Origin of the sequence: Nonomuraea typhae (assembly GCF_009760925.1) — a bacterium.
Taxonomy (GTDB): Bacteria; Actinomycetota; Actinomycetes; order Streptosporangiales; family Streptosporangiaceae; genus Nonomuraea; species Nonomuraea typhae.
In genome coordinates this window covers 391,742-507,084 of sequence record NZ_VRLV01000001.1, presented here as the reverse complement: position 1 = coordinate 507,084, position 115,343 = coordinate 391,742, and the positions used below count along the sequence as shown (strand labels likewise).

The 115,343-nt window shown below is 71.9% G+C and carries 102 protein-coding genes and 1 riboswitch (2 of these 103 running past the window's edge); of the genes, 22 read left to right on the top strand and 80 right to left on the bottom strand.

The features are described 5' to 3' along the window. Positions 1-2,966 carry the 3' portion of an isoleucine--tRNA ligase gene (ileS, locus tag FVE25_RS02385; protein ID WP_246266535.1) on the top strand. It extends 232 nt beyond the left edge of the window, so the window shows 2,966 of its 3,198 coding nt (coding positions 233-3,198); its start codon lies beyond the left edge, outside the window; its stop codon occupies positions 2,964-2,966. Between the two features lie 60 nt (positions 2,967-3,026). On the opposite strand, the gene FVE25_RS02380 is transcribed toward ileS, so the two are convergent. The 18 genes from FVE25_RS02380 to mraZ form a co-directional block, all read right to left on the bottom strand. Continuing rightward, positions 3,027-4,535 carry a hypothetical protein gene (locus tag FVE25_RS02380; protein WP_157244700.1) on the bottom strand — a complete coding sequence of 503 codons (1,509 nt, stop codon included), beginning with the start codon at positions 4,533-4,535 and terminating at the stop codon, positions 3,027-3,029. 41 nt (positions 4,536-4,576) lie between these two features. Then, positions 4,577-5,449: a DivIVA domain-containing protein gene (locus tag FVE25_RS02375; RefSeq protein ID WP_157244699.1), complete on the bottom strand. Its 873-nt coding sequence runs from the start codon at positions 5,447-5,449 to the stop codon at positions 4,577-4,579. A gap of 102 nt (positions 5,450-5,551) precedes the next feature. Beyond that, positions 5,552-5,842 (bottom strand): YggT family protein, encoded by a 291-nt coding sequence (locus FVE25_RS02370; RefSeq protein WP_157244698.1) that lies wholly within the window; start codon positions 5,840-5,842, stop codon positions 5,552-5,554. An 83-nt stretch (positions 5,843-5,925) separates the two neighbouring features. After that, on the bottom strand, positions 5,926-6,429 hold the full coding sequence (locus FVE25_RS02365; protein ID WP_157244697.1) for a cell division protein SepF: 504 nt from the start codon (positions 6,427-6,429) through the stop codon (positions 5,926-5,928). Positions 6,430-6,546: 117 nt separating this feature from the next. Beyond that, positions 6,547-7,242, bottom strand: a complete 696-nt coding sequence (locus FVE25_RS02360) for a YggS family pyridoxal phosphate-dependent enzyme (protein ID WP_157244696.1) — start codon at positions 7,240-7,242, stop codon at positions 6,547-6,549. A 501-nt stretch (positions 7,243-7,743) separates the two neighbouring features. Then, positions 7,744-9,189 (bottom strand): cell division protein FtsZ, encoded by a 1,446-nt coding sequence (gene ftsZ / locus FVE25_RS02355; protein ID WP_157244695.1) that lies wholly within the window; start codon positions 9,187-9,189, stop codon positions 7,744-7,746. Positions 9,190-10,104: 915 nt separating this feature from the next. Further along, positions 10,105-10,770 carry a cell division protein FtsQ/DivIB gene (locus FVE25_RS02350; protein WP_157244694.1) on the bottom strand — a complete coding sequence of 222 codons (666 nt, stop codon included), beginning with the start codon at positions 10,768-10,770 and terminating at the stop codon, positions 10,105-10,107. Next, positions 10,767-12,170 (bottom strand): UDP-N-acetylmuramate--L-alanine ligase, encoded by a 1,404-nt coding sequence (gene murC, locus FVE25_RS02345; RefSeq protein ID WP_157244693.1) that lies wholly within the window; start codon positions 12,168-12,170, stop codon positions 10,767-10,769. Before murC ends, FVE25_RS02350 begins: the two co-directional genes overlap by 4 nt. 52 nt (positions 12,171-12,222) lie before the next feature. Further along, entirely contained in the window at positions 12,223-13,299 is a 1,077-nt protein-coding gene (murG, locus tag FVE25_RS02340) for an undecaprenyldiphospho-muramoylpentapeptide beta-N-acetylglucosaminyltransferase (protein ID WP_157244692.1), read from the bottom strand. 13 nt (positions 13,300-13,312) lie between these two features. Then, on the bottom strand, positions 13,313-14,611 hold the full coding sequence (gene ftsW / locus FVE25_RS02335) for a putative lipid II flippase FtsW (RefSeq protein WP_157244691.1): 1,299 nt from the start codon (positions 14,609-14,611) through the stop codon (positions 13,313-13,315). After that, a complete protein-coding gene (gene murD / locus FVE25_RS02330; protein WP_157245460.1) occupies positions 14,608-15,996 on the bottom strand; it encodes a UDP-N-acetylmuramoyl-L-alanine--D-glutamate ligase in 1,389 nt (462 codons plus the stop codon). The genes ftsW and murD overlap by 4 nt, the downstream gene beginning before the upstream one ends. Continuing rightward, entirely contained in the window at positions 15,996-17,051 is a 1,056-nt protein-coding gene (gene mraY, locus FVE25_RS02325) for a phospho-N-acetylmuramoyl-pentapeptide-transferase (protein WP_157244690.1), read from the bottom strand. The genes murD and mraY overlap by 1 nt, the downstream gene beginning before the upstream one ends. Continuing rightward, positions 17,048-18,457, bottom strand: a complete 1,410-nt coding sequence (locus tag FVE25_RS02320) for a UDP-N-acetylmuramoyl-tripeptide--D-alanyl-D-alanine ligase (protein WP_157244689.1) — start codon at positions 18,455-18,457, stop codon at positions 17,048-17,050. Before FVE25_RS02320 ends, mraY begins: the two co-directional genes overlap by 4 nt. Further along, entirely contained in the window at positions 18,454-19,974 is a 1,521-nt protein-coding gene (locus FVE25_RS02315; RefSeq protein WP_157244688.1) for a UDP-N-acetylmuramoyl-L-alanyl-D-glutamate--2,6-diaminopimelate ligase, read from the bottom strand. The genes FVE25_RS02320 and FVE25_RS02315 overlap by 4 nt, the downstream gene beginning before the upstream one ends. A gap of 148 nt (positions 19,975-20,122) precedes the next feature. After that, entirely contained in the window at positions 20,123-21,853 is a 1,731-nt protein-coding gene (locus FVE25_RS02310) for a peptidoglycan D,D-transpeptidase FtsI family protein (RefSeq protein ID WP_484549355.1), read from the bottom strand. Between the two features lie 806 nt (positions 21,854-22,659). Beyond that, the gene (locus tag FVE25_RS02305) at positions 22,660-23,349 is read right to left on the bottom strand and encodes a hypothetical protein (protein ID WP_157244687.1); all 690 of its coding nucleotides are present in this window, start codon (positions 23,347-23,349) and stop codon (positions 22,660-22,662) included. Beyond that, positions 23,336-24,292 (bottom strand): 16S rRNA (cytosine(1402)-N(4))-methyltransferase RsmH, encoded by a 957-nt coding sequence (gene rsmH, locus FVE25_RS02300; RefSeq protein ID WP_157244686.1) that lies wholly within the window; start codon positions 24,290-24,292, stop codon positions 23,336-23,338. Before rsmH ends, FVE25_RS02305 begins: the two co-directional genes overlap by 14 nt. Before the next feature lie 213 nt (positions 24,293-24,505). Then, complete coding sequence (gene mraZ / locus FVE25_RS02295; protein ID WP_157244685.1) at positions 24,506-24,937, bottom strand: division/cell wall cluster transcriptional repressor MraZ; 432 nt, start codon at positions 24,935-24,937, stop codon at positions 24,506-24,508. 447 nt (positions 24,938-25,384) lie between these two features. On the opposite strand from mraZ, the gene FVE25_RS02290 reads away from it, so the two are divergent. The 3 genes from FVE25_RS02290 to FVE25_RS02280 are packed head-to-tail and all read left to right on the top strand — an operon-like array spanning position 25,385 to position 30,098. Then, entirely contained in the window at positions 25,385-26,419 is a 1,035-nt protein-coding gene (locus tag FVE25_RS02290; protein WP_425489468.1) for an AAA family ATPase, read from the top strand. Then, positions 26,416-27,678 (top strand): DUF58 domain-containing protein, encoded by a 1,263-nt coding sequence (locus tag FVE25_RS02285; protein ID WP_157244683.1) that lies wholly within the window; start codon positions 26,416-26,418, stop codon positions 27,676-27,678. The genes FVE25_RS02290 and FVE25_RS02285 overlap by 4 nt, the downstream gene beginning before the upstream one ends. Beyond that, positions 27,675-30,098 (top strand): transglutaminase TgpA family protein, encoded by a 2,424-nt coding sequence (locus FVE25_RS02280; protein ID WP_157244682.1) that lies wholly within the window; start codon positions 27,675-27,677, stop codon positions 30,096-30,098. Before FVE25_RS02285 ends, FVE25_RS02280 begins: the two co-directional genes overlap by 4 nt. Before the next feature lie 206 nt (positions 30,099-30,304). On the opposite strand, the gene FVE25_RS02275 is transcribed toward FVE25_RS02280, so the two are convergent. The 14 genes from FVE25_RS02275 to FVE25_RS02210 form a co-directional block, all read right to left on the bottom strand. Then, positions 30,305-30,706, bottom strand: coding sequence for a DUF3040 domain-containing protein (locus tag FVE25_RS02275; protein ID WP_157244681.1), 402 nt, complete (start codon positions 30,704-30,706; stop codon positions 30,305-30,307). A gap of 183 nt (positions 30,707-30,889) precedes the next feature. Continuing rightward, positions 30,890-32,131, bottom strand: a complete 1,242-nt coding sequence (dinB, locus tag FVE25_RS02270) for a DNA polymerase IV (RefSeq protein WP_157244680.1) — start codon at positions 32,129-32,131, stop codon at positions 30,890-30,892. 27 nt (positions 32,132-32,158) lie between these two features. Beyond that, positions 32,159-32,893, bottom strand: a complete 735-nt coding sequence (locus tag FVE25_RS02265; protein WP_246266531.1) for a methyltransferase domain-containing protein — start codon at positions 32,891-32,893, stop codon at positions 32,159-32,161. A gap of 36 nt (positions 32,894-32,929) precedes the next feature. Next, entirely contained in the window at positions 32,930-33,541 is a 612-nt protein-coding gene (locus tag FVE25_RS02260) for a cysteine peptidase family C39 domain-containing protein (protein WP_157244679.1), read from the bottom strand. An 11-nt stretch (positions 33,542-33,552) separates the two neighbouring features. Continuing rightward, positions 33,553-33,888, bottom strand: coding sequence for an MmcQ/YjbR family DNA-binding protein (locus FVE25_RS02255; RefSeq protein WP_157244678.1), 336 nt, complete (start codon positions 33,886-33,888; stop codon positions 33,553-33,555). Positions 33,889-33,898: 10 nt separating this feature from the next. Continuing rightward, positions 33,899-34,906 carry a 4-hydroxy-2-oxovalerate aldolase gene (dmpG, locus tag FVE25_RS02250; RefSeq protein ID WP_157244677.1) on the bottom strand — a complete coding sequence of 336 codons (1,008 nt, stop codon included), beginning with the start codon at positions 34,904-34,906 and terminating at the stop codon, positions 33,899-33,901. Further along, a complete protein-coding gene (locus tag FVE25_RS02245) occupies positions 34,903-35,778 on the bottom strand; it encodes an acetaldehyde dehydrogenase (acetylating) (protein WP_157244676.1) in 876 nt (291 codons plus the stop codon). Before FVE25_RS02245 ends, dmpG begins: the two co-directional genes overlap by 4 nt. Further along, complete coding sequence (locus FVE25_RS02240) at positions 35,775-36,920, bottom strand: alpha/beta fold hydrolase (protein ID WP_157244675.1); 1,146 nt, start codon at positions 36,918-36,920, stop codon at positions 35,775-35,777. The genes FVE25_RS02245 and FVE25_RS02240 overlap by 4 nt, the downstream gene beginning before the upstream one ends. Beyond that, the gene (locus tag FVE25_RS02235; RefSeq protein ID WP_219825269.1) at positions 36,917-37,909 is read right to left on the bottom strand and encodes an amidohydrolase family protein; all 993 of its coding nucleotides are present in this window, start codon (positions 37,907-37,909) and stop codon (positions 36,917-36,919) included. Before FVE25_RS02235 ends, FVE25_RS02240 begins: the two co-directional genes overlap by 4 nt. Beyond that, positions 37,906-38,448, bottom strand: coding sequence for a 3-hydroxyanthranilate 3,4-dioxygenase (locus FVE25_RS02230; protein WP_157244674.1), 543 nt, complete (start codon positions 38,446-38,448; stop codon positions 37,906-37,908). The genes FVE25_RS02235 and FVE25_RS02230 overlap by 4 nt, the downstream gene beginning before the upstream one ends. Then, positions 38,445-38,873 carry a RidA family protein gene (locus FVE25_RS02225; RefSeq protein WP_246266530.1) on the bottom strand — a complete coding sequence of 143 codons (429 nt, stop codon included), beginning with the start codon at positions 38,871-38,873 and terminating at the stop codon, positions 38,445-38,447. Before FVE25_RS02225 ends, FVE25_RS02230 begins: the two co-directional genes overlap by 4 nt. Then, positions 38,870-39,604, bottom strand: a complete 735-nt coding sequence (locus FVE25_RS02220) for a 2-keto-4-pentenoate hydratase (RefSeq protein ID WP_219825268.1) — start codon at positions 39,602-39,604, stop codon at positions 38,870-38,872. Before FVE25_RS02220 ends, FVE25_RS02225 begins: the two co-directional genes overlap by 4 nt. Beyond that, on the bottom strand, positions 39,601-40,392 hold the full coding sequence (locus tag FVE25_RS02215) for a 2-keto-4-pentenoate hydratase (protein ID WP_157244673.1): 792 nt from the start codon (positions 40,390-40,392) through the stop codon (positions 39,601-39,603). Before FVE25_RS02215 ends, FVE25_RS02220 begins: the two co-directional genes overlap by 4 nt. Before the next feature lie 10 nt (positions 40,393-40,402). Continuing rightward, positions 40,403-41,830 carry a 2-hydroxymuconic semialdehyde dehydrogenase gene (locus tag FVE25_RS02210; RefSeq protein ID WP_246266529.1) on the bottom strand — a complete coding sequence of 476 codons (1,428 nt, stop codon included), beginning with the start codon at positions 41,828-41,830 and terminating at the stop codon, positions 40,403-40,405. Between the two features lie 174 nt (positions 41,831-42,004). On the opposite strand from FVE25_RS02210, the gene FVE25_RS02205 reads away from it, so the two are divergent. Together FVE25_RS02205 and FVE25_RS02200 are read left to right on the top strand one after the other, a co-directional pair. Then, the gene (locus FVE25_RS02205; RefSeq protein WP_157245454.1) at positions 42,005-43,306 is read left to right on the top strand and encodes an MFS transporter; all 1,302 of its coding nucleotides are present in this window, start codon (positions 42,005-42,007) and stop codon (positions 43,304-43,306) included. Between the two features lie 25 nt (positions 43,307-43,331). Next, positions 43,332-44,255, top strand: a complete 924-nt coding sequence (locus FVE25_RS02200; RefSeq protein WP_219825266.1) for a LysR substrate-binding domain-containing protein — start codon at positions 43,332-43,334, stop codon at positions 44,253-44,255. Between the two features lie 61 nt (positions 44,256-44,316). Here FVE25_RS02200 and nusB read toward each other — a convergent pair whose 3' ends face one another. The 3 genes from nusB to FVE25_RS02185 are packed head-to-tail and all read right to left on the bottom strand — an operon-like array spanning position 44,317 to position 46,363. Beyond that, positions 44,317-44,727 carry a transcription antitermination factor NusB gene (gene nusB, locus FVE25_RS02195; RefSeq protein ID WP_157244670.1) on the bottom strand — a complete coding sequence of 137 codons (411 nt, stop codon included), beginning with the start codon at positions 44,725-44,727 and terminating at the stop codon, positions 44,317-44,319. 1 nt (position 44,728) lies between these two features. Further along, positions 44,729-45,289 carry an elongation factor P gene (gene efp / locus FVE25_RS02190; protein WP_157244669.1) on the bottom strand — a complete coding sequence of 187 codons (561 nt, stop codon included), beginning with the start codon at positions 45,287-45,289 and terminating at the stop codon, positions 44,729-44,731. A gap of 27 nt (positions 45,290-45,316) precedes the next feature. Beyond that, positions 45,317-46,363 (bottom strand): M24 family metallopeptidase, encoded by a 1,047-nt coding sequence (locus tag FVE25_RS02185; protein ID WP_157244668.1) that lies wholly within the window; start codon positions 46,361-46,363, stop codon positions 45,317-45,319. A gap of 185 nt (positions 46,364-46,548) precedes the next feature. Here FVE25_RS02185 and FVE25_RS02180 point away from each other — a divergent pair, with 185 nt between their 5' ends. Further along, positions 46,549-48,276 (top strand): glycoside hydrolase family 9 protein, encoded by a 1,728-nt coding sequence (locus tag FVE25_RS02180; RefSeq protein ID WP_246266527.1) that lies wholly within the window; start codon positions 46,549-46,551, stop codon positions 48,274-48,276. On the opposite strand, the gene FVE25_RS02175 is transcribed toward FVE25_RS02180, so the two are convergent. The 3 genes from FVE25_RS02175 to rhaI all read right to left on the bottom strand — a co-directional run bounded on the left by FVE25_RS02175 (position 48,254) and on the right by rhaI (position 54,312). After that, positions 48,254-50,041: a serine/threonine protein kinase gene (locus FVE25_RS02175; RefSeq protein WP_157244666.1), complete on the bottom strand. Its 1,788-nt coding sequence runs from the start codon at positions 50,039-50,041 to the stop codon at positions 48,254-48,256. The two genes, FVE25_RS02180 and FVE25_RS02175, sit on opposite strands and share 23 nt — an antisense overlap. Before the next feature lie 267 nt (positions 50,042-50,308). Beyond that, positions 50,309-52,750, bottom strand: coding sequence for a bifunctional rhamnulose-1-phosphate aldolase/short-chain dehydrogenase (gene rhaD, locus FVE25_RS54910; protein ID WP_425489467.1), 2,442 nt, complete (start codon positions 52,748-52,750; stop codon positions 50,309-50,311). Positions 52,751-53,157: 407 nt separating this feature from the next. Next, the gene (rhaI, locus tag FVE25_RS02160) at positions 53,158-54,312 is read right to left on the bottom strand and encodes an L-rhamnose isomerase (protein ID WP_157244665.1); all 1,155 of its coding nucleotides are present in this window, start codon (positions 54,310-54,312) and stop codon (positions 53,158-53,160) included. A 98-nt stretch (positions 54,313-54,410) separates the two neighbouring features. On the opposite strand from rhaI, the gene FVE25_RS02155 reads away from it, so the two are divergent. Continuing rightward, the gene (locus FVE25_RS02155) at positions 54,411-55,385 is read left to right on the top strand and encodes a LacI family DNA-binding transcriptional regulator (protein WP_343046127.1); all 975 of its coding nucleotides are present in this window, start codon (positions 54,411-54,413) and stop codon (positions 55,383-55,385) included. A gap of 183 nt (positions 55,386-55,568) precedes the next feature. Next, positions 55,569-56,996, top strand: coding sequence for a rhamnulokinase (locus FVE25_RS02150; protein ID WP_157244663.1), 1,428 nt, complete (start codon positions 55,569-55,571; stop codon positions 56,994-56,996). Positions 56,997-57,203: 207 nt separating this feature from the next. On the opposite strand, the gene FVE25_RS02145 is transcribed toward FVE25_RS02150, so the two are convergent. The 3 genes from FVE25_RS02145 to FVE25_RS02140 form a co-directional block, all read right to left on the bottom strand. After that, positions 57,204-58,499, bottom strand: coding sequence for a dicarboxylate/amino acid:cation symporter (locus tag FVE25_RS02145; protein WP_157244662.1), 1,296 nt, complete (start codon positions 58,497-58,499; stop codon positions 57,204-57,206). 90 nt (positions 58,500-58,589) lie between these two features. Next, positions 58,590-58,652: a putative leader peptide gene (locus FVE25_RS56935; protein ID WP_376773472.1), complete on the bottom strand. Its 63-nt coding sequence runs from the start codon at positions 58,650-58,652 to the stop codon at positions 58,590-58,592. A gap of 128 nt (positions 58,653-58,780) precedes the next feature. Beyond that, a complete protein-coding gene (locus tag FVE25_RS02140; RefSeq protein ID WP_157244661.1) occupies positions 58,781-59,821 on the bottom strand; it encodes an LLM class F420-dependent oxidoreductase in 1,041 nt (346 codons plus the stop codon). 84 nt (positions 59,822-59,905) lie between these two features. Between FVE25_RS02140 and FVE25_RS02135 the strand changes: the two genes are divergently transcribed. Beyond that, the gene (locus tag FVE25_RS02135) at positions 59,906-60,796 is read left to right on the top strand and encodes an endonuclease/exonuclease/phosphatase family protein (RefSeq protein ID WP_246266525.1); all 891 of its coding nucleotides are present in this window, start codon (positions 59,906-59,908) and stop codon (positions 60,794-60,796) included. On the opposite strand, the gene FVE25_RS02130 is transcribed toward FVE25_RS02135, so the two are convergent. From FVE25_RS02130 to FVE25_RS02110, 5 genes are read right to left on the bottom strand one after another with little or no spacing between them, the layout of a single operon-like run. Further along, positions 60,779-61,357: a nucleotidyltransferase family protein gene (locus FVE25_RS02130; protein ID WP_157244660.1), complete on the bottom strand. Its 579-nt coding sequence runs from the start codon at positions 61,355-61,357 to the stop codon at positions 60,779-60,781. The two genes, FVE25_RS02135 and FVE25_RS02130, sit on opposite strands and share 18 nt — an antisense overlap. After that, positions 61,344-62,453: an XdhC family protein gene (locus tag FVE25_RS02125; protein WP_157244659.1), complete on the bottom strand. Its 1,110-nt coding sequence runs from the start codon at positions 62,451-62,453 to the stop codon at positions 61,344-61,346. Before FVE25_RS02125 ends, FVE25_RS02130 begins: the two co-directional genes overlap by 14 nt. Continuing rightward, positions 62,446-63,516 (bottom strand): vWA domain-containing protein, encoded by a 1,071-nt coding sequence (locus FVE25_RS02120; protein ID WP_157244658.1) that lies wholly within the window; start codon positions 63,514-63,516, stop codon positions 62,446-62,448. Before FVE25_RS02120 ends, FVE25_RS02125 begins: the two co-directional genes overlap by 8 nt. Further along, complete coding sequence (locus FVE25_RS02115) at positions 63,509-64,375, bottom strand: AAA family ATPase (RefSeq protein ID WP_157245452.1); 867 nt, start codon at positions 64,373-64,375, stop codon at positions 63,509-63,511. The genes FVE25_RS02120 and FVE25_RS02115 overlap by 8 nt, the downstream gene beginning before the upstream one ends. A gap of 35 nt (positions 64,376-64,410) precedes the next feature. Further along, on the bottom strand, positions 64,411-65,151 hold the full coding sequence (locus tag FVE25_RS02110) for a metallophosphoesterase (protein ID WP_157244657.1): 741 nt from the start codon (positions 65,149-65,151) through the stop codon (positions 64,411-64,413). A gap of 47 nt (positions 65,152-65,198) precedes the next feature. On the opposite strand from FVE25_RS02110, the gene pdxR reads away from it, so the two are divergent. After that, entirely contained in the window at positions 65,199-66,623 is a 1,425-nt protein-coding gene (gene pdxR / locus FVE25_RS02105; RefSeq protein WP_157244656.1) for a MocR-like pyridoxine biosynthesis transcription factor PdxR, read from the top strand. Here the strand turns inward: pdxR and FVE25_RS02100 are convergent. The 23 genes from FVE25_RS02100 to mihF form a co-directional block, all read right to left on the bottom strand. After that, entirely contained in the window at positions 66,556-67,401 is an 846-nt protein-coding gene (locus FVE25_RS02100) for an LLM class flavin-dependent oxidoreductase (RefSeq protein WP_157244655.1), read from the bottom strand. The genes pdxR and FVE25_RS02100 overlap by 68 nt on opposite strands. A 70-nt stretch (positions 67,402-67,471) precedes the next feature. After that, a complete protein-coding gene (locus tag FVE25_RS02095; protein ID WP_157244654.1) occupies positions 67,472-67,924 on the bottom strand; it encodes a PH domain-containing protein in 453 nt (150 codons plus the stop codon). A 41-nt stretch (positions 67,925-67,965) separates the two neighbouring features. Next, a complete protein-coding gene (ribH, locus tag FVE25_RS02090) occupies positions 67,966-68,439 on the bottom strand; it encodes a 6,7-dimethyl-8-ribityllumazine synthase (protein WP_157244653.1) in 474 nt (157 codons plus the stop codon). Then, a complete protein-coding gene (locus tag FVE25_RS02085; RefSeq protein WP_281367791.1) occupies positions 68,436-69,653 on the bottom strand; it encodes a bifunctional 3,4-dihydroxy-2-butanone-4-phosphate synthase/GTP cyclohydrolase II in 1,218 nt (405 codons plus the stop codon). Before FVE25_RS02085 ends, ribH begins: the two co-directional genes overlap by 4 nt. Continuing rightward, entirely contained in the window at positions 69,650-70,327 is a 678-nt protein-coding gene (locus FVE25_RS02080; protein WP_157244652.1) for a nicotinamide mononucleotide transporter family protein, read from the bottom strand. The genes FVE25_RS02085 and FVE25_RS02080 overlap by 4 nt, the downstream gene beginning before the upstream one ends. Further along, positions 70,324-70,914 carry a riboflavin synthase gene (locus tag FVE25_RS02075; RefSeq protein WP_157244651.1) on the bottom strand — a complete coding sequence of 197 codons (591 nt, stop codon included), beginning with the start codon at positions 70,912-70,914 and terminating at the stop codon, positions 70,324-70,326. Before FVE25_RS02075 ends, FVE25_RS02080 begins: the two co-directional genes overlap by 4 nt. Then, a complete protein-coding gene (ribD, locus tag FVE25_RS02070) occupies positions 70,914-71,999 on the bottom strand; it encodes a bifunctional diaminohydroxyphosphoribosylaminopyrimidine deaminase/5-amino-6-(5-phosphoribosylamino)uracil reductase RibD (RefSeq protein ID WP_246266523.1) in 1,086 nt (361 codons plus the stop codon). The genes FVE25_RS02075 and ribD overlap by 1 nt, the downstream gene beginning before the upstream one ends. Before the next feature lie 102 nt (positions 72,000-72,101). Then, a riboswitch (FMN riboswitch) is annotated at positions 72,102-72,232 on the bottom strand. Positions 72,233-72,321: 89 nt separating this feature from the next. Then, entirely contained in the window at positions 72,322-73,131 is an 810-nt protein-coding gene (locus FVE25_RS02065; protein WP_157244650.1) for an oxygenase MpaB family protein, read from the bottom strand. 55 nt (positions 73,132-73,186) lie between these two features. Then, positions 73,187-73,858 carry a ribulose-phosphate 3-epimerase gene (gene rpe, locus FVE25_RS02060; RefSeq protein ID WP_157244649.1) on the bottom strand — a complete coding sequence of 224 codons (672 nt, stop codon included), beginning with the start codon at positions 73,856-73,858 and terminating at the stop codon, positions 73,187-73,189. 41 nt (positions 73,859-73,899) lie between these two features. Next, positions 73,900-75,330: an RsmB/NOP family class I SAM-dependent RNA methyltransferase gene (locus FVE25_RS02055; RefSeq protein WP_157244648.1), complete on the bottom strand. Its 1,431-nt coding sequence runs from the start codon at positions 75,328-75,330 to the stop codon at positions 73,900-73,902. Further along, the gene (gene fmt / locus FVE25_RS02050; RefSeq protein ID WP_157244647.1) at positions 75,327-76,256 is read right to left on the bottom strand and encodes a methionyl-tRNA formyltransferase; all 930 of its coding nucleotides are present in this window, start codon (positions 76,254-76,256) and stop codon (positions 75,327-75,329) included. The genes FVE25_RS02055 and fmt overlap by 4 nt, the downstream gene beginning before the upstream one ends. 2 nt (positions 76,257-76,258) lie before the next feature. After that, positions 76,259-76,807 carry a peptide deformylase gene (def, locus tag FVE25_RS02045; RefSeq protein WP_157244646.1) on the bottom strand — a complete coding sequence of 183 codons (549 nt, stop codon included), beginning with the start codon at positions 76,805-76,807 and terminating at the stop codon, positions 76,259-76,261. Positions 76,808-76,841: 34 nt separating this feature from the next. After that, a complete protein-coding gene (locus FVE25_RS02040; protein WP_157244645.1) occupies positions 76,842-78,173 on the bottom strand; it encodes a hypothetical protein in 1,332 nt (443 codons plus the stop codon). A gap of 38 nt (positions 78,174-78,211) precedes the next feature. Further along, complete coding sequence (locus tag FVE25_RS02035; RefSeq protein WP_157244644.1) at positions 78,212-79,801, bottom strand: hypothetical protein; 1,590 nt, start codon at positions 79,799-79,801, stop codon at positions 78,212-78,214. 49 nt (positions 79,802-79,850) lie between these two features. Beyond that, positions 79,851-82,151 (bottom strand): primosomal protein N', encoded by a 2,301-nt coding sequence (locus FVE25_RS53690; protein ID WP_246266521.1) that lies wholly within the window; start codon positions 82,149-82,151, stop codon positions 79,851-79,853. A 729-nt stretch (positions 82,152-82,880) separates the two neighbouring features. Continuing rightward, entirely contained in the window at positions 82,881-84,068 is a 1,188-nt protein-coding gene (gene metK / locus FVE25_RS02020; RefSeq protein ID WP_157244643.1) for a methionine adenosyltransferase, read from the bottom strand. Positions 84,069-84,190: 122 nt separating this feature from the next. Continuing rightward, entirely contained in the window at positions 84,191-84,553 is a 363-nt protein-coding gene (locus FVE25_RS02015; RefSeq protein ID WP_157244642.1) for a hypothetical protein, read from the bottom strand. 202 nt (positions 84,554-84,755) lie between these two features. Next, complete coding sequence (locus FVE25_RS02010) at positions 84,756-85,505, bottom strand: PspA/IM30 family protein (RefSeq protein ID WP_157244641.1); 750 nt, start codon at positions 85,503-85,505, stop codon at positions 84,756-84,758. A 31-nt stretch (positions 85,506-85,536) separates the two neighbouring features. Further along, entirely contained in the window at positions 85,537-87,456 is a 1,920-nt protein-coding gene (locus FVE25_RS02005; RefSeq protein WP_219825264.1) for a TPM domain-containing protein, read from the bottom strand. Positions 87,457-87,561: 105 nt separating this feature from the next. After that, positions 87,562-88,866, bottom strand: a complete 1,305-nt coding sequence (coaBC, locus tag FVE25_RS02000; protein ID WP_157244640.1) for a bifunctional phosphopantothenoylcysteine decarboxylase/phosphopantothenate--cysteine ligase CoaBC — start codon at positions 88,864-88,866, stop codon at positions 87,562-87,564. A gap of 269 nt (positions 88,867-89,135) precedes the next feature. Then, a complete protein-coding gene (gene rpoZ / locus FVE25_RS01995; protein ID WP_157244639.1) occupies positions 89,136-89,405 on the bottom strand; it encodes a DNA-directed RNA polymerase subunit omega in 270 nt (89 codons plus the stop codon). A gap of 5 nt (positions 89,406-89,410) precedes the next feature. Next, complete coding sequence (gene gmk, locus FVE25_RS01990) at positions 89,411-90,049, bottom strand: guanylate kinase (RefSeq protein WP_157244638.1); 639 nt, start codon at positions 90,047-90,049, stop codon at positions 89,411-89,413. Positions 90,050-90,101: 52 nt separating this feature from the next. Beyond that, complete coding sequence (mihF, locus tag FVE25_RS01985) at positions 90,102-90,425, bottom strand: integration host factor, actinobacterial type (protein WP_157244637.1); 324 nt, start codon at positions 90,423-90,425, stop codon at positions 90,102-90,104. Positions 90,426-90,809: 384 nt separating this feature from the next. Between mihF and FVE25_RS56150 the strand changes: the two genes are divergently transcribed. Next, the gene (locus FVE25_RS56150; protein ID WP_281367790.1) at positions 90,810-90,935 is read left to right on the top strand and encodes a hypothetical protein; all 126 of its coding nucleotides are present in this window, start codon (positions 90,810-90,812) and stop codon (positions 90,933-90,935) included. Positions 90,936-90,966: 31 nt separating this feature from the next. Here FVE25_RS56150 and FVE25_RS01980 read toward each other — a convergent pair whose 3' ends face one another. The 9 genes from FVE25_RS01980 to pyrR all read right to left on the bottom strand — a co-directional run bounded on the left by FVE25_RS01980 (position 90,967) and on the right by pyrR (position 102,040). Beyond that, a complete protein-coding gene (locus tag FVE25_RS01980) occupies positions 90,967-91,506 on the bottom strand; it encodes a hypothetical protein (RefSeq protein WP_157244636.1) in 540 nt (179 codons plus the stop codon). Between the two features lie 625 nt (positions 91,507-92,131). Then, a complete protein-coding gene (gene pyrF, locus FVE25_RS01975; RefSeq protein WP_425489473.1) occupies positions 92,132-92,827 on the bottom strand; it encodes an orotidine-5'-phosphate decarboxylase in 696 nt (231 codons plus the stop codon). Positions 92,828-92,960: 133 nt separating this feature from the next. Beyond that, positions 92,961-93,929 carry a dihydroorotate dehydrogenase gene (locus FVE25_RS01970; protein WP_157244634.1) on the bottom strand — a complete coding sequence of 323 codons (969 nt, stop codon included), beginning with the start codon at positions 93,927-93,929 and terminating at the stop codon, positions 92,961-92,963. A gap of 16 nt (positions 93,930-93,945) precedes the next feature. Beyond that, positions 93,946-94,818 (bottom strand): dihydroorotate dehydrogenase electron transfer subunit, encoded by an 873-nt coding sequence (locus FVE25_RS01965; protein ID WP_246266693.1) that lies wholly within the window; start codon positions 94,816-94,818, stop codon positions 93,946-93,948. 22 nt (positions 94,819-94,840) lie between these two features. Beyond that, a complete protein-coding gene (gene carB / locus FVE25_RS01960) occupies positions 94,841-98,128 on the bottom strand; it encodes a carbamoyl-phosphate synthase large subunit (RefSeq protein WP_157244632.1) in 3,288 nt (1,095 codons plus the stop codon). Continuing rightward, positions 98,121-99,218 (bottom strand): glutamine-hydrolyzing carbamoyl-phosphate synthase small subunit, encoded by a 1,098-nt coding sequence (gene carA / locus FVE25_RS01955; RefSeq protein WP_181019472.1) that lies wholly within the window; start codon positions 99,216-99,218, stop codon positions 98,121-98,123. Before carA ends, carB begins: the two co-directional genes overlap by 8 nt. A gap of 5 nt (positions 99,219-99,223) precedes the next feature. Continuing rightward, the gene (locus FVE25_RS01950) at positions 99,224-100,513 is read right to left on the bottom strand and encodes a dihydroorotase (protein WP_157244630.1); all 1,290 of its coding nucleotides are present in this window, start codon (positions 100,511-100,513) and stop codon (positions 99,224-99,226) included. Between the two features lie 67 nt (positions 100,514-100,580). Further along, positions 100,581-101,501, bottom strand: coding sequence for an aspartate carbamoyltransferase catalytic subunit (locus FVE25_RS01945; RefSeq protein WP_157244629.1), 921 nt, complete (start codon positions 101,499-101,501; stop codon positions 100,581-100,583). After that, positions 101,498-102,040 carry a bifunctional pyr operon transcriptional regulator/uracil phosphoribosyltransferase PyrR gene (gene pyrR / locus FVE25_RS01940; RefSeq protein WP_157244628.1) on the bottom strand — a complete coding sequence of 181 codons (543 nt, stop codon included), beginning with the start codon at positions 102,038-102,040 and terminating at the stop codon, positions 101,498-101,500. The genes FVE25_RS01945 and pyrR overlap by 4 nt, the downstream gene beginning before the upstream one ends. Before the next feature lie 149 nt (positions 102,041-102,189). On the opposite strand from pyrR, the gene FVE25_RS01935 reads away from it, so the two are divergent. The 9 genes from FVE25_RS01935 to bldD all read left to right on the top strand — a co-directional run bounded on the left by FVE25_RS01935 (position 102,190) and on the right by bldD (position 111,197). Continuing rightward, positions 102,190-103,104, top strand: a complete 915-nt coding sequence (locus FVE25_RS01935) for a F0F1 ATP synthase subunit gamma (protein WP_157244627.1) — start codon at positions 102,190-102,192, stop codon at positions 103,102-103,104. Positions 103,105-103,165: 61 nt separating this feature from the next. Beyond that, positions 103,166-103,408 (top strand): DUF3040 domain-containing protein, encoded by a 243-nt coding sequence (locus tag FVE25_RS01930; protein ID WP_157244626.1) that lies wholly within the window; start codon positions 103,166-103,168, stop codon positions 103,406-103,408. A gap of 89 nt (positions 103,409-103,497) precedes the next feature. Further along, positions 103,498-104,883: an amino acid permease gene (locus tag FVE25_RS01925; RefSeq protein WP_157244625.1), complete on the top strand. Its 1,386-nt coding sequence runs from the start codon at positions 103,498-103,500 to the stop codon at positions 104,881-104,883. A gap of 15 nt (positions 104,884-104,898) precedes the next feature. Continuing rightward, positions 104,899-106,143, top strand: a complete 1,245-nt coding sequence (locus FVE25_RS01920; RefSeq protein WP_157244624.1) for an arginine deiminase — start codon at positions 104,899-104,901, stop codon at positions 106,141-106,143. A gap of 9 nt (positions 106,144-106,152) precedes the next feature. After that, positions 106,153-107,157: an ornithine carbamoyltransferase gene (gene argF / locus FVE25_RS01915; RefSeq protein WP_157244623.1), complete on the top strand. Its 1,005-nt coding sequence runs from the start codon at positions 106,153-106,155 to the stop codon at positions 107,155-107,157. A gap of 5 nt (positions 107,158-107,162) precedes the next feature. Next, on the top strand, positions 107,163-108,098 hold the full coding sequence (arcC, locus tag FVE25_RS01910) for a carbamate kinase (protein WP_157244622.1): 936 nt from the start codon (positions 107,163-107,165) through the stop codon (positions 108,096-108,098). A 21-nt stretch (positions 108,099-108,119) separates the two neighbouring features. Continuing rightward, positions 108,120-109,541, top strand: a complete 1,422-nt coding sequence (locus FVE25_RS01905; protein WP_157244621.1) for an amino acid permease — start codon at positions 108,120-108,122, stop codon at positions 109,539-109,541. After that, on the top strand, positions 109,538-110,404 hold the full coding sequence (locus FVE25_RS01900; RefSeq protein ID WP_157244620.1) for a universal stress protein: 867 nt from the start codon (positions 109,538-109,540) through the stop codon (positions 110,402-110,404). Before FVE25_RS01905 ends, FVE25_RS01900 begins: the two co-directional genes overlap by 4 nt. Before the next feature lie 298 nt (positions 110,405-110,702). Then, positions 110,703-111,197: a transcriptional regulator BldD gene (bldD, locus tag FVE25_RS01895; protein ID WP_026214021.1), complete on the top strand. Its 495-nt coding sequence runs from the start codon at positions 110,703-110,705 to the stop codon at positions 111,195-111,197. Positions 111,198-111,741: 544 nt separating this feature from the next. On the opposite strand, the gene FVE25_RS01890 is transcribed toward bldD, so the two are convergent. Beyond that, complete coding sequence (locus FVE25_RS01890; RefSeq protein ID WP_157244619.1) at positions 111,742-112,182, bottom strand: phosphatase domain-containing protein; 441 nt, start codon at positions 112,180-112,182, stop codon at positions 111,742-111,744. A 163-nt stretch (positions 112,183-112,345) separates the two neighbouring features. On the opposite strand from FVE25_RS01890, the gene FVE25_RS01885 reads away from it, so the two are divergent. Further along, positions 112,346-114,619 carry a xanthine dehydrogenase family protein molybdopterin-binding subunit gene (locus FVE25_RS01885; RefSeq protein ID WP_181019420.1) on the top strand — a complete coding sequence of 758 codons (2,274 nt, stop codon included), beginning with the start codon at positions 112,346-112,348 and terminating at the stop codon, positions 114,617-114,619. Between the two features lie 604 nt (positions 114,620-115,223). Here FVE25_RS01885 and FVE25_RS01880 read toward each other — a convergent pair. Then, positions 115,224-115,343, bottom strand: the 3' portion of a protein-coding gene (locus FVE25_RS01880; RefSeq protein ID WP_246266517.1) for an SAV_6107 family HEPN domain-containing protein. Its footprint extends 192 nt past the window's final position; only the last 120 of its 312 coding nucleotides appear in the window; its start codon lies off the right edge, out of view; its stop codon occupies positions 115,224-115,226.

Below are 115,343 nucleotides of genomic sequence, written 5' to 3'. Positions count from 1 at the left end.
AGGACCTCTTCCCCCGCTACAAGACCATGCAGGGCTTCAGCGTGCCGCGCAAGGCGGGCTGGGACTGCCACGGCCTGCCGGTCGAGGTCGGCGTGGAGAAGGAACTCGGCCTGTCCGGCAAGAAGGACATCGAGACCTACGGCATCGCCGAGTTCAACGCCAAGTGCCGCGAATCCGTCCTGCGTCACGTGGACGCCTTCGAGGAACTCACCGAGCGGATGGGCTACTGGATCGACCTGTCCACCGCCTACCGGACCATGGACGCCTCCTACGTCGAGTCGGTCTGGTGGTCGCTGAAGGTCATCTTCGACAAGGGCCTGCTCTTCCGCGACTTCCGCATCACGCCCTACTGCCCGCGCTGCGGCACCGGCCTGTCCGACCACGAGCTCGGCCAGCCCGGCGGCTACGAGACCGTCTCCTCCCCGTCGGTCTACGTTCGCATGCCCGCCACCTCCGGCCGCCTCCAGGAGCTCGGCGCCGCGCTGCTGGTCTGGACGACGACCCCGTGGACCCTGGTCTCCAACACCGCGGTAGCCGTACACCCCGACGTGACCTACGTCGCGGCGCGCACCGCGGACGGCGAGGTCCTGGTCGTCGCCGAGCCGCTGCTGGCCGTGCTGGGCGACGGCGCCACCGAGGTGGCCCGCTTCACCGGCCGCGAGCTCGAGCGCACCTCCTACGCCCGCCCGTTCGACCTGGTCGCCTTCCCCGAGCGCAGCGAGGGGAACAATCAGCAGGGTCCCGGCGCCCACTACGTCGTGCTCGGCGACTACGTCACGGTCGAGGACGGCACCGGCCTGGTCCACCAGGCGCCCGCGTTCGGCGCCGACGACCTCGCCGTCTGCAAGAGGTACGGCATGCCGGTCGTCAACCCGATCGGCCCCGACGGCCGCTTCCTCGACGACGTGCCCATGGTCGGCGGTCAGTTCTTCAAGGACGCCGACGAGGGCCTCACCGCGGACCTGCGCGCCCGCGGCCTGCTGTTCCGCGGCGGCCACTTCGAGCACAGCTACCCCCACTGCTGGCGCTGCCACACCCCGCTCCTCTACTACGCGCTCCCCTCCTGGTACATCCGCACCACCGCGGTCAAGGACCAGATGCTGGCCGAGAACGAGAAGACCAACTGGTTCCCCGACACGATCAAGTGGGGGCGCTTCGGCGAGTGGCTGCGCAACAACGTCGACTGGTCGCTGTCGCGCTCGCGCTACTGGGGCACGCCGCTGCCGCTGTGGGTGTGCGCTGAGGACGAGTCCCACGTCACGTGCGTCGGCTCCCTGGAGGAACTGGGCACGCTGGCCGGCCAGGAGCTCTCCTCCCTCGACCCCCACCGCCCCTACGTCGACGACGTGACCTTCGACTGCCCGGCGTGCGGCGGCCTGGCCCGGCGCGTGCCCGACGTCATCGACGCCTGGTACGACTCCGGCTCCATGCCGTTCGCCCAATGGGGCGCCCGCGGCAGGCCCGAGGGCGTCTACCCGGCCCAGTTCATCTGCGAGGCCACCGACCAGACCCGTGGCTGGTTCTACTCGCTCATGGCCGTCGGCACCCTCGTGTTCGGCCAGTCCTCCTACGAGAACGTGCTCTGCCTCGGCCTCATCCTCGCCGAGGACGGCCGCAAGATGAGCAAGCACCTCGGCAACGTGCTCCAGCCCATCCCGCTGATGGACCAGCACGGCGCCGACGCGCTGCGCTGGTTCATGGCCTGCTCCGGCTCCCCCTGGGCAGCCCGCCGCGTCGGCCACGGCACGCTGGAGGAGATCGTCCGCAAGGTCCTGCTGACCTACTGGAACACCGCCTCCTTCTTCACGCTGTACGCCAACGCCTCGTCCTGGACGCCCGCCGCGGACGCCTCCCCGGCCGCCGAGCGCCCCCTCATCGACCGCTGGGCCCTCGCGGAACTCCACCGCACGGTCGCCGAGGTGACCGCGGCCCTGGACGAGTACGACACGGTGCGCGCGGGACGCCGCCTGGCCGAGTTCCTCGACGACCTGTCCAACTGGTACGTGCGCCGCTCGCGCCGCCGGTTCTGGCAGGGGTCGCCGGACGCCTTCGCCACGCTGTACGAGTGCCTGTCGACGGTCACGCAGCTCATGTCGCCCATCACCCCGTTCGTCACCGACTACCTGTGGGACGTGCTGCGCCGGGAAGGCGACCCGGCCTCGGTCCACCTCACGTCCTGGCCCGCCGTACGCGAGGACCTGCTCAACCCCGTGCTGTCCCAGCAGATGGCGCTGGTCCGCCGCCTCGTGGAACTGGGCCGCTCCGCCCGGGCCTCCTCCGGCGTGAAGACCCGCCAGCCGCTGGGCCGCGCCCTGGTCGGCGCCCACGACTGGCCCACGCTGCCCGTCGAACTGCGCGACCTGATCGCCGACGAGCTCAACGTCCAGACCTTGGAGGACATGTCCGGTTACAGCGCCGACCTCGTCTCCTACACGGTCAAGCCCAACTTCCGGGCGCTGGGCAAGCGGTTCGGCTCCCAGACCAAGGTCGTCGCCGGCGCGGTCGCCGCCGCAGACCCCGCCGCGCTGGCCCGCGTCCTGCGCTCGGGTGGTACGGCGGAGCTCGAGACGGACGATCTCGGCATCGTCTCCGTCGGGCCCGACGACGTGATCGTCACCGAACAGCCCCGCTCCGGCTGGGCCGTCGAGACCGGCGCCATCGACACCGGCACCGGCGAGACCGTCGCCCTCGACCTGGCCATGACGGACGAGCTGCGGCGCGCCGGGCTGATCCGTGAGGTCATCCGGCTCGTGCAGGACGCCCGCAAGTCCAGCGGGCTGGCCATCACGGACCGGATCGAGTTGTGGTGGCAGACGTCGTCTCCCGAGCTGGCCGGTGCCCTGCGCACCGACGGCGGGCTGGTGGCGGACGAGGTGCTGGCCTCGTCGGTGCACGAAGGGGCGGCGGAGCTGCCGGAGTTCAGCGACGCGGACCTGGGCCTGACGTTCCGGCTGCGGCGCGTCTGACCTCGTCACGCGGCAAGCGCGGCCTCCGGGATCCGGGGCCGCGCTTTCGTGTGTCCGGGATCAGCTGACCGACTCGCGGTCGTTCTGGCAGACCGAGCAGCTCGTCAGGCCCGCCGCCTCCGCCTGCGCCAGGGACATGGTCTCCACGCCGGTGTCGCCCGCGCCACGGATCAGGGGGCAGGCGGTGCTGTGGTAGCGGCGCGTGCCGACGATGACCTTCACCGTGCCCGGGCGGTCGTCGCCGTCCCTGTCCTCGGAGGCCGGTTCGTCCTTGGCCTTGGGGGCGTCGGCGGGCTTCGGGGTGCCGTTCCGGGCGGGTGAGCCCGCGTCGCGGGAGGAGGGGGGCTTGCCGCCCTCGTCGTCCCGCTCGGGGCGGCCGGCCGGGGTTCGCGGAGGTTCGGGAGCCTTGGGGGTCTTGGAGTCCTTGGCGGCGTTCTCAGCGCTTCCCGTGGTCTTGCCTGCGGGCTTCGGCGCGTCGCCGCCGGGCCGGGCGGCGGTGACCGGAGGCTTGGCGGTCACGTCGATGGCCGGGAGCCGCATGTGCGGGTTGGTCATCTCGGCGTCGGTCTCGTCGAACACCGGCGCCGGCCGGGACTGTCCCGCGGGCCGCTCGGGCTTGTCCGCCGGGGACTCCGTGGTGCGCTCTGCCTGGCCGGTGGGCTTCGGCTCACCCGTCTTCCCGGCGTCCTCTTCCTTGGCGGGCTTCGCCTCTTCCGATGGCTTCGCCCGCTCCGAGGGCTCTGCCGGGCCACCGGACGACGCCGGGCCGGCAGGTGGCACCGCCGTACCGGAGGACCGCTCGGAGGCGGCGGGGTCGTCGGCGGGCTGGGCCGGGCCGGAGGGGGTGCTCTTGGGGGCGAACCAGCCGCCCGACTGGCCGGCGCCCGGCTCCGGGCTGGGGGTGGAAGCGGCGGGGGCCGGCTTCGGCGCTGCGACGGGGGCCGGTGGCCGGACGTCGCGGGTCGCCTCGGAGAACAGCGCGGAGGGCTCGGCGGAGACCGGTGTCTCCGGCGAGGCCGCCTGGTGGTGCGTGACGGGCTCGGGATCGGCGGCAGGTGGTAGCTGCCGTCCGCCGAGCGCCGCGTCGGGGAGGCAGCTCGTGCAGGGCGAGAAGCCCTCCTCGCGCGCCTCCACGAAGGTGAGCTCCTCGGGATCCCGTCCGATCAGCTGGCGGCATCCCGGCACGTGGTAGCGCTTGCGCCCGGGGATCACCAGGACGATGGCGTCCGGTGCGATCCCGCCTCCCGCGGGCCGGCGGGGTACGGGCTGGGGCGCCGTCTGCTGGGGCGTCGGGGGACGCTGGGGCGACGGCGGCATTCCCACGGGTGCCTGGCCGGCGTGTGGCGGCTGCGGATGTCCCAACCTGGGGTCGGGAGGGGTGGCCGTGGCCCCGGCACGTCCGCCGGGGAACAGCTCATGACGCCGCAGCAGCGCTCCGATCACCAGGAACAACGCGGAAAGCACGCTCACCACGATGGACCACATGATCAGGAACGGCTTTGCCAGCACGAAGCCCGCGATCAGCAACACGACCGCCGCGAGCACCAAACCAGCACTGATAAGGATCACAGGGGGCTCTCTCGAGTGACGGGTCCAGTTGACCCGCTACTTTACCGGCGGTCGTTGTGCGGGCCGTCGGCGCCGGGGAAAGCGCCCTGCGGAGCCTCCGCGCCGAACGGGCTGGGGCCACCGGGGAGCGGAGGCTGACCACCCTGGGGAACGGCGTGCGTCATGGCGGGGGCGCCGGGGCCGCCCGACATGACCGGGAATCCGCCGCTGCCCTCCGCGGAGACGTTCAGCTCGGCGAGCTGGTTCTCCAGGTAGAGCTTGAGGCGGGAACGGTACTCGCGCTCGAAGCTGCGCAGCTCCTCGACCTTGCGCTCGAGTTCGTCGCGGGTCTGGACGAGGGAGCCCATGGCCTGGCGGTGACGCTCCTGCGCGTCGCGCTCCAGCGTCTCGGCCCGGGCGCGGGCGTCGCCGATGACCTGCTCGGCCTGACGGCGGGCCTTGGTGAGGATCTCGTCGGCCTCGCGGCGGGCGCGGGTGACGGTCTCGTCGGCCTCGCGACGGGCGTCGGCGATGGCCTGGTCGGCCGTCTGCTGGGCCAGGGCGAGCACGCGGGCCGCGGTGTCCATGTTGTCCTCGGCGGGAGGCATGTTCATGGCGACCGGCTGGGGCTGCGGCTGCGGGGGCATCGGCTGCGGCTCGGGGGCGCGCAGGGGCTCCGGCTGCGGGGGCAGCTGCATCTCGACCTTCGGCTCCTGCACGGGGGCAGAGGCCATGGGCATGTTCATGCCGCCGGGCACCTTCCCACGCAGGCACTCGGCCAGTTTGGCGCGGAGCTCCTCGTTCTCTTGGATCAGGCGGTCAAGCTCAGCTTCCACCTCGTCGAGGAAGGCGTCGACCTCTTCCTCGTCGTAGCCCGGCCGCAGCCGGGTGGTACTGAACTGCTTGTTCCGCACATCAGCGGGCGTCAGCGGCATCTTTTGGTCTCCTTGGCGCGCTTGGAGTCTGTCCGGAGAAGGCAGACCCGAATCACTTCAGCGCGGACACGAGTCGGTTCTCGACCGGACCCCACGGGTCCGTCATCTGGCGAACGATCCGGCGATCTGGATCAGGATCAGCACCACGATGAAGAGGACTGTGAAGCTTAGGTCAAAGGCCACCGTACCCAACCGGAGGGGAGGAATGAAACGGCGGAGAAACTTGAGAGGTGGGTCGGTTGCGGTGTATGTGGCCTCAGCGAGGACCAGCACGACACCGGAGGGCCGCCACTGACGGGCGAACGACTGCACCGTCTCAAAGATCATTCTTCCGATGAGCAACACCAGATAGAGAGACAGGACAACGACCAAGATCTGACCTACGATCCCCACGGCGTGGCCGCGCCTCCACTTCTGATGAGCCCTCCCGTCGGTCTCGGCGAGACCTGGTTGGGTCCGATAGGCATACAGAGACTCTAACTCTGGTTGAAGAACCCGCGTTCCGCGATTCGAGCCTTGTCCTCGGCGGTCACCTCGACATTGGCAGGGGACAACAGGAACACCTTGTTGGTAACACGTTCAATGCTGCCGTGTAGGCCAAAGACCAGACCTGCCGCGAAATCCACCAGCCGCTTCGCGTCGCTGTCGACCATCTCGGTCAAGTTCATGATCACCGGGGTGCCGTCACGGAAGTGCTCGCCGATCGTGCGCGCCTCGTTGTAGGTGCGCGGATGGAGCGTGGTGATCCGGGCCAGATCGGTGGTGCGCCGCTCCAGGACCGTCGTCGCGGGCCTGGGGGCGGGCACGCCCGGGTCGGTGTCGTCGTCGCGATCCTGGACCGCGACGGCCCGCTCCTCACCGGGCCGCGGCGACTCCTCCTCGTACGGAGGGTCGTAGTCCGCGTATGCCTCGTACCTCTCGTAGCGGTCGTCCTCCACGAGACCGAGGTAGACCGCCATCTTGCGCATCGCGCCGGCCATACTACGTCTTCCTCCTGCTCATGGTCTCACTCGCTCGGGTGGGGACCCGAGGCGGTAGCCGTACCCCCTTGGAGCTCACCGCGGATCGACCTCTACTAAGACCCACTTGAGGGGACATTACCTGACGAAGGGCTTGCGGCGACCGAGCAACGCCGTACCGATCCGCACGTGTGTCGCGCCGTGCGCAATCGCCTCGGACAAATCCCCACTCATCCCCGCGGACACCATCGTGGCCTCCGGATGCCGCGCCCGCACCAGCCCCGCGACCTCCGCCAGCCTGCCGAACGCCCGCCCCGGCTCCCCGCCCAAAGGCGCGACCGCCATCACGCCGCCCAGCCGGAGCCCGTCCGCCCCGGCGATCTCGTCCGCCAGCCCCGGCACGTCCGCGAGCCGCGCGCCGCCCCGCTCCGGATCGTCGTCCAGCGCCACCTGAACCAGGCAGGCGACCTCGCGCCCCGCCCTGACCGCCTCCTTGGAGATCGCGGTGACCAGCCGCCCCCGGTCCACCGAATGGATCACATCGGCGTACCCCACGACCGACCGGACCTTGTTCGTCTGAAGCTGCCCCACGAAGTGCCAGGTCAACGCCAGATCGGCACACGCACGCGCCTTCTCCGCGGCCTCCTGGTCCCGGTTCTCCCCCACGTCGCGGACACCCAGCCCGGCCAGAATCCGCACGTCGTCGGCCGGGTAGGTCTTGGTGATCGCCACCAGCGTCACCTCGTCCCGCCCCCGCTCCGCCGCGCGACACGCCTGCGCGATCTGCGCCTCCACCTCGCCGAGCCGCTCGCCGATCTCCGCCTTCCGCGTCACGTCACACCTTTCACGCGGGGTCTTGCCCCCTGGTCCGTCCACACCGATCCGGTACGGCAGGCCGTCACGTGGCCCGCCTGCCGGACAACGCTACTCCAGGAGCCGGCGACGCCTCGCACGTGAGTTCGATCACTTTTCGGTCAACCGGCGTGTCGCCCACCCAAACCCACCCTGCGCGGCGTCCACCCCTCACGTCCCGGGCGGGCGGCGAGTCACCAAACCCCCGCGACCTCCGCGATCAGGTTGCGCTTGCACGCGGACTTCCAAGAGTTGCCCGGCGATGTCCAGACGTTGCCCGGCGGCACCGAAGGCTGCGCCGCCGCTCCCGGGGTTGGCTGGTGCCGCTGAAGGTCGCACGGCGGCTACCCCCGGTTGACCTGGGCAGGCGAGGGTGCGCGGCGACCACCGAGAGTTGACGGAGGGCGTCCACGTGTTACCCGCCCCCGGACAGCAGTGCGCCCGCGCCAGGTGATGGCGCGGGCGGGCACTTCGGGACGGGGCTTACTTGAGGAAGTCGGGAACGTCCAGTTCCTCTTCCTGCTCCTCGAAGACCACCGGCCGGCGCTTGGCCGGCTCCGACATCCGGGAACTGATCGGCGTCGGGGGGTTCGGAGGCTCGGGAGCGGGGCGGGGGATGGAGACCGGGGCGGACGGCTCCTCCGCCATCGGTTCCACCGCGGCGACCTGCGGGGCGGGGTGCTCCGTGACGGGCAGCGGGGCGGGCGCGGGTTCGGCGGGCGGGGCCGTCCTCTCGACCGGCCGGACCGGCTCCGGCCTCGGCTCCTGACGCACCGGTTCCGGACGCATCGGCTCGGCCCGCAGCTGCGAGTACGGCACGGGCTCCGGGCGTACCGGTTCCGGCCGGGCGGGCTCCGCGCGCGGCGGGGCCACCGGTTCGGCCTTCACGCTCGGCGGCTGGACGCCGCTCGGGCGCACCGGCGCCGAAGCCTGGGCGGTCGTGGCGGCCGACGCGGCCGGGCGGACCGGGGGCGCCTGCTTGGGCACCTCGTCGAAGCCGGCGGCGATGACGGTGACGCGCACCTCGTCGCCCAGGGCGTCGTCGATGACCGTGCCGAAGATGATGTTGGCATCGGGCGCGGCCGCCATCGACACCAGCTGGGCCGCCTCGTTGATCTCGAACAGCCCCAGGTCGGAGCCGCCCGCGATGGACAGCAGCACACCGTGGGCGCCGTCGATGGATGCCTCCAGCAGCGGGCTGGAGACGGCCATCTCGGCGGCGGCCACGGAACGGTCGTCGCCACGGGCGTGACCGATGCCCATCAGCGCCGAACCCGCGCCCGACATGACGGATTTCACATCCGCGAAGTCCAGGTTGATCAGACCGGGCGTGGTGATCAGGTCGGTGATGCCCTGGACACCGGACAGCAGCACCTGGTCGGCCGCCTTGAAGGCGTCCAGGACGCTGACCTGCCTGTCGGAGATCGACAACAGGCGGTCGTTCGGGATCACGATCAGCGTGTCGACCTCGTCGCGCAGCGTCTCTATGCCCGCTTCCGCCTGGGAGGCGCGCCGCCGTCCCTCGAAGCTGAACGGCCGCGTCACCACGCCTATGGTCAGTGCGCCAAGCGACCTGGCGATGTTGGCGACGACGGGCGCGCCGCCGGTGCCGGTGCCACCGCCCTCGCCGGCCGTGACGAAGACCATGTCGGCGCCCTTGAGCACCTCTTCGATCTCCTCACGGTGGTCCTCGGCCGCCTTGCGCCCCACATCGGGGTTGGCGCCCGCGCCAAGTCCGCGCGTGAGCTCGCGGCCCACGTCCAATTTCACGTCGGCGTCACTCATCAGCAGCGCCTGGGCGTCGGTGTTTATCGCGATGAACTCGACGCCCTTGAGTCCCTCCTCGATCATCCGGTTGACGGCGTTGACTCCGCCGCCGCCGATGCCGACGACCTTGATGACCGCGAGGTAGTTCTGCGGTGCTGCCACGACGAGGGGCCTTTCCGCTCGTTGACTTGCCATTTCGGTGCGGATTGTTCTCCGCCATTTCTCACTTCGGGTAACTCTCAACCTCAAGTTGAGATTTAGATTTATGTCAACCTGAGGATTGATACGGACAGTAGGAGTTGCGCTCCGCGCGGGTCAACTAACCGCGCCGCAAGTGCGTCCGGCGTGTCGCGGGCTGTCCGTTTCGCTCCCGCGTCGTGCCTGGCCGGGCTCCTTCCGGGATACAGACTCTCACGCCCTGCCCCCCGGATCGGACAGGCTCCACCCATTCTCATCCCAAACCCTCACCACCCCAACCCACCGACTTCGCCCCACTGCCCTACCCCTCCGCCGCCAACCCTCCTAAACCAGACACCCCACCATCCGCGGCAGGGAACCCTCACGGACCCGCCCGCCCGGCACACCTGGACCGGCGGGAGGGCAACGCCTTGCCAGGCCGGCCACAGGATGGCTCTACGACCGCCCAGGCCCGCGCTGGAAGGACCACGAAGGGGGCGGCGGGGAGATGGCGCTCCAACTGGTCCAGAACCACGCAGAAGCAACGGCAGAGGGCACAGCGCAGCCAACCCGGACCGGGACGGAGGACAGGCACAGCGCCCAGGGCTCAGCCCGGAAGCAGCCGCGCCGGGGGCCGTGAAGCACACGGGACGTAAGGCCATGCGGGGCGTGAAGCACACGGGACGTAAGGGCATGCGGAGCGTAAGGCCACCCGTGGCATGAGGCCGACCAGGTGTGCGGCCAGCCGGGTGCGACACCAACCCGGCGCCGATCGCCGTAACGGCGCTCAGCCCGTCCGACGTGAGAAGCGATCCCCCCGACCTACGTCAGCGCACGTCGGCGGGTGGCGTCAGCCCCGCCTGCCGTAAACCCACAAAGCCCCCGACGAACCGAAAGTGATCACTTGAGGGTCACGACGTCCGGGGAGCTGATGTCGTACACGTCCGCCTTCCGGCTGAGGAGGGAGACCAGCACCCGCGCCTTCTCCTCCCCCCGATCGGACCCGCCCCACACCACGGTCCGCCCGTCGTTGAGCCCGAACGAGATCCCCTCGGCCGACCCCGCCTGCACGGTCTTCACCTTCCCGGCCAGCGCCTCCGGCAGACCGCTCACCACTTTCAGCACCGCCAGCATCACCGGGTCGGCGGGGTTCATCCGCCCGAGCTGCAGGACGGGAAGGCTGGGCGGCGCGACGGCGCGTATCTCGATGACCACGCCGTGCTTGTCCACGAGCGCGGCCTTCCCCCCGTCCACGGGCACCACAGCCACCGGCACCCGCTCCGACACCGAGATCTTGAGGGTGGCCGGCCACTCCCGTGAGGCCCTGGCCGTCGCGAGCTGCCTGATGCCCAGGATGCGGTGCTCCACGGCGGCCAGGTCCACCGTGGCCATGGGGTGGAGGGCGGCGATCGCGGCCTGCTGGCGGATCCGGTCGGCGGGGACTGTGAGATTACCCACGATCTCCACATTCCGGACACCCAGCACGGGCGAGTAGAAAACCAGCCAGGCGGTGGTCCCCACGACGGCCGCGGTCAGCAGCCCGATGAAGGCGGTCCTGGCCCTCATCGGGTGGACAGCTCCGCGACGATCTGCGGCCCGAGGTCGGTGACGTCCCCGGCGCCCATGGTGAGGACGATGTCCCCCGGGCGGGCCTTGGCGGCGACGAGGGCGGGCACGGAGGACTTGTCGGGCGCGTAGTCCACGTGCGTGGTCGGCAGGTTGACCCGGCCGGCGACCAGTGCGCCGGAGACGCCGGGTTCCGGGTCTTCGCGGGCGCCGTAGACGTCCAGGACGATGGCGCGGTCGGCCAGGCCGAGGGCGGCGCCGAACTCGTCGGCGAAGAAGCGGGTGCGCGAGTACAGGTGCGGCTGGAAGACGGCGATGACGTTGCCGTCACCGGAGTAGGAGGCGACCACGTCACGGGCCGCGCGCAGGTCGGCGGCGAGTTCGGTGGGATGGTGGGCGTAGCTGTCGAAGACGGCCACGCCGCCGGCCTCGCCCTTGGCCTCGAAGCGCCGCTTGGCTCCGGTGAAGGCGGCCAGGCCGTCCCGGATCTCCTCGAACGGCAGCCCGAGCGCGTCGGCCACGGCGATCACGGCGGTGGCGTTGAGCGCGTTGTGCGCTCCCGGCACGGCGAGCCTGACCTCACCGCGGCCCTCCACGGTGAAGCGGGTGCCGAATCCGTCGGGACGGATGCCGGAGATGCGGTAGTCGTCGGAGGTCACGCCGTAGGTCCGGACGGCCAGCCCCCGCCGGGTGGCCACCTCGGCCAGCGCCGCCGAGCCCGGGTCGTCCACGCAGACGATGAGCAGCGATCCGACCCGCTCCACGAAGCGGTTGAAGCTGTCGTGTACGGCCCGCGGATCGCCGTAGTTGTCGAGATGGTCGGCCTCGACGTTGGTCACCAGCGCGATGTCCGGCGCCAGCATGAGGAACGAGCCGTCGCTCTCGTCGGCCTCGGCCACGAACACCTCCCCGTTGCCCTCGTCGGCCCCGAGCCCGGTGGTGACCAGTTGCCCGCCGACGCAGTAGGACGGGTCGGAGCCGCATTTCTGCAGCGCCACGGTCAGCATCGAGGTGGTCGTGGTCTTGCCGTGGGTGCCGGCGACGGCGACGCCGGTGCGCCCGGCCATGACGGAGGCCAGGGCGGCGGCGCGGGGGATGACCCGCAGGCCGCGCTTGAGGGCCTCGCCCAGCTCCGGGTTGGAGTCGCGGATGGCGGTGGAGACCACGACCGTGTCGGCGTCCTTGACGTGGGAGGCGGCGTGCCCGATGTGGACGGTGGCGCCGAGTTCACGGAGTTCGGTGACCAGATCGGAGCTGCGGGCGTCGCTGCCGGTGACGCGGACGCCGCGCTTGAGCAGGATGCGGGCGATCCCCGACATCCCGGCCCCGCCGATGCCGATGAAGTGGACTCGTCCCAGTTCTTCCGCGGCGACCGGGTCGACCAGTTTGACGAGACTCATTGCGCTTCCTCCATCATGGCGCGGAACGCCATCCGCCCCCACACACCACGACTCATCGGGTTATCTCCAACACTTTCCTGGCCAGCGTCGTGTCGGCGTCCTTGCGGCCCAGCGCGAGCGCGGCCTCGGACATGGCGGCGACGCGTTCGGGGTCTCGCAGGATCGGCAACATGTTCTGGACGATCCAATCAGATGACAGGCCGGCATCGTCGACGAGCAGCCCCCCGCCGCCCTCGGCGATGCGTACGGCGTTGACCCGCTGCTCGCCGTTGCCATGGGGCAGCGGCACATAGGCGGCGGGCAGTCCGATCGCGGTCAGTTCCGCGCAGGTGAGCGCGCCGCTGCGGCACAGGACCAGGTCGGCGGCGGCGTAGGCGAGGTCCATGCGGTCCACGTAGGGCAGCAGGACGTACTGGGGGTCGCCGGGCGGCGGCTCGTGCTCGACGGTGTTCCTGGGCCCGATCACGTGCAGCACCTGCACCCCGGCGGCGCGCAGGGCCGGGGCGGCGGCCAGGGCGGCCTGGTTGATCGACGCGGCCCCGCGGGAGCCGCCGAAGACGAGCAGCGTGGGGCGGTGGGTCTGCAGCCCGAACCACGAGCGCGCCCTGTCGCCCGTCGACAGCCGGTCCAGGTGGACGATCTCGCGGCGCAGCGGGGTGCCGATGTAGGCGGCCTTGGCCAGCGTGCAGTCGGGGTGGCCGGTGAAGACGTGGTCGGTGAGCTTGGCGCCCAGCCGGTTGGCCAGGCCGGGCCGGGGGTTGGCCTCGTGCACGATGATCGGCACGCCGCGCCGCTTGGCGGCCAGATAGGCGGGAGTGGCCACATAGCCACCGAAACCGACGAGGACATCGGCTTTGGCCCGATCCAGGACGGCGGCGGCGGCGTTGACGGCCCCGGCCAGGCGGCCGGGCATGGCGAGCAGCTGCGGGGTGATCGAGCGCGGCAGGGGTACGGCGGGCACGAGCTCGAGGTCGTAGCCCCGGGCGGGCACCAGCCGGGTCTCCAGGCCCTGGTCGGTGCCCATGCAGGTGATGCCGATGCCCGGGTCGATCCCGCGCAGCGTGTCCGCTAGGGCGAGTGCGGGCTCGATGTGCCCGGCCGTCCCGCCACCGGCGAGGACCACCCTCATGATCGGTCACTCCCTAACGTCTCGCTCGGCCCCTGCTCGTTCTTCCCCCCAGGCCAAGCCAGCTTAGAGCCCGCGCGGCCGGTCCGGGGCCACGAGCGGCCAGAGCCTCCCGCGCCCCGGGCTCCTGTTTGGCAAACGACAGCAGCATGCCGAGGGCCGCCAGCGTCGGCAGCAGGGCCGAGCCACCATAGGAGACCAGCGGCAACGGGATGCCCGTGATGGGCACCACGCCGATCACCGCGCCCATGTTGACGATGCCCTGCCCGGCGATCCAGGCGACGATGGCGGCCGTGGCCAGCCGGCTGAACGGGTCCTTGGCGCGCACGGCCACCCGGAGCCCGGCGTAGCCGAGCAGCCCGAACAGCACGACGACGACGAGCGTGCCCATGAGGCCGAGCTCCTCGCCGAGGATGGCGAAGATGAAGTCGCTCTCGCCGTGGGGCAGCCAGCTCCACTTCTGCCGGCTGGAGCCGAGCCCGAGCCCGAACCAGCCGCCGGAGCCCATGGCGATCTGCCCCTGCACGGCCTGGTACCCGTCGCCCTGGGGGTCGGCCCAGGGGTTGAGGAAGGAGCCGATGCGGGCCATGCGGTAGGGCTCGACCATGATCATGGTGACCGCGGCCAGCACGGCCATGCCGAAGATGCCGCCGAACAGCTTCAGCGGCGCCCCCACCACCCACAACAGCGACAGGAAGATCATCATGAGGACGAGCGTGGTGCCGAGGTCGCGGCCGAGCATGACCAGGACGGCCAGGATCGCCACGCCCGGCATGAGCGGGAGCAGCAGGCGCCGCCACTCGATCCGCCCCGCCCGCGCCCGCCGGGCCAGCAGGTCGGCCCCCCACAGCGCCAGGCCCAGCTTCGCCGGCTCCGACGGCTGCACGGTCAGCGGGCCGATGTAGATCCAGCGCTGGGCGCCCAGCTCGGCCGAGCCGATGAACAACACCATGACCAGCGCGATGATGGACAACGCCATGAGCGGATAGCCCGCCCACCGGAAGAACTTCAGCGGCAGCCGCGAGCACACGTACATCACCGGCACGCCGATCGCCGCCGACAGCGACTGCTTGATGAACCACGAGAACGGGCTGCCGGTCTTGTTCAGCGCCTCGATGCTGGAGGCCGACAGCACCATCATGAGCCCGAGCGTCAGCAACAGCGCGCTGCAGCCGATGATCAGGTAGTAGGTCGTGAGCGGCCGGTCCAGCAGCTCCTTCAGGGCTCCCAGTTGCTCGCGCGCCCAGGTCGCCGGCCCCTCGACGGGGCCCTTGGCGGGGCGCTTGGCGGGCCGGTCCTCGGTGGTCGCGCTCACGTCCGCGGCTCCCGGCGCAGGCCGTGCCGGTGTACGGCTCGCGCGAAGGCCTCCCCCCGCGCCGGATAGTTCGCGAACATGTCGAGGGAGGCGCCCGCGGGCGCCAGCAACACGGTGTCGCCCGGGGAGGCGAGCGCTGCGGCTTCGGTGACGACGCGGTCCATGACCCCAGTGTCTTGGTCGGCGATGTCCACCACGGGGACATTCGCCGCGTGTCGCGACATCGCCTCGGCGATCCTGCCGCGGTCCACGCCGATCAGGACGGCCCCGCGCAGCCTCGGCGCCGCCTGGCGCACCAGCTCGTCGACGTCGGCGCCCTTCAGCTGGCCGCCGGCGATCCACACCACCGACGGGTAGGCGGCCAGGGAGGCGGCGGCGGCGTGGGGGTTGGTGGCCTTGGAGTCGTCCACCCAGTCGACCTCGGCGACCCGCTCGACGAAGGACATGCGATGCGGGTCGGGGACGAACTCCCGCAGGCCCCGCCGTACCGCCTCGGGGGGGACGCCGCAGGAGCGGGCCAGGGCCGCGGCGGCCAGGGCGTTGGCGACGTTGTGCGGCGCGAACGGCCGCACGTCGGTGAGGCCGGCCAGCTCGTCGGCCGCGTGCACGGGGTCGGGGCAGAAGGCGCGGTCGACGATGAGGTCCTCGACGACGCCGATCTCCCCCGCCCTCGGCGTCCGCAGCGTGAAGCCCACCGCGTGCTCGTACGGCTCGGCCAGCCGGGCGGCGATCGGGTCGTCGGCGTTGTAGACCACGGTCCCGGCCCGCTCGAAGATCTTGGCCTTGGCGGCGGCGTACTCCTCCAGCGTCCCGTGCCAGTCGAGGTGGTCGGGGGCCACGTTCAGCAGCGCCGCCGCGTGCGGGGCCAGCGAGCCGGACCAGTGCAGCTGGAAGCTGGACAACTCCACCGCCAGCACGTCGTACGGCCCGGCCGTGTCCCCGGCCACGGCCTCCACCACCGGCACGCCCACGTTGCCCACGGCCACCGCCTTGCGCCCGGCGGCCAGCAGCATGGAGGTGAGCATGCGCACGGCGGTGGTCTTGCCGTTGGTGCCGGTCAGGGCCAGCCAGGGGGCGGCGGGCTCGGCGCGCAGCCGCCAGGCCAGCTCGACCTCGCCGACGACCTCGACGCCTGCGGCCAGCGCGGCGGCGATCAGCGGGTGGTGCGGCGCCCAGCCGGTGGTGACCAGCCGGGTGACCCCCTCGGGCAGGTCCATGGTCCCGAAGCGCACCTCGACGCCCAGGCGGACCAGCGCGGCGGCGGCGATCCGCTGCCGCTCCCCCTCGACCGCCTCCAGGACGACGACCCGCTCCCCCCGCGCGGCCAGCACCCGGGCCACCGCCGTACCGGAGACCCCGAGACCCGCGACACACGTCAGCGCCATTACTTGGGCATCCACTCCACGTAGAACAGGCCGAGGCCGACCGCGGCGCACAACCCGGCGATCAGCCAGAACCGGACCACGATCGTGGTCTCCACCCAGCCTTTCAGCTCGAAGTGGTGCTGCAGCGGCGCCATGCGGAAGACCCGTTTGCCGGTCATCTTGAAGAAGCCCACCTGGATGATCACCGACATCGTGATGATCACGCAGAGCCCGGCCAGGATGATGAGCAGCAGCTGGGTGCGGGTGGCGATGGCCAGACCGGCCAGCACGCCGCCCAGCGCCAGCGAGCCGGTGTCGCCCATGAAGATCTTGGCGGGCGGCGCGTTCCACCACAGGAACCCGATCAGCGCGCCCAGCACGGCCGCGGCCACCACCGCGAGGTCCAGCGGGTCGCGCACCCAGTAGCAGCTGGGGCCGAGCTGGTCGATGCAGTTGTTGCGCAGCTGCCAGTTGCCGATGAGCACGTAGGCGCCCAGCACGACCGCGGTCGCGCCGCTGGCCAGGCCGTCGAGGCCGTCGGTGAGGTTCACCGCGTTGGAGAACCCGACGATCATGACGAGGACCCAGATCGTGAAGCCGACGATGCCGATCGAGGGGCCGAAGTCGCGCAGGAACGACAGGCGGGTCTCGGCGGGGGTGATGCCGTAGACGTTGGCCTGCTGGGTCACCAGCACCGCGAAGATGGCGCCGACGATGAGCTGGCCCAGCGCCTTGGCGCCGGAGCGCAGGCCGAGGCTGCGCTGCTTGTAGATCTTGATGAAGTCGTCGAGGAAGCCGACTGCGCCCAGACCGGTCATCAGGAACAGCACCAGCAGGCCGGAGTACGTCGGCGGCTCCAGCGTGGCCAGGTGCGAGGCGCCGTAGGCCAGCAGCGAGGCCAGCACGAACACCACGCCGCCCATGGTGGGCGTGCCCTTCTTGCTGAGGTGCGCCTGGACGCCGTCCTCGCGGACCTCCTGCCCGTAGCCCCGCCTGGCGAACAGGCGGATGGCCAGGGGCGTGCCGAGCATCGACAGGATCAGTCCCACCGCGCCGGCGATGATGATGTTCGTCACCGCACGCCCCCGAGAACGAGCTCGGCCGTGCGTTCCAGCCCCATCGCCCGCGGTCCCTTGATCAGCACCGCGTCGCCGGGTTGCAGCCACGCGCGCAGCTCGGCGGCGGCCGCCGCGGCGTCGTCCACGTGCAGGATGCGCGTCTGCGGCCGATGCGCCGCCGTCGCGCTCTCGGCGGCGGCGGCGAAGGCCCCTTCGAGCACCGGGCCCGCCTCCGGGCCCGCGACGATGAGCCCGGCCAGCCCGGCGGCGCCCGCCATGCGGCCCAGTTCCTCGTTGAGCGCGGCGCTGTCCTCGCCCAGCTCGCGCAGGGCGGCGATGACGGCGAAGCGGCGGCGGCCGTCGCCGATCACGCCGAGCGCCTGGAAGGCGGCGCGCATGGAGTCGGGGTTGGCGTTGTAGGCGTCGTTGATGACGGTCACGCCGTCGGGCCGGTCGGTGACCTCCATGCGCCAGCGGCTGCGGGGCTCGGCCTCCGACAGCTCCTCGGCGATCGTGGCCACCGGCAGCCCCAGTTCGTACCCGGCCGCCGCCGCGGCCAGCGCGTTCTCGACGGCGTGCCCGCCGTACAGCTTGAGCCGCACGTAGGCGAGCCCGGACGGCGTGCGCAGCCGGAAGGAGGCGCGGCCCCGCTCGTCCACGGTCACCTCCTCGGCGCGGATGGCGGCCTCGCCGGAGCGGCCGAAGAACGTGACGCGGGCGTCGGTACGGCCGGCCATGTCGCGCACGAGCGGGTCGTCGGCGTTGAGGATGGCGACGCCGGTGGCGGGCAGCGCCTCGACCAGTTCGGCCTTGGCCTTGGCGATGGCGTCCTTGCCGCCGAAGACGCCCAGGTGGGCGGTGCCGACGTTGAGGACCACGCCGATCGACGGCGGGGCGATGCGGGCCAGGTGGGCGATGTGCCCGGCGTTGCGGGCGCTCAGCTCCAGCACCAGGAAGCGGGTGTCGTGGTCGGCGCGCAGGACGGTCAGCGGGTGGCCGATCTCGTTGTTGAAGGAGCCGACCGGTGCGATGGAGGGCCCGATGCGGCCGGTGAGGCGGGCCAGCAGGTCCTTGGTGGTGGTCTTGCCGGCCGAGCCGGTCACGCCGAGCACGGTGGCCTGGGGCAGTGAGCCGGCCACGGCGGTGGCGAGGTCGGCCAGGGCCTGGGGCACGTCGGGGACGATCACCGCGGGCGCCTCGACCGGGCGGCTGGCCAGCACGGCGACCGCGCCGGTGCGCACCGCCTGGGCGGCGAAGTCGTGCCCGTCCACGTTGGCGCCGCGGAAGGCCGCGAACAACGATCCCGGCTCGGCCTGCCGCGAGTCGATCACGACGGGGCCGCGCACCACGGCCCGCGGGTCGGCCATGCCCGACAGGGCGCCCGAGGTGAGCTCGGCGATCCTGGCCAGTGGCAACGGGATCATTGGTAAACCTTCCTATGGATCGCTTCGGCGACCACCTCACGGTCGTCGAAGGGGATCACTTCGCCTGATATGTACTGGCCTTGTTCGTGGCCCTTGCCCGCCACGACGATCACGTCGCCGCGGCCCGCCCGGCGCACGGCCAGATCGATCGCCGCGGCGCGGTCGGGCTCAATGATCACATGAGCTCGCTCGTCCCGTGGAACGCCGAGTGCCCCCTCCATCATTGCGGCAAGGATATGAAGAGGATCCTCCGTGCGTGGATTGTCGCTGGTGAAAATGGCCACATCTGCGAGGCGTGCCGCGGCTTCTCCCATCATGGGCCTTTTGCCGCTGTCACGGTCGCCACCGCAGCCCAGCACGATCGTCAGCGTGCCCGAGGTCACCTCGCGCAACGACGTCAGCACCGACTCAACCGCGCCGGGCTTGTGAGAGTAGTCGACGATCGCCTGGAAGTCCTCCTCGGCCGTCGTCACCCGCTCCATGCGGCCGGGGACGCCCTTCAGCGTGCCGACGCCGTGCACCGCCGCCTGCAGCGGCACCCCGGCCTCCGTGAGCGTCACGATCGCGCCCAGCGCGTTGGCGACGTTGAACGGGCCGGGCAGCGAGATCTGCGCGTCCGCCTCCACCCCGCCCGGGCCCACGACCCGGAAGGTGCTGCCGTCGGCGCCCAGCCGGACGTCGGCCGCCCGCCAGTCGGCCTCCGGATCGCCCGACGCCGAGAACGTCGTCATCGGCACCTTCGCCACCGCCAGCAGTTCGCGGCCGTGCGGATCGTCGAGGTTGGTCACGCCGGCCCGGCTCAGCTCCGGCTGGAACAACCGCGCCTTCGTGGCGAAGTAGTCGGCCAGGTCGCGGTGGAAGTCCAGGTGGTCCTGCGACAGGTTCGTGAACAACGCCACGTCGTAGAAGATGCCGTCGATCCGGCCCAGCGCCAGCGCGTGGCTCGACACCTCCATCACCGCCGAGCTCACCCCCTGCTCCCGCATGAACGCGAACAGGCCGTGCAGCTCGGATGCCTCCGGCGTGGTCAGCCGCGGCTCGAACCGCACCTCGCCGGCCCGGATCTCCACCCCGCCGATCAGGCCCGTCGTGTGGCCCGCGGCCCGCAGCCCGGCCTCCAGCAGGAACGTGGTCGTGGACTTGCCGCTCGTGCCGGTCACGCCGAGCACCGACAGGTCGTGGGACGGCTGGCCGTACACCCAGGAGGAGATCTGCCCGAGCAGGCCCCGCGGGTGGGGCACGACCAGCACCGGCAGCCCCGTCGCGACCGCCGCCTCGCGGCCGGCCGGATCCGTGAGGACCGCCACCGCGCCGCGCGCCATCGCCTCGGCGGCGAACTCGGCGCCGTGGGCGCGGCTGCCGGGCAGCGCGACGTACAGGTCTCCGCGCCGCACCTGGCGGGAGTCGATCGTGACGCCGGTGAGCGCGGCATGCGGTGAACGGGCGCTGCCTGAGTCGGCGTCGAGCATGGTCGCCAGCCCGGTCAGGGGGCGCGGCGCGCTGGACGTGGGACGCATGATCGCGGACCCGGCGATATTGGACCGCGCCGCGGACTCGGCGATATTGGACTTTGCCGCGGACTCGGCGGCATTGGACCTCGCCGCGGACTCGGCGGCATGGGGATTCGACGACGGGGGACGCACGGCGAGAGCGTACCCTCCCCCGTCACTGTCCGGCGCTCAACCGCACCGGAGACGCGGTCGAGCTTGTAGGCGGGATCTTCCTGCTCTTGATGGCGAACGTCATCACCTGCTTGAAGACGGGGGCCGCGAGCTGGCCGCCGAAATGGCCCTTCTGCGGGTTCTGCAACACCGACAGCACCACCAGCTGGGGCGCGTCGGCCGGAGCGAAGCCCACGAAGGAGGCGGTGTAGCCCTCGTAGCGGCCGAGCTTGGGGTCGTAGCGGTTGGCCGTGCCGGTCTTGCCCGCGACGCGGTAGCCGGGGATGGCGGCCAGGCCGCCGGTGCCCTCCTCGCTCACCGCGCTCTCCAGCATCGCCGTGATCTCCTTGGCGGTCCGGTCGCTGACGACCCGCGTCTGCTTCCCCGGCGGGGCCGGGACGAACCTGCCGTCCGGACCGGTCGTGCCCGCGACCATCTGCGGGGCGATGCGGACGCCGCCGTTGGCGATCGTCTGGTACACGCTGGCCGTCTGCAGCGCGGTCACCGAGACGCCCTGGCCGTAGGCGATCGTGCAGCTCTGGCTGCCCGACCAGGACTTGTAGTCCGGCAGCAGGCCCGCCTCCTCGCCCGGCACGCCGCCGCCCGGCTTGGCGCCGAAGCCGAACGCCTTGAGCATGTCGTGCAGGCCCTGTGAGCCGACCTTGCGCGCCGCCATGATCGTGGCGACGTTGCTGGACTTGGCGATGGCCTCCTGGAAGGTCATCGTCTCGGTCGGGTGCGGCTCGGCGTCGCGCAGCGTGCGGTCGTAGCAGCGGATGTTGTCCTTGACGCGGAACGTCGTCGTCGGCCGGACCACCCCGGCCTCCAGCGCCGCCGCCGCCGTGATCACCTTGTTGGTGCTGCCCGGCTCGAACACGTCGGCCGCCGCCCGGTTGACGTAGTTGGCGGCCGGGGCGTTGCGCCAGTCGTTCAGGTCGAGCTCCGGGGCGTTGGCCATGGCGACGATCTGCGCGGTCTTCACGTCCATGACGATGACGGTGCCGCTCTCCGCGCCCGCCGCCTTCACCTGCTCGGCGATCGACTTCTGCGCCGCCCACTGCAGGTCGCGGTCGATGGTCAGCCTGATGTCGCTGCCGTCCACCGGCGGCTGGCGCTGGCTGTGCGTCATGGGGATGCGCTGGCCGAATCTGCCCTGCTCCACGCGGAGCTTGCCGTCCTTGCCGGCCAGGACGGAGTTCCTGGACTCCTCCAGGCCGCCCAGGCCGGTTCCGTCGGTGCCCACGAAGCCCACGAGCGTGCCGGCCAGGTCTCCGGCCAGGTAGACGCGGCGGTACTGCTTCTTCGTGGTCAGCGCCGGGATCCCCGCCTTGACCAGCCGGGTGGCCACGGCCGGGTCCACGTCCTTGGCCAGGAGCTGGTACTGGGTGTGGGTCCTGGACAGCTTCGCGGTGATCTCCTGCAGCGGCTTGCCCAGCTCGGCGGCCAGCGCGTTGGCGACCTTGGCCCGGACGTCCGGGTGCACCTTCGACGGGTCGATGGCCACCTCGCGGGCCTCCACCGAGGTCGCCAGGGGGTTGCCGTTGACGTCCGCGATCGAGCCGCGCTTGGCCGGGATGGTCTCGGTGATCATCCGCTGGCCCGCGGCCACGCCCTCGTAGAACTTGGTGTCCAGGCCCTGCATCTGGATCAGGCGGCCGGCGAAGATCGACAGGATGAAGGTCATGACGATCATGCCGAACTTGAGGCGGCGGCGCGGGTTGCCCAGTCTGAGCACCACCGGCGGCCGGGGCGGCCGCGGCGGCGGCCGGCGCGGCCCCCTGGGTGGCAGGTCGCCGTCCCTCCGCAGCCCTCTGGGCGGCAGGTCGCCGTCCCTCCGCAGCCCTCTGGGCGGCAGGTCGCCGTCCCTTCGCGGGCTCTCGCCCGGCCTGCGGCCTCTGGGGTCGCCGTCGGAGGTCCTCCGCTGTGCGCCCTCGGCGGGACGGCGCGGCGCCGCGCCGCGCGGCCTCGGGACCTCGCCCCGGGCGCGGGCGCCGTCAGGGCGGGTCCTGCCGTCGCGCGCCGGGTGTTCTTCGCCGTCGTCCCACTGGTCCGCGCGCCCCCGGCGGCCGTCGCGGGCCTCCCCAGGAGTACGGCCCCGCCCACGGTCCTCCGGCCCCTCGCCCGGCCCGGGGCGGCGATCCGCCGAGCGCCCTTCACCGGAGCCGGGGCGCCGCTCACCGGAGCGCCCTTCACCCGGATTGGACCGGCGCTCGCCCGAGCGCTCCCCACCGGAGTTCGGACGGCGCTCACCCGAGCGGCCCTCACCAGAGCTCGCCCGGCGCTCACCCGAGCGGCCCTCACCGGGGTTCGCCCGGCGCTCGCCCGGGCGGCCGTCGCCGGATGCCGGGCGGCGGCGGTCGTCGGCGAAGGGGAGGTCGAACGGGTCGTCGTCAGGCGACGGCCGCCCCGCGGCGCCTCCCGGCCGTCCCCGGCCGGTGCCTCCCGTGGACTTGGGCGTACGACGAGCGGCGCCGGGCCCTCCCTGAGAGCCGGCGCCGCCTGTTCCGCGGCCGGGTCCCTGCCCGCGGCCGCCTGTGTCTCTCACCGGTCCGTGCTCACCTGGTCGGAGTTCTCGGTGGCCGGGGTGATGACGTTGGTCTTGTCCCAGTCCTGCCTCAGGTTCAGCTGCTCGCCCCGCTCGGCGACCTTGGCCGGCTGCTTGAGCTTGTTGAGCTCCACGCTGGAGTTCTCGTTGCCCTGCTGGATCTGGGCGATCTCCCGCTTGAGCTCAGTGGCGCGCACGAAGTCCTGGGCCAGGACGGTGTTGAGCAGCAGCAGGGTGACCAGGCCGCCGCCGAGCAGCCCGAGCACCAGCACGAGGAACGGGCCGCGCTGCCGCCGGGACGGGCCGCGGCGCCCGCCGCCCGGAGGCCGCCGGACGCCCTCGGGCCGCGCCGTGCGCCCGCCGCGCACGCCGGAGCGCGAGCTCACGGGCCGCTTGCCCCGCGTGCTCTCGGCAGGCGCGTCGAGGACGTCCGCCGCGGCGCCCGCCTGCTCACCACGCCGGACCTGCGCCGTGCGGATCTCGGCCGAACGCGCCTGAGCCCCACGCGCCTCCCGTGCGCCGTCACGGGTGCGCAGGTCGTCGCGGGTGGGCTCGGGGGCGGAGGCTGCGGGACGCGGGCGCGGGACGGGCTTGGCCGCTGCCCCGGACCGGCGCTCACCGCTCTGCGGCGTGCCGGCGCCGCGTGCGGGCGCGCTCCTCCTGGTCTCCTGCTCAGTCCTCGTCAACACGGATCCTCTCTGCCGCCCTGAGCCGGGCTGAGGCCGCCCGCGGGTTGCGGGTGGTCTCTTCTTCCGTCGGGAGCTCGGCTCCCCTCGTCAGCAGGCGGAACCTCGGCTGGTGAGCCGGTAGCGGGACGGGCAGCCCGGGTGGGCTGGTGTCCCTGGTTCGCGCCGTGAGGACCTGCTTGGCCAGCCGGTCCTCCAGGGAGTGGTAGGAGAGCACGACGACTCTCCCACCCAGCGTCAGCGCGTCGAGGGAGGCGGGCAGCGCCGCCTCCAGGGCGGCGAGTTCCGCGTTCACCTCGATGCGCAACGCCTGAAAAGTCCTCTTGGCGGGGTTGCCCCCAGTGCGCCGGGTAGCGGCAGGAATCGCCTCACGGACGATGTCGGCAAGCCGCTTAGTCGACGTTATGGCCTCCTTGGCCCTTTCCTTGATGATTAGGCCCGCGACACGCGGTGCGAACCGTTCCTCTCCGTAATCACGAAGGATGCGCGTTAGCTCCCCGGCCGAGTAGGTATTGATGACCGCCTCGGCGGTGAGCTCCTGGCTCGTGTCCATGCGCATGTCGAGCGGAGCGTCGTAGGAATAGGCGAACCCGCGCTCGGCCTCGTCGAGCTGCGGCGAGGAGACGCCCAGGTCGAACAGGACGCCGTCGACCTTCTCCCGGCCCAGGCGGGCGAGCACGGAGGCGAGCTCGTCCGAGGTGGCGTGGACGAGCGAGATCCGGCCCGCGTACGGCTGCAGCCGCCGCGTGGAGAAGTCGATCGCGAACGGATCGCGGTCGATGCCGATCACGTGGAGTGCCGGGTGGGCGGCGAGCAGGGCTTCCGTATGGCCGCCGAGGCCGAGGTTGGCGTCGACGACGACGGGGTGCGCACCGGTCAAGGCCGGCGCGAGCAACTCCAGCACGCGCTCCAGCATCACCGGAACATGGGCACTCTCTGCCATCTCTCCAACCCCCCTCTCGCGTCCTTGCTCGCGGATGACGCGACGGCCGATCCTCTCAAAGGGTCCCCACCCGGTGCCGTCCGGCCAGGTCCCCATCCGCATCCTCTTCTTGGCGCCTCCCATCTGACACCGGGGAAGGTGCATCAGCTGGCAGGCAGCGGTTGCGGGTGGAGACCTCGCCGAACGACAACTCCGATGGATCGACCGTGACGATTACAGAATCCCTGGCAGCACCTCCTCCGACAGCTCGGAAAAGGCCTGCTCCTGAGCGTTCAGATAGGTCTCCCAGGCCACGGCGTCCCAGATCTCCAGGCGGGTGTTGGCCCCGATGACCACGCAGTCACGTTCCAGGCCCGCGTACGTGCGCAGGGCCTGCGGGATCGTGATGCGCCCCTGCTTGTCGGGAGTCTCGTCGGATGCGCTGGCGAAGAAGACACGGCTGTAGTCACGAACCGCCTTGGCGGTGACCGGGGCGGTGCTGAGAGCCTCGGTAATGCGCTGGAACTCCTCCACGGGAAAGACGTAGAGGCATCGCTCCTGGCCTTTGGTAATCACAAGACCCTCCGCCAGCTCCTCACGGTACTTAGCCGGCAGGAACAGCCGTCCCTTGTCGTCGAGACGCGGCTGGTGGGTGCCGAGGAACATCGGCGCCACCTCCCGTGCCTCATGAAGCGCCTAGCGCTGGTGCACCGGCCCTCCACTGCGCACCACCATACTCCACTTCTCCCCACCGTCAACTGATTACAAGCCTGGTCGTCGCGTATTGGTCTTGCAAAACCCCAGGTCAGCGCAACGCGGGCCGGTGGAGCGGGCTGGGTGGCCGGTCAACCCTCATGGGCGTGTCGAGAGTTGAAATCACCTAGGAAACAGGGCCTGGAGAGCGCTCGCGGGGGCAGTGGTGGAGGAAAGTGGAGCGCCTCCGGGGGCGCGCCGCCCCGCCGTACTGTCACGGGATTCGCACACGAGTGCGACACGAACCCGACGCTCGCACATCACAGTCAGATCACCGCCAGGACCGGAGGAATAGCGACAAATGTCGCTCGGGAACCCCCCGCGTCGTAGGGTCGGTACACACAATGGAAAAGGAATGGCATGGCTCCCGCAAAGGCAACGCTCCAGCGGGACGGCCGTCGCACTTCTCATGGAGGCCTGGTGGCAGTAACCCATGACGTCCCTCAGCGGCTGGAGGATCTCGTCTCCACCGCGCACCGGATCCGGCAGGCGATCGAGTCGGTCATCGAGGGCAAGAGCGACGCAGTCCGCCTCACCCTGACGGTGCTGCTCGCCGAGGGGCACCTCCTCATCGAGGACGTGCCGGGCGTCGGCAAGACCATGCTGGCCAAGGCACTGGCGCGCTCCATCGACTGCCCGGTGCGCCGTGTGCAGTTCACCCCCGACCTGCTGCCCAGTGACATCACGGGCGTCAGCGCCTACAACCAGCAGACCCGCGAGTTCGAGTTCAAGCCCGGCCCCGTGTTCGCCAACATCGTGGTCGGCGACGAGATCAACCGCGCCTCCCCCAAGACGCAGTCCGCGCTGCTGGAGTGCATGGAGGAGCACCAGGTGACCGTCGACGGGGTGACCTACGAGCTCGACACGCCCTTCATGGTGATCGCGACGCAGAACCCCATCGAGATGGAGGGCACCTACCCTCTGCCCGAGGCGCAGCGCGACCGGTTCACCGCGCGCGTGGCCATGGGGTACCCGGAGCCGGCCGCCGAGCTGGAGATGCTCGACGTGCACGGCACCACCACGCCGCTGGACAAGCTGGAGCCTGTGGCCACCACGGCAGAGGTGCGCGCGCTGATCGAGGCGGTGCGCGGCGTCTACGTCTCGCAGCCGGTCAAGAAGTACGCCATCGACCTCGTGGTCGCCACCCGCCACTCCCCCGATCTGCGCCTGGGCGCGTCGCCGCGCTCCACGTTGCAGCTCGTGCGGGCCGCCCGCGCCCAGGCCGCGCTGGCCGGGCGCGACTACGTCATCCCGGACGACCTTCAGGAGCTGGCCGTGCCGGTCCTGGCGCACCGGCTGCTGCCGAGCGTCGAGGCGCAGGGGCAGCGCCGCCTGCCGGAACAGGTGGTCGCCGACCTGGTCCGCCGGGTGCCGGTGCCGGAGTCCCGCGCATGAGAACGGGGCTGCGGGCGCTCACCTCCCGCGGCCGGTCCTTCCTGGCCGCGGGGATCGCGGCGATGGTGATGGCCTTGCTGCTCGGCGAGCACGACCTGCTGCGCATCGGCGTCCTGGTGACGGCGCTGCCGCTGCTGGCCGCGCTGGTCGTGGCGCGCACGCGGTACCGGCTGAGCTGCGCCCGCCGCCTGTCGCCCTCCCGCGCGGAGGTGGGCGGCGAGGCGACGGTGACGCTCCGGCTGGAGAACGTCACCCGCCTGCCCACCGGCCTGCTCCTCATCGAGGACACCGTCCCCTACGCCCTGGGCGTGCGCCCGCGCTTCGTCCTGGACCGGGTGGAGGCCAAGGGCGTCAGGGAGATCGACTACCGGGTCCGCTCGGACCTGCGCGGCCGGTTCACCATCGGCCCGCTGTCGGTGCGCATCGCCGACCCGTTCGGGCTGGTGGAGCTGACCAGGGCGTTCACGATCAGCGACACGCTGGTGGTGACGCCGCAGGTCGTGGCGCTGCCCCATGTCCGCCTGTCGGGCGAGTGGACCGGCGGCGGCGACAGCCGTACCAGGAGCGTGGCGGCGGCCGGTGACGACGACGTGGCCCCGCGCGAGTACCGGCAGGGCGACGACCTGCGGCGGGTGCACTGGCGCTCGACCGCCCGCCACGGCGAGCTGATGGTGCGGCGCGAGGAGCAGCAGTGGCAGAGCCGCGGCGCGCTCCTGCTGGACACCCGCAGGTACGCCCACCGCGGCGAGGGCCCGCGCTCGTCCTTCGAGGTGGCGGTCTCGGCCGCGGCCTCCATCGGCGTGCACCTGGCCCACGAGGGCCTCGGCCTGCGGCTGGTCACCGACCAGGGCGCCGAGCACCTGACCGACAGCGGGCTGAGCTGGTCGCTGCTGGACACGCTGGCCATGGTCCGCCACAGCGCGGCGCGCTCGCTGGAGATCGGCGTCTCGGCGCTGCGGCAGGGCAGCGGCGACGGCCTCATCGTGGCCGTGCTCGGCTCCCTCGACCCCGAGGAGGCCCGCGACCTGGCCAGGCTCCGCCACAGCGGCATCACGGGCGTGGCGGTCCTGCTCGACGTCGACACCTGGGACGCCGCCGAGCCCGGCACCTCGGAGAGCCACCTCGCGGTCCAGACCCTTCTGGCCGGGTACGGCTGGCGTACCGTCAGGCTGCCGGCCGGCACGTCCATCGCCTCGGTGTGGCAGGACGCCGCCAGCCGGGGCCGCTTCGCCGTTCACCCGGCGGGAGGTGCGGCATGAGGCTCTCGGCCGCCGCGGCGGTCGCCACGTTCTGCGCGGCCATCCTGCTTCACCCGTTGTTCGAGGGGGGCGCCTGGTTCTGGGGCTCCTTCGGCGCGGTCCTGACCGTGCTGGCCGCCAGTGCGATCAGCGGCCGGCTCTCGCTGCCGGCCTGGGCGGCGGGGCTGCTCTCCCTGGCCGGGCTCGGGATCTTCCTGACCGCGGCGTTCGCCGGTGACAAGGCGTGGGCCCTTCTCGTGCCCACCAGGGGCTCGGTCGCCGAACTGGCCGACCTGCTCGGCACGGGCTGGGCCGACATCCAGCGCTTCGCCGCGCCGGTGCCGGGCGACAACCCGGGCATCGCGCTGCTGACCACCGGCGGCGTCGGGATCATCGCGATCGCGGTGGACCTGCTGGCCGCGCGCCTGCGGCGGGCGGCGCTGGCCGGGCTGCCGATGCTGGCGCTGGCCACGGTCCCGGCGACGATCCTGGTGGAGCCGATCGCCTGGTGGGCGTTCATCATCGCCGCGCTGGGCTTCACCGGCCTGCTCGTCGCCGACGGCCGCGAGCGGGTGGGGCACTGGGGCCGCGCGGTGCTGGTGCGCAGGACCAGGGCGGCCACCATGCCCGCGCCCCACGAGAGCGCCGACACGCGCGGCCTGCGCCTGTCCGGCAAGCGCATCGGGTTCGCCGCGATCGCGCTGGCGGTGATCCTTCCGGCGTTCCTGCCGCCGCTGGAGCCCGTGTCGTTCTTCACCTTCGGCGTCGGCGGATCGGGCTCGGGCGGCAAGGGCAACTCCATCGAGATCCCGAATCCGATCGCCAACCTCAAGGGCCAGCTCGATCTGCCGGAGCCGCGCACCGTCCTGACCTACGCCAACAACGACGACGTCCCCCGCTATCTGCGCATCTACTCGCTGGACGTCTTCACCGGCGAGGAGTTCACGATGACCAAGCCCACGGGCACGCCGGAGAACCGGGTCGAGAACGGCCCGCTGCCGGCTCCGCCCGGCCTGGGCGGCGGCGTCGAGCTGGTCAACGCGGTGACCACCATCCAGGTCAGCGACGACGTGCGCAAGATGGAGTTCCTGCCGCTGCCCTATCCGCCGCGCGAGGTGCGGGCCGACGGCGACTGGCGGGCCGACGAGAGCACGCTGATGGTGTTCTCGACCCGGGACAACGCCACCGGCCTGCGCTACGAGGTGGCCACGAGCGACCCGCAGCCGACGGCCCAGCAGTTGCGCTCGGCGCCGCGGCCCCAGCGCGGGCCGGAGTCGGTGGAGTCGCGGTACCTGCGCCTGCCGGACGACTTCCCCGCCGACATCCGCGAGCTGGCCTTCACCACGGTCGAGGGCGCGGACACCGACTACGACCGGGCGATGAAGCTGCAGGAGTTCTTCACCGAGACCGGCAACTTCCGCTACGACCTGCGCACGCAGGGGCACAGCACCTCGGCGCTGCGCGACTTCCTGCTCAGCAGCAAGGTCGGCTACTGCGAGCAGTTCGCCAGCTCGATGGCGGTCATGGCGAGGGCGATCGGCATCCCGGCGCGGGTGGCGATCGGCTACACCGGCGGCAAGAAGACAGGCGACCAGTGGGTGGTCGGCACCAACGACTCCCACTCCTGGCCGGAGCTGTACTTCGAGGGCGTGGGCTGGCTGCCGTTCGAGCCCACCCCGGCGGGCTCGGCCGGTCAGGGCAGCGCCCGGGTGCCGCTCTACGCGCGCCCGCAGCCGACGCCGGTCGCCACCTCCACCACGCCGACGCCCGGTTCCACCGCGCGGAGCGAGGAACTGCCGCCGGGCCAGGAGGCCGGTCGCAACCCGCGCGAGCTGGACGACCGCGAGGCCAGGCTCGGCAACACCGGCCTGCCGCCGGAGGAGTCGACGCCGCTGATCGTCAACATCGGGATCGGGCTGGCGGTCCTCGTGCTGATCCTGCTCATCCCGGCGGGGGTCAGGCTGGTCACGCGCAGCCGCCGGGTGCGCACGCTGGGCTGGAAGGTCACGGCGCCGGCCGACGAGCTGACGGCGCGGGTGGCCGCGGGCGGCCACCCGTCGGTGGCCGCCGCCTGGGCGGAGCTGGACGACGTGCTCTACGACTACGGCATGGCCCGCGAGCCCAGCGAGACGCCGCGGCGGCTGGCGCAGCGGCTGGCCCAGCAGTACGAGTTCGACGCCGGGGCCGCGGCGGCGCTCTCCTCGATCGCCGCGACGGCCGAGCGGGCGCTGTTCGCCCGCGACCCGGGCGAGATCGGCCCTCTCGGCAAGAACCTGCGGCTGGTACGGCGGGCCCTGGCGGCCACCGTGACCAGGGGCCGCCGGATCAGGGCGGCGCTGCTGCCCCCGTCCACGCTGCGCAGGATGCGGTCGATGGGCGAGGGACTGCTGGACGGCTTCGACCGCCTGGAGGGCATCAGGCTCCGGCGGCCCGCGCGGTAGGCGCCCCGGATGCCAAGGATGGCCTGTCCCGTTTCCGGGGCAGGCCATCGTCGTCTTCCCGTCAAGCGGGTTCCCGTCGGCCGGTCAGGCGTGACCGTGGCGGCGGGGACCACGTCCGGCGTGAGAAGCGATCCCCCCGATCGAGGCCAGCCCGCAACGGCGGGTGGCGGAGGGGACGGCTCCGCCGTACACGCTTGGGGGAGAACTCAGCGCTCGTCGTCGTGACGACGGCGCCAGCGCTCCTCCATGCGCTCCATGAACGAGCCCCGGCTCTTCCTGGCCCCCTTGCCCGGCACCGGAGCACCCTGGCCTGCGGAGGCGGCGGAGTCGCCGAACCCGTTCATGCGTTTCCAGCTGGACAGACCCCACAGACACGCGGCGAGCATGACCACGAAACCGCCGACGCCGAGCGGGATCATCTGGATGACCACGCCAACCATCATGATCACGACACCCAGAGCAAAGCCGATGGAGGCTTTGATCAGGCGGCGCTTGTAATGGCTGCGCGGGTCACTGATCCTTACGGTGTTGGCCCACTTCGGGTCCTCGGCGTAGAGGGCCTGCTCGATCTGTTCGAGCAAGCGCTGCTCGTGTTCAGAGAGCGGCACGGCGCCTCCCAAGGACGGCCCCAGGACGGGGAAGACGGCAACGGACGACACGGGGTGTCCGAACCTCGCGGTCGGTTATCCCCAGAATACGAGCCTGTAGACGTAGGCGAAAGGAAACGTCCAACGCAGACCAAACCGGAGGTGACGTCATACCTCCATTTTGGGCCATACGCGACATGGGCGTCATGCCTCCATTTCATCAAGTCGTCCGCGAACCAGCGACGCCGGGAGTACCGCATCCGGGCCGAATCTCCGGATCGCCTTGTCCATCGCCTGTTCGGCCTCGCGCCAGCCGGTCTCCTTCTGACCCAGGCTGAGCTGGCGGGCAGCGGACTCGGCGGGGCCGAGGTTCTCCATCCTGACGCCGACCAGGCGCAGCCGCACCCGCTCCAGCCCGGCCGCGGCGAACAGCTCGCAGGCCGTGACGTAAATCTCCTGGGCCACGTCGGTGGGCTCGCGCAGCGTGCGGGAGCGGGTGATGGTGGAGAAGTCGGCCCTGCGGAGCTTCACACTGACCGTCCTGCCCACGTGGCCGCTCTTACGCATGCGGGCGGCGACTTTCTCCGACAGCCGCAGCAGCTCGCGCCGGATCACCTCGGGATCGTCGACGTCGGCCGCGAAGGTCTCCTCGTTGCCGATGCTCTTGTCGGGCGTGTGGGCGATCACCGCGCGCTCGTCGCGCCCCCAGGCCAGCGCCGCCAGGTGACTGCCCGCCGCGGGCCCCAGCTCGCGCTGGAGCGTCGCCGGGGGCACTCTGGCCAGATCGCCCACGGTGCGGATGCCGAGCCGTACGAGGGCCTGCTCGGTGCGCTCGCCGACCCCCCACAGCGCCGAGACCGGGAGCGGGTGGAGGAAGGTGACGATGTCGCCGTCCGGCACCACGAGCAACCCGTCGGGTTTGCACTGTTTGGAGGCAAGTTTGGCGATGAACTTGCTGCCGGCCACGCCCACGGAGCAGGTGATGCCATATCTTTCCCGAACCTGTGCCCGGATCATGGCGGCGATCTCCGCCGGCGACCCCAGGCGCCGCCGGGCCCCGCCGACGTCGAGGAACGCCTCGTCGGAGGCGATCGGCTCGACCAGCGGGGTGATCGCGTGGAAGATCTCCATGACGCCCCGGGAGACCTCCGCGTACTTCCCGTGGCCGGGCGGGATGATCACGGCCTGCGGGCACACGCGGCGCGCCCTGCTCATCGGCATCGCCGAGTGCACGCCGAACGCCCTGGCCTCGTAGGTGGCGCTGAGCACCACGCCCCGGCCGGCGGGCGAGCCCACGATGACCGGGCGGCCGCGCAGCTCGGGCCGCTCCAGCAGCTCGACGCTGGCGTAGAAGGCGTCCATGTCGACGTGGAGGATCGGGCAGCCGCTGTCGTCGGCCCCGGTGACGGGTGCGGGGCCGATGCCGGTGATCTGCTTGCGTGCCACGCCGCGAAGTCTATCCGAACAGGCGTTCTATCGCTTGTGGGCCAGGACGTGGACCTGGAAGGCGATCTCCCGCAGCACGGGGTGGGCGGCGGCCGCGTGTTCCAGCGCCACCAGCGCCTCCATCGCTCCGGGCTCGCCGTCGACCAGCCTGCTGGGCACCAGGTCGGCGAAGACCCGCACGCCGTGCGCGGGCCCGACCGCGAATCCGGTCGCGGCCAGCAGCTCCGACAGCGCCTCGGGGGTGAAGCGCCGGGGCGTGGGGTCGCGATCGCCCCAGCGTCCCTCGGGGTCCTCGAGTACGGCCAGCGCCTCGTCGAAGTGCCCGGCCAGCGCCCGGTGGATCGCGCTGGCGACCGGGTTGGCGGTCAGCGCGCTCACGGCTCCCCCGTGGCGCAGCAGCCCGGAGACGGCGGTCAGGGCGCTGATGGGGTCCTCGACGTACTCCAGGACGCTGTGGCAGAGCACCAGGTCGGCGCTGTCGCGGGGCAGCAGCTCCCCGAGGTCGGCGGCGTCGCCCTGCAGCGCCCGCACGCCGACGCCCTTCTCCTTGGCCCGCCGCTCCAGCGCGGCCAGCGAGTCGGGGCTGGGGTCGACGACCGTGACGGTGTGCCCGAGCTCGGCCAGGGGTACGGCGAAGCCGCCCGTGCCCCCTCCGGCGTCGACGATGTCCAGTACGCCGCGCCCCGCGGACTCGGCGCGTTCGGCCAGCGCCCCCCGCAGAGCGTCCCAGACCACGGCCGTGCGCACCGGGCTTCTCGTCACGTGTTCCCCTCCCCTATCCAGCCAGCCGGTGTCAGCCTACGCTCTCCCGGACCCGGCGCGGACGCTGATGCCCCGCCCGGCGAAGAAGGCCGAGAAGACCTCCAGCGGCAGTGTCGCCCGCCGGGCCTGCTCGGTGTGGCCGGAGGGGTTGTTGAAGGTCACGGCGCCACCGGCGGCCCCGGTGACCAGCACGAGGTGGCCGCCCCTCCCCGGCGCGGGGCGGTCGGGGCGGCGGATCTCCGGGTGCACCGAGGCGATGACCATCCGCCCTCCGGCCGCCAGGCCCGCGAGCTCCTGCGGGGCCAGGATCGGGTGGACCTCCGCCGCCAGGCCGTGCTCGGCCGCCACGTAGTCGGCGAAGGGGGCGTAGTAGAGGCCCTTGATGCCGCCGGGCTCCTCGCGGTAGCCGCCGTAGGCGCGGCAGCCGTGCACGAGGTCGAGCAGCGGCGGCGCGTGGCCGTCGCGGTGGTGCAGGATCATGCGCAGGCAGGCCATCCCGCAGGCGTGGCGGCACCAGCGGGCGTACTCCTCGCGGGTCCGGGCGCCGGACAGCCGCCAGCGGGGGTCGTCGCCGGGGTCGGCGCCGTCGTAGACGATGGCGGCGATCCGGTCGGCGCTCATGAACTGGGTGAACGCGGCAACCTGCATGAGCGCCCAGGTTAGGGCACGAGCGAGCGCAGTTTCCGCGGGGCGCGCAGCCGCCACGCGTCGGCGAGCAGCTCGGCCAGCTCCTCCTCCCCGACCGTCGTCATGCGCACCAGCACGCAGGCGTATCCGTCGTAGTGGGGCACGGTGAAGAAGACGGCCGGGTCGGCGGCGATCAGCTCGTGCTTGTCCTCCTCGGCGGCGACCGGCAGCACCAGGACGTCGCCCTCCTCGCGGATGCGGGCGAACCACTTGGCCTTCACGTACCAGGCGGGCGTGCCGTACATGGTCTTCTCGCTCGTCTCGGGCAGCGCGATCGCCAGCCGGCGGACGTCTTCCTCGGTCACCATGCCCCGATTGTCACCCCCGGCGGCCCGCCAGATCGAGCGCGATGTCCACGATCATGTCCTCCTGGCCGCCGACCATGCCGCGCCGCCCGGCCTCGACGAGGATGGCGCGGGTGTCGAGGCCGTAGCGGGCGGCGGCGTCCTCGGCGTGGCGCAGGAAGCTGGAGTAGACGCCGGCGTAGCCGAGGGTGAGCGTCTCGCGGTCCACCTGCACCGGGCGGGTCTGCAGCGGGCGGACGAGGTCGTCGGCGGCGTCCATGAGCGCGAACAGGTCGCAGCCGTGCTCCCAGCCCATCAGGTCGGCCACCGCCACGAACGCCTCCAGCGGGCAGTTGCCCGCGCCGGCGCCCATGCCGGCCAGGGAGGCGTCCACGCGGGTGACGCCGTTCTCGGCGGCGACGACGGAGTTGGCCACGCCGAGCCCGAGGTTGTGGTGGGCGTGGATGCCGAGCTGGGTGCCGGCGTCGAGGACGTCGCGGTAGGCGCGGACCCGCTCGCGCACGCCGTCCATGGTGAGCCGGCCGCCGGAGTCGGTGACGTAGACGCAGTGGGCGCCGTAGGACTCCATGAGCTTGGCCTGGCGGGCCAGCTCGGCGGGCGGGGCCATGTGGGACATCATGAGGAAGCCGGAGACGTCCATGCCGAGCTCGCGGGCGACGCCGATGTGCTGGGCGGCGATGTCGGCCTCGGTGCAGTGCGTGGCCACGCGCACCGAGCGCACGCCGAGGGCGTGGGCGCGGCGCAGGTCGGCGATGGTGCCGATGCCGGGCAGCAGCAGCGTGGTGAGGACGGCGCGCTCCATGGCCGAGGCGGCGGCCTCGATCCACTTCTCGTCGGGGCAGGCGCCGAAGCCGTAGTTGACGCTGCTGCCGGCCAGGCCGTCGCCGTGGGCGATCTCCACGGCCGCGACCCCGGCCGCGTCCAGGGCGGCGGCGATCGCGGCGACCTGGGCGGCGGTGTACTGGTGGCGGATGGCGTGCATGCCGTCGCGCAGGGTGACGTCCTGGATGTAGAGCTTCATCGCGCGGCCAGCCTCTCCGCGACGCGCAGCGCCGCCGACGTCATGATGTCCAGGTTGCCCGCGTAGGCGGGCAGGTAGTGGGCGGCGCCCTCGACCTCCAGGAAGACCGAGACGAGCGTGCTCCCATCCTCGGCCGGGCGAAACTGCACGTCCTGCTTGAGGCGGTAGCCGGGCACGTAGGCGGCGACGGCGGCGACCATCTCCTTGACCGAGGCGGCGACCTCGGCCTCGTCGCACTCCTCCGTCACGCAGTACACCGTGTCCCGCATGATCACCGGCGGCTCGGCCGGGTTGAGGACGATGATCGCCTTGCCGCGGGCGGCGCCGCCGACGCTCTCCAGGGCGCGGGCGGTGGTCTCGGTGAACTCGTCGATGTTGGCCCGGGTGCCGGGGCCCGCCGACCGGGAGGCGATGGAGGCGACGATCTCGGCGTACCGCACGGGGGCGACGCGGGAGACGGCGGCCACGACGGGCACGGTGGCCTGGCCGCCGCAGGTGACCATGTTGACGTTGTCCCGGCCGAGGTGGTCGCCGAGGTTGACGGCGGGCACCACGTAGGGGCCGATCGCGGCGGGGGTCAGGTCCACGACCTTCTTGCCGTACGGCTCCAGCACGGCGGCGTTGTGCCGGTGGGCCCCGGCGGAGGTGGCGTCCAGCACGACCTCGACCTCGTCGAAGCCGGGCAGCGCCACCAGGCCCTCGACGCCCTCGTGGGTGGTGGCCACGCCCATGCGGCGGGCCCTGGCCAGGCCATCGGAGTCCGGGTCGATCCCGGCCATCGCGGCGACCTCCAGGACCGCGGACGTGCGTTTCACCTTGATCATCAGGTCGGTGCCGATGTTGCCCGAGCCGATGATGGCGATCTTGCTCATGAATCCTCCTCGCCGCGGCAGAACCGGGCGAACTCCTGGGTCATCTCCGGCACCGGCGCGGCGAAGGGGGCGCCGGCGTTGCCGAAGTACAGCGGCACGTCCACGAGGTGGCAGGCGCCGAGCTCCATGCCGTCGCGGGTCATGGGCGAGCGGACCTCGCAGACGAGATGACGGGCGGGGCCGGGGTGCCGTCGCACCAGTTCCCCGGCGGGTGCGGTGAAGATCTCCCGGGTGGACGGCGTGCCCATGCCGATCGCGGTGAACAGGCGGGTCTCCTCCGCGGTGGTGGTGACCAGCAGCGGCACCTTTGCATCGATATTTCCGGACATCGGGTGGTCTTTCAGCAGCTCCCCGTCGACCACCGGAGCCACGGGCAGCAGCCCCCCGGTCAGCGGCCGGGCCCGGGCCGCCCGCTCCTCCCCGGCCAGCAGCGCGCCGATCGAGGCCGCGTGCGGATCGGGCACGCCGGTCGCCCGGGTCCAGGCCAGCGCCTGTTCCGGGGTGGCGAAGCCGTACGGGACGGGGCTCATCGCCACCGCCCGGGCGAACATCCCGGGGGCGCAGGCCAGCAGCGCCAGCACGCTGGTGCCGCCCGCCGAGTGCCCGGCCAGCGTGACCTCGCCCGGGTCGCCGCCGAAGGCCCCGATGTTCGCCGCGACCCACTCCAGCGCCGCGATCTGGTCGCGGAGGGCGAGATTGGCCGGTACGGCGCCGCCGTACCACAGGCCCGTCACCCCGAGGCGGTAGTTGACGGTCACCACCACGAGCCCGTGCTCGCGCGCCAGCACGGCGCCGTCGTACATCGCCTGCGCGCCCGAGCCGAACACGAACGCGCCCCCGTGCAGGAAGACCAGCACCGGGCGGCGCCCCTCGGTCCCGGCCGTCCAGACGTTGAGGAACAGGCAGTCCTCGCGGCCGGTGGCCGGATCGATCTCCAGCCCGGGCACCCATGCCATCCGCCCGGGCCGCTGGGGCGCGGGCGGGCCGGGCGCGCGCGCCTCCCGCACCCCGTCCCACGGCTCGGGCGGCCCGGGTACGGCGAAGCGGCGCGCGGGAGCCGCGTACCGGATGCCCTTGAAGGCCAGCACGCCCCCGAGATCGAGGCCGCGCAGCCTGCCCAGCGGCGTATGGGCGAGCGTCATGCCAGGATCGCGCTCTCGGTCAGCCCCAGGAAGCGCGCGGCGTTGCCGCCGAGGATGGCGGTGCGCTCCGCCTCGGACAGTCCGGGGCAGGCGCGCACCACCGCCCCCGGCTCCTCTTCCCCCAGGGGGAAGGGGAAGTCGGTGCCGAGCATGACCCGGTCGGCGCCCATGACGTCCACGAGCAGCCGCAGCGCCCGCGGGTCGAAGACGGCCGAGTCGACGTGGAAGCGGCCGGTGTAGGCGGAGGGGGGCAGGGGCGAGTCGCGGCGGACGATGTCGCGCCGCCGCCAGGCGTTGTCGGCCCGCCCGAGCAGGAAGGCGAAGCTGCCGCCGCCGTGGCAGAAGCACAGCCGCAGGTTGCCGGGCAGGCGTTCGAAGGCGCCCGACAGGATCAGCGTGAGGATGCCGAGCTGGGTCTCGGCGGCCATGCCGACCAGCCAGGGCAGCATGTGGCCGCGCATGCGCTCGGGGGCCATCATGTCCCACGGGTGGACGAGGACCGGCATGTCCTCGCGGGCGCAGTGCTCCAGGAAGGCGAGCAGGTCGGCGTCGTCGAGGTTGCGCGCGCCGACGTGGTTGCCGATGTGCACGCCGCGGTGCCCGGCCGCCCTGGCCCTGGTCAGCGTCTCGGCGGCGCGGCCGAGGTCCTGCAGCGGCACCTGGCACAGCGGGACGAGCCGGGCCGGGTCCTCGGCGCAGTAGGCCAGGATGCGGTCGTTGACCATGTCGCACCAGTCGGCGGCCCGCTCGGGCGCCGCGTCGTAGCCGAACATGAGCGGCGTCGAGGAGACGGCCTGGACGGCCACGCCGGTGCGGTCCATGGCGGCCAGGCGGGCTCCGGCGTCCCACAGCTCCGGGGTGACCGGGCGGTAGTCGTCGTCGCCGCTCATCATCATGCCCTCGCGCAGCCAGGGCTCCCCCGCCCCGGCCAGGACCCGGGCCTCCTCGCGGGAGATCCGCGGGAAGACGTGGGCGTGAATGTCGATCACTGGACCACCGGGCGGAGGTCGGCCGGCCAGTCCTTGCCCGGGTGGACGGCGCCGCAGTGCGGGCAGACACGGTCGGAGGCGTAGAAGGCGTTGAAGACCGGCGGCAGGTCGTCCACGATCGACTCGAGCTGGACCTCGGCGCGGTGGACGAGCCGGTGGCAGTTGACGCAGTACCACTCGAAGGCGTCCAGGGCGCCCTTCGGCCGCGCGTACTCCACGACCAGGCCGATCGAGCCGGGGACCGGCCGCTGCGGCGAGTGGCGCACGTGCGGCGGCAGCAGGAAGACGTCGCCCTCCCGGATCTGGATGTCGAGCGGCGGCTTGCCCTCCTCCTCCATGACGCGCAGCACCATGCCGCCCTTGAGCTGGTAGAAGAACTCCTCGATCGGGTCGTCGTGGAAGTCGGTGCGCTGGTTGGGGCCGCCGACGACGGTGACCATCAGGTCGGCCTCCTTCCAGATCTGCACGTTGCCGACCGGCGGCTTGAGCTTGTCGGCGTGGTCGTCGATCCACTTGGCCAGGTTGAAGGGCGGGATCATGGGGTGCTCCTCCTCGGGAGGTGGGCGGTGCAGGAGATCTCGATGAGCAGGTGCGGGTGGGGCAGCTGGTGGACGGCCACGGTGGTGCGCGCGGGCCCGGTCTCGTCGAAGTACTCGGCGTAGACCTCGTTGTAGCCGCCGAAGTCGTTCATGCTGACCAGGTAGGTCGTGACGCTGACGACGTCCTCGAGCCCGCCTCCGGCGGCCTTGAGGATGTCGGCGACGTTCTCGATCACGGCGCGGGTCTGCTCGCGGATGTCGAGGCTGGTGGTGCCCATCTCGTCCGCGGCGGCCCCGGCGAAGCTGCCGTCGGGGCGGCGGGAGCTGGTGCCGGAGACGAAGACCAGGTCCCCGGCCCGCCGGAAGTGGGGGAAGCGGCCGCGCGGGCGGGCCTTGCCCGGCACCAGCATCGCGTCCTCGCTCACGTGGTCACCTCCGCGTGCCCGAGGCCCTGACCGGTGACGCGCACGTGGGCGCCCGGCGGGAGCGGGACGGCGGCGGTGGCCGCCCCGGCCAGCACGATCGAGCCGGCTTCCAGCTCGATCCCCGCCGCCTGAGCCAGGCGGGCCGCGGCGGCGACCGAGCGCAGCGGGTCGCCCAGGATGGCGGCCGAGGACCCGGCGGCGGCGACCCGGCCGTCGATCTCCAGGCTGAGGCCGACGTTGGCCACGTCACGCGGCCGCTGCCAGGGGCCGAGGCCGAAGCCGCTGGCCGAGGCGTTGTCGGCGATGACGTCGGCCAGTGTGAAGGAGAAGTTCTCGTAGCGGGAGTCCAGCACCTCGTAGCCGACCGCGACCGCGCCGACGGCGGCCGAGACGTCCGCGGGCGAGCGCACCGGGCGCTCCAGCAGGAAGGCGATCTCGGGCTCGACGCGCGGGTGGATGAGCGTGCCGGCGTCCAGGCGGGACTCGATGAGCATGGCGTCGGTCAGCAGGCCCCAGATGACGTCGTCCACGCCCATCTGGATCATCTTGGCGCGGCTGGTGAAGCCCATCTTGACCCCGATGACCTTCTCGCCGCGCGCCTCGCGCCGGGCGATGACCCCGCGCTGCACGCGGTAGGCGGCGGCCAGGTCGAGCGGGCCCTCCTCGGTGAGCCTCGGGATCGCGGTACGGCTCAGCGTCGCCTTGTCCAGGCGCTCGGCCAGATGGTTCACGCGTCCTCCGTCCCGAAGGCCGCCCGGACGTCGCCGAGCCCCTCGATCCTGGCCTCCAGCACGTCACCCGGCTTCACCGGCACCACCGGCCCGAGCGCCCCGGTCAGCACGGTGTCGCCTGCCCGCAGCGGGCGGCCCAGCCGGGCGAGGGTGTCGGCCAGCCAGACGGCCGCGTGCAGCGGATGCCCCAGGCAGGCGGCGCCGATCCCCGTGGAGACCTGCTCGCCCCGGCGCTCGATGACCATCCCGGCCAGCCGCAGGTCCACGTCCTTGAGCGGGACCGGGCGGTTGCCCAGCACGTACATCCCCGAGGAGGCGTTGTCGGCGACGGTGTCGGCCAGCGTGATGTCCCAGTCCCGGATGCGGCTGCCGACCACCTCGATCGCGGGCAGCGCGAACGCCGTCGCCCGGATGACGTCGGCGACCGTGTGCCGCTCGTGCGGCAGGTCGTGCTCCAGCACCAGCGCCACCTCGGCCTCGGCCCGCGGCTGCAGCACCGCCCCGGCCGGGATCTCGGCCCCGTCGGGCGCCGCCATGTCGGCGAACAGGACGCCGAAGTCGGGCTGGTCCACGCCGAGCTGCTTCTGCACCGCCGTACTGGTCAGGCCGATCTTGCGGCCGGTCAGCCGCCGGCCCTGCGCCAGCCACCGCTCGGTCAGCAGATCCTGTACGGCGTAGGCCGCCTCGACCCCGGCGACCAGGTCGCGGACGGGCGCGCACGGGGTCCCGGAGGCGTGCGCCCCGATCAGCCGCTCGGCCGCCTGTTGGATGTTCGACACCGTTTTCATGAGTTGGTCCTCAGATCAGCACGCAGATGTTGACCGGCTCGGAGAAGAAGTCCAGCGAGTACTCGCCGCCCTCCCTGCCGATGCCCGACGCCTTGACCCCGCCGAACGGGGTGCGCAGGTCGCGCAGGTTCCAGCAGTTGACCCAGACGATCCCGGCCTCGATCTTCGGCGCGACCCGGTGGGCGCGCGACAGGTCGCCGGTCCACACGGTGGCGGCCAGGCCGTACGGGCTGTCGTTGGCCAGCCGGATCGCCTCGGCCTCATCGTCGAAGGGCGCCACGTGGCAGATCGGGCCGAAGACCTCCTCGCGGACGGTCCTGGCGTCCTCCGGCAGGCCGGTGATGACGGTGGGCTCGACGTAGAAGCCGCCGTCGCGGGCGTCGCCGAAGGCGGGGACGCCGCCTCCGGCCAGCACGTCCGCGCCCTCCTCGACGGCCAGGCGGTAGTAGGACAGCACCTTGTCCCGGTGCCCGGCGGAGATCATCGGGCCGTAGTCCTTGAGCTCGCGCGCCCGTTCGGCGAGCTTCGCGGTGAACGCGGCGAAGACCGGCCGCTCGACGTAGACGCGCTCGGTGCACAGGCAGATCTGGCCGGAGTGGGTGAAGCTCGACCGGACGGTGCCCTCGACCGCCTCGTCCAGGTCGGCGTCGGCGAAGACGACGGCCGGGTTCTTGCCGCCGAGCTCGAAGGAGAGCGGGGTGACGTGGTCGGCCGCGGCGCGCATGATGGCCGAGCCGGTGGCCGACTCACCGGTGAAGGCGATGGCGTCCACGCCGGGGTGGCCGGTCAGGAACTCGCCCGCCGCGTTCGCGCCGTGGCCGTGGACCAGGTTGAACGCGCCCGGCGGCAGCCGTACCGCGTCGATGACCTCGGCGAGCAGGGTGGCGGTGGAGGGCGTCTCCTCCGAGGGCTTGGCCACGACCGCGTTCCCCGCGGCCAGCGCGGGCGCGACCTTCCAGGTGAGCAGCAGCAGCGGCAGGTTCCAGGGGGAGATGACGGCGACGACGCCGAGCGGGCGGCGCACCGTGTAGTTGAGCGCCTCGCCGCTGCCGCTCCAGCCGGGGACGCGGGTGTGGTAGGCGCGCTCGGGGCGGCCGTAGGACAGGTCGGCGTAGGCGCGGAAGTTGGCGATCGCGCGGGGGATGTCGACGGTCGCGGCCAGGTCGCGCGGCTTGCCGGTGTCGGCGACCTCGGCGGCGACGAACTCGTCGAACCTGGCCTCGATGCCGTCGGCGATACGCCGCAGGTACGCGCAGCGCTCCTCCACGCTCGCGGCGCCCCACGGGCCCTCCAGCGCGGCCCGGGCGGCGCGGACAGCCGCGTCGACGATCTCGCGCGTGGCCTCGGGCACGGTTCCCCTCTGGCTCCCGTCGAGGGGCGAGATCAGCGGGAAGGCCGTCCCCGTGGTCGTGAAGACCCCGTTGACGTAATGCTTCATGCCCCTCATTGTCGTTTTATCCGCCATATCAGGCTAATACCGGATCTTGGCGTAGCCATATCAAGGCTGATATATGCCGAAATATGCATAGGTGAGGGCCAGATCGGTATTCGTCTGGACATACCGCCAGCGTGCATGCTCGTCCGTACCCCCTGATCGGAAGGTACAGACGTGATGGACACTGACCGCCGCCGGGCGGCACGCCGCGTCTCATGGGCGGCCTTCATCGGCACGACCATCGAGTGGTACGACTTCTTCCTGTACGGCACGGCCGCCGCACTCATCTTCAACAAGCAGTTCTTCCCCGCCATGGACCCGGTCGCCGGCTCGATCGCCTCCTTCGGCACCATGACCGTGGGCTTCCTGGCCAGGCCGCTCGGCGGGATCGTCTTCGGCCACTTCGGCGACCGGCTCGGCCGCCGCAACACCCTGGTGGTCTCCCTGCTGATCATGGGGATCGGCACCACGCTCATCGGCGTCCTGCCCACCTACTCCGGCATCGGCATCTGGGCGGCCGTCCTGCTGGTGCTCATGCGCATCGCCCAGGGCATCGGCCTCGGCGGCGAACTCGGCGGCGCGGTCGTCCTGACGATGGAGCACGCGCCGGCCGGCCGGCGCAGCCTGTTCGGCGCCTTCCCCATGATGGGCACGCCCGCCGGGATGCTCTGCGCCAACCTCGTCTTCCTGGGCACCTCCTCCCTGCTGAGCGAGGAGGCGTTCCTGGCGTGGGGCTGGCGGGTGCCGTTCCTGCTCAGCGTCGTGCTCGTGCTGGTGGGCATCTACCTGCGCCTGCGCATCGAGGAGAGCCCCGACTTCGTCGTCCAGCGCGAGCCGGTCAAGCTGCCCATCGCCGAGGTCCTGCGCGGCCACTGGCGCGGCGTCGTGCACAGTATCGCCGTCATCGTCGGCAACAGCGCGCTCGCCTACATCTTCATGGTCTACATCCTCCAGTACGGCCAGGCCCCCGCGATCGGCCTGTCCCGCACCTTCCTGCTGACCTGCGTGATCGGCGGCGCCGCCGTCTGGCTGGTCACCGCGCCGCTCTGGGCGCACCTGGGCGACCGATTCGGCCTGCGCGCGCTGTTCGCCCACGGCTCCTGGGTCCTGCTGGCCGGGGCCGTGGCCATCCTGCCCGTGGTCAACACCGGCAACCACACCCTGATCGCGGTCTTCATGGTGGCCATGGGCGCCGTGCTGGCCATGACGCACGCGGCGCAGGGCACCCTGACGGCCGGGTTCTTCCCGGTCGCCATCAGGTACTCGGGCACCTCGGCCGCCTACCAGATCGGCGCGCTGCTCGGCGGCGGCATCACCCCGCTGGTGGCCGCCTCCCTGCTGGCCTCGACCGGCACGTCCTGGTCGATCACCGCGTACCTGGCGATCGTCACGGCCGTCAGCCTCGTGGCGGCGCTGGCGCTGCCGCGCGACGACGCCGCGCGGTTCCAGGACGCTCCTATAACCAAACAGGCCGTCTGAGCCAGGCGGCTATGCTCATATGGTGATGTCCCGCGCCCTGGACCTGCTCGGCGGGCGGCTCAAGCTCCGCCATCTCGTGCTGGTCACCGCCATCGCCGACCAGGGCAGCGTGCTGCGCGCCGCCGAGCACCTCCACCTCGCCCAGCCCGCCGCCACCCGCGGCCTGCGCGAGGTGGAGCAGATCCTCGGCGTCGAGCTGTTCACCCGAGGACCCCGGGGCGTCACCCCCACGGTCTTCGGGGAGGCGTTCATCGACCACGCCCGTGCCGTACAGGCCGAGCTGCGCCGCGCCGGCGACCGCATCACCGGCCTGGCCAACGGGGAGACGGGGACGGTCACCGTCGGCACCCTTCTGGCCGCCACGAACGTGCTGCTGCCCCGGTCCATCGCCGCGCTGAAGGCGGAGCGGCCCGGCATCACGGTGATCGTGCGCGAGGGGACCTTCGACTCGCTGGTTCCCCGGCTCGTCGACGGCGACACCGACCTGGTGCTGGGGCGGCTCAACCCGATCGACGACCGGACGGGGCTGCGGCAGATTCCCCTGTACGACGAGCCGATTCTGCTGGTCGCGCGCGACGGGCATCCCGCGTCGGGGGCGTCCGTCCTGTCGGAGCTGCTGGCCTATCCGTGGATTCTGCCGCTGGAGCAGACCGCGCTCCGGCACGAGCTCGAGCAGGTCTTCCGCGCCCAGGACCTGCCGATGCCGGGCAACCGGGTGGAGTGCACCTCGATCCTGACGGTCCGGTCGCTGCTGCTGCAGACCGACATGGTGGCGGCGTTGCCTGCCCTGCTGGTGCGCGCCGATCCGCAGCTCGTGCGGCTGCCGGTGCCGCTGGCCTCGGTCAAGCGTTCCGTCGGCGTCACTCTGCCCGAGTCGCGGGCGCTGACCCCGGCGGCGAAGGTCATGCTCCACCACCTGCGGACCCAGTCGGAGACCCTGTCGCTCTGAGCCCCCGCCCACGGAAAAAGAGGCGCGCCCTGAGCGGCGCGCCCCTTCCCCGAAGGCTTCGCTACAGCGTCAGGCTGGGCTTGAGCTGCTTGAAGCGGGCCAGGAGCCCGTTGATGAAGCTGGGCGACTCGTCGGTCGACAGCTCACCGGCCAGGTGCACCCATTCGCTGATCACCACGCCCTCGGGCACGTCGGGCATCCAGAGCAGCTCGTAGGTGCCGCCGCGCAGCAGGTTGCGGTCCACGGCGGGCATGCGCTCCAGCGTCCAGCCCTCGGCGTAGGTGGCGATGAGCTCGTCGATGCGGGCCCGGTGCCGGGCGACGCCCTCGACGATGGCCGAGGTGTACTCGTTGACCGGCGGCTCGCGCCGCTCCACGCGCTCGGCGAGGATCTTCAGCGGGTCCTCCTCGCGGGCCTCGGCCTCGAAGAGGATGTCCAGGGCGCGCCTGCGGGCTTTGCCGCGTGCCGACACCTCAGGCCCGGCCGAGGTATTCGCCGCTGCGGGTGTCGACCTTGACCTTCTCGCCGGTGGTGATGAACAGCGGGACCTTGATCTCGGCGCCGGTCTCCAGCGTGGCGGGCTTGGTGCCGCCGGTGGAGCGGTCGCCCTGCAGGCCGGGCTCGGTGTTGGCGATGAGCAGCTCGACCGCGGCCGGCAGGTCGACGTAGAGGGCCGAGCCCTCGTTGAAGGCGATCGTGGCCAGGGTGTTCTCGAGCATGTAGCTGGCGGCGTCGCCGACGGTCTTGCCCGGCACGTTGACCATGTCGTAGGTCTCGGTGTCCATGAAGACGAAGTCGTCGCCGTCCTTGTAGGAGTACTGCATCTCGCGCTTGTCGACGTTGGCCACGTCGACCTTCACGCCGGCGTTGAACGTCTTGTCGACGACCTTGCCGGAGAGCACGTTCTTGAGCTTGGTGCGCACGAACGCGCCGCCCTTGCCCGGCTTGACGTGCTGGAACTCCACAACGGCCCAGAGCTCACCGCCGTCGAGCTTCAGCACCATGCCGTTCTTGAGGTCGTTGGTCGTCGCCACTCGTTTTCTCCCGCGTGTTGCCGCTCTCTATAGGACGAGCAGCTCTTTGGTCGTCTTCGTGAGGAGTTCCGGCCCGCCCGCACGCGTGACCAGCGTGTCCTCGATGCGGACCCCGCCCTGGCCCGGGAGGTAGACCCCGGGTTCGACGGTGATCGGAACTCGATCCTCTAGTCTACCGTTCCTGGACGGGCCCAGGAACGGCTCCTCGTGGATCTCCAGGCCGACGCCGTGACCGAGGCCGTGGCGGAAGTGCTCGGCGTGTCCCGCCTCGGCGATCACGGCGCGGGCGGCGGAGTCCACCTCCTTGGCCGTGGCGCCGGGGGCGAGGGCGTCGCGGCCCGCCTTCTGGGCGGCGGCGACCAGGTCGTAGAGCTCGCGCTGCCAGGCGGCGGGCTCGCCGAGGCTGACGGTGCGCGTCATGTCGGCGTGGTAGCCGCCGTAGTTGGCGCCGAAGTCGAGGGTGACCAGGTCGCCCTTGCGCAGCTCGCGGCCGGTGGGGGTGTGGTGCGGGATGGCGCCGTTCTCGCCCGCGGCGACGATGGACTCGAAGGCGATCTTGTCGGCGCCGAGTTCGACCATGCGGTTCTCGAGGATGCGGGCGACTTCGCGCTCGGTGACGCCCGGCCGAATACTTCCCGAAATATCGGCGAACGCCTGGTCGGAGATGGCGCAAGCCGTACGGAGGAGATCGATCTCCTCTTCGTCCTTGACCGCCCGCAGGAGCTCCGCGAGCGGCTCCAGCGGCACGAGCCCCTGAGCGCTCTCGCCCAGCCGCCGGAACGTCGCGACCGTCATGCCGGCCGCCTCGATCCCGGCGCCGGGTACGGCCAGCGCGCCCGCGGTGTCCGGCGCCTCGACGACGTCGATGCCCAGGTCACGGGCCATCTCGATGTAGCGGGAGTCGGTGGCCAGCGTGGCGGTGCCGTCCTCGCGCACCAGGACGGCGGCGTTGGAGCTGGCCAGGCCGGTCAGGTAGCGCACGTTGACGAGCGAGGTGACGAGCACGGCGGGCACGCCGCGCCCGGGCAGCATCGCGGCGAGGGCGGCTCTGCGCCCCGCGTGGGTGGCGGTCATCGGGCGGCTCCGGGCCGGGCGATCGCGAGGGTCATTTCGTCAATGTACGTGTATTGACCTCCGTCACGGTGCGCGGCTACCGTGCGCAGCAAGGTTAGTAAGGTTTCCTAACCTTCAAGGGAGCGTGCATGAGGCTGGCAGCGGCGCTGACCGCGTTAACCGTCTTGATCGCAGGGAGCCCAGCGATGGCCGACACAACGGCATACATCCGGGTGGACCAGGTGGGATTCGCCCCCGGGGAGGCTAAAACGGCCTACCTGATGGCGGATCGCCCCCTGCCCTTCACCGTGGTCGACAACCGGGGAAGAACGATGTTCCGGGGTACGGCGGGCCCCGACCTCGGCAAGTGGAACGACACCTACCGCCACGTCTACCGGCTCGACCTGTCCCGCCTGCGCCATCCGGGGACCTACCGGATCAAGGCCGGCGGGCAGACCTCGCCAACGTTCACGATCGCCCCGCCGATCGCCCTCACCGAGCCCGCGGCCAAGATCATGACGTTCTTCGGCGGTCAGCGCGACCGCTGGCACAAGACCGACCGGGCCGCCTACGTCTACGACTGGCCCACGTTCACCGGCCCCGACACCGACCAGATCAAGGGCGACCTGACCAAGATCGGCGGTCCGGTCGACGTCTCCGGCGGATGGTTCGACGCCGGCGACTACCTCAAGTTCACCCACATCCTCGCCTACGTGGACACGCTCCTCTGGGCCGCCAAACGCGACGGCGCCATCGACCCACGCCTGCGCGGCGAGGCCGGCCACGGGCTCGACTTCCTCGACAAGATGTGGGACGAGACCTCCAAGACCCTCTACATCCAGGTCGGCATCGGCGCCGGCAACGAAGAGGGCACCTTCGCCGGCGACCACGACATCTGGCGCATGCCGGAGGAGGACGACCACTCCAGCGAGAAGTACATCCGCGACCGGCCTGTCTTCCGCGCCGCCGCGCCCGGCCAGCCGATCAGCCCCAACCTGGCCGGCCGTACCGCCGCGGCCTTCGCGCTGGCCGCCCAGGTCGAGCCCGACCGCGCCCGCGCCCGCGCGCTCCTGGAGAAGGGCGCCTCGGTCTACGCCATGGCCAAGACCGAGAACGTCGGCACGCTCGTCACCTCGCTCCCCCACGCCTTCTACCCGGAAAGCGTCTGGCGCGACGACATGGAACTCGGCGGCGCCGAACTCGCCCTGGCCGCCCTGCGCCTCGGCGACCGGCGCGCGGGCGAATGGCTGCGCGCCTCGGCCCACTGGGCCGCGGAGTACCTGAAGCACGACGCCGGCGGCGACACCTTCAACCTCTACGACGTCAGCGCCCTGGGCCACACCGACCTGGTGAAGGCCATCAGGAAGACCGGCGCCGGCCGCCTGCCCGTCACAGACCGGCAGCTCGTCGCCGACCTGAAGGCCCAGCTCGACATCGGGGCGGCGCGGGCGGGCAAGGACCCGTTCGAGGCCGGCGCGGCCTACGACCAGTTCGACTCGGTGCCGCACGCCTTCGGCCTGGCCGCCACCTCGCGCCTCTACCGGTCGGTCAGCGGCGACCGCTCCTACGACGACTTCGGCACCCGCCAGCGCGGCTGGGCGCTCGGGGCCAACGCGTGGGGCGTCTCGTTCGTGTCCGGCGTCGGCGCCAACGCGATCACCTGCCCGCACTACCAGATGTCCAACATCACCGGCCGGCCGCCGACCGGCGCCGTGGTCAACGGACCCAACAGCGCCTCCCTGTTCGAGGGCGGGCTCGGCGGCCACATGGACCGCATGAACCCGTGCCCCGCGAGTGGCCTCGACCGCTACGCCCCGTTCACCGGCCGGGGCAGCCGCTTCGTCGACGACGTACGCTCCTGGCAGGCATCCGAGCCGGCCGACGACTTCGCCGCCGTCGCGCTGTACGCGCTCACCCTGATGTCCCGGGACTGAGCCCGACCCCGGACCTCGTCCCCTTCATCAGGCCCCAGTCCCTCAGGAAGTCCGCCAGCGGCCCCGAAGGGGACATCTCCCCGTCGCCGGTCGCCTCGACCAGGTCCTTCGCCGCCTCCAGAGCGTGGCGACGGGCCTGGTCGTCGCGTCCCCGCCGGGCCCGCTCGACGGCCTTGGCGATCTTCTTGCGGGCGTGCGCCGCCACCTCGCCGTCGATGCCGTTCACCTGCTGCTGGAGCCGTACCGCCTCGTCGAACCGCGACAGCCAGGTCGTCCAGCCGCCCGGCGGCGTCTGGGTGAGGCCGGTGGTGTCGCGCGGCTTGGGCTCGTCCAGCGGGGTGTCGGGGCCGAAGGACTGCACGACGTCGCCCGGGCTGGGAGTGTTCGAGGGGCGCTTCGGGGTCGGCGCGGTGGTCGCGGGCTGAGTGGGGTCCGGGGTGGCCGAGGGCGGGGGCGTCGTCGTCACGGCGGGCGCCGCCTCCGGGCGGTCCCGGCCCGACAGCACCACGAAACCGATCGTGACCAGGGCGATCACGGCCACGGCGGCCACCAGCTGGATGATCAGGCGGCGGTTCTGGTTCGGGGGCTCCTCCTCAAGGAGGTCGTAGACCGCGGTGTGGCCGTCGTGGCCTCCCGGGGGGCCGCCGGGGAGGTGGGCGCCGGTGGCGGGGATCTGGGCGGTGCCTTGCGCGTCGGGGTTGCCGGGGCCGGCACTCGGAAGGCCGTTGACCTGGAGGCCGCTGCTGTGGGGGCCCTTGCTATGAGGGCCGCTGCTATGGGGGCCGCTGCTCTGAAGCCCGCTGCTGTGGGGGCCGCTGCTGTGGAGCCCGCTGCTCTGAAGCCCGTTGCCGGGAAGGCCGTTGTTGTGAGGGCCGGGGCTCTCGAAGCCGGCGGTGTCAGGACCGGGACTCCCATGACCCTGGCCCTCGAGGCCGGGGTTTCCGAGGCCGGGGTTTCCGAGGCTGGGAAGCGGGCTGGTGCGCTGGGTGGCGCCCGGCCGGGCGATGCTCGCCAGGCGCCGCCGTACCGCCTCTCCGCTCGCCGGACGCGCGGCCGGATCCTTGACCAGCAGCGCCAGCAACAACTGCTCCAGCTCGGCCGGGATCGCGGGCCGGTGGCGCGTCGGCGGCTCAGGCGCCTCCGCCCGAATCCGCCCCGCCAGTTCCTCGCCGCTCCCCTCGAACGGCGGCCGCCCGCACAACATCTCGTAACAGACCGCGCCGAGCGCATAGAGGTCCGCGGCCGGGCCGCCGTCGCCGTCGAGCTGCTCGGGAGCCGTGTAGGGCGTCACCCGCCCCGCCTGATGCCCACCCGGGATCCCGAACCCGACCACCTTGAGCACGCCGCTGCCCGAACGGCGGAAGCAGCCGGGATCCACGTCCCCGTGAACCACCCCGGCCCGGTGCGCCGCATCCAGCCCGGACGCCGCCTGCCCGAACAGGTCACACGCCTCCACGATCCCCAGCGGCCCGTGCGCGGCGCGCTCCTCGCCGAGGCTCTGCCCGGTGAGGAACTCCATCACGAGGTACGGCACGCCGTCGTGCCCGCCGATGTCCAGGACCATGGCCACGTTCGGATGCACGACCTTGGCCACCGCCTGGGCATGGGCGTGGGCCTGATCGCCGGCCCCGGCGGTGAGCATCTTGACGGCCACGGTCCAGTCGGCGTTCTCGTCGTGCGCCCGCCACACCTCGCCGCCAGGACCGCGGCCGATCAGCTCATCCAGCCGGTAGCGGCCGGCGACCAGCTGCTTCTCCTCGGACATATCCCCGCCAATGCACTCAAGGTAGGCAATTGCCCACAACCTTAGGGGGCACGCGGGGCACGTGACGCCGCATTCCTCCCGTCCAGTCGCAAGAGGAGGGCCGGCTGTCGCCGCCGCCGGACGAGCCGTCACACGCGCCGGACCAGGCGTCAGAAGCGGAGGATCAGGCGCCAGACGCGGAGGATCAGCTGCCGCCCGAAACGAACCAGCGCCGTCCGAGACGAACCATCTGTCGTCCGAGACGAACCAGCTGCCATCCGAGACGGATCAGCGGAGGAACGCGGCGGCCACCCCCGCATCCACGGGCACGTGCAGACCGGTGGTCAGGGACAGGTCGCCCCCCGTCAGCGCGAACACGGCCGCGGCCACGTGCTCGGGGAGCACCTCGCGCTTGAGCAGCGTCCGCTGGGCGTAGAACTCACCCAGCCGCTCCTCGGGCACCCCGTAGACGGCGGCCCGGTTGGCGCCCCAGCCGGAGGCGAAGATGCCCGACCCGCGCACCACCCCGTCGGGGTTGACGCCGTTGACCCTGACACCGTGCTCTCCGAGTTCGGCCGCCAGCAGGCGTACCTGGTGGGCCTGGCCGGCCTTGGCCGCGCCGTACGCGACGTTGTTGGGTCCGGCGAAGACGGCGTTCTTGGAGGAGATGTACACGATGTCCCCACCCATGCCCTGACATATCAGGATCCGCGCCGCTTCCCGGGACACCAGGAACGACCCCCTGGCCATCACGTCATGCTGAAGGTCCCAGTCGTCGAGCGTGGTCTCCAGCAGGGGGCGCGACAGGGACAACCCCGCGTTGTTGACAACCAGATCGAGGCCGCCAAAGGCCAGCACCGCCTGCCGTACCACCTCCTGGACCTGCGCCTCGTCCGTCACATCCGCCCGGACGGCCAGCACGACGTCCCCCCGGACCGCCCCATCACGGTCCGCAAGGTCCGCTCGGATCCCCATCGCGACGTCCAGGCCAGTCCCGTCGCCCTCCCCTGAATCCGCCGGGATCCCCATCGCGACGTCCAGGCCGGCCCCGTCGCCCTCCCCCGGATGCGCCGGGACCCCCGTTGCGACGTCCGGGCCAGTCCCGTCGCCCTCGCCCGAATCCGCCGGGACACCCAGCACGCCGTCCAGGACCGCCCCTTCGTCCTCCCGCGCATCCGCCCGGACGCCCAACGCGACGCCATCCGGGTTGGCCTTCTGGCCGTCCGGGCCCGCAGAGGGGGCGATCTCGGCGGCGACCTTCTGAGCGGCGGCCAGGTCGCGGTCGGCGATCACCACGCAGGCGCCCTCGGCCGCCAGCCGCCGGGCGATGGCCGCGCCGATGCCCGACCCTCCGCCGGTCACGAGGGCGACCCGGGTGGCGAGGGGCTTGGGCGCAGGGAGGCGGCGGAGTTTGGCCTCCTCCAGGTCCCAGTACTCGATGCGGAACTTCTCGCTCTCCTCGATCGGCGCATACGTGGACAGCGCCTCGGCGCCCCGCATCACGTTGATCGCGTTGACGTAGAACTCTCCCGCGACACGGGCGGTCTGCTTGTCCTTGCCGAAGGAGAACATGCCCACCCCGGGCACCAGAACGATCGCCGGGTCGGCGCCGCGCATCGGCGGGGAGGCGGGGGTGGCGTGGCGGGCGTAGTAGGCGGCGTACTCCTGACGGTAGGCGGCGTGGGCGGCGCGGACCTGTTCCTCGGTGGGATCCGGCGGCAGGACCAGCGGGGCGACCTTGGTACGCAGGAAGTGATCGGGGCAGGAGGTGCCGAGCGCGGCCAGGCGGGGATGCTCGGCCCGCGCGAGGAAGTCCAGGACCTCGGGGGTGGCGGTGTAGTGGCCCACCACCGGAGCGTCGGTGGAGGCCAGCCCCCGCAGCAGCGGGAAAAGGGCGGCCGCCGTGGCCCGCCGTACGTCGCCGGAAAGGGCCGCATGGACCACCGGCCCAAAGGGCTCGGACCGCCCGTGGGCGGTGATGTAGCGCTCCGCAGTCCGGATGATCTCCAGGGAGTTGGCCTGGCACTCCTCAGAGGTGGCGCCCCAGGCGGTGATCCCGTGCCCGCCGAGGATGACGCCGATGGCCTGGGGATTCGCCTGCTGGATGGCGGCGATGTCCAGCCCGAGCTGGAACCCGGGACGACGCCAGGGCACCCAGACAACCCGCTCGCCGAAGATCCGCTCGGTCAGCGCGGGCCCATCGGCCGCGGTCGCGATCGCGATCCCCGCATCAGGATGCAGATGATCAACATGAGCCGCCTCAACCAGTGCGTGCATGGCCGTGTCGATGGACGGCGCGGCCCCGCCCTTGCCGTGAAGGCAGTATGCGAACGTGTCAACCATCTCGTCTTCCCGGTCCACGCCGGGATAGTTCGTTTTAAGGGCCCGGACACGATCCAGCCGCAGTACGGCCAAGCCGCTCTCCGTCAAGGTGCCCAGATCCCCACCGGACCCCTTGACCCACATGAGCTCCACCGGCCGCCCGGTGACCGGGTCCGTCTCCATGGCCTTGGCGGAGGCGTTGCCGCCGGCGTAGTTGGTGTTCCGCGGGTCGGCTCCCAGGGCGCGCGCCCGGCCGAGGAGCTCGGCGACCGCCTGATGGGGCCGCGGGCGAGCGGCTCCGCCCTCTGAGTGGACCCGGTCGCCGGGACCGCCCCCACCCTCGGGTCCGCCCCCACCCTCAGAGCCCTTCGCATCCCCGGCCCCCGTCACGCCTTCAGGCCCACTCACGCCCTCAGACCCCCTCACCCCTTCAGGCCCACTCACGCCCTCAGACCCCCTCACCCCTTCAGACGCACTCACGCCAGCAGCCCCCCTCACGCCAGCAGACGCACTCGGACCCTCCGGCGCGCTCTTGCCCTCAGGCGCATTCGGGCTCTCAGGCCGGGTCCTGCCAGCAGGCAGGCTGGCGCCCTCGGACCCGGTCATATCGGCTGGCAGGATCTCGTCCTCGGGGCCAGTCATATTCGGAGGCATGGTCGCGTTCTTGGGCACGCTCGGGCTCGCGAGCTCGGCCACATCCGCAGATGCGGTCACCTCGGCGCGCTCGGCCGCATCGGCTGATCCGGGCGGTTCGGTCTGCCTGGCCGGGGCGACGGGCTCGGGTGGCATGTCGGGGTCGATGGGCCGCTCGTTCATTACGCTCCCCAGCCTGCTTGGGCGCCGCCGACGCGGGTGGCGCTGATGGTCTCGAAGTAGCCGGATCTGGCATAGGCGGCCATGGGGTCCGGGTCCAGGCCGGACTCGCGGCGCAGGTCGGCCAGCAGCGGGCGGACGTCGGTGTTGAAGGCGTCCATCAGGACGGCGTTGGCCTGCAGGACGTCGCCGCCGTCCTGGGCGGAGCGCAGGGCGTCCCCATCGACCAGGAGGGCCTTGGCGGTGGCCTCCTGGACGTTCATCACCGAGCGGATCTGGCCGGGGATCTTGGGCTCGAGGTTGTGGCACTGGTCGAGCATGAAGGCCACTTCGTCGGTGTAACCGCCGCCCGCGACGACCTCGTACATGATGCGGAACAACTGGAACGGGTCGGCGGAGCCCACCATCAGGTCGTCGTCCGCGTAGAAGCGCGAGTTGAAGTCGAACCCGCCCAGCTTCCCCTCCCTGAGCAGGAACGCGACGATGAACTCGATGTTGGTGCCGGGCGCGTGGTGCCCGGTGTCCACCACGACCTGCGCCTTGGGCCCGAGGCGCAGGCAGTGGGCGTAGGCGGTGCCCCAGTCGGGGACGTCGGTGGCGTAGAAGGCGGGTTCGAAGAGCTTGTACTCCAGCAGGAAGCGCTGTCCCTCGCCAAGCCGGTGGTAAACCGATTCAAGGGCTTCGGCCAGACGGTCCTGGCGAGCGCGGATGTCGTCCTGGCCGGGGTAGTTGGTGCCGTCGGCGAACCAGAGCTTGAGGGTGCCGGATCCGGTGGCGTCCATGATGTCGACGCATTCGAGCAGGTGCGCCAGGGCCTTCGCGCGGACACGCGGGTCGGGGTTGGTGACGCTGCCCAGTTTGTAGTCGTCGTCCTGGAAGACGTTGGCGTTGATGGCGCCGATGCCCACGCCCAGCTCACCGGCGTGACGGGCCAGGTCCGCGTAGTCGTCGACCCGGTCCCACGGGATGTGGAGGGCGACCGAGGGGGCGACGCCGGTGAAGCGGTGCACCTGGGCGGCGTCGGCGAGCTTCTCGTACGGATCGCGGGGAACGCCTGGCTGGGCGAAGACCTTGAAGCGGGTGCCGGAGTTCCCGTAGGCCCAGGACGGGGTTTCGATGCGTTGCGCGCTGAGCCGGGTGCGGATGTCCATGCTCATCCTTTGAATCGTTTTAAGAGGCGAGAGTGACGGTAGACAGCCATGCGGTGCCCGTCAATTGCCGTCCAGGAGTTGATACGTTTTAATCAGGTCTCGTGGTGAACATCAAAGAGGTCGCCGAACGGGCCGGAGTCTCCCCCGGCACCGTCTCGAACGTCCTCAACCGGCCCGCCAAGGTCTCCGCCTCGACGCGCACCCGCGTGGAGGCGGCCATCGACGAGCTCGGTTTCGTCCGGCACGGCTCGGCCTCGACCCTGCGCGCCGGATACAGCCGGACGATCGGCCTGTCGGTGATCGACATCGGCAACCCGTTCTTCACCGACGTCGCCGCCGGGGTCGAGGAGACCGCCAGCGCGCTGGGCTACGCCGTCATCCTGGGCAACTCCTCGGGCTCGCGCGCCAAGGAGGAACGCAACCTCCAGGTCCTGGCCGAACAGCGGGTCCGCGGCGTGCTCATCACCCCGTCCGACGAGGACCCCGCCCGCCTGGACCGGCTGCGCGCCCGTGGCATCAACGTCGTCCTGGTCGACCATCCGCCCCACCGCACCGACCAGTGCGCCGTGTCGGTCAACGACGTGGTCGGCGGCAAGCTGGCCATCCACCACCTGCTGAAGGGCGGCGCCACCTCGATCGCGTACGTCTCGGGCCCGCTGACCATCCGCCAGTGCCAGGACCGCTTCGACGGCGCCTCGAGCACTTTCCCCGGCTCACTCCGCCTTCACCAGATGCCCGAGATGACCGCCCGCGCCGGCGAACAGGCCGCCCTCGACCTCCTGCGCACCGGCATACCCGACGCCGTCTTCTGCGCCAACGACCTCCTGGCCCTGGGCGTCCTGAGGGGCCTGCTCCAGGCCGGCGTCCACGTCCCGGACGACGTGGCACTGATGGGGTACGACGACATCGACTTCGCCTCCGCCTCGGCCGTCTCCCTCACCTCCATCCGCCAGCCCACCCATCAACTGGGCCGAGTCGCCACCGAGCTCCTCCTGGACGAGTGCGACCGCCCCACCGCCCATGCCCACCAGCAGATCGTCTTCCAACCGGAACTGATCGTGCGGGAGTCCACCCGATGACCCCCGCCTCACCGTCCTCCCTCTGCGGCGACCGTCCGTGAGGGGTGGAGAGCGCAGGTTGGTGGAGATGACGCGTGGCCGGGCGCGGCATCCGCATGAGGACGATCACGATCTACAGGAGGCCATGCCCATGAAACGACCCCTAGGAGTCCCTCCGATGGCCACGTACCGGGATGCACGTCGATGACGCGTTTCGCCGCTGTCGATCTGGGCGCCTCCAGCGGGCGTGTCATCGTCGGGGACGAGTCGCTGCGCCTGACCGAGGTTCATCGGTTCTCGAATGGCGCGTCGGTGCGGGACGGGGCGTTGCGATGGGATGTGCGCCGGATATTTCGTGAAATCCTGTACGGCCTGCAGCACGCCGGACCGGTGGATTCGATCGGCGTCGACTCCTGGGGCGTGGACTACGGGCTGCTGGGAGACGATGGTCGCCTCCTGCGGGAGCCGGTTTGCTATCGGGACGGGCGTACCGCCGAGACCCGGGCCCTGGCTCTCCAGCGGCTGGGAGCGGCGGGACTGTACGAGGCGTCCGGGCTTCAGCCCCATCCGATCAACACCGTCTTCCAGCTCATGGCCGACGACCTCACCGGCGCCGCGACCATGCTCCTGATCCCCGACCTGATCGCCTACTGGCTGACCGGCGAACGCGGAGCGGAGATCACCAACGCCTCCACCACCGGATTGCTGGACGTCCGCACCCGTACCTGGTCCGAGTCGCTGACCGGTGCCCTGAACATCCCGTCCCGCATCCTTCCGCCCCTCCGGCACCCCGGTACCGCGATCGGGCCGCTGAACCCGGCCTGTTCCCCGGAGGCCGGCCTCCCCTTTCCCGCCTGGAAGGCCGACGTCGTGGCGGTCGCCTCGCACGACACCGCCTCGGCCGTGGCCGCCGCCCCGGCCACGAATGAATCGTTCGCCTACATCTCGTGCGGCACGTGGTCGCTGGTGGGGGTGGAGCTCCGGGAGCCGGTGCTGAGCGCGGCCAGCCGTACCGGAAATTTCACGAACGAGGTGGGACTGGGGGGAACCACGCGGTACCTGCGTAACGTGATGGGGCTGTGGCTTCTCCAGGAGTGCCTGGCCGCATGGGGTTCGCCGGATCTGCCCGGTCTTCTGGAGGCCGCTGCCCGAGTGCCCAGGCTTCGGTCGCTGGTCGATGCGGCCGACCCCGCGTTCCTGGCCCCCGGCGGCATGCCCGGCCGCATCGCCGCCGCGTGCCGGGACGCCGGTCAGCCCGAGCCGTCCACTCCGCCGGAGACGGTCCGGTGCATTCTGGAGAGCCTCGCCCTGGCTCACCGCGCCGCCGTACAGGACGCCACACGACTTTCCGGGCACCGCGTTGAGGTCGTCCATCTGCTGGGCGGGGGTGCTCGCAACCGCCTGCTGTGCCAGCTCACCGCGGACGCCTGCGGCCTGCCCGTCGTCGCCGGGCCGGCCGAGGCGACGGCGCTGGGCAACATCATGGTTCAGGCCCGTACGGCCGGCGTCTCCGGCGACCTGCGCGCGCTGGTGGCCGGAACGCAGCGGCTGGAGACCTTCCACGCGCAGGACACCAGCGGCTGGGCGGAGGCGCAGGCGCGGCTGGACGACGCGAAGGGCGGGAAGCCTTAGGACTTCCCGCCCGAGACGGCAAGCCGTGCAGCGTCCGGCCCAGAGGCAACCCGGCCGTGAAGGTTCCGGAAGGCAACCCGGCCGCGAAGCTGCCGCGCCGTAAGCAACCGGCCGCGAAGCTGCCGGGCCATAGGCAACCCGGCCGCGAAGCCGCCGCGCCGTGGGCAAACCCGGCCGTGAAGGTTCACGGCCGGGTATCGGCGCAGGTCAGGCCGTGGCCGGTTCCGGAGTGGGGATCGGCTTGGCGGCCGGGGCCTCGTCGAGAGGCTGGGGCGGGGTGTTGAAGACGGCCTCGTCCAGGCGGCCCTCGGAGCGGGCGACCAGCACCGGGACGACCGCCTGGCCGGCGACGTTGGTCGCGGTGCGGATCATGTCCAGGATGGGGTCGATCGCCAGCAGGAGGCCGACGCCCTCGAGGGGCAGCCCGAGCGTGCTCAGCGTCAGGGTCAGCATGACGATGGCGCCGGTCAGGCCGGCGGTGGCGGCCGAGCCGACCACGGAGACGAACGCGATCAGCAGGTAGTCGCCGACGCCCAGCGGCACGTTGAACACCTGCGCGACGAAGATCGCGGCCAGCGCCGGGTAGACCGAGGCGCAGCCGTCCATCTTGGTGGTGGCGCCGAACGGGACGGCGAAGGAGGCGTAGTCGCGGTCCACGCCGTTGCGCTCGACGGTGACGCGCTGGGTGAGCGGGAGCGTGCCGACGGAGGAGCGGGAGACGAAGGCCAGCTCGATGGCGGGCCAGGTGTTGCGGTAGAAGCGGAGCGGGTTGACCTTGCCGAAGACCGCGAGCAGGGTCGGGTAGATCGCCAGCAGGACGATGAAGCAGCCGATGTAGACGCCGGCCGAGAACTTGGCGAGCGGCGCGAGGAGGTCCCAGCCGTAGGTGGCGACGGCCTTGCCGATGAGGCCGGCGGTGCCGATCGGGGCCAGGCGGATGACCCACCACAGGGCCTTCTGGACGAGTTCGAGGACCGAGCGGCTGAGGTTGAGGAACGGCTCGGCCTTGTCGCCGATCGCGAGCGCGGCCGCGCCGAGGACGACGCCCAGGAAGACGATCTGGAGCACGTTCAGCTCGGTGAAGGCCGTGACGATGTTGGTCGGGATGATGCCGGTCACGAAGTCGAGCCAGGTGCCGGCGCCCTCGGTGTCGACGGCCTTGGCGGTGCTGGTGTCGAGGGTGACGCCCTGGCCGGGGTTGATGACGAGCCCGAGGCCGATGGCGAAGGCGACCGAGAGGAAGCCCGTGACCAGGAACCAGAACAGGGTCTTGGAGGCCAGCCGCGCGGCGCCGTTGACGTTGCGGAGGTTGGCGACGCTGACCAGGACGGCGGTGAACACCAGCGGCGGCACGGCCAGCTTCAGGAGCTGGACGAAGATCTTGCCGACCTGGGTCAGGGTTTCCGCCAGCCAGGAGACGTCCCAAATCTTGGCGACGAATCCGAGGCCGATGCCGGCCACGAGGCCGGCGAGCAGCTGCAAGGAGAAGCTGAATCTCTTCACGTGAGGAAGACTCCGGAGTTTGCGGCATGCCGAAGGCACACCGAGAAGGAGGAAAGGGGTGAGTGGCGATCTAGCGCTGGACGAGCGCGATCAGCGACAGCTCGTACCCGTCACGCGGCACAGGTCGATGTGCAGCCGCTCCACGAGCCACACGATGACTACCGAAAACCTCACGAAATTTCACAACACATGCCATATTTCGCCGTATTCCCGGCAAACAGGGTGACCTCCCTCACACAAGCAAAAGGGGGCCCACAGGATATGCGGGCCCCCAAAGGGGATCAGGCGGCCAGATCCCTCACTTTCTCCACCAGCCGCAACCGCTCCTCATGCGTGCCGGCCAGCGGCGTCACGTTCAGCGTCGTGACACCCGACTCCTTGAGCGCCTGGATCCGGTCCCTGACGAACCCCTCCGACCCGATGAGCGACATCTTCTCCAGCAGCTCCTGCGGCACCAGCGCCGCCGCCTCCTGCTTCTTGCCCTCGAGGTAGAGGTCCTGGATCTGCTCGGCCTCCTTCTCGTAGCCGTAGCGCCGGGCCAGCTCGTTGTAGAAGTTGCGCCCCTTGGCCCCCATCCCGCCGATGTACAGGGCGGCCATCCCCCGCCCCAGCTCCAGCAGCCCCTGCACGTCGTCGCCGATCGCGAGCGCGGCCTGCGCGATGGTGTCCAGGGGCCCGAGGGACGGATCACGACGGGCCCGGCCGGCGGCCAGCGACGGCCCCCAGACCTCCCCGGCCTTCTCCGGCACGTAGAAGATCGGCTCCCAGCCCTCGGCGATCTCGGCGGTGAGCTCGACGTTCTTGGGCCCGATGGCCGCCACCACGATCGGGATGCGCGGCCGTACCGGATGGTTGATGAGCTTCAGCGGCTTGCCCAGCCCGGTGCCCTGCTCGGGAGGAAGCGGCAGGGTGTAGTGCTTGCCGGCGTAGGTCAGCCGCTCGCGCCGCCACACCTGGCGGCAGATCTCGACGACCTCCCGGGTACGGCCCAGCGGCGCGGTGTACGGCACGCCGTGGAAGCCCTCGATCACCTGGGGCCCGGAGGCGCCGAGACCCAGCGTGAACCGGCCGTCGGAGACGTAGTCCATGCCGGCCGCGGTCATGGCCAGCAGGGTCGGGGTGCGCGAGTAGATCGGCAGGATGCCGGAGGCGATCTCGAGGCGCTCGGTCCTGGCGGCGATGTAGCCCATCTGGCTGACGGCGTCGAAGCTGTACGCCTCGGCCACGAAGACGATGTCGAGCCCGGCTCGCTCGTAGTCGGCCAGCTCGGCGACCGTCTCCTTGAAGCCGCCTGAGTAGTTGAGCGCCATACCGATCCGCATGCCGGACTCCCTAGTAACCGAACTATGTTCGGCACCAGCCTAGCCTGTCCTCGCCGGGGCCTCCGAGCGGCTAGCCTGGTGCAGGTGCTGAGCCGGATCGTCATCGCCGTGTCCGCCCTGGTCGCCGTGGCCCTCGCGGGACACAAGCTGTTTCCGGCCATGGGGGGTTTCACCCCCATTTGGGAGAGCTTCCTGCCCTGGGTGGGGCTGGCGGTGCCGGTGCTGCTGCTGTTCGCGTTGCTCGCACGCTCACTCGTGGCCGCCGGCGCGGCGCTGGTGCCGGGGCTGGTGTGGGCGCTGATGTTCGCCTCGACCTTCTTCGCGACGCCGCCGGGCGGGTCCAGCGACCTCAAGGTCGCCACCGTGAACGTCGGCGTCAGGAACAACGCCTCCGGCGAGGCCATGCGGAAGATCGCCTCCGGCCTCGACCTGGTCGCCGCCCAGGAGCTCACCCCCGGCGGCCCGGCCGCCCGGCAGCTCGACCGGATGTTCCCCCACAAGTACCCCGTGGGAACCGTCGGCCTGTGGAGCCGGTTCCCGCTCAGCGGGCAGGAGAAGCTCGACGTCGGCATGGGCTGGCCGCGGGCGCTGCGGGCGGTGGCCGACACGCCCAAGGGCAAGGTCACGGTCTACGTCATGCACCTGGCCTCGGCCCGCCCCGGGCACACCGCCTTCCGCGACAAGTCGCTGGCCCACGCCCGCGAGCTGGTCGACAAGGACGACAGCAAGCGCATCCTGCTCATGGGCGACCTCAACACCGCCACGACCGACCGCGGCATGTCCGGGCTGACGCCGCCGCTGCGCGACGCCCAGCGTGAGGCGGGCGACGGGTTCGGCTTCACCTGGCCGTCGTCGTTCCCGGTCACCCGGCCCGACCACATCCTCTACAAGGGCATGACCGCCACCAGGGCGGGCGTCGCCCCTGCCGTGGGCAGCGACCACCGCGCGGCCCTGGCCTCACTCAGGCTCTCCTGACACCGCGAGCAGTTTCAGGTCCTCGGGCGTGTCGATGTCGGCCGGGCTGCCGAGCCCGTCGCAGGGCACGTCGGTGATCAGCTCGGGATATGCCTTCAGGAACGGCCGCGCCCCCACGTCCCCGACCGCCATCGCGGCCACCTCGGCGAAGTGCCCCCTGCTGAACAGCACCGGGTTGCGCCGCGCCCCGCCGTACGTCGCGACGGCCACCTCGGCCCCGCTGGCGATCAGCGCGGCCACGGCGCCGGGCGTCACGAAGGGCTGGTCGACCAGCGCCACCACGACCGCCTCCGCGCCGGGCGGCAGCGCGGCCAGCCCGAGGCGCAGCGAGGAGCCCATGCCGTCCCGCCACGAGGGGTTCTGCACCACGACGGCGCCGCGCACCGGCACGGTCGCCGCCCCGAGCACGACCACGACGGGGTGGCAGCCGCCGGTCTCCAGCAGCCGGACCCCGCGGTCCACCAGCCGCTCGCCCTCGTACTCCACGAGCGCCTTGGGCGTCCCGAGCCGCGCGCCGCGCCCGGCGGCGAGCAGCAGGCCGGCGACGTTAGAACGTTTCATGACGATCGTCTACCCATCCGTGAATGCGTCCACGAGTCTCGGTCAGCGGCCGGCCCGACCCGCCCCACCGGAGCTGGATGAGCTCGGCGGCGATGGAGACCGCGGTCTCCTCGGGGGTGCGGGCGCCGAGGTCGAGGCCGATGGGCGAGCGGAGGCCGGCCAGTTCGGCGTCGGTGAGGCCGCTCTCGCGCAGCCGCTCGAGGCGGTCCTCGTGGGTACGGCGCGAGCCCATCGCCCCGACGTACCCGGCGCCGGCGCGCAGGGCCAGTTCCAGCAGCGGCACGTCGAACTTGGGGTCGTGGGTCAGCACGCAGATGACCGTGCGCTCGTCCACCGTCTGAGTGGCCAGGTAGTCGTGCGGCCACTTCACGACCACCTCGTCGGCGTCGGGAAAACGTTTCGACGTGGCGAAGACGGGCCGGGCGTCGCACACGGTGACGTGGTAGCCGAGGAACTTGCCGACGCGGGCGACCGCGGCGGCGAAGTCGATGGCGCCGAAGACCAGCATGCGCGGCGGCGGCGCGAAGCTCTGCACGAAGACCGGCAGGTCGTCCAGGCGGCGCTCGCCCTGGCCGCCATAGCGCCGGATGCCGGTCAGCCCCTGGGCCAGCATGCCGCGGGCGTCGTCGTCCACGGCCTGGTCGAGGCGCTCCAGGCCGAGGCTGCCCGAGGTGCGATCCGGCCAGATGACCCGGCGGGCGCCCATGACGCCGGGGCCGCCGACGACGGTGGCCACGGCGACCGGCTCGTGCGCCTGGACGGAGGCGTAGATGTCGCCCAGTTCGGGAAAGGTCGCGGCGGAGACGGGCTCGATGAGGATGTCGATGATGCCGCCGCAGGTGAGTCCCACGGCGAAGGCGTCGTCGTCGCTCACGCCGTACCTCTGCAGCAGGGGCGCCTCGGCCGCAGCGGCCAGCTCGAAGACCGCGCCCTCGACGCAGCCGCCGGAGACGCTGCCCACGACCTCCTCGCCGTGCACGGCCATGGAGGCGCCCGGCGGCCGGGGCGCGCTGCTGAACGTGCTCACCACCGTGGCCAGCCCGAACTCCAGCCCCGAGCGCCACCAGCGCATGATCTCCGGAAGCACGTCACGCATGGCCGAGCCTTTCGCTCAGGGCCTCGAACGCCGCCAGGCTGTGGCCGGCCACGAGGTCGTCGATGTACGGCAGCGCCGCCCGCATCCCACCGGTGAGCGGTTCATACCCCTCATACCCCTTGTGGGGGTTCACCCAGATCACCCGGTTCGCCTGCCGGGCCAGCCGGGCCATCTGCGCACCGAGAAGGGCGGGATCGCCACGTTCCCAGCCGTCTGAGGCAATGACGACAATCGCCCCCCGCGCATCATGATTTTTCAGGAAATGCCGGAGTTCCTCCCCCAGCCTGGTGCCCCCGCTCCAGTCCGGAATCACCCGCGACACCTCGTTCAACGCCGTCCCCGGATCGCGATGCCGCAGCTCACCGGTGATGTGCGTGAGCCGCGTGCCCACCGAGAACACCCGGGTCGCCCGCGGCTCACTGCGCACCAGCGCATGCGCGTACCGCAGCAGTGTCTCGGCATACGGCGACATCGACCCGCTCACGTCCACGAGCAGCACCACCCGCCGCGGCCGCGTGGTGTGCGCCTTCCTGCGCAGCCGCGCCACCTCGCCCTTGCGCAGCGCCTCGCGGATCGTCCGCCTCTGGTCGAGAACCCCGCGGTGCGCCGCCCGATACCGCCGCGAGCGCCGCCGGGCCCGCCGGTCGCGCAGCATCGCCAGCATCCGGTGCACCTCGGCGCGCTCGGCCTCGGTCAGCCGGGCCACGTCCCGGTGACGCAGAAGCTCGGTGCGGCTGGCCGTACCCGGGGTGGACTCCGCGGAGCCGCCCTCGTCGTCCTCGCCTTCCCCCGCCGCCACGTGCCGGGTGACGGTCCTCCCCTCGGTACGGCCGGCCGCCCGGACCCCGCCGAAGTAGGCGGCGAAACACCGGTCGTAGCGGGGAAGGTCGTCGGGCGAGGCGCACAGGGTCAGCCGACCGGCCCAGTACACCTCGGCCTGATCGGTGACGTCGAGGTGGTCCAGGGCCAGCAGCAGGTTCCGGGTCCGCTCATGATCGGCCGCCACCCCGGCGGCCCGCAGCGTCCTGGCGAACCCGGTCATGGTCGCGGCCAGCTCATCCATGGCGCAGCAGGCCGTTCGCCAGCACGGACTCCACGTCCTCCCGGTACTTCAGCGCCGCCCCGAGCGTGGCCGCGGCCCTGCCCGGATCCAGCTCCCGCGCGCCCAGCGTCAGCAGGGCCTCGGTCCAGTCGAGCGTCTCGGCGACGCCCGGCGGCTTGACCAGCTCGGCCGTCCGCAGCCGCTGCGCGGCCCGCGCGACCTGCTCGGCCAGCGTCTGGGTGCACGCGGGCAGCCTGCGCAGCAGGATCGCCACCTCACGGTCGAAGCCCGGGTGCTCCAGCCAGTGGTACAGGCAGCGGCGCTTGAGCGCGTCGTGCACCTCCCGCGTCCGGTTGGAGGTGACGATCACGACCGGCGGCGTCTGCGCCCGGATCGTGCCCAGTTCCGGGATGGAGATGGTGAAGTCGGACAGCACCTCCAGCAGGAACGCCTCGAACTCGTCGTCGGCCCGGTCGATCTCGTCCACCAGCAGCACGCTGGGCTGGGTCTCGATCGCCTTGAGCAGCGGCCGGGCGATGAGGAAGCGCCGGTCGTAGATCTCGCTCTCCAGCCTGCCCACGTCGGTGATCCCCGCCGCCTCGGCGGCCTTGAGGTGCAGGAGCTGCCGGGCGAAGTCCCAGTCGTAGAGCGCCTGGGCGGCGTCCAGCCCCTCGTAACACTGCAGGCGGATGAGCGGCGCGCGCAGCAGTCCGGCCAGCGTCTTGGCCAGCTCGGTCTTGCCGACGCCCGCCTCGCCCTCCAGGAAGAGCGGCCGGCCCATGCGCAGCGCGAGGAACGCCGCCGTGGCCAGGCCCTCGTCGGCCAGGTAGGCGTGCCGGTCCAGCAGCTCGATGAGTTTCTCGGGCGAGTCGATGTCCACGGCCACCCGTTCAGCCTACGACCGCAGGCCCAGAATCAGAGGATCATTCGGTAGTGCGTTGTCAGCCGGCCCTCGTCGTCGAGCACGTGGAAGGCCAGGGACGGGGGCTGGTCCAGATCGACCACGCCCTTGGCGGGCTCCCACGGCATGCGCAGCGTGGAGACGACGCCGGGCGCCACCAGCAGGGGCCGCCCGGCGAACGTCGTGGCCGCCGGGGTGTGCGCGTGCCCGGCGAGCAGGGCGCGCACGTGGGGGTGGCGTTCCAGGAGCCGGGCCAGGCGCTGCCCGCCGTACTGCCTGATCGCGTCGAGCACGGGCACGTGCAGGAGGGCCGGCGGGTGGTGGAAGGCGACGAGCGCGTGCCGCCCCCTCGCCGCCTCCAGGACGCCGTCCAGCCAGGCCAGCGTCTCGTCGGCGAGCTCGCCCTTGGCCGCGCCGGGGATCGAGGAGTCGCAGGCCGCCAGCACGAACCCCGCGCCCTCGAGGACCTGGTTGACCGGCACGGTGTCCGGCTCCGCGCCGAGCAGGTGCTTACGGAAGGCGGCCCGGTCGTCGTGGTTGCCGGGGCAGATCACGATCGGGTGGCGGCAGGCCAGCAGCTCGCGGGCCCGCTCGTACTCCCGGGGCAGCGCGTGATCGGCGATGTCCCCCGAGACCAGGACCGCGTCCAGGTCGGCGGGGAGCGCGTTCAGGTAGTCCATGATCACCCGTGTGCGCTCCGAGCTGCGGGGATCGTCGTCGATGTGGATGTCGCTGAGGTGCGCGATCACGTTCATGCCCCGCAGGCTAACCCGCGACCGGACCAATCATAAGATCCACCTTGATGAAGAAACAGTGGGCCAGTTCGGAAGTGGACCTGCTCGTCGAGCTCCCCGCCACCGGCGGCCGCCGGGCGGCCCTCGAGCACGCCCTGCGCGAGGCCATCCGCGCCCACCGCCTGGCCCCCGGCGCCCTTCTCCCCTCCACCCGCGCCCTGGCCGCGCACCTCGGCCTGTCCCGCGGGACGGTCAGCGCCGCCTACGACCAGCTCACCGCCGAGGGCCACCTCACCGCCCACCCCGGCTCCGGCACCCGCGTCGCCCCGACCGCCGAGCCGCCCGCCCCCGCACCGGCGCACGCGCGCCCGGGCCCGGACCCCCTGCTCCACGACCTGCGCCCCGGACGGCCCGACCTGTCCGCGTTCCCGGCCCGCGCCTGGCTGGCCGCGACCCGCCGCGTCCTCGCCGCCTCCCCGACCGGCGTCTTCGCCGCGGGCGACCCCCAGGGCCGCCCGGAGCTGCGCGCCGCCCTGGCCGGCTACCTGGGCCGGACCCGGGGCGTCCTGGCCACGCCCGGCCAGATCGTCGTCACCTCCGGCTTCTACCAGGGGCTCGCCCTGATCAGCCGCGTCCTGGACGGCCGCCCGGTCGCGATGGAGGACCCGGGCCACAACGTCTACCGCGAGGTCGTACGGCGGGCCGCCCTGCCCGTCGTGCCGCTCCCGGTCGACGCCGACGGCGCCAGGACCGACGCCCTGACCGGGGAGCACGGCGCCGCCGTGGTCACCCCCTCCCACCAGTACCCGACCGGCGTCCCGCTCCACCCGGCCCGCCGCCAGGCCCTGCGCGACTGGGCCCGCGACGCCGGCGCCCTGATCGTCGAGGACGACTACGACGGCGAGTTCCGCTACGACCGCCAGCCGGTCGGCGCCCTGCAGGGCATCGCCCCCGGCCGCACGATCTACTGCGGCACCGCCTCCAAGACCCTGGCCCCCGGCCTGCGCCTGGCCTGGCTGGTGGCGCCCCGGCACCTGGTGGCCCCGATCGTCGCGGCCAAGGAGGAGGCGGACCTCTACACCGAGTCCCTGGGCCAGCTGGTCCTGGCCGACCTCATCGCCACCCACGGCTACGACCGGGCCATCCGCTCGGCCCGTGGCCGGTACCGCCGCCGCCGTGAGCTCCTGCTGTCCGGGCTGCGCGGGTTCCCCGCCCTGACCCCGCACGGCGTGCCCGCCGGGCTGCACACCCTGGTGACCGGCCTGCCGTCCGAGGAGGCGGCGCTGGCCGCCTGCGCCGCCGCGGGCGTGGCCGTACGCGGGCTGAAGGAGCTGTACCACTCCCCCGGCGGCGGCCGCGACGGCCTGCTCGCCGGGTTCGCCGCCCCTTCGGAGCGCGCCTACCCGGCGGCCCTCCAGGCCCTGTTCAGCGCCCTGTCAGGACGACGTCGGCCAGAAGATCCACCTGGGCGGGATCGGGATCGTTGCCCATGAAGACGAGCTCGTCGCAGCCCGCCCGCTCGAACGCGGGGATCGCGGCGGCGATCTGCTCCGGCGAGGTGTAGGCGATGGAGATCCCGTACTGGGAGTACTCCTCTCCGGCGAAGGCGTAGTACGGCCCGATCGCATCGGCCACCGCCGCCTCGGCTCCGGGCCCGAGCGCGTACATGACCGAGGCGATCACCCGCGGCGCCCCCTCCCTGCCCGCCTCGGCCCACGCCGTCCGGACCCGCGGCGCGAAGCCCTCGACGTCCTCCACGGTCGCGTCCCCCGCGATCCACCCGGTGCCGTGGGACACGATCCGCCGCACCGTCGCCTTGGACCCGCCCCCGAACAGCAGCGGCGGCCCGCCGGCCGTCGCCGGCGTGAGCCCCACCGGCTCGGCGAGCCGCTCCAGCAGGAGGTCGAGCTGCTTGCCGCGGCTGTCCCAGTCCACGCCGCTGACGGCGAAGTCGTCCTCCCGCGACCCGGGCGACAGCCCCAGCCGCACCCGGCCGGGACCCGCGAGCTGGTCCAGGGTCGCCACCGCCTTGGCGAACAGCGCGTGGTTGGCCCGCAGCGGTCCCAGCAGCACGCTGGTGAGCAACCGGATCCGCGAGGTCGCCCCCGCCGCGGCCGCCAGCGTGAGCAGCGGCTCGGGGGTGTTCCAGACCAGCCGGTCGCTCACGCTCAGCGTGGAGAAACCCCGCGCCTCGGCTCTCCGCGCCCACTCCACCAAGATCCTGCCGTCGCGCCACGGGGCGTGTCCGGGCAGGCCGATGCCGATCTCCATCGAGGATTCCCTTCGTCAATGACATGCGAAGGGAATCCTGCAACCTCAACCGCGGTTGAGATCAAGCCGGTTAGTGGTTCGGGGCCTCGCCGTGGGTGCGGATCAGGGCCTTGAGCTCGGCCGTGGACTTCTTGGCGCGGGCCTTCTCCGAGCCCTGGATGCCCATGGCGCCGATGGTCCGGCCGTCCGAGAAGTCGATCTTGGGCCAGGGGTCGCCGACGAAGAGCGTGACGTCCAGGACCTCGGGCCAGGTGTAGCGGTGGGTGCGGAGGGCGTTGACGAGCGTGATGCCCTTCTCGTCGGCGTCGATCCTGACGCGGCCCAGCAGGTGCAGGATGAAGGCCACCCCGCACCCGAACAGGACGATGCCGATCCGGTCCGCCAGCTGGAACGGCTCGGCGATGAAGACGGCCATGAGCACCGCGCCGGCGATGATGATGACGGCGAAGCCGTACGCGACGATCCTCGGGCGGCGCGGGCGGAAGGTCACGGGCAGCGGCGGCGGGCTCACGGGCTCAGACACGCAGGAAACTTACCGCACGTCAGGCCCGGTCCCGCCATGGGTCACGACTTGACCAGCTCCCGCAGCAGCAGCGCCGTCTCCAGGGCGGCTATGGCCGACTCGTACCCCTTGTCCTCCTTGGCGTCGGGGCCGCCGGAGCGGTCCTCGGCCTGCTGCAGCGTCTCGCAGGTCAGCACCCCGTTGCCGACCGGGGTGCCCTCGTCCAGGGAGATGCGGGTGAGGCCCGCCGTGACGGAGTCGCAGACGTAGTCGAAGTGCGCCGTCTCCCCCCGGATGACCGCGCCCAGCGCCACGACGGCGTCGTGCCTGCGGGCCAGCGCCTGCGCGACGACCGGGATCTCCAGCGAGCCGGGGACCCGGACCACGCTGGCGCGGGCGCCGCTGTCGTCGCACGCCTGGACGGCGCGGGCCACCAGGCGGTCGGTGATCCCGGCGTGCCAGCTCGCGGCGACGATGCCCACGCTCAGCCCGGCGGCCTCCACGGCCGCGGCCTCCGGACGTCCTTGTCCGCTCATGCCGTCTCCTCCTCGGACACGAAGTGGCCCAGCCGTTCCCGCTTGGCCGCCAGGTAGCGCTCGTTGTAGGGGTTGGCCGCCACCGGCATGGCCTCGCGCCCCAGGACCTTGATGCCGTAGCCGTCCATGCCCTTGAGCTTGGCCGGGTTGTTGGTCAGCAGCCGGATCGACCGGACGCCGAGGTCGGCCAGCATCTGGCCGGCGTTGGAGAACTCCCTGGCGTCGACGGGCAGCCCGAGTTCGAGGTTGGCGTCGACGGTGTCGCTGCCGTTGTCCTGCAGGCTGTAGGCCCGCAGCTTGGCCAGCAGGCCGATGCCGCGGCCCTCGTGCCCGCGCAGGTAGACGACGACGCCCCGGCCCTCGGCCGCGATGGCCGCCATCGCGTTGCCGAGCTGCACCCCGCAGTCGCAGCGCAGCGAGCCGAACACGTCGCCGGTCAGGCATTCGGAGTGGGCCCGGACCAGCACGTTCTCGCCGTCGCCGAGGTCGCCGAGGACGAGGGCGAGGTGCTCGCCGCCGTCCAGGGCGCTGGAGTAGCCCAGGGCCCGCCACATGCCGTGCTGATTGGGCAGGCGGGTCTCGGCCACGCGGGTGACCATGCTCTCGGTGCGCCGCCGGTAGTCGACGAGCTGCTCGATGGAGATGAGCGCGAGGTCGTGCTCGTCGGCGAAGGCGCGCAGCTCGGGAAGCCTGGCCATGGTGCCGTCGTCGTTGACGACCTCGGCCAGCACGCCCGCGGGCGACAGGCCGGCCATGCGGGCCAGGTCCACGGCGGCCTCGGTGTGGCCGCGCCGGGCCAGGACTCCGCCGTCGTGGTAGCGCAGCGGGAAGATGTGGCCGGGCCGTACCAGCTCGTTGGGCTCGGTGGCGGAGTCGGCGAGCGCGCGGATAGTCTTGGCGCGGTCGGCGGCGGAGATGCCGGTGGTGACCCCGTCGCGGGCGTCCACGCTGATGGTGTAGGCGGTGCGCATGCGCTCGCGGTTCTGGGTGACCATGAGCGGCAGGCCGAGCCGGTCGAGCTCCTTGCCTTCCATGGGCACGCAGATGACGCCGCTGGTGTGGCGGATGGTGAAGGTCAGCAGTTCGGGGGTGGCCTTGGCGGCGGCGAAGATGATGTCGCCTTCGTTCTCGCGGTTCTCGTCGTCGACGACCACGACGGGCTTGCCCTCGCGGATGTCGGAGACGGCGCGTTCGACCTGGTCGAGGATGGTCACGTGGCCACCGCCACCGGGTGCAGCGAGGTGCGGTATTCACGCAGCCACTTGGCGAAGCCGATCAGGACGAGGACGAAGAAGACGCCGTAGACGGCGCCGGAGACGTAGAGCCCGGAGCGGAACAGCAGCGGGACGCCGACGAGGTCCACGGCCATCCACACGATCCAGAAGTCGACGAGGGCCCGGCCCTGCGCCCAGGTGGCGACGGCGCCGCCCACGAAGATGTAGGCGTCGGCGGCCACCAGGAAGTAGCTCTCCGGCGCCGGCGCGTGCACGCCCCACGACAGCGGGAGCTGGAACCACGCCCAGGCCGCGTAGAACACCCCGGCGACGACCGCGGTGCCGGCGATCATCGCGGCGACCAGCCCGATGCGCTCACCCGCGCGGGCGGGGCGCACGGCGAGTTCCTGGCCGCCCTGGGTGCCCTGGCGCCACTTCCACCAGCCGTAGACCGCCAGCGCGCCGAACAGCACCTGCTTGAGCGCGTTGCCGGTGACGTGCGCGCTGACCGAGGCGATGAACAGCAGCACCGCCCCGGTGAACTGCACCGGCCACGTCCAGATCGACTTGCGCATGGCGAACAGCACGGTCGCCACCGCGAACACGTTGCCGAGCAGGTCGGTCCACTTGACCGGCAATCCGAACACACTGATAGAGGCGTCTGCCCAGCTCATCGGGCCGCCACCAGCCTTTCCACATATTTGGCGATCACGTCGACCTCCAGGTTCACCCGCTCCCCGGCCGCGCGCCCGCCCAGGTTGGTCAGGCGCAGCGTGGTGGGGATGAGGCTCACGCCGAAGCTGTCGGCGTCAACCGTGGTGACGGTGAGACTGATTCCGTCGATGGCGATCGACCCCTTTTCCGCCACATACCGGGCAAGCTCCGGCGGGAGGCTGAACCGCAGGTTGTCCCACGCCTCGCCGGGCTCGCGGGACAGCAGTACGGCGGTGCCGTCCACGTGGCCCTGCACGATGTGGCCGCCGAGCCGCTGGTCGGCGCGGACGGCGCGCTCGAGGTTGACCACGTCGCCCTTCTCCAGGCCGCCGAGCGAGGTGCGGTCGAGGGACTCCTTCATCACGTCGACGGTGAAGACGTCGCCGTCGTGCCCGACCACGGTGAGACAGACGCCGTTGACGGCGATGGAGTCCCCGTGACGGGCGTCGGAGGTGACGATCGGGCCGCGCACGGACAGCACGGCCGAGTCGCCGCGGGTGTCGAGGGCGACGATCTCCCCCATTTCCTCGATGATTCCGGTGAACATCACTTCTCCTTAGGGGCCGGCCGGGCGATCAGGCGAAGGTCCGGGCCGATCAGGGAAACCTCTTCGTAGACCAGCGAGTGGATGCCGGCGATCGTGGACACCCCCGCCTGCCCGAGCGCGGCGCGGCCGGAGCCGAGCAGCGCGGGCGCGACGTAGCCGACGACCCGGTCGATCAGGCCCTCGCGCAGGAACGCGCCGGCCAGCGTGGGGCCGCCCTCGAGGAAGGCGCTGACCACGCCCCTGCCGTGCAGTTCCCTGAGGAGGGCGTGCAGGTCGAGCCCGTCCGGCCGGTACGGCAGGCGGAGCAGGCCGGCGTCCAGGGTGGTCTCGGTGGTGTCGGCGACGGCCAGCAGGGTCGGGGCGCTGCCGTCCAGGACCCGGGCGGTGGCGGGGGTGCGGGCGCCGGTGTCGACGACCACCCGCAGCGGCGGTGTGCGCGCCCCGCTCTCCGGTGCTCTCGCGGTCAGCAGCGGGTCGTCGGCCAGGACGGTGCCGATGCCCGCGATGATCGCGTCGGCCTGGGCGCGCAGCCGGTGGACGTCCTGCCGGGCCTCCGGCGAGGTGATCCACTTGCTGGTGCCGTCCGCGGCGGCCGAGCGGCCGTCGAGCGTGGCGGCGAACTTCCAGGTGACGTGGGTCCTGCCGAGGCGCACGGAGGTGAGCCAGGCGGCGTTGACGCGTTCCGCCGCCTCGGCCAGCAGGCCCTGCTCGACCTCGACGCCGTGGCCGCGCAGCCGCTCGGCGCCGCCGGCCGCGACCGGGTTGGGGTCGGCGACGGCGTAGACGACGCGGGCGATGCCCGCGGCCAGCAGCGCCTCGGTGCAGGGGCCGGTGCTGCCGGTGTGGTCGCAGGGTTCGAGGGTGACATAGGCGGTGCCGCCGCGGGCCCGCTCGCCGGCGGCGCGCAGGGCGACGACCTCGGCGTGGGGGCCGCCGCGGTAGGCGTGGAAGCCCTCGCCTGCGGGGACGCCGGAGGCGTCGAGGATGACGCAGCCGACGACGGGGTTGGGGCTGGTGGTGCCGAGTCCGTGCGCGGCCAGTTCGACCGCCCGCGCCATGGTGGCATCGTCAAGGGGTTCCGCCACCCGGGACCTCCTACTCGCCAGTAGCTTCAAGCCACGGCGAACCCCGGGGGTGCGGTGGTGGGCGTACGCCACCACGACGGCGCCCGGCCACAAGCCGGGCACCCGCGCGCTTCCTCCCATCCGGACTTTAACCGTCGGTCCCGGAATTCCACCGGGTCAACCGGCCGATGGCATCGGCCGGGTCGCGGACTGTCACCGCCGGTTCGGATTTTCACCGACCCCGGAGCACGCTAGCTCTTCTTACGCCTATCAGTCTGCCATGCCCGAATCGGCGGGCGCGACCGGCCCCTATTTCATCACCAAGCGCTAGCTTGGTCAACGGTCAGGCAACCGTCAGCCGCCGGGCCCGCTGAGCGTCGGAGCCGTAGCGGACCTGGGCCGGGACCAGCCCGAGCCCCGCGTGCAACGTCCGCAGCGTGGCCGTGGCCCACAGGTCGCCGACCGGCGTGGCCGGCAGGCCGTACAACCTCCGCGCCCAGCGTGGCAACGTCGCGAACGCCAGCAGGGTGAGCGCGGGCAACACCGGCCGCAGCGGTGCCAGACGCAGCGGCAGGGGCGCGTTCAGCGACCGCACCAGCGGATGCGCCGCCTCGGGCACGAACCGCAGCTCCGGCCGCCGGGCCTCGATGTAGGCGCGCAGCTCCGCCACGCTGCCCGGCGCGTCCCGCGGATTCAGGCCGACCACCTCGGCCGCCCGCCGCCATTCCCGGACGAAGCCGTCGGCATCGGCGTCCGACAACCTCACCCCGGCCCGCCGGGCCACCGACAGGTAGGAGTCCACCTCGCCGACGTGCACCCAGAGCAACGCCCCGGGTTCGTCCAGCCGGTAGTCCTCGCCCGTGTCCGGATCGTGGGCGCGCAGCCTGGCATGGATCTTCCGCACCCGCCGCCCGGCCCGCTCCACCTCGGGCAGCGTGCCGTACGTGCGCACCCGGACGAACTCGGTGGTGCGCATGAACCGCGACCACGACTCGTGCGGGTCCATGAGCGCGGAGTTCTGCAGGACTCCGCGCATCGCCCGCGGGTGCAGCCCCTGCATCAGCAGCGCCCGGAACCCGCCCACGAGCAGAATGGGCTCCCCCATCACCCGCCAGGTCACCGACTCGGGCCCGAACAGCCCATGGTCCTTCATAAGTAAACAGTTACCCAGGAACCACGAGCAGACAAACGTTCCGGTACGGCCGGCGTCAGATGGCCCCGCCCGGCCGCGGCGCACCCTCGGCCAGTTCACGCAGCCGGTCGACGGCGGCCCGCGGGTCGGCCGCGCCGTACACCGCGCTGCCCGCCACGAAGACGTCGGCCCCCGCCTCGGCGCACCGCTCGATGGTGTCGGCCGCCACGCCGCCGTCCACCTGGATCCAGACCTCGCCGCCGTGCCGCTTCACCAGCTCCCGCGCCCGGCGGATCTTGGGCAGCACGACGTCGAGGAAACGCTGGCCGCCGAAGCCGGGCTCGACGGTCATGAGCAGCAGCATGTCGATCTCGCCGAGCAGGTCTTCGTACGGCGCCACGTCGGTGGCCGGATTGAGCGCGAACCCGGCCCGCGCCCCCAGCGACCTGATCTGCCGCAGCGTGCGCACGGGCGCCTTGGCCGCCTCGGCGTGGACGGTCACGCTCCCCGCCCCGGCCTCGGCGTAGGCGGGCGCCCACCGGTCGGGGTCCTCGATCATGAGGTGGCAGTCGATCGGCGTGGACGTCGCCTTGAGCAGCGCCTCGACGATGGGCAGCCCCAGGGTGAGGTTGGGCACGAAGTGGTTGTCCATGACGTCCACGTGCAGCCAGTCGGCGTTGGGCACGGCGGCTGCCTCCTCGGCGAGCCGGGCGAAGTCTGCGGACAGGATGCTGGGCGAGATCTGCACGAACGCATTCTAGGGAACCCGCCCGCGTGAGCCGGAACCGGTCAGCGTTTGCGCAGCAGGGCCAGGAACATCGCGTCCGTGCCGTGCCGGTGCGGCCAGAACTGCGCGTGCGGGCCCTCGCCCAGCCCCGGCACCTCGGGCAGGAACTCCCGGGCGTCCAGCTGCTCGACGTCGGCACGCCCCCGGGTCACGTCGCCGACCACCACGCCGGTCTCGGCCAGGTGCGGCGAGCAGGTGACGTAGGCCACGACGCCGCCCGGCCGGGCCGCGTCCAGGGCCGTGGCGAGCAGGTCGCGCTGCAGACCGCCCAGCCCGGCCACGCCGGCCGGGTCGCGCCGCCAGCGTGCCTCGGGGCGGCGGCGCAGCGCTCCCAGGCCGGTGCAGGGGGCGTCCAGCATGATCCGGTCGAAGGCGCCGGGCCGCCAGGCGGGCTCGGTGCCGTCGGCGGTGATCACCGCCGCCTCGCGGGTGGTCTGCCAGACCAGCCGCGCCCGGTGATACTGAACGTCGGCGGCCAGCAGGTGCTTGCCGCCCGCGAACCCCTCGCCGGGGTCGCCGTAGGCGGCGATCGAGTCCAGCAGGCCCGCCTTGCCGCCCGGACCGGCGCACATGTCCAGCCAGAACTCATCGCGCCCCTCGACCGGCACCCTGGCCAGCGCGAGGGCGACCAGCTGGCTGGCCTCGTCCTGGACGGCGGCGCGGTACTCGGCCACCGCCCGCACCTGCCCCGGATCCCCTTCGGGCAGGTAGGCGGCATAGGGCGAGAACCGGCCCGGCTCGGCGCCCTCGTCGGCCAGCTCCGCCACCGAGCTGCGGCCCGGCCGGGCGACCAGGGTGACCAGCGGGCGCACGTTGTCGGCGTCGAGCAGCTCGGCGGTCTCGGCCTCGTCGCCGCCGAGCGCGTCGCGGAAGGCGGAGACGATCCAGCGCGGATGGCTGTAGGTCACCGACAGCCTGCCCACCGGGTCGCCGGGCGCCACGATCGCGATCCAGTCGTCGAGCGGCCGGGCCGCCACCTTGCGCAGGACCGCGTTGGCGAACTTGGAGGCGCCGGTGCCGACGCGCAGCCGTACCAGATCGACCGTGGTCCCCACGGCGGCGTGCGGCGGCACGCGCATCTTCAGCAGCTGGTGCGCACCCAGGCGCAGGGCGTCGCGCACGTCCGGGTCGGGCGCGCGGTCGGTGCAGACCTCGATGATCGCGTCGTAGGTGCCGAGCCCGCGCAGGGTCCCGTAGGCCAGCTCGGTGGCCAGCGCCGCGTCCCGCCCGCCCAGCCGCCGCTCGCGCAGCAGCCTGGGCATCAGCAGGTTGGCGTAGGCGTCCCGCTCGTCGACGGCCCGCAGCACGTCGAAGGCCGCGTTGCGGGCTTCGTCCCGCACCGGCCCCCGGTTGGTACGGCTCGCGCCGCCGCGCCTTCCGTCCTGGCCACGCGGCCCGGCCCGGCGCGCGCCGTTTCCCCGGTCGGCCGTCACGCGAACCGGTCCCCCTCGTCCAGGCGGCTGCCGCGGGCCCACTCGACGGCGCTCATCTGCCGCTTGCCCTGCGCCTGCACCTCGCCCAGCTCGACCGGGTGGGTGCCGGTGCCCACGAGCACCTCGCGCTTGGTCGCGGCGATCAGCCCGGGAGCCAGGGACTCCGCCTCGGGCCGGGGCCGGACGGGGCCGAGCTTGACCCGCTGGCCGCGGAACTCGCTCCAGGGGCCCGGGTTGGGCGTGCAGGCGCGCACGAGCCGGTCCACGCGCATGGCGGGCGCCTGCCAGTCGACCCGGGCGTCGTCCACGTTGATCTTGGGGGCGTAGCTGATGCCGTCCGCCGGCTGCCGCCGGGGCTCCAGGGTGCCGTCCTCGACCCCGTCGAGGGTGGCCGCCAGCAGCCCGGCGCCCGAGACCGCCAGGCGTTCGAGCAGCTCGCCGCTGGTGTCGCCGGCGCGGATCTCCTCGGTGACCACGCCGTAGACGGGCCCGGCGTCGAGTTCCTTGACGATCTGGAAGGTGGCGGCGCCGGTGATCTCGTCGCCGTGGAGGACGGCGTGCTGCACCGGAGCGGCGCCGCGCCAGGCGGGCAGCAGCGAGAAGTGCAGGTTGATCCACCCGTGGCGGGGCACGTCCAGCGCGGACTGCGGCAGTAGCGCGCCGTAGGCGACGACCGGGCAGCACTCGGGCTCCAGCGCCCGCAGCCTGCCGAGGAACGCGGGGTCACCCGCCTTGGCCGGGCGCAGCACCTCGATGCCCGCCTCCTCGGCCAGCTCGGCCACCGGCGACGGATGCACCTTGCGGCCGCGGCCCGTCTGCGCGTCGGGGCGGGTGACCACGGCCACGACCTCATGGCGGGGCGAGTCGATGAGGGCGCGCAGGGACGGCAGCGCCGTCTCCGGCGTCCCGGCGAAGACCAGGCGCATCGTTACAGTGCCTTTCCGCCCGTGGCGTGCGGGGAGAACTTGACCGTGGGCGCCTGGGCCCCGGCCCACTCCGCCTCGCGGATCGCCTTCATGGCCAGCTTGCGCTGCTTGGGGTCCATCCGGTCGATGAACAGGATGCCGTCCAGATGGTCGGTCTCGTGCTGAAAGCAGCGGGCCATCAGGTCGGTGCCCTCCAGCGTGACCGGCTCACCGTGCATGTCGAAGCCCTTGGCCACGGCCCGGATCGCCCGCGGCGTCGGGTAGGACAGGCCGGGGAACGACAGGCAGCCCTCCTCGCCCTCCTCGTCGAGGTCGGCCGACAGGTCGAGGTCGGGGTTGACGACGTGGCCGAGCCGGTCGTCCACGTAGTAGGTGAACACCCGCAGGCCGACGCCGATCTGAGGGGCCGCCAGGCCCGCGCCCGGGGCGTCCATCATCGTGTCGGTCAGGTCCTTGACCAGTTTGCGCAGTTCCTTGTCGAAGTCGACGACCGGGGCCGCCGGGGTGCGCAGCACCGGGTCTCCGAACAGCCGGATCGACTGGATCGCCAAGTGGCCAACTCCGTTCCGCGAAGGCGTGGGTGGATCAGCCCAGTTTAGTGGTCCGCAGCGACCTGGCCTTCATCGCCGCCTTGCGCGCCGCCTTGGCGACCGCCGGGTCGCCGTGGGAGGCGGCCAGCAGTTCGAGGACCGGGATGGTGTCGGGGTGGCTGGAGGCGGCCATCTCGCCGACGCTGCGCACGAGGTCCTCGCCGGACTCCAGGGCGCCGAACTCGCCGACGGACTCCGGCGTGCCGGAGATGTGCAGCAGGGCAGCCACCGAGTCGACGGCGATCCAGGTGTGGTCGCCGGGGCTCAGCGGGGGCGCGTCGAGGTCGCGGATGTGCAGCCAGGAGGCGGCGTAACGCCACATGTCGGGCTGGTCCAGCGCCTCGCGCACGGGCGCCTCGGCCTCCGGGCCCAGCTCCTCCAGGATCGCGCCCACGGCGCCCCGGTGCCCGGCGCCGCCGGCCACGGCGACCGCCAGCAGGTCGCGGGCGGCCTGCTCGGGCGGGCGGCGTTCGAGCCAGGTGGACACGGCGCTCTGCGTGACCGCGCCGCTGACCAGCGAACCGACCAGCGCCTCGGCGTCCAGGTCGGCGAAGACCTCCACCTCGGCCAGCGTCGGCGCCTCGTGGCCCTCGCGCAGCAGCTCGCGGCGGACCGCCCAGACGCCCAGCGGCGTCAGCGCGATGCGGCCCGAGCCGGTCTGCCGCACCAGCCCGCAGTAGGTCAGCAGGGACAGCGCCTCCAGCAGCTCGCCGGGCAGGCTGCCGCTCAGCTCGCGCAGCTCGCCCGGGCCCGGCTCGCAGGCCACCTCGTGCGACTGCAGCAGGCCCTTGGCGAGGTTGGCGATGGCCACGCCGGAGCGCACCGAGTAGATGGTCGCGAGGGTCTCGGCCAGGTGCCCGTCGATCACCCGCGAGCCGGTCAGCCGGGAGGTCTCGGCCTGGTCGAGGACGTCCATGACCACGCCGTCCCAGAACTGCAGCGTCCCGTCCACCGGCAGCCGGGCCGGCAGCGGGCCGCGGGCGGCGGTGCCGCGCAGGATCTGCAGCAGGCGGGTGTTGACCGCCACGATCCAGGCCAGCCGCAGCCGGGCGGGGGTGATGGCGAGCTCCTTGGCCGCGGCGGCGGCGTCATCCTCGCCCAGCAGGCCCTCGCCGGTGACCTCGCGGGTGCCGGTCCAGGTGGTGAGCCTGATGGCGTCGGCCACCAGCGGCACCAGGGGCACCGCAGCGGCCAGCTCCGCGTCCGTGGCCGGCTCGACCGGCGGGAACGTCAGCGCCTCCCTGGGCAGGCGCACGGGCGCCGGCGCGGGAGCGGGCTCCTCGATCAGCTTGCGGAGCTCGGCTAGGTCGAAGACGTTGTTTGCCACCCACGAAACTTACTGCACACCAGTCACAGGGATGTACATCATCGGATAGCTCGTGATCGCGCCTTGAAGGCCGCCTTGCGCGCGGCCTTGGCCTCGCCGCCGTCGGGCAGCGAGCGGCCGAGCAGCTCGAGAACCTCGACCACGTCGGGGTGATCCACCCGCCACATCTCCTCGATCAGATGGGCGGACGGGCCGGAGGCGGCCATGTTCTCGGCGAAGATCTCGGGATCCTCCTGGGCGGCCGGCATCGCCAGCGCGAGCATGTCCACGCTGACCCACAGCAGCTCGTCCTGCGTCAGCGGCGGCGCGGGCAGCCGCCTGGCGGTCAGCCAGTGGATGGCGTGCGGGCGCAGCTCCAGGTCGTCCAGCCCGGCGCGCACGGCGGGCTCGGCCGCGGCCCCGAGCCGGTCGACGATCGTGACCGCGATCCCGCGGGCCACCGCGGGCGCCCCGGAGGCGGCCTCGAACAGCTCCGCGGCGGCCTGCTCCGGGGCGCGCCCGGCCAGCCAGCGCTCGATGTCCTGCTCGGCCACCTCGGCCGGCAGGCCGTCGAGCAGGCCCTCGATGAGCCCGACCGCGTCGGCCAGGGACAGGTCGGGCGCCTCGGGGGCGGTGCGGCCGTGCGCGCGATACAGCTCACGCAGCCCCCAGACGGCCAGCGGGGTCAGCCCCGCGCCGCCGTGGCGCCGCTCCACCAGCCCGCTCCACTCCAGCCGCTTGAGTACGGCGGGCACGTCCACGTCCTCGTCGGCCAGCTCGAACAGGTGGTCGGCGACCACCTCGACCGGCGCCGGCGCCTGAAGGCGATAGAGGCGGTCCATGAGGTCGTAGAGCGCCTCGTCCAGCTCGGCCAGCCCGGTGACGGCGCCGCCGGTGTCCTGCTCGACCAGGTGGGCGACCGTACGAGCCCAGCCGTCGAGGCCGGCGTTGCCCGCCAGCGCCCACAGCAGCCGCGGCTCGGGCACCGGCGCCGCGGCCGCGTCCTTGGCCCGCAGCGCGCCCTTGACCGTGGGGGTGCTGCCGCGCTCGCTCAGCCAGGCCAGCAGCCGGTCGCGGTCGGCCAGCAGCGCCACCTCGCCGAGCGCGGCCTCCAGCTCGCCCTCTGGAGCGGTCCGTACGGCCGGCAGCGGCGTGCACGCGGGACAGTCGCAGGGCGCTTCCTCGATCTCGGGCAGCGCCTGCCCGCCCGGGTCGCCGGAGGGGATGGCGATGTCCTGCTCCAGCGACTCCGGCCCGATGGAGCTGAACAGGCTCTTGGCCATGCCGAAGTTGGCCGGATCGGCCAGCGCGGCGGGCATCTCCTCGGCGATCTCGGCCAGCCGCGCCCGCATGGCCGCGGCCAGCCCGGCGTCGCAGGCCCCGGAGGACTCCAGGTAGTCGACGAGCGTGCCGGCGGCGGCGACGGTCTCGGGGGCGCTCTCCGGCGGCGCGATCACCTTGCGCGGATAGATGGACAGCAGCAGCTCGTCGAAGGTCGCCGGGGTAATGTCGGCCAGCTCGTGCACGCCCAGATAGTCGCTGGCGTAGTCGCACAGCAGCCGCACCTCGTCGGCGTCCACCTCGACGCCCCGCGCCCGGCCCCAGGCGCGCAGGTCGTCGATCGCCGCGTTCACCCATTCGATCGACACAGGGAGACGCTAACGGCTGGCCAACAGATGAGCGAATCGGGGATTGCGGCTAAATCAGCTCGAGAGGGTCGACACTCACCCGGACGACATCAGGTGCCTTACGCGCCGCACGCACCCCATTCGCACCTTTGAGCGCAGCGGCCAGCACGCCGCCCGAGGCCCGCGGGACCCTGATCATGGCGCGTTCCTGGCCGTCGTCGCCCACCGGGACCGGGCCGAGCACCTGGGCCTCCTCCGGCAGCCGCACCTCCTCCAGCATCTGCCGGACGGCCGCCGCCGTACCCGTCAGCGTGGCCATCCGCACCGCGGGCGGAAAGCCCAGCTCGGCGCGGTCGGCCAGCTCGCGCTCGGCGTGCGTGACCGGATCCCACCGCACCAGCGCCTGTACGGCCGGCAGCCCCATGTCGGCCAGCACCACCAGTTCGGCGGCCGGGCGCAGCAGGGCGGCGGCGTTCATCCAGCGGCGCACCCCCTCCTCGGCCGCCCGCAGATCCGCCCGGCCGAGCAGCGCCCAGCCGTCCAGCAGCACCGCCGCCGCGTACCCGCCCTCGGCCACCGGCTCGGCCCCCGGCGTGGCCACCACCAGCGCCCTGCCCTCGCCGACGCGGGCCAGCACGCCGTCCCGCCCCGACGTCTTGACCGGGACCGACGGGAAGGCCCTGCCCAGTTCCTCGGCCGTCCTTCTGGCGCCGACGACGACCGCCCTGACGTGCGGGCTGCCGCAGTGGCCGCACCGCCAGGCGGCGTCCACCCGGCCGCACCAGCGGCAGTAGGGCGCGCCGTGCCCGCTGCGCAACGCCAGCGGCCCGTGACAGGCGCCGCGTCCGGGCACCCCGGACTCGCCCGGCATCCCAGAACCCTCGGACATCCCAGAGCTCTCGGACATCCCGGAGCTCTCGGACATCCCGAAGCCCCCGGGCCCTTCCGGAACCGCCAGGAGACCGGGACCGCCGAGCCTGTCGGGGAAGGCCAGCTGCCCGGAACCGCCGGGCCTTTCGGGCACCGCCAGGTGCCCCGGACCGCCCAGCAGGCCGGAGACGCCGCGAACGTCGTCCCCGATCCGGGTCTGCCCGGCGGCGACCCGGGACGGCGGCAGGGCGCACCGGGCCGGGCGGCGGCACTGACGGCAGGCGATCGACGGCAGGTACCCGCGCCTCGGGACCTGCACCAGCACCGGCCCCGACTCCAGCCCCTCGCGCAGCGCCCGCCAGGCGACGCTGGGCAGGCGGGCGGCGCGGGCGGCCTGATCCTTGGCCAGTTCGGCGTCCTCGCCCGCGGGCCTGACCCGGGGCGCCACGACCCGGACGCTCTCGCGAGCGGCCACGATGGGCCTGGCCCAGCCGGAGGCGATGAGCTGGGTGGCCTCGGCGGTGCGGGCGTAGCCGCCGATGAGCATGGCGGCCCCGGTGCGGTGGGCGCGCAGCGCCAGCACCTCACGGGCATGCGGGTACGGCGACAGCCGTTCGGCATGCAGATCGTCCCCGTCGTCCCAGATGGCGGCCAGCCCCAGGTCGGCGACCGGCGCGAACACCGCGGCCCGGGTCCCCACCACGGCCCGCGCCTGCCCGCGCAGCACCCTAAGCCAGCGCCGGTACCGCTCGGCCGGCCCGAGCCCGGCGGTCAGCGCCACGTGCGCGCCGGCCCCCAGCACCCTGCCGAACACCTCGTCGGCCAGCGCCACGTCCTTGCCGTCGGGGACGACCACGAGCGCCCCCCTCCCTCCGGCCAGCGTCGCCCGCACCGCCTCGGCGAGGGGTTCGGCCCACCCCGCTCCCCCGGGCAACGCCGACCACACCGCCCGCGGCGCCCGCCCGTGCTCCAGCGCGTCAAGAAAGGAGGCCCCCATGGGATACCCGTCCCAAGCCCCGGCCAGGGGACTTCCCGGCTGCGGCTCGGGCTCCGCGGGAGTCTCGGCCTCGGCCTTGGCGTGCCGCGGAGGTACGGCCAGCCGCAGCACGTCGGCCAGCGTCCCCGCGTACCGGTCGGCCACGGCCCTGGCCAGACCCGCCACCTCGGCCGTCAGCACCCGCTCCGCCGACACCACGCGCTCCAGGGCCGTCAGCTTGCCCGGATGCTCACTCTCCTCGGCCCGCTCCAGCAGGAACCCGTCCACGAGCTTGCCCGCGAACCGCACCCGCACCCGCACCCCCGGCTGCGCGCTCTCATGCATGCTCTCGGGCACGAGGTAGTCGAAGGGCCGGTCGAGATGCGGCAGGGGATTGTCGACGGCCACCCTGGCCACCGGCAGCCCGGGCGCGGGCCGGAGCGAGCCCTTGGCCTGACCGGCCCCCCGCCGATCGGCCGGGCGGACGGCCTCCAGAGGCAGCAGGGCATGGTCGGTCTCGCTCACCCACTACGTCTACCAGACCCCGGCCCCCGGAGAGGCCGCCTACCGGGGCGGAGGGCGGAGGTCGGCTGGGGGCCGGGGAGCGCGCCGCGGGCGGCCGGGGGACTGCCGTGGCTGCGCCGGGAGACGGCCGTGGGTGCGAGGCGACCGCGGAACGCGCCGTGGGTGCGAGGCGGCCGCGGAACGCGCCGTGGGTGCGCGTGCGGGCGCTGTGGGATGCGTCGGCCCGTCGGCGCGTCCCCGGTCGGCCACATGTCGCACAGCCGGAAATATGCCGATAAATCCGGGTCCCCATTCAGACGACCGGTGGCCATCCGGGATGCGCGGGCACCGGACCCGTTAGGCAGCACGCCGGAGTGGCGGAGGCCGGGCAACCGGGAAGGCGCCGGGCCATGCAGTCCGCAACCGGTCACGGCCGCGCCGCCGTCTGCCTGGTGTCGCATCCAGAGCCTCGTGCACGTTGCCGGCTACCAGCCCCCGCCTGCCGCCCCCCTGGCTGCCAGACCCCGCCCGCCACACCTTGGCGGCCAGACCCCGCCCGCCGCCACCCTGCCAGACCCCGCCCGCCGCCACCCTGGCTGCCAGACCCCGCCCGCCGCACCAAAACCCCGCCCGCCACACCCCGACACACGAACGGCTAGCGCCTGCCGTACCCCCGACCGGATGCCGTGCCGTACCCCGAACAAGGGCGAAGCCCCCGATACCGGCGTATCGGGGGCTTCGCAGGACGGATCAGAGGCCCGCGGCGGTGCGCAGGGCGTCGGCGCGGTCGGTGGACTCCCAGGAGAAGCCCTCGCGGCCGAAGTGGCCGTAGGCGGCGGTCTCGGAGTAGATCGGGCGCAGCAGGTCGAGGTCGCGGATGATCGCGGCCGGGCGGAGGTCGAAGACCTGCAGGACGGCCTCCTGGATCTTCTCGACCGGCAGCTTCTCGGTGCCGAAGCACTCCACGAACAGGCCGACCGGCTGGGCCTTGCCGATGGCGTAGGCGACCTGGACCTCGCAGCGGTCGGCCAGGCCGGCCGCGACGACGTTCTTGGCGACCCAGCGCATGGCGTAGGCGGCCGAGCGGTCCACCTTGGACGGGTCCTTGCCGGAGAAGGCGCCGCCGCCGTGGCGGGCCATGCCGCCGTAGGTGTCGATGATGATCTTGCGGCCGGTCAGGCCGGCGTCGCCCATCGGGCCGCCGATCTCGAAGCGGCCGGTCGGGTTGACCAGCAGGCGGTAGCCCTCGGTGTCGAGCTCGAGCCCGGCGAGCACGGGGTCGACCACGTGCTCCTTGATGTCGGGGGCGAGCATCTCCTTGAGGTCGATCTCGGCCGCGTGCTGGGTGGAGACGACCACGGTGTCGAGACGGACCGGCGTGTCGCCGTCGTACTCGATGGTGACCTGGGTCTTGCCGTCGGGGCGCAGGTACGGCACGGTGCCGGACTTGCGGACCTCCGACAGGCGCTGGGCCAGGCGGTGCGCGAGCGTGATCGGCAGCGGCATCAGCTCGGGGGTCTCGCGGCAGGCGTAGCCGAACATGAGGCCCTGGTCGCCGGCGCCCTGGCGGTCGAGCTCGTCGCCGACGCCCTCCTCGCGGTGCTCGTAGGCGTCGTCCACGCCCTGGGCGATGTCGGGCGACTGCGCGCCGATGGAGACGGAGACGCCGCAGGAGGCGCCGTCGAAGCCCTTGTGGGAGGCGTCGTAGCCGATCTCCAGGATCTTCTCGCGGATGACGCCGGGAATGTCGACGTAGGTCTCGGTCGTCACCTCGCCCGCGACGTGGACCTGGCCGGTCGTGATCATCGTCTCGACGGCGACCCTGCTCTTGTGGTCGTCCTTGAGCATGGCGTCGAGAATCGCGTCACTGATCTGGTCGGCGATCTTGTCCGGGTGGCCCTCGGTTACCGACTCGGAGGTGAACAGGCGGCGTGACAACTCAGTGGCTCCTCATGCAGCGGCTGCTGACGTAAAAGCGGCTTCGGACGGGTGGATACCAGCCTGGGCCTCGCCGAAGTCTAGCCCCACGGGAGGCCAGGTAGCGAAACCGCAGCTGTCTTTCAAAGATCCGGCAGGGGGTCGGGAGGGAGCGTCTCGGGGGCGAAGATCTCCGCGTCCGCTGCCCTCACCACGGCGGCGTACTCCTCATCGAACTCGAACACCATCGAACCCAGCTCGATGACCGATCCGGGCAGGATGGGTCCCAGCCTGGTCGCCCTGGGGAAGGTGGCGTACACCGACACCGGGCGGTCGCTCCTGAGCATCCTGGTGGCCAGCACCGAGATGGCTCCTTCGGTGACCACGACGAGGAAGTTCGCCATCCCCGGCGGCCCCACCGACAGGGCGGGAAACACATATCTGATCTGTTCGTCGGGCCCGAGCAGCGTCCTGCACCGGTCCCGCACCGCGGTACCTACCGGCATTCACTCCCCCTTTGGGCTCCAGTATCCGCAGGGGTACGGCTCGGCGGCAACATCCAGTTCCTTATCCGGACACCTCCTGGTGCATACGGCCGCGGATGTGCACGATTTCACACATCGAGGCCCCCTAACCCGGAACGGCGCCCGCAAACCGCATACGCGAGGATCCCCGCGCCCTTTCCGGCGCGGGGATCCTCCGCTGACGTCAGTTCGGGCTGGGTGACTGGATCTGCAGCGCCGACGGCTTGCCCATCTTCAGGGCGGCCAGCCGCGCCTCGATCTCGGCCTGGGCGCCGAGGTCGTCCAGGCTCTCGAACTGGGCGTCCAGGGACGAGGCGGCCAGTTCCTGCTGCCCGATGACCTTGGCCTCCTCCCGCCTGATCTTCTCCTCGAAGCGGCTCACCTCGCTGGTCGGATCGAGGATGTCGATGCTCTTGACGGCGTCCTGGACCTGGGACTGGGCCTGGGCGGTCTTGGCCCGGGCGACCAGTTCGTCGCGCTTGCCGCGTAGTTCGCCGAGCTTGTTGCGCATCTGCTGCAGCCCGGTCTTGAGCTTCTCGACGACTTCGCGCTGCGAGGCGATGCCCGGCTCGGCGGCGTCGGCCTCCTGCTCGGCGCCCATCTGGCGGCCGAGGGCGACCTTGGCCAGGTCGTCGAACTTGTCGGCCTCGGCGTTCTGGCCCGAGGCGCGCAGCTGGTCGGCGCGCTGGCTGGCGGCCAGGGCCTTGCGTCCCCACTCCTGGGCGGCCCGCACGTCCTCCTGGTGGTCGGCCTCGACCATCCGCAGGGTTCCGATGGTCTGCGCGATGGCCCGCTCGGCCTCGGCGATGTTGTCGGTGTAGTCGCGCACCATCTGGTCGAGCATCGTCTGCGGATCCTCGGCCGAGTCCAGCAGCGCGTTGATGTTGGCCCTGGCCAGCTGAGCAACCCTGCCAAAGATGGACTGTTTGGACATAACCCATTCCCCCGATAGGTGATCTTTCCGGCTAGAAGGCTCCCCCTGAGCCCCGCCGGCCCCGCGTGGCCTGGCCGCCGAAGCTGCCCGGCGTGCGCGCCCGCCGGCCCGGGCCCTGCCCGGCGCCACCGCCCCGCGGCACGCCGCCCAGCATCCCGTCGATGAGGATGCCGCCCAGGACCGCGCCCATCAGCGCGTCGCCGCCCCTGCCGCCGCGCGGGCCGAACGCCGACACCTCGCCGCGAGCGGCCCGCCCGGCCTCCTGGGCGAGCTGGTCGGCCCGCTGGGCGGCGGCCAGCGCCGCGGCGGGCTCCGCACCGGCCCGCGCCCCGGCCTCGGCCAGCATGCGCTCGGCCTCGGCGAGCCGGGTGCGCGCCGTGCTGCCGACCGCGCCGCGGTTGGTGGTGATGAAGTCTTTCGTGGCGGCGATCTCGCTGCGGGCGGTCAGCATGGCCTGGCCGAGCAGGCCGCGTGCCTGATCCTGGCGGGCCTTCTTGTCGCGCACGCCCTTCATCGCCCGGTCCAGCGTCGCCTGCGCCTCCTCCGCCCGCCGCAGCAGCGCGATCGGGTCGATGCCCCCGGCGACGACGTCCTGCGCCACCTGGGTCGCGGTGCTCTCCGCGTAGGCGATCTGCGGCGCCAGATCCGCCGTGTACGCCGCGTCGGCCGCCAGCGCCTTCGCCGCCGACAGGTTGGCCGCCACGGCCTCCAGGGCCGGTTTCAGCCCCGCGGCCGCCTGCCGTACGTCGTCGGCCCGCCTGGTCACCGCCTCCAGGAGCCGCCTGGCCTGGTCCACGGCCGACTGCGCCGCCAGCACCTGGGCCACCGCCCGGCCCGACTCCCCCGCCGCGAGCGACGCCTGGGCCTTCGCCAGCGTCTGCCCGGCGAACTCCAGGCGGTTGGCCGCCTCGTCCGGATTGTCGTGGACCGGGGTGAGCGCGCTGTCGGCGAACCTCTCGGCGGTGGCCGCCATGACCCGCCGTACCTCGGCGACCTTCGGGACCAGCTCGGCATGCGCCTGCCGTACCTCCGCCAGGATCTGCGGCGCCTGCTTCTCCAGGTCGCGCAGCTTGTCGAACGCCTCCGACTCGGCATCCAGCCGGGCGTTGGCGGCCGCGCAGCGCCGGACGATCTCCTCCAGCATCGCCCGGCGGGTCTCGGCGTCCTCCCTGACCTCGTCGTCGAGCCGCTGCCGCAGCCGGAAAGCCTGGTCGAGCTCGCCTCTGGCGTAGGCGAGCGCCTCGGCGAACGGCTGGGCCGCCTCCTCGCCGAACTGCGCCACCGCGAAGCCCACCTCCTGCTCCGAGGTCTTGACCGCGTCGTCGGTGTGCACCAGCGCCTGCCCGGCCCGGGTGTCCAGGTCCTTGGCTGCGGTCGAGACCCTTCTGCGGCGCGCGTACAGGTACACGCCGCCGCCGGTCAGCGCCAGCACCCCCGCCCCGGCCAGCCACCAGGCGCTGCCGGAGCCGGTGTCCGGCGTCCCCGCGACGGCCGCGCCGTACCCCTGGGCCGCGCCGATCGCCGCGCCGGCCCAGTCGCCGTTCTGGAGGGCGGGCACGATGTCCTGGCCGGCCACCTGCGCCATCTGGGCGTTGGACAGCGGGAAGCCGTCGGCGGCGGAGACGGCGTAGCGGCGTTCGACCGTGGCGACGGCCAGGAGGGGGTCGTTGCGGCCCAGGTTGCTGAAGGCGGCCGTCTGGTCGGCCCAGGTGGTGGCGTTCCAGCCGGAGAAGTCGCGGACGTAGACGACGTAGAGGCGGATGCCGTGGGCGCGTTCGAGCTGGTCGAGGGCGCCTCGCACCTCGGCCGCGCGGCTGCCGAGGGCGCCGGCGTGGTCGGTGACGGTCTGGGTGACCGCGTCGGGGGCCTCGGCGTGCGCCGTACCGGCCATGGTCAGGAAGGCGCCGGTGATGAGCAGTATGCGTGTGACGTGCCTGAATGCTGACAACATCGACCGCCCCCGTCGTCGCTTCCCCTGAGGCGTCTCATCCCCACATCACGGAACGTGTACACATTTGTCCCGTTCGTGATGGGTCCAGGTGGCCCAGGGCACGGCTCAGGCCAGGCGCTCGGCCACCAGGGTCCAGAGGGCGTCGGCCAGGTCCTCCTTCGGCCCTCTCGGCACCTCCACCGGCTCGCCGCCCGCCACCAGGATCGTGGCCGCGTTGTCCGGCGTGCCGAAGGCGAGGTGCTCCCCCACCTGGTTGACCACGAGGAGGTCGCAGCCCTTCTTGACCAGCTTCGCCTGCCCGTTGGCCAGCACGTCGTCGGTCTCGGCCGCGAACCCCGCGATCACCGCGGGCCCGTCATCCGGTACGGCACGGCCCGCCCCGCCGGACTCACCCAGCTCCCCGGCGTGGCCGGGCTCGCCCGCCCCGGCAGGCCGGTCCGCCCGCCCGGTGTCCAGACCTTCCCGTCCAGCCCCCTGGGCCCGCCGCTGGCCGAGTTCCGCGAGGATGTCCGGATTTTTCGTGAGCTGGATGGCCTCCGGTTCCCCGGACGTCTTCTTGATCTTGGATGTGGCCCGCTCCGCCGGCCGGAAGTCGGCCACCGCCGCCGCCATCACCACCGCGTCCGCGCCGGCCGACGCGGACAGCACCGCCGTACGCAGCTCGGCCGTCGACTCCACCCGCACCACCGTGGCCCCGGCCGGATCCGGCAGCGAGACGTTGGCCGCGACCAGCGTCACCTGCGCCCCGCGCGCCACCGCCGTCCGCGCCAGCGCGTACCCCTGCAGCCCCGACGAACGGTTGCCGATGAACCGCACGGGATCGATCGCCTCCCGGGTGCCGCCCGCCGAGACGACCACGCGGCGCCCCGCCAGGTCGCGCGGCGCGCCCCGCAGCACGCGGCGGCAGACCTCGAAGATCTCCTCCGGGTCCGGCAGCCGGCCCGGGCCGGTGTCCGCGCCCGTCAGGCGCCCGGAGGCGGGATCGATGACGATGGCGCCGCGTTCGCGGAGTGTGGCGACGTTGGCCCGGGTGGCCGGGTGCTCCCACATCTCGGTGTGCATGGCCGGGGCGAACACCACCGGGCAGCGCGCGGTCAGCAGCGTGGTCGTGAGCAGGTCGCCGGTCAGCCCCTGGGCCGCCTTCGCCAGGAGGTCCGCGGTCGCCGGGGCGACGATCACCAGGTCGGCCGTCTGCCCGATGCGCACGTGGGGCACCTCGTGGACGTTCTCCCACACCTCGGTGGTCACCGGGTTGCCCGACAGCGCCGCCCAGGTCGGCTCGCCCACGAACCGCAGCGCGTCCCTGGTCGGCACCACCCGCACCTGGTGCCCGGACTCGGTGAACAGCCGCAGCAGCTCACACGCCTTGTAGGCGGCGATCCCGCCGCTCACGCCCAGTACGACCTTCATCAGCGCGCCGTCGCTCCTCTCACCGGCCCCCGTCCGGGGCTCCCGTCCCCGCGGAGGTCCGGCGCGACGCGGTCACCGCCCGGGACTCCGCGGCTCCCACCCTAGGGCGGCCGTTCCGGGGTGCTCCGCCCGGGTCCGCGCCCGCCTTCCGCGTACGGCCCGGCCGCACGGCCGGCCACCGCCGGCCGTACCGGAGCCTCGATCCGCGCCCGGACATGCCACAGCTCCCGGCAGCACCACCGCCTGCCGAGAGCTGGAGTCCGGACGGGTCAGACCGCGCCTTCGATGGGCTCGGCGTTGAGCAGCCCCTCGGAGACCTCGCGCAGCGCGATGGACAGCGGCTTCTCCTGGGCGTGGGTCTCGACCAGCGGCCCGACGTACTCCAGGAGGCCCTCACCGAGCTGGGAGTAGTAGGCGTTGATCTGCCGGGCGCGCTTGGCGCCCATGATGACGAGGGAGTACTTGCTGTCGACGATGTCGAGCAGCGAGTCGATCGACGGGTTGGTGATGCCCTCAGCGACCGGGGAAATGCCTGCCACGATTGTCAGACCTCTCGGTTGGTGGATGTCGCGACCCCCTGAGGGTCAGTCATCAAGGCTATCAGCCGGTGACATACATCCTGGACACTCGTGTTCACAAGGGTGATGTCGAACTCGGGCTCGGCGGCGCATTCGATGCGTCCGGCGGCCAGGCGCTTCTCGATGACGTCCTCCGGCTCGGTGCCGCGGCCGCGCAGCCGCCGCTCGAGCTCCTCCCACGAGGGCGGGGCCAGGAACACCAGCAGCGCCTCCGGCATGGTCGTGCGCACCTGCCTGGCGCCCTGGAGGTCGATCTCCAGGAGGGTGGGGACTCCGGCCGCGAGGCGGTCGAGCACCGGCCGGCGCGGCGTGCCGTACCGGTTGCCGGCGAACTCCGCCCACTCCAGCAGTTCCCCTGCTTCGGCGAGCCGGGTGAACTCGGCGTCGTCGGCGAAGTAGTACTGCACGCCGTGCGTCTCGCCGGGGCGGGGTTTCCTGGTGGTCACCGAGACCGACAGCCACACCTCGGGGTGCGACCGCCGGATCTCGGCGACAACCGTGGACTTTCCGACGCCCGACGGCCCGGACAGGACCGTCAGGCGCCTAGAGGGAAGGAAGTCGACGACCTGGGTGTCGTGGGCCTTCACGTTCTCGGACCAAGACATCTCGGTCACTTCCTACCCCCCGTTGAAGCTGCGTTTTCGTGTGAGGACGAGATTAGCTCTCGCCGCCACCGAACTCGCGCTCAAGGGCGGCCCTCTGGTTGGCGCCGAGACCGCGCACGCGGCGCGACTCGGCGATGGTGAGCCTCTCCATGAGCTGCTTGGCGCGGACCTTGCCCACGCCTGGGAGCGACTCCAAAAGCGCCGACACCTTCATCTTGCCGATGACGTCGTCGGTCTGCCCATCCTTGAGCACCTCGGCCAGAGAAACCGCGCCATGCTTGAGCCGGTTCTTGACCTCGGCACGCTCTTTACGGGCCTTGGCAGCCTTCTCCAGGGCTGCGGCGCGCTGCTCGGGGGTCAACGGAGGAAGAGCCACGCCGGGTCACCTCGAATTTCTGTCGATGTACTCGGACGAGAGGGGAAACTAGCTGGTCATCGCCACCTAAGCAACGCCAAGAGCAGTTTCTCTCCAGACAAAATGCAGTTCTTAACTCTCCGTGTTTGTAAAACTACGATGCGCTGATCAAATCGCGCTCACTTCCCGGTTTCCCGCGCTCCTCGCCCGGCGCGCCCGCGAGTGATCTTGACCACGATCTGTTACCCGAAAACCCCGTTGTTGCGCCCCGAAACCCGTTACAGTTCGCCTTTCACCGACCGCCCGGCCGTTGTCAATGGGGGTGTCCCAGAGTACGGCGAGGCGTATCACGACCTTCGCCGCAGGACCTGCAGATGGCGGCCGGGACATGACGGGCAAGCTTCCTTGAGCGTCACGGCCGCGGTCCGCCACCTGTACCGCACGATTCCCAAGCTCGGGGTGGCCGGCCGGGTGGGACTCACCCGGCGCTCCCTCGCGCCCGTGGAGAAGTGGGCCGGTGGGGTGAGCTGAGATGACGCGCTCGATCAGAGACGGGCTGGGGTCACGTCCGACCGGCGCGCTTGGGACTCTTGGCTACCGCCGCACGCATGGCCAGCAGCGCGAGTCCCATGAGCAGAATGTAGAGCGGAAGCCCGAGAGCGACCTGCCGGGCGATGTCGACGACCACGCCGACCTCGGGGGCGGGCGGAGTCGGGGCCCGCCCGTTGCCCCACCACTGCGTGACCGTGTTGGCGATCAAGGTACCGCGCCCTACGAGCGCGTCGTGCATGAACGGGCCAGGCGCGGTGACCAGAGCGAACATCACGCCGCCGGACAGGGCGAAGAGCACTGTCGACTGCCGCTTGCGGCCCCGCATGCTGATCCACGCCGCCACCGGCACGATGACCGCGATGATCGGCGTGAGGCCGACGAACGCGGCACTGGAGTCGAGCAGCCAGTGGTGGATGTGGGAGATGGCGGGGCCGCCCTCGCCTAGGAGGATGGCGTGGTAGATGAACATGACCACGCCTCCGCCGTACGCGAGGACCACCGCGAAGAACAGCAGCCCGAGCCAGGCCAGGCGGTCTGAGTAGAACCTCATGACCATGGCGGGCAGGCCGGTGGCGCGCGGCAGATCTTGGTGGGATGGGGGGTTTGTCGGATCGAATACCTGACGTGGGTTCATGACTGTGGCGGCCTCCACTGAGTGAAGTTGGGAGTTTCCGTCACAGTAATAGTTAAAAACTCAAAGGAAAAGGTTCTTTACAGTAGGAGTTGGGACGGGAAACCCTTGGGGGTATGGCCTCTCCCAGGCGCTTCATGTCACTATTCTCAGGCTCCGCCATTCGTTTCTTCACCACGGGTCCGGCCGGCGCCCGGCGCGTGCCGTACGACGCGAGCCTCGGCCCGCAGCCACGCGCGGGCGTGCACGTTCGCTCTCGCGGCCTCGAAGGCGAGGGCCGGACCGGCGGACGCCGGCGACGCGTCCACCGGCACACGTCGCCTGGAGCCGGACGGCCGGAGAAAGAAATTCCGGGGGCGGCGGACAAGAACTCACCGCGTTATTCATGGAAATCCATCATAGCGCCCGTCAGCCGCGACGGCAGAATTCTTCCGACCCGACATCGGAGCTTGTCAGGACCGGAATCCGGCCGCGCCCGGCAGCCCGGGAATTCACCGTCAAGATGCGCGAGCCGGGAAACGCGGCCCGGAAAAACAAAAGGCCCTCAGGCGGTACGGCGGAGCGAGGCGGCGATGGTGGCGGCCGTGGCGCCGGGGTCGGGGGACGCGGTGATGGGGCGGCCGATGACCAGCAGGTCGGCCCCGTCGGCCAGCGCGCGCTCCGGGGTGGCCACGCGGGCCTGGTCCTGGGTGTCGGCGCCCGCCGGGCGCACGCCCGGGGTGATCAGGGTGATGGCCCGGCCCACCTCCGCCCGCACGGCCGCCACCTCGTGGGGAGAGCACACCAGCGCGGTGGCGCCGGCCTCCACCGACATCGCGGCCAGGCGGCGGACGGCCTCGTCGGCGGGGCCGGACAGGCCGATGCGGTCCAGGTCGGTCTCCGACAGGGACGTCAGCACGGTCACCGCCGCGATCTTGGTGTTCGGGGACGCCTCCACCGCCGCCTGGATCATCGCGGGGCCGCCCGCCGCGTGGACCGTCAGGATCGACGGGCGCAGGCGGGAGACGGCCTTGGCGGCTCCGGCGACGGTGTTCGGGATGTCGTGGAGCTTCAGGTCGAGGAAGATCTGCACGCCGCTGGCGCCCCGGATGGAGGCGATCACGTCGGGTCCGTAGCGGAGGTAGAGTTCGAGTCCGATCTTCACCGTGCTGACGTGAGGGGTGACCAGCGCGGCCCAGCGGGCGGCGGTCTCCAGGTCCGGCGCGTCCAGGGCGACGGCGATCGGGGCGGGCGTCACGATGGTCTCTCCTCCTGCGGGATCCCGCGTGCGCGGGCCCTCGCATGCTGGTTCAGGTCGTGCGGGGCCCCGCGTGCGCGGAGCCCTGCGTACGGGTTCAGGTCTTCGGGGGTCCCGTCGGGCGGGGCCCCGCGCGTCACAACGAGCTCTCTTCGTGCTGGTGCCGCAAGGGACTGCCCGGCGGCCGGTGGGCCAGGCCGACGGCGTCGGCCAGGCGCTGGAAGCCGCGGGCCCGCAGCAGGTCCTCGAGTTCACGCTCGATGCGCAGGCAGGCGTACGGGTCGTGGAACAGCGCCGTGCCCACCCCCACCGCGCACGCCCCGGCGAGGACGAGCTGGAAGGCGTCCGCACCGCTCAGCACCCCGCCCACGCCGATGATGGGCGTCCCGGGCAGGGCGGCGTGCACCTGCCACACACACCGTACGGCCAGCGGCAGGATGGCCGGTCCCGACAGCCCGCCGGTCACCGCCGCCAGGGCGGGCTTGAGCGTGACGGTGTCGATGCTCATGCCCAGCGGGTTGTTGATCATGGACAGCGCGTCGGCCCCCGCGTCCACGCACGCCCGGGCGACGGCCACGATGTCGGCCACGTCCGGCGCCAGCTTGGCGATCACGGGCACGTCGTAGCGCATCACCGATCGCACCGAGGCGATCACCTCGGCCGCGGCGCTGCCCTCACGGGCGAACACCCGGCCCCGGTCCTCGATGTTCGGGCACGACAGGTTGACCTCGACCCCGGTGACCCCGGGCGCGTCCGACAGCCTGCGGGCCAGGGCGGCGTACTCGGCCACGGTCCCGCCGCCGATGGACACGATGGTCTTGATGCCCCGCTGGGCCAGCCAGGGCAGTTCGCGTTCCAGGAAGGCGTCCACGCCGGGCCCCTGGAGGCCGACGGCGTTCAGCAGCCCGGCCGGGGTCTCGGCCATCCGGGGCGTGGGCCGGCCGGCGCGCGGCGCCATGGTGATGGACCGGGTGACCAGCGCCCCCAGCCGATGCAGGTCGAAGAACTGGGCCAGTTCCCGTCCCGAGGCAGCGCAGCCGGCGGCGGTGGTGATGGGGTTCGCCAGCTCGACATGCGCCAGAAAAGTCCGCATATCAACGGACATCTATCCCACCCCCCTCTCAGCTGACATGCCGCGCCCCGCCCCCGGGCGCCCCCAGGGCGTCGAACGGGATCGTTCCCACGTCCTCGAAGCGCACCCGCTCCCCTCGGAACACCGGCCCCTCCGCGCAGGCGCGCACCATGCGGGTCACTCCGTCCTCCCCGATGACCGGCAGCACGCAGGTCATGCAGATCCCGATCCCGCAGGCCATCGCCTCCTCCACCGCCACCTGCACCGGGATGTCGGCCCCCATGGCGACGGCGGTGACCGCGCGCAGGGCCTCCATCGGCCCGCACGCGTAGACGACGTCGGCCCGCGTGTCGCCGATCACCGCGGGCAGGGCGTCGCTCACGGTGCCGCGGACGCCCAGCGAGCCGTCCTCGGTGGTGAGGGTGACGGTCGCCCGCTCGGCCATCCGCCGGGCCCGCATCGCCCCGAAGACCCGGTCGGCCGAGCCGGCGCCGAGCACGAAGTCCACCCGGCAGCCCCGCTCGGCGAGCGCGTCGGCGAGCGGGAACAGCACGGCCGAGCCGTACTCGGCGCCGACCAGCACGCAGTGGGCGGGGTCGCGCGGCAGCGGGAACGGCCGCCCGAGCGGCCCGACGAGGTCGAGCGTGTCACGCGCCCGGCGCTCGGCCAGCCAGGCGGTGCCGGGGCCGCTCGCGCTGAAGACCAGCTCGACGGTCCCGCCGTACTCGGGCTTGACGTCGTGCACGTAGAGGGCGCGGCGCGTCACCATCGCGGTGTGCGCGCCGCCCACCGCGACGGAGACGAAGTGGCCGGGGCGGAAGCGCTCGGCGATGCCGGGCGCCACCACGGTCAGCGCATGGTAGGCGTCGACCCGGCGCGTCGTCAGCACCGTGCCCGTCACCTGCACCGGAGTGCCGGCCAGTGTAGTCACCTCCCGCGGGGTCTCACCCCCGAAGCGTTCGTGCGTGCTCCTGGAGGGACCGTACGCCAACATCGCCCCGCACCTTCGCCTGGATGCCCGCGGCCGCTGCCGCCAGCCCCTGGACCGTGGTGATGCAGGGGATGCCGCGCAGCACCGCGGCGGTGCGGATGTCGTAGCCGTCCAGGCGGGGCCCGGACTGGCCGGGACTGCCGAACGGGGTGTTGACGATCAGGTCCACCTCACCGTCCAGGATGCGCTGGACGATCGTCGGCTCACCTCCGGGTCCCGTGCCGTCGCTCTGCTTGCGCACGATCTTGGCATGGACACCGTTGCGGCGCAGCACCTCGGCCGTGCCCTCCGTGGCGAGGATCTCGAAGCCGAGGTCGGCCAGAGCCCGCACCGGGAAGATCATCGCCCGCTTGTCGCGGTTGGCGACCGAGACGAACGCCCGTCCCTTGACCGGCAGCTCGCCGTAGGCGCCGGCCTGCGACTTGGCGTAGGCGATGCCGAAGAACTCGTCGATGCCCATGACCTCGCCGGTCGAGCGCATCTCGGGCCCGAGCACGGTGTCGACGCCGCGGAAGCGGTTGAACGGCAGCACCGCCTCCTTGACCGCGATCGAGGCGTCGAGAGGCAGCGTCCCGCCGTCGCCGGTCGCGGGCAGCATGCCCTCCTCGCGCAGCGAGGCGATCGACGCGCCGAGCATCACGCGGGCCGCCGCCTTCGCCAGCGGCACCGCCGTCGCCTTGGAGACGAACGGCACGGTACGGCTGGCCCGCGGGTTGGCCTCCAGGACGTAGAGCACGCCGGCCGACATCGCGTACTGGACGTTGAGCAGCCCGCGCACCCCGACGCCCCGGGCGATGGCCTCGGTGGCGGTCCTGATGCGCTTGATGTCGGCGCCGCCGAGGGTGATCGGCGGCAGCGCGCAGGCGGAGTCGCCGGAGTGGATGCCGGCCTCCTCGATGTGCTCCATGACGCCGCCGAGGTAGAGCTCCTCGCCGTCGAACAGGGCGTCCACGTCGATCTCGATGGCCTCGTCGAGGAACTTGTCCACCAGCACCGGGTGCCCGCCCTCCTGGGCCGACATGTACGTGGTGAGCGTCTCGTCGTCGTAGACGATGGCCATCCCGGCGCCGCCGAGGACGTAGGAGGGCCGCACGAGCACGGGATAGCCGATCTCCTCGGCCACCGCCAGCGCCTCGGCCACGGTCGTGGCGGTGCCGTGCTTGGGCGCGGGCAGCCCGGCCTCGGCCAGCACGCGCCCGAAGGCGCCCCGTTCCTCGGCCAGATGGATCGACTCCGGCGAGGTGCCGACGACGGGCACGCCCGCGTCCTTGAGCGCCTGCGCCAGGCCCAGCGGCGTCTGCCCGCCGAGTTGCACGATGACCCCGGCCACCGGCCCGGTCTGCTGCTCGGCGTGGACGACCTCCAGCACGTCCTCCAGGGTGAGCGGCTCGAAGTAGAGCCGGTCGGAGGTGTCGTAGTCGGTCGAGACGGTCTCCGGGTTGCAGTTGACCATGACGGTCTCGAACCCGGCGCGGGACAGCTCGAAGGAGGCGTGCACGCACGCGTAGTCGAACTCGATGCCCTGCCCGATCCGGTTGGGCCCGGAGCCGAGGATGAGCACCTTGGGCCGCTCGCCGTACGGGACCTCGCTCTCCTCGTCGTAGGCCGAGTAGAGGTACGGCGTCTGCGCGGCGAACTCGGCGGCGCAGGTGTCGACCGTGTTGTAAACGGGCCGCAGCCCGAGCGCGTGCCGCAGGTCGCGTACCCGCGACTCGTCCAGGCCGCGGATCTCGGCGATCTGGGCGTCGGAGAAGCCGTGTTCCTTGGCCCGCCGGAGCACCTCGCGCGACAGCTCGGCCGCCCCGGCGAGGGCCGTGGCCTCCTCGTGCAGCAGGAAGAGCTGGTCGATGAACCACGGGTCCACGCTGGTCGCCGCGAACAGCTCCGCGGCCGTGGCGCCCGCCCTGATGGCCTGCTGCATGGTGCGCAGCCGCCCGTCATGGGGGGTACGGCAGGCCGCCAGCAGTTCCGGCTTGCCGGCGACGTCGCCCGCCCAGCTGAACGACGAGCTCTTCTTCTCCAGCGACCGCAGCGCCTTCTGCAGCGCCTCGGTGAAGGAGCGGCCGATGGCCATGGCCTCGCCCACGGACTTCATGTGGGTGGTGAGCGTCTGGTCGGCGCCGCGGAACTTCTCGAAGGCGAAGCGCGGCACCTTGACCACGATGTAGTCGAGCGTCGGCTCGAACGAGGCCGGGGTGACCTTGGTGATGTCGTTGGGGATCTCGTCGAGGGTGTAGCCGATGGCCAGCTTGGCGGCGATCTTGGCGATCGGGAAGCCGGTGGCCTTGGAGGCCAGGGCGCTGGAGCGCGACACGCGCGGGTTCATCTCGATGACGATCATGCGGCCGGTGCGCGGGTCGACCGCGAACTGGATGTTGCAGCCGCCGGTGTCCACGCCGACCTCGCGGATGACCGCGATGGCCACGTCGCGCATGTTCTGGTACTCGCGGTCGGTCAGGGTCAGCGCGGGCGCGACGGTGACGCTGTCGCCGGTGTGGACGCCCATCGGGTCGATGTTCTCGATGGAGCAGACGATGACGACGTTGTCGTGTTTGTCGCGCATGACCTCCAGCTCGTACTCCTTCCAGCCGAGGATGGACTCCTCCAGGAGCACCTCGGTGGTCGGGCTGGCGTCCAGGCCGGCTCCCGCGATGCGGCGCAGGTCGGCCTCGTCGTAGGCGAAGCCGGAGCCGACGCCGCCCATGGTGAAGGAGGGCCGCACGACCAGCGGGTAGCCGAGGGTCCGCGCGGCGGCCAGGCACTCGTCCATGGTGTGGCAGATCACCGATTCGGCGCTGGAGGCGTTGAGCCCCTGCTCGCGGGCGACCTTGGCGACGATCTCCTTGAACCGCTCGCGGTTCTCCCCCGCCTGGATGGCGTCGAAGTCGGCGCCGATCAGCTCGACCTCGTAGCGCTCCAGCACGCCGGCCTCGTGCAGGGCGACGGCGGTGTTGAGCGCCGTCTGGCCGCCCAGGGTCGGCAGGAGGGCGTCGGGCCGCTCCTTGGCGATGATCTTCTCGACGAACTCCGGGGTGATCGGCTCGACGTAGGTGGCGTCGGCGAACTCCGGGTCCGTCATGATCGTGGCCGGGTTGCTGTTGACCAGGATGACGCGGAAACCCTCCGCGCGCAGGACGCGGCAGGCCTGGGTGCCGGAGTAGTCGAACTCGCACGCCTGCCCGATCACGATCGGGCCGGAGCCGATCACCAGGACCGACTGGATGTCTGTTCTCTTAGGCACGCTGCATGACCTCGCAGAACTCGTCGAAGAGGTACGCGGCGTCGTGGGGGCCCGCCGCGGCTTCCGGGTGGTACTGCACGCTGAAGGCGCGCCCGTCGAGCAGGCGCAGCCCTTCCACACAACGGTCGTTGAGATTGACGTGACTGACCTCGGCCCGGCCGTACGGGGTGTCGAACGGCCCGTCGAGCGGGGCCTCGACGGCGAAGCCGTGGTTGTGGGCGGAGATCTCCACCTTGCCGGTGCGCAGGTCCTGGACCGGCTGGTTGACCCCGCGGTGGCCGTAGCGCAGCTTGTAGGTGCCCAGGCCGAGCGCGCGCCCGAAGAGCTGGTTGCCGAAGCAGATGCCGAAGAACGGGACCCGGTTCTCCAGCACCTTCTTCAGCGCGCCGACGTCGGCGGTGGCCGGGTCGCCCGGGCCGTTGGAGAAGAACACGCCGTCCGGCTCGACGGCCATGATCTCCTCGTAGGTGGCGGTGGCGGGCAGCACGTGCACCTCGCAGCCCCGCTCGGCCATGCGCTGCGGGGTCATGCCCTTGATGCCGAGGTCCACGGCCGCGACCGTGAACCGCTTCTCGCCGATCGCCTTCACGACGTACGGCTCGGCGGCCGAGACCTCTTCCGCCAGGGCGGAGCCGGCCATCGGCGGCGCCTGCCGTACGCGCTCGACCAGGTCCTCGACCGGGACGGACGGAGCGCTGAAGATGCCGGCGCGCATCGCGCCCCGCTCGCGCAGGTGGCGGGTGAGCGCGCGGGTGCCGCGCAGGGCGATGCCGACGACGCCCTGCTCCTTGAGGTAGGCGTCCAGCGAGCGGTTGGCCCGCCAGTTGGAGACCACGCGGGACGGCTCGCGCACGACGTAGCCGGCGACCCAGACCTTCGCGGACTCGGGGTCCTCGTCGTTGACGCCGGTGTTGCCGATGTGCGGGGCGGTCATCGCGACGATCTGCCGGTGGTAGGACGGGTCGGTGAGGGTCTCCTGGTAGCCGGTCATGCCGGTGTTGAAGACCATCTCACCGAACGTCTCGCCCTCGGCGCCGTAGGAGGTTCCGTGGAAGACACGTCCGTCTTCCAGGACCAGCACCGCGTCGATCTGGCTCAAACCAGCTTCCCTTCCAGAACGGTGGGCTTGCCGCGCAGGAAGGTGGCGACGACCCGGCCGGGCAGCGTCATGCCTTCGTAGGGGGTGTTGCGGCTCTTGGAGGCGAAGGCACGCGGGTCCACCTCGGTGCGCGCGTCCGGGTCGTACAGGGTGATGTTGGCCGGGGCGCCGACGGCGATGGGGTTGCCGTGGCCGTTCAGGCGGCCGATCTCGGCGGGCTTGAGCGACATGCGCTCGGCGACGCCGGCCCAGTCGAGCAGGCCGGTGCCGACCATGGCCTCCTGGACGACGCTGAGCGCGGTCTCCAGGCCGACCATGCCCATGGCGGCCGCCGCCCACTCGGTCTCCTTGTCCTCGACCGGGTGGGGCGCGTGGTCGGTGGCGACCACGTCGATGGTGCCGTCGGCCAGCGCGGCGCGCAGGGCCTCGACGTCGGCGCGGGTGCGCAGCGGCGGGTTGACCTTGTAGATCGGGTTGTAGGAGCCGTTGGGCGAGTCCTCGACCAGTTCGTCGGTCAGCAGCAGGTGGTGCGGGGTGACCTCGGCGGTGACGTTCCAGCCCTTGGACTTGGCCCAGCGCAGGATCTCGACCGAGCCCGCGGTGGAGACGTGGCAGACGTGCAGGCGGGAGCCGACGTGCGCGGCCAGCAGGCAGTCGCGGGCGATGATCGCCTCCTCGGCGACGGCGGGCCAGCCGGCCAGGCCGAGGCGGCCGGAGACGACGCCCTCGTTCATCTGGGCGCCGCCGGTCAGGCGGGGCTCTTGGGCGTGCTGGGCGACGACGCCGTCGAAGGCTTTGACGTACTCCAGCGCGCGGCGCATCAGGACCGCGTCGTCCACGCAGTGGCCGTCGTCGGAGAAGACGCGCACGCGGGCCGCGGAGTCGGCCATGGCGCCGAGCTCGGCCAGCTGCTTGCCCTCCAGGCCGACGGTGACGGCGCCGACCGGCTGCACGTCGCAGTAGCCGCCCTCCTGGCCGAGCCGGTAGACCTGCTCGACGACGCCGGCGGTGTCGGCGACCGGGGAGGTGTTGGCCATGGCGTGCACGGCGGTGTAGCCGCCGCGGGCGGCCGACTGGGTGCCGGTCAGGACGGTCTCGGCGTCCTCGCGGCCGGGCTCGCGCAGGTGGGTGTGGAGGTCCACCAGGCCGGGCAGCGCGATGGCGCCGCCGCCGTCGACCACGTCGTCGGCGCCCTGCAGGCCGGGGCCGATTTCCGTGATCTCGCCGTTCTCGACGCGGATGTCGGCCGGGTCCCCGCCCAGAATGCGGACGTTCTTGATGATCATCGTGCCTCCTTCGTCGGCACGACGATCATCATGATGCTGTGCCCATTGGTTCGTTCGCTGCGCTCTCTCACTGTGCGGACTCTCCCCCCAGGAGCAGGTACAGGACGGCCATGCGGGTGGTCACGCCGTTGGCGACCTGCTCGACGATGGTCGAGCGCGGGGAGTCGGCCACCTCGGCGGCGATCTCCATGCCCCGGTTCATCGGGCCGGGGTGCATCACGATGGCGTCCTCCGGCATCTTGGCGAAGCGATCGCGGTCGAGGCCGTAGCGGCGGGAGTACTCGCGCTCGCTGGGGAAGTACGCGGCGTTCATGCGCTCCTTCTGCACCCGGAGCATCATGACGACGTCGGACTTGGGCAGCACCGCGTCGAGGTCGTAGGAGACCTCGCACGGCCAGGTGCCGACGGAGACCGGCAGCAGCGTGGGCGGGGCGACCAGGGTCACCTCCGCGCCGAGCGTGGCCAGCAGCAGCACGTTGGAGCGGGCGACGCGGGAGTGCAGCACGTCGCCGACGATGGTGATCTTCCGGCCTTCGAGCGAGCCGAGGCGGCGGCGCATGGAGAAGGCGTCGAGCAGGGCCTGCGTGGGGTGCTCGTGGGTGCCGTCGCCGGCGTTGACGACGCTGCCGCGCACCCAGTTGGCCAGGCGGTGCGGCGCGCCGGAGGCGCCGTGGCGGATGACCACGGCGTCGGCGCCCATCGCCTCCAGGGTCAGCGCGGTGTCCTTGAGCGACTCGCCCTTGGAGACGCTGGAGCCCTTGGCGGAGAAGTTGATGACGTCGGCCGACAGGCGCTTGGCGGCGGCCTCGAAGCTGATGCGGGTCCGGGTGGAGTCCTCGAAGAACAGGTTGACCACCGTGCGGCCACGCAGCGTGGGCAGCTTCTTGATGGACCGTTCCGAGACGGCCGCCAGTTCCTCGGCGGTGTCGAGAATGAGCAGCGCGTCGTCCTTGGACAGGTCGGCGGCGGAAATCAGATGCTTGTTCATTTGATCAGCTCCACTGCGTCGCGCCCGTCGATCTCTTCGAGGTAGACCTTCACCTTCTCGCTCTTGGCGGTCGGGAGGTTCTTGCCGACGTAGTCGGCGCGGATGGGGAGCTCGCGGTGGCCCCGGTCGACCAGGGTGGCGAGCTGCACGGCGGTCGGCCGGCCCAGGTCGTTGAGCGCGTCGAGCGCGGCGCGGACCGTGCGGCCGGAGAAGAGCACGTCGTCGACGAGGACGACGGTCTTGCCGTCGACGCCGTCCGGCGGGAGCTCGGTGTGGCCGAGGGGGCGGGCGGGCTTGAGCCGGAGGTCGTCGCGGTACATCGTGACGTCGATCGAGCCTACGGGGATCTTCACGCCTTCGAACTGCTCGATCCGCGCACCGAGCCGCTGGGCGAGCGTGGCGCCGCGGGTCGGGATGCCGAGGAGGACGACGCCGTCGGCGCCCTTGGTGCGCTCGAGGATCTCGTGCGCGATGCGGGTCAGCGCCCGGTGGATGTCCGGGCCCTCGAGGACGGCCCGAGCTCCGCTGGATTCGGACATGAGAAAACTCACCACCTTTCCCGCCTCACAGGACGGGGCTTAAAAGGGTGTCGGTCGGGACACACAGTACCAGGCGCTACCAGCCACGATGCGGAGGCCCCCGCGTGGCGTTAGCCTGATCCCGCACGATATGTAACCAGGGGGTCACATTGGGTGCTCAACTTCGCCAGATTCGCCAGCGGATCAGATCCGTCAAGTCGACCGCGAAAATCACGCGGGCGCAGGAGCTCATCGCCTCCTCGCGGGTGGGCAGGGCCCGCGACCGGGCCGCGGCGGCCGAGCCGTACGCACGCGAGATCTCGAAGGCCGTCTCGGCTCTCGTCAGCCATCACCTGCCGATGAACCACGCACTGCTCAACGAGCGGCCGGACGCCTCGCGGGTGGCGGTGCTCCTGCTCACCAGCGACCGGGGCTTCGCGGGGGGATACAACCAGAACGTGATCAAGCACGGCCAGGCCCTGCACGCGCTCTTCGAGGAGCAGCGCAAGGAGCCGGAGTACTACGTCGTCGGGCGCAAGGGGATCGACTGGTTCCGCTTCCGGGGGCGGGAGACGCGCGGGCAGTGGGCGGGGATGAGCGGGCAGCCCGGCTACGCCACCGCGGCGGAGATCGGGCGGACGCTCGTCGAGGCGTTCGACACGCCCACGCGCGAGGGCGGGGTGGGCGAGGTGCACGTGGTGTACACCGAGTTCGTCACCATGCTCACGCAGGCGCCGCGGGTGATCAGGATCCTGCCGATGGAGGTGGAGGAGGTCGAGGGCGAGGGCGAGGGCGAGGCGGCCGCGGGAGCGCCGATGGCGCCCTACGAGTTCGACCCGGACGCCGCGACGGTGCTGGACGAGCTGCTGGAGAAGTACGTCAGGTCGCGGATCTGGTTCATGCTGCTGTCCTCGGCCGCCGCCGAGCACGCGGCCCGCCGTACCGCGATGACGGCGGCCACCGACAACGCGCGCGACCTTATCGAGACGCTCACCCGGGAGGCCAACGAGGCCCGCCAGGCGGAGATCACCACGGAGATCACCGAGATCGTCGGCGGGGCGGAGGCGCTCAAGCGCCGGCCCTGATTTGGCAAACTCGGATAAATCGGTATAAAACCTCCCTCAAGTCTCTTGGGGGAGGTTCATCATGGCGCTGTCCGCACGCGAGCAGTCCGTCCTGGACGCGATCGCGCGTCAGCTCGCGGACGAGGACCCGGCGCTGGTGAAGGGCCTTTCCGAGCACGGCCGCGGCACCGTGACCGCCGAGCGCATCCCGGGGGCCTTCGACGCCTGGCCGGTGGCGCTGATCGCCGTGTGCCTGGCCGTCTTCACCGTGGTCCTGCTGCTCAGCGGTACGGCAGGCGATGTGCCCAATGCCGTGATCCGGTAATTTTCCGGCAAGCCCTGTGTCGCCACTCTGAGTGCCGGGCACGTCACCGGAGGTCGGTTTTCGGGGACTGATGTGCCGGGGGGCACCGCATGGGGGAACCACGACCGCCTGACGGCGGGGTAACGACCGCGACACCCACCCACACCACACCCGGCGCGGGTGGGCTCGGACTCGGCTCGGCGACAGCGCTCATCATCGGCAACGTGGTGGGCACCGGAATCTTTCTGCTCCCCGCATCCCTGGCGGCCTTCGGGACCGTCAGCATCGTCGCCATGGGCGTGGTCACGCTCGGCGCCATCGCCATGGCGGTCGTCTTCGGCAAGCTGGGCGAGCGCATCCCGGCGGGCGGCGGGCCATACGCCTACGCCCGCGACGCCTTCGGCGAGTTCGCCGGATTCTGGAACGCCTGGTCGTTCTGGCTGACCGCGTGGATCGGCAACGCGGCCATCGCGGTCGCCTGGGTGGGTTACGTGCAGTACTTCGCCCAGCAGGTCTTCGGGCTCGACTGGACCGGCACCCTGGCCGCCGTGCTCGTCGGCCTGGTCGGCATCTGGATCCCGGCCCTGGTCAACCTCATGGGCGCGCGCAACATGGCCGCCTTCCAGCTCGTCACCACGATCCTGAAGTTCGCGCCGCTGATGTTCGTGGGCGTCGTGGGGCTCTTCTTCGTCCAGGCCGGCAACTTCGGGCCGTTCAACGCCACCGACGGCAACTGGGTGGGCGCGATCTCGATGGCCGGGGCGGTCGCCCTGTTCATCTACTCGGGCGTGGAGAGCGTCTCCATCGCCGCCGAGAAGATCAGGGACCCCGAGCGCAACATCGGCCGCGCCAGCGTCATCGGCGTGCTGGCCTGCGCCGTGCTCTACATGCTGAGCACGGTCGCGGTCATGGGCACCGTCCCGCACGCCGCGCTGGTCGGCTCCACCGCGCCCTTCGCCGACGCGCTCAACAACATGTTCGGCGGCTCGATGGGCGGCATCCTCATGGCTGTCTGCGCGATCATCTCCGGGATCGGCGCCCTGAACGGCTGGACCATGCTGGTGGCCGAGATGCCGCTGGCGGCCGCCAGGGACGGCATGTTCCCGCCGCTCTTCGGCCGGGTCTCGCGCCGGGGCGTGCCCGCCAACGGCATCCTCGCCGGCACCGTCCTGACCTCGGCGATGCTGCTGATCGGCTACACCTCGGAGAACGCCTTCAACACGATCGTGCTGCTGGCCTCCTTCACCACGGTCATCCCGTACTTCTTCTCCGCCGCCGCCCAGATCTTCTGGCTGGCCACCGGCGCCCGCGCGGTCGAAGGGCGCCGCCTGGCCCGCGACTCGGTCATCGCCGCGGTCGCCCTGCTGTTCGCCTTCTGGATGGCCTACGGCTCGGGTGCGCAGGCGGTTCTCGGCGGGACGCTCATGCTCCTGGTCGGCGTTCCCGTCTACATCTGGGTCAAGTCCAAGCGCGGCGAGTACGGCCCGCGCTTCTGAGGGGATACACCAAAAATGACGTTTCATGTGGATTCCGAAGTCGGCAGGCTCCACCAGGTACTCCTGCACAAGCCCGAGCTGGCGCTCAAGCGCCTGACACCCACCAACAAGGACGAGTTCCTGTTCGACGACGTCCTGTGGGTCCAGCGGGCCGTAGAGGAGCACGAGGAGTGGCAGCAGGTGCTGCGCGACCGCGGCATCAAGGTCTACATGCTGGCCGACCTCCTGCGCGAGACCCTCGACATCCCCGAGGCGCGCAAGCACGTCCTGGAGCACGTGGTCGACGAACGCTGGATCGGCCCGCTGGCCACCGACGCCGTCCGCAACGCCCTGGACGCCATGCCCTCGCGCGAGCTCCAGCAGTTCCTGACCGGCGGCATCACCAAGGCCGAGATGCTGGAGCGCGGCGTCGATCCCAAGAGCGTCGCCTACCACGTCCTCGACGACGCCGACTTCATCCTGCCGCCGCTGCCCAACCACCTGTTCACCCGCGACACCTCGTGCTGGATCTACAACGGCGTCTCCATCAACGCGATGAAGAAGAAGGCCCGCCAGGCCGAGACCGTCAACCTCGAGGCCGTCTACAAGTACCACCCGACCTTCGCCTCCGGCTTCGGCCGGCCCGACGCGGGCGGCTTCAACGTCTGGATGCCCGGCACCCCGGTCGCCCCCGCCACGATGGAGGGCGGCGACGTGCTGGTCATCGGCCGCGGCGCCGTACTCATCGGCATGAGCGAGCGCACCCAGCCGCAGGCGGTCGAGATGCTCGCGCGCAACCTCTTCAAGCACGGCGGCGCCAGGAAGATCGTCGCGCTCAACATGCCGAAGGCCCGCGCCTTCATGCACCTCGACACCGTCATGACCAACGTGGACGTGGGCGTGTTCACCAAGTACGCCGGCCTCGGCATGCTGCCCTCCTACACGATCGAGCCCGGCGACAACGAGAAGGAGCTCAAGGTCACCGACCACCCGCCGGAGGACATGCACAAGGCGATCGCCAGGGCCCTGGACCTGGATGACATCAAGATCCTCACCGCCCGGCAGGACGTCTACGCCGCCGAGCGGGAGCAGTGGGACGACGGCTGCAACGTGCTGGCCATCGAGCCCGGCGTGGTCGTCGCCTACGAGCGCAACACCACCACCAACAACTACCTGCGCGCGCAGGGCATCGAGGTGATCACCATCAGGGGCAGCGAGCTCGGCCGCGGGCGTGGCGGGCCGCGCTGCATGAGCTGCCCGCTGGAACGCGACGGCATCTGAGGGGATTTCATGGCATTCAACCTGCGTGGGCGCAGCTTTCTCAAGGAGCTGGACTTCACTCCTGAGGAGTTCGCGTTCCTGCTGAAGCTGTCGGCCGATCTGAAGGCGGCCAAGTACGCCGGGATCGAGCAGCAGCGGCTCCGGGGCAAGAACATCGCCCTGATCTTCGAGAAGACCTCGACCCGCACCCGGTGCGCGTTCGAGGTGGCCGCCCACGACCAGGGCGCCCACGTCACCTACCTCGACCCGTCCGGCTCCCAGATGGGCCACAAGGAGTCGGTGAAGGACACCGCCCGGGTGCTCGGCCGGATGTTCGACGGCATCGAGTACCGGGGCAGCGCCCAGGCCAACGTCGAGGAGCTGGCCGCCTACTCCGGCGTCCCGGTGTGGAACGGCCTGACCGACGAATGGCACCCCACGCAGATGCTCGCCGACATGCTCACCATGAAGGAGCACAGCGACAAGCCGCTGCACGACATCTCCTTCGCCTACCTCGGCGACGCCCGCAACAACATGGGCAACTCCCTGCTGGTGACCGGCGCCATGTTCGGCATGGACGTGCGCCTGGTCGCGCCCAAGTCGCTGCAGCCGGACGCCAAGATGGTCGTCAAGCCGGCCAAGGACCTGGCCAAGCAGACCGGCGCCACGATCACCGTCACCGACGACGTGGCCAAGGGCGTCAAGGGCGTCGACTACCTCTACACCGACGTGTGGGTGTCGATGGGCGAGCCCAAGGAGGTCTGGGCCGAGCGGATCAAACTGCTCAAGCCCTACCAGGTCAACGACAAGGTGGTGAAGGCGACCGGCAACCCGAAGGTGAAGTTCATGCACTGCCTGCCGGCCTTCCACAACCGCGAGACCACGGTCGGCGAGGACCTCTACGAGAAGACCGGCCTGGACGCCCTGGAGGTGACCGAGAGCGTCTTCGAGTCACCGCGCTCGATCGTCTTCGACGAGGCCGAGAACCGCCTGCACACGATCAAGGCCATCATGGTCGCCACGCTGGGGGACTGACGAGCATGCGTGTCATCGTCGCCCTAGGGGGCAACGCGCTGCTCAAACGCGGCGACAAACCGGATGCCGACCTCCAGATCGCCAACGTCGCCATCGCGGTCAAGACGCTGGCCAGGCTGGCGGAGGAGCACGAGCTGATCATCACCCACGGGAACGGCCCGCAGGTCGGCGTCCTGGCCCTGGAGAGCGCCGGCGACCCCAACCTGAGCCGGCCGTACCCCTTCGACACGCTCGGCGCCGAGACGCAGGGCATGATCGGCTACTGGATGCTGCAGGCCCTGCAGAACGCGCTGCCCGGCCGCCAGGTCATGGCCCTGGTCACCCAGACCCTGGTCTCGGCGGTCGACCCGGCCTTCTCCAACCCGACCAAGTTCGTCGGCCAGGTCTACGAGCAGGCCGAGGCGGAGAAACTGGCCGGGGAGAACGGCTGGACCGTCAGGCAGGACGGCCGGTACTGGCGCCGCGTGGTGCCCTCCCCCACGCCGCAGCGCGTGGTGGAGACCCGGCTGATCCGCAAGGCCGTGCGCGACGGCGTCGTCGTGGTCTGCGCCGGCGGCGGCGGCATCCCGGTCATCCGCGACGCCCAGGGCCGCCTGACCGGCGTCGAGGCCGTCATCGACAAGGACCTGACCGCGTCCATGCTGGCCGAGGCGCTGGAGTGCGACGCGTTCCTCATCCTCACCGACGTGCCGCGGGTCATGAAGGACTTCGGCACCCCGCAGGAGAGCGAGATCGGCCACACCACGCCGCACGAGCTGCGCTCCATCGACTTCCCGGCCGGCTCGATGGGGCCGAAGGTGGAGGCGGTGTGCCGGTTCGTGGAGACCACCGGTGACATGGCCGCGATCGGCAAGCTCGACCAGGCGGTCGAGATCCTCAAGGGCGAGGCGGGGACGATCGTCACGCCGAACGCCACCTGGCCCCTCACGAGCACGCTCTAGTCCGTTCCAGGGGAGGTTCCGGTGGCACTTCAGCAGTTGTTCCGCATCAAGCCGACCGACGAGATCGTCTCGGAGGCCGGGCAGGGCGAGGGCGGCGAGCTCAGGCGCACGATGGGCCTGTGGCAGCTGACCCTGTTCAGCGTCGGCGCCACGCTCGGCACCGGCATCTTCGTCATCCTCGGCCAGGCCGTGCCCAAGGCGGGCCCCGCGGTCGTGCTGGCGTTCGTGGTGGCCGCCGTCACCGCGCTGTTCTCCGCGCTGAGCTACGCCGAGCTGGCCGGGACCATCCCGGTCTCCGGCTCGTCCTACTCCTACGCCTACGCCACCCTCGGCGAGATCGTGGCCTGGGTGTGCGGGTGGTGCCTCATGCTGGAGTACGCGGTGTCGGTGGCGGCGGTGGCCGTCGGCTGGGGCGAATACCTCAACACGTTCTTCCAGGGCCTGTTCGGCTGGCAACTGCCGGCCGCCATCACCCACTCCCCCGGCGACAAGGGCGGCGTCGTCAACGTCACCGCGATCCTCATCGTGGCGCTGTGCACGTGGCTGCTGCTCGGCGGCGCCTCGGAGTCGGCCAAGGCCAACGTCGTCTTCGTGCTCATCAAGGTCGCGGTGCTGGCGTTCTTCTGCATCGTGGCGTTCACCGCGTTCCAGACGAAGAACTTCGCCCCCTTCGCCCCGCTGGGCGCCGCGGGCGTCACCGCCGCCGCCTCCCAGGTCTTCTTCTCCTACATCGGCTTCGACGCCGCCTCCACCGCCGGAGAGGAGGCCAAGAACCCCCGGCGCGACCTGCCGCTGGCCATCGTCTTCTCCCTGCTCATCGTCACCGTCATCTACGTGCTGGTGGCCGTGGCCGCCGTCGGCGCCATGCCGTGGACCGAGTTCGACCCGGACTCCACCGAGGCCAGCCTCGCGCTCATCGTGGACCAGGCCACCGGCGCCACCTGGCCCGGCCTCATCGTCTCCTTCGGCGCCGTCATCGCCATCGCCAGCGTCGTGCTCACGGTCATGTACGGCCAGACCCGCATCCTGTTCGCGATGTCGCGCGACGGGCTGATCCCGAAGGTGTTCCAGAAGGTCAACCCGCGCAAGCAGGTCCCGGTGGCCAACACCCTGATCGTGGCGCTGTTCATCGCCGTGCTGGCCGGGCTGGTCCCGCTGGGCCAGCTCGCCGAGGCCACCAGCATCGGCACGCTGTTCGCCTTCGCGCTGGTCAACGTCGGCGTGATCGTGCTCCGCTACACCCGTCCCGACCTCCCCCGCAACTTCAGGACCCCGCTCTTCCCGGTCACTCCGGTCCTCGGCGTGATCATGTGCGTGCTGGTCATGGCGGGCCTGGCCGGGGTCACCTGGGTGGCCTTCCTGCTGTGGATGATCCTCGGCTTCGCCTGCTATTTCCTGTACGGCTACCGCCATTCCCGGCTCAACTCGGAGGCGCCCCAGTGAAGATCGAGAACGTGCTGACCGGCTTCATCGCCGAGCCCCGGGGGCGCGACGGCCTGGCGCTGGCCGTCCTGCTGGCCCGGCAGGCCGGAGCCCGGCTGACGGTGGCCACCGTCCAGCCGCCCACCTGGCACACCCCGGGCCCGGCCAAGGCCGACGAGAGCGCCTGGCGCGCCTATCTGCGCGAGCAGGCTGAGAGCACGCTGGAGCAGGCCCGCGAGCTGGCCGGAGAGTCGGCCGAGTACGTGGTCCACAGCCACAAGGGCAGCGGGCGCGGCCTGGTCGAGCTGGCCCGCAAGCGCGAGGCGGACGTGGTGGTGATCGGCTCTGCCCCCTCCGGCTCCAAGGGCCGCATCTCGCTGGGCAGCACCGCCGACCAGCTCCTGCACGCCTCCTCGGTGCCGGTGCTGCTGGCCCCCAAGGGCTGGGCGGAGGAGCCGCCGCCGGAGTTCGAACGCCTCACCGTCGCCTACCGGCGCGGCCCCGGCTGCGACCACGCGGTCGGCGAGGCGGCCAGGGCGGCGGCCCTCCTGGACGTGCCGCTGCGGCTGGTCACGCTGGTGCTCAGCACCGGCAGGAAGGCCCAGATCGAGCTGGACATGATCGAACGGCTGCGCGACCACGCCGCCGCCGACCTCAAGGCGGCCGCCCGGGGCCAGCGCCGCCGCGTGGAGGTGGAGGTCGAGGTCCTGGAGGGCCGGAGCGTGGCCCAGGCCCTGCGCACCACCTCGTGGCGGCCGGGCGAGTTCATCGTCTGCGCGTCCAGTAGTTCCGGTCCGTTGCGGAGGGTCTTTCTGGGCGACACTTCGATCAAGATCGTGAAGGCCGCCACCCGGCCGGTGATGATCCTGACTCGGGAGCCATAGCTGGATATCCCTCGTCAAACTATGACGAAGTACTGTTATCAACGGGACAAGCGGGGCGATTGAGGCGTTCCATACCGGACCGGATTCGGCATCTTTTTTCCAATCAGCTTGACCTTCGGCTGAACCCCCTTTACCGTCACTGTGCGTAACCACTCCACGTGGCGTTCTGGGGTAAACCCGGGGCCATGGCTACCGATGGTGCCGAGCTTGGCACCAGACCCCCCGGTGGCCGGGGCATACGGCGCGTGGGAGGAGAATCTACTGAGGCAAGTACATACGAGAGCCGGGGGGCCACACGATGCCGTCTGAGTACGCCAAGTCGCTGGGTGCACGACTCCGCGCCATCCGCACCCAGCAGGGGCTGTCCCTGCACGGAGTGGAGGAGAAGTCGCGCGGACGCTGGAAAGCCGTGGTCGTTGGGTCCTACGAGCGTGGCGACCGCGCCGTCACGGTGCAGAAGCTTGCCGAGCTTGCCGACTTCTACGGGGTTCCCGTCTCCGAGCTCCTCCCGGGCGGCGCCGCTCCCAGCCCGCTCGGCCCCACCCCGAAGCTTGTCATCGACCTCGAGCGCCTGGCCACGCTCCCCAAGGAGAAGGCCGGAGCCCTGGCCCGCTACGCGGCGACCATCCAGTCGCAGCGCGGGGACTACAACGGCAAGGTGCTCTCCATCCGCCAGGAGGACCTGCGCTCCCTGGCGGTGATCTATGACAAGTCGCCCAGTGAGCTGACCGAGGAACTGATCAGCTGGGGCGTCCTGGACGCCGAGGCCCGCCGGGCCGTCGAGTCGTTCTGACCACTTGCACCACAAGGGCGCGCCCGCCTTCCCAGGCGCGCCCTACTTCACCCCGGTGGGCGGCTGTCCCGAGCGGTCCCGGCGGGCGTCCCCGGCCACCCACCAGGTGCCCACCGGGCACCTTGCCCACCCGGCACCTTTGCCCGCCTCGCGGCTTGGCCCGGCCTCGCGACGTGGCCGCTTCGCGGCTTACTCGCCCTTCAGCCTTGGCCCGGAAGCTTGGGTCCCCGCAGCCTGGCAGCCCGCGGATTTGTGCCGCCGGCGGACTTGCCCTGCCAGGCGCCCCGGCCATCCGAGGGGGTTGTCCCGCGCCGCGCGGTGGGATGGAGTACGGCGGAGCCCGGCGCGGTATAACGGCGACCAGCACGGGCCACGGCCCCCGGCCGACGAACCGCCGTAACGGCGGGCACCACGTCCGACGTGAGAAGCGACCCCCACGACCGACACCAGCCACCAACGACGGGTGGCGCCAACCAGGCCCCGCCGTAAAAGAAAAGGCCCCCCACCACGGAGGAGAAAGACCTCCGAAACAGGGGGAACCCCATCAGGCGGCGGGAAAGCGGGCGATCCACCTCCGCTGCCAGGGCGTTTCCACGGCGCGGGGGTGATACGACGCCCGCGTCCAGGCGATCGCGTCGTCCGGCGTGAGGCCCGACAGCACGGCCAGGCACGAGAGCACCGTCCCCGTGCGCCCCACGCCGCCCCCGCAGGCCACTTCGGCGAGTTCCCCCGCCGCCACCCGCCCGTGCAGCGCCCGGATCAGCCGCACGGCTCCCGGCGTGTCACGCGGCAGCAGGAAGTCCGGCCACTCGATCCAGTCGTGCGCCCAGGCATGGTCGAGTTTCCTGCGCACCCGCGCCGAGCCCAGATACAGCCCATAGGACGGCTGCGGGCCCCCCGGCAGCGGCTTGCGGTAGCCGCGGCCGCGGACCCAGCCGCCACCCTCGGGCAGTTGGACGGCGCCGGTCAATCGTTCATCGCTCATTCACGCGACGATAGCCCCAGCAGGCGATCACGTGCCCTGCCCAGCCGGTGCGGCTGGCGCGGCCGGCGGTCCCGACCAGGCGAAGGACGCTCGCGCCGAACAGATCGGCCCTGAGCGAAAGCGGATGTGTCCCCATCAAGACCGTCTGGGAAATCGCTTTCCCATGGCCGACAATGATGAAGCGGCCGCGCCGTACCGCCGCGCGAACCCCGAGGGAGGCGGCGAGGTGACCCACGACCCACGAGCGACGAATCCCACCGGAAACCCGCCAAGCCCCCGCCCCGCCACGATGAACCGGGAGGACGGCCCGCTCAAGGTCACCGGCCGGGCCCGCTACGCCGCCGACCACACCCCCGCCCGCCTCGCCCACGGCTACCTCCTGACCAGCACCGTCGCCAAGGGCACCATCCTGGCGATGGACGTGCCCGCCGAAGCGCCCGGGGTGCTGGCGGTGTATTCGCCGTTCAACCCGCTCAAGCTCCACCCCTACGCCCGCGAGGAGAACGCCGAGCTCACCCCGCCCATCCAGAGCCCCGAGATCCGCTACCACGGCCAGGCGATCGGGCTGGTCGTGGCCGAGACGTTCGAACAGGCCAGGGACGCAGCGGCCCGGGTACGCGTCCGCTACGACACGCAGCCGCCCCGCGCCTCCTTCCCCGGCGGCCTCCCCGCCCCGATCGGCGGCACACCGGTCACGGACATCCTCGAACCCGGCATCGGCTCCATCGACGAGGCTCTGACCGCCGGCGCGGTCACCGTCACCGCCACCTACACCACCCCCGCCGAGACCCACGCCGCCCTGGAGCCGCACGCCACCCTCGCCTCCTGGACCGGCGACCACCTGACCGTCCACACGGCCTCGCAAGGCGTCCGCCTGGTCGTGGACCGGCTTTCCGAGACGCTGGGCATCGAAGCCGACAAGATCCACGTCATCAACCCGTATGTCGGCGGCGGATTCGGCAACAAGTGGGGCATGTGGGCCCACACCCCGCTCACCGCCGCGGCGGCCCGGGCCCTCGGCCGTCCCGTGAAGACCGTGCTGACCCGCGAGCAGACGTGCACGGTCGTCGGCCACCGCCCCTTCACCCGGCAGACCGTCTCGCTCGGCGCCGCCGCCGACGGCACCCTCGTCGCGGTCAAGAACGACGGCGTCTCCAGCAAGTCCGCCTCCAACGGCTTCCACGAGCCCGCCGCCAACCTCTCCCTCATCCTCTACGGCTCCCGGAACCTGCACGTCAGCCGCAGCGCCGTCACCCTCGACGTGCCCTGCGGCACCATCATGCGCGCCCCGCAGGAGTCCAACGGCTCCTTCGCCCTCGAAAGCGCCATGGACGAACTCGCCGCCGAACTCGGCATCGACCCCCTCGACCTGCGCCTGAAGAACAACACCCCCATCCGCCAGGACAACCGCCGCCCGTGGTCCGGCAAGCACCTGGACGAGTGCTACCGCCTCGGCGCCGCCCTGTTCGGCTGGCCGGAACGCGACCCCGTCCCCGGCCGCCGCGTCGAGGGCGACTGGCTCGTCGGGTACGGCATGGCCACCGCCACCCACGGCGCCTCCCGCGGCCAGGCCGCCATCAAGGTGCGCCTCCTGTCCGACGGCACCGCCACCGTCTCCGGCACCGCCGCCGACCTGGGCACCGGCCAGTCCACCGTGTTCGTCATGCTGGCCGCGGACGTCCTCGGCATCCCCGCCCACCGCATCACACCCTCGCTGGGCGACTCGTCCGCACCGCCCGCCGCCAACGCCGGCGGCTCCGGTTCCACCTCCACGAACGGCCCCGCCGTACTGCTGGCCGCCGAAGATGCGACCAGAACCCTCCTGAACCTCGCGGCCAGCCACCCGCGCTCCCCCTTCGCCGGCCACCGCGTCACCTACGCCCGCGGCACACTCCGGGGCGGCGGCATCGCGATGCCGTTCGGCGCGTTCCTGACCGACATCGAGACACCGGCCGTCGAAGCGTTGGCCACCTCACCCCGCAACTCCTCCACCACCCACGCCTTCCGCTCCTTCGGCGCCCATTTCTGCGAAGTACGCGTCCACCGCTGGACCGCCGAACCCCGCGTCACCCGCTGGGTCTGCACAGTCGACGCCGGCCGCATCGTCAACGAGAAGACCGCCCGCAGCCAGATCGCCGGCGGCATCGTCATGGGCATCGGCCAAGCACTGCTGGAGAACCTCCACCTGGACCCGTCCACCGCCCGATTCACCAACGCCACCCTGGCCGACTACCTGATCCCGGCCGGCCCGGACGTCCCGCCCATGGACATCCACTTCCTCAACCACCCGGACACCCTGCTGAGCGACCTGGGCGCACGCGGCATCGGGGAACTCGGCATCGTGGGCACCGCAGCCGCCATCGCCAACGCCGTCCACAACGCCACGGGCATCCGAGTCCGCGACCTGCCCATCACCCCGGACAAACTCCTCGACTGAACGGGCCGCCTCCTCCGTAGCGGGGTTCCCTTGTCACCTGTCCATCGCGGGCGTCATTCTCCACCGGGCTTCCCTTGTTACGGCGCATGTCCTTCTCCACCGGACTCCCCTAGTTACGGCGGACGTCTTTCTCCTCCGTGGTGGGGGGGCCTTTTCTTTTACGGCGGGGCCTGGTTGGCGCCACCCGTCGTTGGTGGCTGGTGTCGGTCGTGGGGGTCGCTTCTCACGTCGGACGTGGTGCCCGCCGTTACGGCGGTTCGCCGGCCGGGGGCCGTGGCCCGTGCTGGTCGCCGTTATGCCGCGCCGGGCTCCGCCGTACTCCATCCCACCGCGCGGCGCGGGACAACCCCCTCGGGTGGTCAGGGAGGTCCAGGAGGGTGGCTGCCGGAGGCAGGGCTATGCCATCCGCGCGCCGTAGAGCCTCGGGCCAGGGGCGCCGGGAATGTCTACGGGACTTCCGGCGCGCTCGGGCGGCGCATGGATGGTTTGCGGCGCGCGGGAGGGGCCGAGGAAGGGTGCCTGGTTGGCCGAGTTGGGGGTTGGGTGGGAGCCCCCTCGCCGGTGGGAGCGGGCATGGGGGAAGGCCATGCCGTCGTGCTCGCGGTCAGCCGGCGAGGGGGATGTCGATGGGGAGTTGGGGCTGGGCGGGGGCGCCGAGGAGGGTCTCGGCCGTGGTGACGAAGGTTTCGGCCTCGGCCAGGAGTTCGTCGGCGTCGGCGGCCGA

What these genes read in the sequence shown, in the direction of transcription:
- FVE25_RS02375 (WP_157244699.1), bottom strand. Translation starts at nt 5,449, where the DNA reads ATGCCGCTGACGCCCGCTGATGTGCGGAACAAGCAGTTCAGTACCACC.
- FVE25_RS02365 (WP_157244697.1), bottom strand. Translation starts at nt 6,429, where the DNA reads ATGGCCGGCGCGATGCGCAAGATGGCGGTCTACCTCGGTCTCGTGGAG.
- FVE25_RS02350 (WP_157244694.1), bottom strand. Translation starts at nt 10,770, where the DNA reads ATGAGGGCCAGGACCGCCTTCATCGGGCTGCTGACCGCGGCCGTCGTG.
- murC (WP_157244693.1), bottom strand. Translation starts at nt 12,170, where the DNA reads ATGAGTCTCGTCAAACTGGTCGACCCGGTCGCCGCGGAAGAACTGGGA.
- murG (WP_157244692.1), bottom strand. Translation starts at nt 13,299, where the DNA reads ATGAGGGTGGTCCTCGCCGGTGGCGGGACGGCCGGGCACATCGAGCCC.
- murD (WP_157245460.1), bottom strand. Translation starts at nt 15,996, where the DNA reads ATGGCGCTGACGTGTGTCGCGGGTCTCGGGGTCTCCGGTACGGCGGTG.
- FVE25_RS02320 (WP_157244689.1), bottom strand. Translation starts at nt 18,457, where the DNA reads ATGATCCCGTTGCCACTGGCCAGGATCGCCGAGCTCACCTCGGGCGCC.
- FVE25_RS02315 (WP_157244688.1), bottom strand. Translation starts at nt 19,974, where the DNA reads ATGCGTCCCACGTCCAGCGCGCCGCGCCCCCTGACCGGGCTGGCGACC.
- rsmH (WP_157244686.1), bottom strand. Translation starts at nt 24,292, where the DNA reads ATGGCAGAGAGTGCCCATGTTCCGGTGATGCTGGAGCGCGTGCTGGAG.
- mraZ (WP_157244685.1), bottom strand. Translation starts at nt 24,937, where the DNA reads ATGTTCCTCGGCACCCACCAGCCGCGTCTCGACGACAAGGGACGGCTG.
- FVE25_RS02290 (WP_425489468.1), top strand. Translation starts at nt 25,385, where the DNA reads ATGGCTCCCGCAAAGGCAACGCTCCAGCGGGACGGCCGTCGCACTTCT.
- FVE25_RS02285 (WP_157244683.1), top strand. Translation starts at nt 26,416, where the DNA reads ATGAGAACGGGGCTGCGGGCGCTCACCTCCCGCGGCCGGTCCTTCCTG.
- FVE25_RS02280 (WP_157244682.1), top strand. Translation starts at nt 27,675, where the DNA reads ATGAGGCTCTCGGCCGCCGCGGCGGTCGCCACGTTCTGCGCGGCCATC.
- FVE25_RS02260 (WP_157244679.1), bottom strand. Translation starts at nt 33,541, where the DNA reads ATGCAGGTTGCCGCGTTCACCCAGTTCATGAGCGCCGACCGGATCGCC.
- FVE25_RS02255 (WP_157244678.1), bottom strand. Translation starts at nt 33,888, where the DNA reads ATGGTGACCGAGGAAGACGTCCGCCGGCTGGCGATCGCGCTGCCCGAG.
- dmpG (WP_157244677.1), bottom strand. Translation starts at nt 34,906, where the DNA reads ATGAAGCTCTACATCCAGGACGTCACCCTGCGCGACGGCATGCACGCC.
- FVE25_RS02245 (WP_157244676.1), bottom strand. Translation starts at nt 35,778, where the DNA reads ATGAGCAAGATCGCCATCATCGGCTCGGGCAACATCGGCACCGACCTG.
- FVE25_RS02240 (WP_157244675.1), bottom strand. Translation starts at nt 36,920, where the DNA reads ATGACGCTCGCCCATACGCCGCTGGGCAGGCTGCGCGGCCTCGATCTC.
- FVE25_RS02230 (WP_157244674.1), bottom strand. Translation starts at nt 38,448, where the DNA reads ATGATCCCGCCCTTCAACCTGGCCAAGTGGATCGACGACCACGCCGAC.
- FVE25_RS02215 (WP_157244673.1), bottom strand. Translation starts at nt 40,392, where the DNA reads ATGAAAACGGTGTCGAACATCCAACAGGCGGCCGAGCGGCTGATCGGG.
- FVE25_RS02210 (WP_246266529.1), bottom strand. Translation starts at nt 41,830, where the DNA reads ATGAAGCATTACGTCAACGGGGTCTTCACGACCACGGGGACGGCCTTC.
- FVE25_RS02205 (WP_157245454.1), top strand. Translation starts at nt 42,005, where the DNA reads ATGGACACTGACCGCCGCCGGGCGGCACGCCGCGTCTCATGGGCGGCC.
- FVE25_RS02200 (WP_219825266.1), top strand. Translation starts at nt 43,332, where the DNA reads ATGTCCCGCGCCCTGGACCTGCTCGGCGGGCGGCTCAAGCTCCGCCAT.
- FVE25_RS02185 (WP_157244668.1), bottom strand. Translation starts at nt 46,363, where the DNA reads ATGACCGCCACCCACGCGGGGCGCAGAGCCGCCCTCGCCGCGATGCTG.
- FVE25_RS02180 (WP_246266527.1), top strand. Translation starts at nt 46,549, where the DNA reads ATGGCCGACACAACGGCATACATCCGGGTGGACCAGGTGGGATTCGCC.
- FVE25_RS02175 (WP_157244666.1), bottom strand. Translation starts at nt 50,041, where the DNA reads ATGTCCGAGGAGAAGCAGCTGGTCGCCGGCCGCTACCGGCTGGATGAG.
- rhaI (WP_157244665.1), bottom strand. Translation starts at nt 54,312, where the DNA reads ATGAGCATGGACATCCGCACCCGGCTCAGCGCGCAACGCATCGAAACC.
- FVE25_RS02150 (WP_157244663.1), top strand. Translation starts at nt 55,569, where the DNA reads ATGACGCGTTTCGCCGCTGTCGATCTGGGCGCCTCCAGCGGGCGTGTC.
- FVE25_RS02140 (WP_157244661.1), bottom strand. Translation starts at nt 59,821, where the DNA reads ATGCGGATCGGTATGGCGCTCAACTACTCAGGCGGCTTCAAGGAGACG.
- FVE25_RS02130 (WP_157244660.1), bottom strand. Translation starts at nt 61,357, where the DNA reads ATGAAACGTTCTAACGTCGCCGGCCTGCTGCTCGCCGCCGGGCGCGGC.
- FVE25_RS02125 (WP_157244659.1), bottom strand. Translation starts at nt 62,453, where the DNA reads ATGCGTGACGTGCTTCCGGAGATCATGCGCTGGTGGCGCTCGGGGCTG.
- FVE25_RS02120 (WP_157244658.1), bottom strand. Translation starts at nt 63,516, where the DNA reads ATGGATGAGCTGGCCGCGACCATGACCGGGTTCGCCAGGACGCTGCGG.
- FVE25_RS02110 (WP_157244657.1), bottom strand. Translation starts at nt 65,151, where the DNA reads ATGAACGTGATCGCGCACCTCAGCGACATCCACATCGACGACGATCCC.
- pdxR (WP_157244656.1), top strand. Translation starts at nt 65,199, where the DNA reads ATGAAGAAACAGTGGGCCAGTTCGGAAGTGGACCTGCTCGTCGAGCTC.
- FVE25_RS02100 (WP_157244655.1), bottom strand. Translation starts at nt 67,401, where the DNA reads ATGGAGATCGGCATCGGCCTGCCCGGACACGCCCCGTGGCGCGACGGC.
- ribH (WP_157244653.1), bottom strand. Translation starts at nt 68,439, where the DNA reads ATGAGCGGACAAGGACGTCCGGAGGCCGCGGCCGTGGAGGCCGCCGGG.
- FVE25_RS02080 (WP_157244652.1), bottom strand. Translation starts at nt 70,327, where the DNA reads ATGAGCTGGGCAGACGCCTCTATCAGTGTGTTCGGATTGCCGGTCAAG.
- FVE25_RS02075 (WP_157244651.1), bottom strand. Translation starts at nt 70,914, where the DNA reads ATGTTCACCGGAATCATCGAGGAAATGGGGGAGATCGTCGCCCTCGAC.
- FVE25_RS02065 (WP_157244650.1), bottom strand. Translation starts at nt 73,131, where the DNA reads ATGAAGGACCATGGGCTGTTCGGGCCCGAGTCGGTGACCTGGCGGGTG.
- fmt (WP_157244647.1), bottom strand. Translation starts at nt 76,256, where the DNA reads ATGCGCCTGGTCTTCGCCGGGACGCCGGAGACGGCGCTGCCGTCCCTG.
- FVE25_RS02015 (WP_157244642.1), bottom strand. Translation starts at nt 84,553, where the DNA reads ATGCCGGTAGGTACCGCGGTGCGGGACCGGTGCAGGACGCTGCTCGGG.
- FVE25_RS02010 (WP_157244641.1), bottom strand. Translation starts at nt 85,505, where the DNA reads ATGTCCAAACAGTCCATCTTTGGCAGGGTTGCTCAGCTGGCCAGGGCC.
- FVE25_RS02005 (WP_219825264.1), bottom strand. Translation starts at nt 87,456, where the DNA reads ATGTTGTCAGCATTCAGGCACGTCACACGCATACTGCTCATCACCGGC.
- coaBC (WP_157244640.1), bottom strand. Translation starts at nt 88,866, where the DNA reads ATGAAGGTCGTACTGGGCGTGAGCGGCGGGATCGCCGCCTACAAGGCG.
- gmk (WP_157244638.1), bottom strand. Translation starts at nt 90,049, where the DNA reads ATGTCTTGGTCCGAGAACGTGAAGGCCCACGACACCCAGGTCGTCGAC.
- FVE25_RS01980 (WP_157244636.1), bottom strand. Translation starts at nt 91,506, where the DNA reads ATGAGGTTCTACTCAGACCGCCTGGCCTGGCTCGGGCTGCTGTTCTTC.
- FVE25_RS01970 (WP_157244634.1), bottom strand. Translation starts at nt 93,929, where the DNA reads ATGTCCGTTGATATGCGGACTTTTCTGGCGCATGTCGAGCTGGCGAAC.
- FVE25_RS01950 (WP_157244630.1), bottom strand. Translation starts at nt 100,513, where the DNA reads ATGATCATCAAGAACGTCCGCATTCTGGGCGGGGACCCGGCCGACATC.
- FVE25_RS01945 (WP_157244629.1), bottom strand. Translation starts at nt 101,501, where the DNA reads ATGAACAAGCATCTGATTTCCGCCGCCGACCTGTCCAAGGACGACGCG.
- pyrR (WP_157244628.1), bottom strand. Translation starts at nt 102,040, where the DNA reads ATGTCCGAATCCAGCGGAGCTCGGGCCGTCCTCGAGGGCCCGGACATC.
- FVE25_RS01930 (WP_157244626.1), top strand. Translation starts at nt 103,166, where the DNA reads ATGGCGCTGTCCGCACGCGAGCAGTCCGTCCTGGACGCGATCGCGCGT.
- FVE25_RS01925 (WP_157244625.1), top strand. Translation starts at nt 103,498, where the DNA reads ATGGGGGAACCACGACCGCCTGACGGCGGGGTAACGACCGCGACACCC.
- FVE25_RS01920 (WP_157244624.1), top strand. Translation starts at nt 104,899, where the DNA reads ATGACGTTTCATGTGGATTCCGAAGTCGGCAGGCTCCACCAGGTACTC.
- argF (WP_157244623.1), top strand. Translation starts at nt 106,153, where the DNA reads ATGGCATTCAACCTGCGTGGGCGCAGCTTTCTCAAGGAGCTGGACTTC.
- arcC (WP_157244622.1), top strand. Translation starts at nt 107,163, where the DNA reads ATGCGTGTCATCGTCGCCCTAGGGGGCAACGCGCTGCTCAAACGCGGC.
- bldD (WP_026214021.1), top strand. Translation starts at nt 110,703, where the DNA reads ATGCCGTCTGAGTACGCCAAGTCGCTGGGTGCACGACTCCGCGCCATC.
- FVE25_RS01890 (WP_157244619.1), bottom strand. Translation starts at nt 112,182, where the DNA reads ATGAGCGATGAACGATTGACCGGCGCCGTCCAACTGCCCGAGGGTGGC.
- FVE25_RS01885 (WP_181019420.1), top strand. Translation starts at nt 112,346, where the DNA reads ATGGCCGACAATGATGAAGCGGCCGCGCCGTACCGCCGCGCGAACCCC.